Source organism: Pseudomonas sp. 05N432, from assembly GCF_056396945.1.
In genome coordinates this window covers 57,672-170,533 of record NZ_JBFTMM010000019.1, presented here as the reverse complement: position 1 = coordinate 170,533, position 112,862 = coordinate 57,672, and the positions used below count along the sequence as shown (strand labels likewise).

Genomic DNA, 112,862 nt, shown 5'->3' with positions numbered 1-112,862 from the left:
CGTTGAAGTCAGAGTACTGAATCGAGTTGGCCAGGAAGATCGAGTCGCCACCACGGTTGTTATCGCCTACACCGATGTAGTCGAATGGTGTATCACCGTGAACCTGCTGGAAGGCCAGAGTAACGGTGTGCGCCTTCAGGAAGGAGTAGGCCGCTGCCAGCGAGTAGGTGGTGTTGTCGATTTTGCCTGCTTTCGCTGCACCGGTATCGTTGGTCTGATACAGGTTGAAGTCGAAGTTCAGGGACTGGTCAGTCGCCAACGGAATGGTGTAGTTCGCGTTGCCGTAGTACTGGGTCCAGGTGTCCTGGAACTTGGCACCGTAGAGGGAAACGGTCAGGTTGTCGTTGATGCCGTATTTACCACCGAGGTAATCGGCAGCCTCGACCTTCGTGCCAGCATACTGGGTCCAAAGCTCGCCATTGTGACGGGTTTGGTCCTGGCTGCTACCGCCGGTGAAGTGACCAGCTTCGAGATCGAGGTTTTTAATCTCGCTGCTCTGCAGTTGGAAACCGCTAGCGGTTTGTTGGAACATGCGGGAGCCGCCAACAGCGAATACCGGAGCGGTGGAAGGTGTGAAGTCACCCACTTTCAGCTCGGTTTTGGAGATGCGGACCTTCAGTGCTGCGCCCGCTTTACCCATTTCGCTGTTGACGTCGTGGCCAATAACTTTGCCGTTTGCGTCGCGGAAGGTGGTGCGGCTCATGTTGCCCGTACCCGACTGCGCGTCAGTACCGTCCAGTTTAAAGGCGGCATCGCCGTAGGCTTCAACGCCCACACCAACCGTACCCTGGGTATAGCCAGAGTTGAACTTGCCCAGTACGCCCTGAGTCCAGTCTTTCTGGTCTTCAGCGCCATTTTTGTTGTTACGGTTGAAGTAGTAGTTCTTCAGTACCACGCCAGCCGAGGCGCCTTCAACGAAACCTTTTGCGTCAGCCTGGTCGGTTACAAACGGTTCGGCCATAGCGACTTGAGTGCCGGTAGCTGCAGTAACAGCCAGGGCGATCATGCTCCACTTCATCACGCGCATCGTGATTTGCTCCTTTGGTTTTTAGAAGAGTACTGCCGTCCCACCTGATTTATTATCTGGGCGGCTCTTTCTTTTTGTGTCGGCGCAAACTTATATCACGCCGACAATGTTGGCGATACTTGCGTATCTAACCTTTCGGCTTCTTTACGGCCCTGTCGCAAAATGCGCTGTAGAGGTCGTAATTTCACAAATTTTTTGCCTTCGGACTGACAACTTCAATGTTGTTTTCCAAGGCTTCAATATCAGAAAAAGAAATCCCTGTCTTGCACTTGAAGCTCCCTGGGCAGCCATGCCGCTATTGTTATGAGCCTTAAGGTTCCGACTTCCAGCGGATGCCTTACCGGCGATGTGTGTACGAATGCAACAAGCGTGCACAAATCGGTTTTTTGTTGCCGATTTTTTCAAAATCCCCTGCCTTAATGACTAAAACCTCATAAAACCGGGGCTTTCAAGGTCGATCTGTTTGAGCTTGACGCCGTGGTTCTTCTAGTGTTGCACCATCAAAGAGCATGGGTATTAGCACACAAATGTTACTGGTTCACCCTCGCGGGTGAGTAGACGGCGGATGCTCGACGTTTTCAGCGTAGACGTACTGTGCAAATTTGGTGCAAAAAATTTTCATAATTGTACGAAATTCGTACAGTGGAGACCTCGAATGCAGGTCCACATCCGCGGGTAGGTCGTTGATTTTTTGACGAAGTGCCGAGGTCTGGTGCTGGGTTGGTGCGTTGATAGTGAAAATGTTCAGTGCTGGGGCGCTCGTGCGTTCAGCGTTTATATCGGGTCATCCGGGTCGAGGGCTGTGCGCCCTGTTTTTCGCAGTGATCCGTGCGGCGTTCGCGGGTATGCTGCTGTTATATACGCGCGGTTAGCCTTCGGGCTGGGCGCTAAACTGAGTCTCATGCAAAGTGCGGGAGTGCGCGCGGTGTTCGCCTTAGATCCACGACTTGAACAAGACACCCTGCCGATTGGGGATTTCCCTCTAAGTCGGTTGTTGCTGTCCAATGATTCGAATTACCCCTGGTTCATCCTGGTGCCGCGTCGTGAGGATATCAGCGAGTTGTTTCAACTGGATGTCGCCGACCAGCAGCAGTTGTGGCGGGAGACAACCGAGTTGGCCGAGACGCTCAAGGATTCGTTCGATGCCGACAAGTTGAATGTCGCGACCCTGGGTAATGTTGTCAGTCAGCTACACATGCATGTCATTGTGCGCAAGCGCAATGATGCCGCCTGGCCAGCCCCGGTTTGGGGCAAACACCCGGCCAAGCCTTACAGTGCCGCCGAAGTGGCAGTGATCCGCGAACGGCTGCGTTTGGTTTTGACCGATGACTTCACGTTTCTGGAGGGCTGAACCATGAACCTGGAAGAGCGCATTACCGAACTGGAAAGTCGTCTGGCGTTTCAGGATGACACGATTGAAGCGATGAATGATGTGCTGGTGACACAGCAGCGAGTGGTCGAGCGCTTGCAGTTGCAAGTGGAAGCGTTGTTCAAGCGCCAGGAAGAAGCGGCCGGGCAGTTCGAGTCTTTCGAAGAAGAGGCTCCGCCACCGCATTACTGAGTGACAGCCGGGGCGACACATCGCCAGGCGATAAAAAAAACCGCGATGCAGCTTGGCTGCATCGCGGTTTTTTTGTGTGGGCGAAGCGGTACTTGAATCAGCGACGCGGCAACGCCGCGATCACGTCTTCAGCTTGCAGGCCCTTATCACGGTTCATGACAGAAAACTCCACACGCTGGCCTTCGACCAGGACGCGGTGACCTTCACCACGGATTGCACGGAAGTGCACAAAAATATCGTCTCCGGAATCGCGAGAAATGAAACCGAAGCCTTTGGAGGTGTTGAACCATTTGACGGTGCCGGTATCACGATTGGTCATGTCGTAATTTTGTGTAGCGGCAGCAGGAGAGGATTTATAAAAGCTGATGGCCAGGTGCAGAAGTACGGCGATCAGGGCGACGATGAGGCTAAGCAGGACTGCGGGCTGACCACCAATGACCGGCATCGGTGCGAGGAGGGTCAGGGTTTGCACGACAACGGCAAGCACCAGCAAGGCGCTGACCAGATTTTGCAGTTGGTGACGTGGACCTTTGTTCCAGTAAGGAATAACCGGCGCGAGGGTCAGGTTGAGCAAGCCGAAGAACGCCAGGTACAGCGCGTCAGGTTGTTGCAGGTAAGGTACGGCTTCGGTTCGCAAGCTAGGGATGAAGGACAGCAGCAGAGCCGCTGCGCCCGTTAGCAGGTGGACGATTTTCAACATTTTGATTAACTCACGTTAAGACGGATCACAAGGAAGAGCTGATTGAGCACGGTTCGCTTCTGAACAATGGGAGGCGCTGGACACGTACCCGGTATCAGCCTATGCGCTGCACCCAGGAAAATAGAGGCAGCGACACGCCTCTATTTAACAGCAAAGCCCAGGCCTTCTCAAATCAAGTGCAGAGGGCACGACGGCGGGGTAGGAAGCGGTTTGTGCGGTTCTGACCGAAGGTGTTGCCTGAAGGCCTGTTCTAGAGAGGTCGATCGATTTTTTGGCCAGATGTGGGCAAGCAAGGCACCTTGAATATCGCTCGATATCGGCATCAACGAAATAGTCCGCAAATACTAAGTCGCCGGGCTGTCGCGTCTGCTGATCGACACATAGGTGCATTATCTGAAGACCCATAACTTCCGCTGGGGCGTGATGGTGACTATGTTTCGTACTCTTCATTTTATGGGGGAGGAGCACGGTAGCGAGAGGGTCCTGGTTGTGGACTTAGTTGTCGGGCACAGTCGTGCCTCGGTTATCCAGCCTCCGGAGCGTACTTGGTTTATGTGTGTGGGTATTGTTCCATGCATCTGTCTGTTCTGGCGCTTGCAGGTTCGGCAGCCGCTGCGCAGGTCAGGGCGACAAGCAGCCCATCCTTGGGCTTGCAGGCATTCCTGGGTGGGCGATGTCCGAGTGTTCTGCGGCCTCTTTCGCACTGTGGTTTTGACTTTTCCTGCGCTGAAATTCTGCTTTATAGGCAGATGTAGGACCGTGTTAACGGTCTCCCTAACGTTGTTGGCTTGTCCTACGTTGATGGTCATAAAGTCATCTGGATATAACTATCCGCTTGCGTTTCTATGAGGGAACAGAGGGTTGCTCTTGTTGAAAGCAAGTATGACAAAGGAGTGTCAGCAGTATGAGTCGAGGAATAGGGCAAGGGACAATTGAAGTCACTCGTTTTCAAGATGTAAGACAAGTGGGGAAGAGAGATCCTTTTGTTCGGGAGTTTGATATGGGGTTGGCGCGTCCATTGTCCCGATCAGTGCGTTTGAATGGATTTGCCACCTGTTTGCGCCTTGAGCAGGTCTATTGGGATATTTTGGCCAGGATGGCGAAAATCAACTGTTGCTCGGTGAGCGCTTTGCTTTCCTACGTTGATAGAGAGGTGCACCTGCGTCATGGCGGGGTGAAAAATTTCAGCGGGCTGGTGCGGGTGGTGTGCGTTGTACACAGTTTGAATGAGGACGCCTGTAGCGTTGAATGACGTGCCGCTCGGTGATGGGGACGGCTCGTGTGGTCAGGCGTCACCCGAATGAGCATGTGCCTGTGCAGCGTTACGGCTGCACAGGCTCGATTTAATGGATATAATCCCGCCCTTTGCCGCGAAACCCGACGTTTGCGCGGTGATAATCTGATTGCCGAGACAACCCCATGCCGATGTACGACTATCAATGTGCTTCCTGTGGTCATCAGTTGGAAGCCATTCAGAAGATCAGCGCAGCACCGTTGGTCGACTGCCCTGCCTGCCAGGCACCCGAATTGAAAAAAATGCTGTCCATGCCAGGTTTCCGCCTCAGCGGCACCGGCTGGTACGAGACCGATTTCAAAACCGGTTCGAAGAAGAATCTGGCCGGCGGCGACAAAGCTGACTAAGTTGAACGACACGCGTGAGCTCTTGCATCATCAGGCACCTTATTGAAGTGCGGTGGTGCGGCAAGGCCTCCAAACGAATTTCGAATTACGAGAAGTGAAACCACTACCATGATGCGCAGCCATTATTGCGGCCAACTGAACGAAAGCCTGGAAGGTCAGGAAGTTACCCTTTGCGGATGGGTCCACCGTCGTCGTGACCACGGCGGGGTGATCTTCCTCGATATCCGTGATCGTGAAGGTCTGGCCCAGGTGGTGTTCGATCCGGATCGCGCCGAAACCTTCGCCGCTGCCGACCGTGTGCGCAGCGAATACGTGGTCAAGATCACCGGTAAGGTGCGCCTGCGTCCGGCCGGTGCCGGCAACGCCAACATGGCTTCGGGCATGATCGAAGTGCTGGGCTACGAGCTGGAAGTATTGAACGAAGCGGAAACCCCGCCGTTCCCGCTCAACGAGTTCTCCGACGTTGGCGAAGAAACCCGCCTGCGTTATCGCTTCATCGACCTGCGTCGTCCGGAAATGCTCGAGAAGCTGCGCCTGCGTTCGCGCATGACCACCAGCATCCGTCGCTACCTGGACGAGAACGGCTTCCTCGACGTCGAGACGCCGATCCTGACTCGTGCGACCCCGGAAGGTGCGCGTGACTACCTGGTGCCGAGCCGTACTCACGCTGGCAGCTTCTTCGCCTTGCCGCAATCGCCGCAGCTGTTCAAGCAACTGCTGATGGTTGCCGGCTTCGATCGTTACTACCAGATCGCCAAGTGCTTCCGCGACGAAGACCTGCGTGCCGACCGTCAGCCGGAATTCACCCAGATCGACATCGAGACCAGCTTCCTCAACGAAGCCGAGATCATGGGGCTGACCGAAGGCATGATCCGCAACCTGTTCAAGGAAGTGCTGGGTCTGGAATTCGGTGAATTCCCGCACATGACCTGGGACGAGGCCATGCGTCGTTACGGTTCCGACAAGCCGGACCTGCGTAACCCGCTGGAACTGGTCGACGTTGCCGACCAGCTCAAGGAAGTCGACTTCAAGGTCTTCAGTGGCCCGGCCAACGACCCGAAAAGCCGTATCGCCGCTCTGCGCGTTCCAGGCGGGGCGAGCATGCCGCGCAGCAAGATCGACGACTACACCAAGTTCGTCGGCATCTACGGTGCCAAGGGCCTGGCGTACATCAAGGTCAACGAGCGCGCCAAAGGCGTTGAAGGCCTGCAGTCGCCGATCGTCAAGAACATCCCTGAAGCCAACCTCAATGTGATCCTCGATCGCGTTGGCGCGGTTGATGGCGACATCGTGTTCTTCGGTGCCGACAAGGCCAAGATTGTCAGCGAAGCGCTGGGCGCACTGCGGATCAAGGTCGGTCACGACCTGAACCTGCTGACCTGCGAGTGGGCACCGATGTGGGTTGTCGACTTCCCGATGTTCGAAGAGAACGACGACGGCAGCTTCACCGCCTTGCACCACCCGTTCACCGCACCGAAGTGCACGCCAGAAGAACTCGAAGCCAACCCGGCGACCGCTTTGTCCCGTGCCTACGACATGGTATTGAACGGCACCGAGCTGGGTGGCGGTTCGATCCGTATCCACCGCAAGGAAATGCAGCAATCGGTCTTCCGCCTGCTGGGTATCAGCGAAGCGGAACAGGAAGAGAAATTCGGCTTCCTGCTCGACGCCCTGAAATACGGCGCGCCGCCGCACGGTGGCCTGGCTTTCGGTCTYGACCGTCTGGTGATGCTGATGACCGGCGCCCAGTCGATCCGTGAAGTGATCGCCTTCCCGAAAACCCAGAGCGCTGCCTGCGTCATGACTCAGGCACCTGGCCTGGTCGATGCCAAGGCGCTGCGCGAGCTGCACATTCGTCTGCGCGAACAGCCTAAGGCTGAGTAAGACTGAGCACCCTGGCACATCGCTCGATGTGCCAGGGCGTCAGATCCAGATTGTGTTGCCCGCTCGCCTTCATGGGCGTGCGGGCATTGTTTTATAGAGAATTGTTTTAAAGAGAATTCGGAGCGAGTTATGGCGGGTCATTCCAAGTGGGCGAACATCAAGCACCGCAAAGAACGTCAGGATGCCAAGAAGGGCAAGATTTTCACCAAGTGGATTCGTGAACTGACTGTCGCGGCCCGTCAGGGTGGCGGTGATCCGGGCTCCAACCCGCGTTTGCGTCTGGCGCTGGACAAAGCCCTTGGCGCGAACATGAGCCGTGACATCATCGATCGCGCGGTGGCTCGTGGTGCTGGCGCTGCCGACACCGACGACATGGTCGAATTGAGCTATGAAGGTTATGGCCCGGGCGGCGTAGCAGTGATGGTCGAATGCATGACCGACAACCGCAACCGCACCGCAGCAGCTGTCCGTCACGCTTTCAGCAAATGCGGCGGCAACCTGGGGACCGACGGTTCGGTGGCCTACCTGTTCGAGCGCAAGGGGCAGATTTCCTTCGCCCCGGGTGTCGACGAAGACGCGCTGATGGAAGCGGCCATGGAAGCCGACGCCGATGACGTGGTCACCCACGAAGACGGCTCGATTGACGTGTTCACTTCGTTCGCCGGCTTCTACTCGGTTCGTAACGCCCTGGAAGCTGCCGGCTTCAAAGGGCATGACGCGGAAATCGTCATGCTGCCGACCACCAGTGCCGAACTGGACCTGGAAGGCGCCGAGAAGATCCTCAAGCTGATCGACATGCTCGAAGACCTGGATGACGTGCAGAACGTTTATTCCAATGCGGATATTCCAGAGTCGGTGGCGCAACAGCTCGGATAAGGGTGACTAAGATCCAATGTGGGAGCGAGCCTGCTCGCGAACGCGGATTTTCAGGCAGCATCGTTGCTGAATATGAAACCGCTTTCGCGAGCAGGCTCGCTCCCACATTTGTTATTCGCTGTTTTTACTACCGTGCTTTTACTTAACCCGCAGGCGTTATGACTTTAATTCTTGGTATCGACCCCGGTTCGCGCATTACCGGTTACGGCGTGGTACGCGATACCGGTCGTGGCTGCGTGTACGTGGCCTCGGGTTGCATTCGTACCGGCAGCGGCGAGTTGCATGAACGGTTGCAAATTGTTTACCGCGGTGTGCGTGAAGTCATCCAGACCTACGGCCCGGTCACCATGGGGATCGAAAAGGTCTTTATGGCCCGTAACGCCGACTCGGCCCTGAAATTGGGTCAGGCCCGCGGCGCGGCCATCGTTGCCGGCGCCGAGGAAAACCTCGAAATCGCCGAATACACCGCAACCCAGGTCAAGCAGGCGGTGACCGGGACGGGGGCGGCGAATAAAGAGCAGGTGCAGATGATGGTCATGCACATGCTGAAACTGACCAGCAAACCGCAAATCGATGCCTCGGACGCCCTGGCAATCGCCATTTGTCACGCTCACACCCGTTCCAGCCTGTTACCTCATGGTCTGGGGACGGCTCGCAGTCGTGGCGGTCGCCTTCGCCTCTGATCTGATAGCATCAGCCCACTCATTTTATCCGTTGAGTGTTTTGTGCCTGTTTTGTCGGCCGCCACGCTCACTTTGGTACTCGTCAGCCAGATCTGGCCAACGCTTAAGGATTTGAAACGTGATTGGACGTTTGCGCGGCACCTTGGCTGAGAAGCAGCCGCCGCACCTGATTCTGGATGTAAATGGTCTGGGCTATGAGCTGGAAGTGCCGATGACCACGCTTTATCGACTGCCGTCGGTCGGAGAGCCGATTACCTTGCACACCCATTTGGTCGTGCGTGAAGACGCGCAGTTGCTCTACGGTTTCATTGGCAAGCGCGAGCGCGATTTTTTCCGTGAGCTGATCCGCCTCAATGGCGTGGGCCCCAAGCTGGCGCTGGCCTTGATGTCGAGCCTTGAAGTCGATGAGCTGGTGCGTTGCGTGCAGGCGCAGGACACCTCGGCGCTGACCAAGGTGCCGGGTGTCGGCAAGAAGACGGCCGAGCGTTTGCTGGTGGAGCTCAAGGATCGTTTCAAGGCCTGGGAAACCGTGCCAAGCATGTTCGCCCTGGTGCCTAATCAGCCGGATGCGCCAATGCCGGTGGCCACCGCCGAAAATGATGCGGTGAGTGCGCTGATTTCCCTGGGCTACAAGCCGCAGGAGGCCAGCAAGGCGATTTCTGCCATCAAGGAGAAAGGCTTGAGCAGTGAAGACCTGATTCGTCGCGCCCTGAAGGGAATGATTTAAGTGATTGAAGCTGATCGTCTGATCGCCGCCACGGGTGGCCCCCGTGACCGCGAAGAAGTCCAGGACCGCGCGATTCGTCCCGTCAGCCTGGCCGAATACATCGGCCAGCCGACCGTTCGCGAGCAGATGGAATTGTTCATCCAGGCTGCCCGCGGGCGTAACGAATCCCTCGATCACACGCTGATCTTCGGACCGCCGGGGCTGGGTAAAACCACCTTGGCCAACATCATTGCCCAGGAAATGGGCGTGTCGATCAAAAGCACCTCGGGGCCGGTCCTCGAGCGTCCGGGTGATCTGGCGGCGCTGCTGACCAACCTCGAACCGCATGATGTGCTGTTCATCGACGAGATCCATCGGCTGTCGCCGATTGTCGAAGAAGTGCTGTACCCGGCCATGGAAGACTTCCAGCTCGACATCATGATCGGTGAAGGGCCGGCGGCGCGTTCGATCAAGCTCGACCTGCCACCGTTCACCCTGGTCGGCGCTACTACCCGCGCCGGGATGCTGACCAACCCGTTGCGTGACCGTTTCGGGATCGTTCAGCGCCTGGAGTTCTATAGCACCGCGGATCTGGCGACCATCGTCAGTCGTTCGGCGAACATCCTCGGCTTGCCGCTGGACCCGGAGGGCGCCTTTGAAATTGCGCGTCGGGCCCGTGGTACGCCGCGTATTGCCAACCGTCTGTTGCGCCGGGTGCGTGACTTTGCCGAAGTCCGGGCGAAGGGGCATATCACTAAACCGATTGCCGATCTGGCGCTGAACCTGCTGGACGTCGATGAGCGTGGCTTCGATCACCAGGACCGGCGTCTGCTGCTGACCATGATCGAGAAGTTCGACGGCGGCCCGGTCGGGGTGGACAGTCTCGCGGCGGCGATCAGCGAAGAGCGGCACACCATCGAGGACGTGCTGGAGCCCTATCTGATTCAGCAGGGCTATATCATGCGGACCCCGCGTGGTCGGGTCGTGACCCGGCATGCATACTTGCATTTCGGTTTGAATATCCCGTCTCGGTTGGGTGAAATGCCCGTGGTAGACGAGTTTCTTGATGCAGTAGACGAATGACGACCTCTGCGTGCCGATTTATTTCGGCTTTGTGCGGTCCTAGGGGACTGCGATTGCCGATCTTTCGCACGAAAGTCGTTCGAGAATGAAAAACAGTTGCCTGGCCGGATTGGCAACCTGAGGAGTAAGCACTAGAGTATGCGCGCGCAAAACGGGCTTGAGTCGTTCGCACATCGTTGTCGCGTTTATTACGAGGACACCGATGCCGGCGGCATCGTGTATTACGTTAATTACCTTAAGTTTATGGAGCGGGCTCGAACCGAGCGGCTACGGGAGCTGGGCTTTGCCCAATCGCAGCTTGCTGGTGAGGACCTGTTGTTCGTCGTGCACTCCAGCGAAGCGCGCTATCACGCGCCGGCGCGACTGGACGACGAGCTTCTGGTAAGTGCAGAAGTAATCGAATTGAACCGCGTCAGCCTGCGCTTTAAACAGCAGGTCAGGCGAGCCGCGGATAATGCACTGCTCTGCGAAGGGCAGTTTTTGGTGGCCTGTGTGCGCACCCATAGTTTGAAACCCCGGGCCATTCCCGAAGCTTTACGTGCGGCCTTTGCCGGCGTGAGCGGCGCGGGTACACACTCAGAGCAGGAGATAAAGCGTGGAAGCTAACGTCGTCGACCATTCCTCCATGTGGAGCCTGGTCAGCAATGCCAGCGTTGTGGTGCAGTTGGTAATGCTGATCCTGGTAGCCGCATCGGTGACCTCGTGGATCATGATCTTTCAGCGCAGCAACTTGCTGCGCGCCGGTCGACGTGCCCTGGAGAGCTTTGAAGAGCGCTTCTGGTCCGGCATCGACCTGTCCAAACTCTACCGTCAGGCCGGCAGCAACCCTGATCCGGACTCCGGCGTAGAGCAGATCTTCCGTGCAGGTTTCAAGGAATTCTCCCGTCTGCGTCAGCAGCCAGGCGTTGATCCGGAAGCGGTCATGGAAGGTGTGGCTCGTGCCATGCGCGTGGCCATTTCCCGCGAAGAAGAAAAGCTTGAGCAGAGCCTGCCGTTCCTTGCGACCGTCGGTTCCGTCAGCCCGTACATCGGTCTGTTCGGTACGGTCTGGGGCATCATGAACTCCTTCCGCGGCCTGGCCACTGCCCAGCAAGCGACCCTCGCCACCGTGGCTCCAGGTATTGCCGAGGCACTGGTTGCAACGGCCATCGGCCTGTTCGCAGCGATCCCGGCCGTTATCGCTTACAACCGTTTCTCTGCCCGCAGCGAAACCTTGCTTAGCCGTTACTACACCTTCGCCGACGAGTTCCAGGCGATCCTGCACCGCAAAGTGCACACCAGCGAAGAATAAGCAGGTATTTCCCAATGGCTTTAATCGCTCGAGCTCGCAAAAAGCGCAAGCCGGTTGCCGAGATGAACGTGGTGCCTTACATCGACGTGATGCTGGTACTGCTGGTCATCTTCATGGTGACCGCACCGATGCTCAATCAGGGCGTGAAAGTTGATCTGCCCAAGGTTTCCAGCGAAGCCTTGCCGCAAGACAACAACACCCAGGTCCTGACCATTTCGATCAAGGCTGACAAGACCTATTACTGGAACCTTGGCAGCGAAGTCGACACCGATAAGCAGCAGGACAGGGCCATGACCCTGCCGCAGATGACCAGCGCCGTGACCAAAATCATCAGCGCGGGTAATGAAAACGGCAAGCACACCCAGGTCTTCATTCGTGGCGACAAGAGCGTCGATTACGGCTCCGTCATGGGTGCCATGGGTGGGTTGCAGAAAGCCGGGGTCGGTAATGTTGGCTTGATTACCGAGGCGCCCTGATGCAGCAACAGCGAGAGCCGACAGCCTCGGAAAGCTACTTCTGGCCTAGTGTCTGGGCGATAGGCCTGCACGTGCTGGTGTTTGGCATGCTGTTCGTCAGTTTTGCCATGACCCCGGAGCTGCCGCCGGCCAAGCCGATCGTCCAGGCGACCCTGTACCAACTGAAATCGAAAAGTCGGGCGACTACCCAGACCAATCAGAAGATTGCGGGTGAAGCGCAGAAGTCCGCTGCGCGCCAGACCGAAGTCGAACAGATGGAACAGAAGAAGGTCGAGCAGGAAGCGGTGAAGGCTGCGGAACAAAAGAAAGAAGCGGCGGCTCAAAAAGCCGAGGAAGCCAAGAAGGCCGACGAGTCGAAGAAAGCGGAAGAGGCGAAAAAGGCTGATGAAGCCAAGAAAGCCGATGAAGCGAAGAAGACCGCCGAAGCCAAAAAGGCCGAACAGAAACAATTGGCTGATATAGCCAAGAAGAAAGCTGAAGAAGAAGCCAAGAAAGCCGCTGAAGAAGAGGCCAAGAAAGAGGCCGCTGAAGAAGCGAAGAAAAAGATAGTCGAAGACGCGAAGAAGAAAGCCGCGGAAGACGCCAAGAAGGTAGCTGAAGCAAACGAGGCGAAAAAGAAAGTCGCCGAGGAAGCGAAGAAGAAAGCTGCTGCCGATGCTGCGAAGAAAAAATCGCAGGAAGCGGCGCGTAAATCTGCCGAAGAGAAAAAGGCTCAGGCCCTGGCTGATTTGCTTTCCGATACGCCGCAGCGTCAGCAAGCCTTGGCCGATGAGCAGGGCGATGAAACCGCGGGCAGTTTCGATGATCTGATTCGTGCTCGGGCAGCGGAAGGTTGGGCTCGTCCTCCTTCGGCACGCAAAGGCATGACGGTCGTGCTGCAAATCGGCATGTTGCCCGATGGTACGGTGACTTCGGTCGGCGTGGCCAAGTCCAGTGGCGATGGTCCGTTTGACGCTTCGGCTGTAGCGGCGGTCAAGAATATTGGACGTTTGACAGAAATGCAGGGAATGAAGCCGAGCGATTTCGCTCCCTATCGTTCATTCAAGATGACATTCACACCTGAGGATCTAGCCTTGTGAGAAACCTTCTTCGAGGAATGCTTGTCGTTATTTGCTGCATGGCAGGGATAGCGGCGGCAGATGAAAAGAACATTCTGGTCACCAGCGGCAGTGACCGGGCAACACCGATTGCGGTCGTTCCATTTGGCTGGCAGGGCGGTAGCGTCCTGCCGGACGACATGGCGGAAATCATCGGTAACGACCTGCGCAACTCGGGTTACTACTCGCCGATTCCAAAGCAGAACATGATCAGCCAGCCGACTCAGGCCAGCGAAGTCATCTACCGTGACTGGAAGGCCCTGGGCGCCCAGTACATCATGGTCGGCAGCATCGTTCCGGCGGGCGGTCGCCTGCAGGTGCAATACGCACTGTTCAACGTCGCGACCGAGCAGCAAGTGCTGACCGGTAGCGTGTCGGGTGGCGTCGATCAACTGCGCGACATGGCGCACTACATCTCCGACCAGTCGTTCGAAAAACTGACCGGCATCAAGGGCGCGTTCTCCACACGCCTGCTGTATGTAACGGCTGAACGTTTTTCGGTGAACAACACGCGCTACACCCTGCAGCGTTCGGACTACGACGGTGCTCGTGCCGTGACCCTGCTGCAATCGCGTGAGCCGATCCTGTCGCCGCGTTTCGCTCCCGATGGCAAGCGCATTGCCTATGTGTCGTTCGAGCAGAAGCGTCCGCGCATTTTCATGCAGAACATCGACACCGGTCGCCGCGAGCAGATCACCAACTTCGAAGGCCTCAACGGCGCGCCAGCCTGGTCGCCGGATGGTTCGCGCCTGGCGTTTGTGCTGTCCAAGGACGGCAACCCGGACATCTACGTGATGAACCTGGCTTCGCGTCAGATCAATCGTGTGACGGCTGGTCCTGGCATCAACACCGAACCGTTCTGGGGCAAGGATGGTTCGACCATCTACTTCACCTCCGACCGTGGCGGCAAGCCGCAGATCTACAAGACCAACACCAATGGTGGTGGTGCGGAGCGTGTGACCTTTATCGGCAACTACAACGCCAACCCGAAACTGTCGGCTGACGAAAAGACGCTTGTCATGATTCACCGTCAGGATGGCTTCACCAATTTCCGGGTGGCGGCTCAGGATTTGCAGCGCGGTAGTGTAAAGATCCTGACAGACACCAACCTAGATGAGTCAGCCACTGTTGCGCCCAACGGCACCATGGTAATCTACGCCACCGCCCAGCAGGGCCGGGGAGTCTTGATGCTCGTGTCCATCAATGGACGCGTAAGGCTCCCGCTTCCTACCGCTCAAGGCGAAGTCAGAGAACCTTCCTGGTCCCCTTACCTGAACTGACGCGGCGCTACACGTTTTACTTAACACATTGGGGTTCATTAGGAGTTTCACGATGGAAATGCTGAAGTTTGGTAAGTTTGCTGCGCTGGCCCTGGCCATGGCTGTAGCTGTAGGTTGCTCGTCCAAAGGCGGCGACAACGCCGGTGCAGGCGCTGTAGATCCAAACGCTGGTTACGGCGCTAACACTGGTGCAGTTGACGGCTCCCTGAGCGAAGAAGCTGCTCTGCGCGCAATCACCACCTTCTACTTCGAATACGACAGCTCGGACCTGAAGCCAGAAGCCATGCGCGCTCTGGACGTTCATGCCAAAGACCTGAAAGCAAACGGCGCTCGCGTTGTTCTGGAAGGCAACACCGACGAACGTGGTACTCGTGAGTACAACATGGCACTGGGCGAGCGTCGTGCGAAAGCCGTTCAACGCTACCTGGTACTGCAAGGTGTTTCCCCAGCTCAGGCGGAACTGGTTTCCTACGGTAAAGAGCGTCCAGTTGCTACTGGCCACGACGAGCAGTCCTGGGCTCAAAACCGTCGCGTCGAACTGCGTAAGTAATTCGTCATGCGAACGTGCCGTCGTGCTGTAACTATTCTGGCTCTCAGTCTCGCACCGCTTGCGGTGTGGGCTGCGGTTCCTGTGGTCGATGACAACTCCGGTTATAACAATAGCGGGAGCAGTTATCCGCCTGCGGGTTACGGTACGAACGGCGCCTATGCCGGGGGAGGGGTTACGGCCCCTGCCTCGGCGCAGGGCGTGCTGTTCAACCAACTGCAACAAATGCAGGAACAAATCGCGCGGCAACAGGGTGCGATCGAAGTTCTGCAAAATGATGTAGCGCGCATGAAGCAGGAAAACCTGGAGCGATACCAGGATCTTGATCGGCGTATTGGAACCGGCGGTGCACCCGCTGCGGCTCCTCAAAATTCTCCAGCCGGTGGCGATATGAATAATGCCGCCGGTGCAGCAGCAGTTGCAGGTGCGAGTGCTGCTACTCAAGCCCCTGCGGCCAGCAGCGAACCGGGTGATCCGGCGAAGGAAAAGCTCTATTACGATGCGGCCTTCGACCTGATCAAAGCCAAGGATTTCGACAAGGCCAGTCAGGCGTTTGCGGCATTCCTGCGCAAATACCCGAACAGTCAGTACGCGGGCAATGCCCAATACTGGTTGGGCGAAGTGAACCTGGCCAAGGGCGACTTGCAAGGCGCGGGTCAGGCTTTTGCCAAGGTTTCGCAGCTGTACCCCAAGCACGCCAAAGTGCCTGACTCGCTGTACAAGCTCGCTGATGTAGAGCGCCGCCTGGGTCATACCGACAAGGTCAAAGGCATTCTGCAGCAGGTGGTTTCCCAGTATCCGGGGACTTCCGCCGCTCAGCTGGCCCAACGCGATCTGCAGCGCATGTAAGGCTGTTTGACCCGTTTACAAGAAACCCGCGCTTGCCGCGGGTTTTTTCGTTAGAATTCACCCCCTTTTTTATGAAACACCGCTTTTGGGGATCTGCGCGTTGGCGGGGTTCCCTTAAGTGCCTGACGGAGGCGGACAGCCTGTTTAGCTGTTACGCCCGTGGCGACTATGCAAGACACATTGAGAATTACCGAAGTTTTTTACTCGTTGCAGGGTGAAACGCGGACTGCCGGGCTGCCCACTGTATTTGTGCGCCTGACCGGTTGCCCATTGCGTTGCCAATACTGCGACAGCGCCTATGCCTTCACTGGCGGCACCATTCGCCCACTCGACGATATCCTCGAGCAAGTGGCCGGCTTTCGGCCGCGCTACGTCTGTGTCACCGGCGGTGAGCCATTGGCACAACCTAACGCCATCCCTTTGCTCAAGCAGCTGTGTGACGCCGGTTACCAGGTGTCGCTGGAAACCAGTGGCGCCCTGGATATCTCTGCAGTCGATCCACGGGTCAGCCGAGTGCTCGACCTGAAAACACCCGGGTCGAAAGAAGCGCACCGCAACCTCTATGAGAACATCGCACTGCTGACGGCCAATGATCAGGTCAAGTTCGTGATCTGCTCTCGCGAAGACTACGACTGGGCGGTGTCCAAGCTGATTCAGTACGGTCTCGACCAGCGTGCTGGCGAAGTCCTGTTCTCGCCGAGTCACCATGACTTGAGCGCGCGCGAGCTGGCTGACTGGATTGTTGCGGACAACCTGCCGGTGCGCCTGCAATTGCAGTTGCACAAATATCTTTGGAATGACGAGCCGGGGCGCTGAAATGACTGAACAACTGAACAAAGCAGAAAAACGCGCGGTCATCCTGCTGTCTGGCGGCCTGGACTCGGCAACGGTCGTGGCGATGGCTCGTGCTGAGGGCTACAGCTGCTACACCATGAGTTTCGACTACGGTCAGCGCCACCGCGCCGAGTTGCAGGCTGCCGAACGTGTAGCGCGCGATCTGGGTGTCGTCGAACATAAAGTGATTGGCCTGAACCTGAACGGCATTGGTGGCTCGGCATTGACCGACAACTCCATTGATGTGCCTGAAGCGCCGAGCGAAGGGATCCCGATCACTTACGTGCCGGCCCGCAATACCGTGTTCCTGTCTCTGGCATTGGGCTGGGCTGAAGTGCTCGGCGCGCGCGACATTTTTATCGGCGTGAATGCGGTGGACTATTCCGGTTACCCGGATTGCCGTCCCGAGTTCATCGAAGCCTTCGAGCGCATGGCTAATCTGGCGACCAAGGCCGGGGTAGAGGGGAACGGTTTCCGTATTCAGGCACCGCTGCAAAACCTCAGCAAGGCGAAAATTGTCCAGGCGGGCGTGAAGCTTGGCGTCGACTATGCGCTGACGGTTTCCTGCTATCAGGCGGACGATAATGGCCGTGCCTGCGGCAAATGCGACAGCTGCCGTCTGCGTGCAGAAGGCTTCCTGGCGGCCGGAATCAGCGACCCAACCGTTTATTTTTGATTTATTTCAAATTAGGTGTTGAATAGTCCTTAAAAATCAGTATTATACGCGCCACCACACAGCGGGTCGTTAGCTCAGTTGGTAGAGCAGTTGGCTTTTAACCAATTGGTCGTAGGTTCGAATCCCACACGACCCACCATTTTAAAAAATCTGGAAGGCCCACGTAAGTGAGGATTTCCGGGTTTTTTTTTGCCCGCGATTTGAGTCCGGCTCAATCCGGGCGCAGCACCGCGTGACACAGGTCAGAATGGTCTTTTGCATCTCGGGGATATTCTGTAGCCTTGCGCAGCTTCAACGCTGTCCATGCCTGATGAATACTCACTCTCCCGGCGGTACCTTCTGTGGTCCGGAGCCGGGTGTATACTCGACTTTCGCGCGAAAGCGCCCGTAGGTCTTGCGATCATGACGCAAATTTCAGAACGCCTTCTGGTACAAGCCCACCTCGACGCCAAACAGCCCAAACCGCTGAGCGCCGAAGAGCAAGCTCATTACCGCGCCGCCATCGCCGCCGAGCTCAAGGCTCAGGACGCGGTGCTGGTTGCCCACTTCTATTGTGATCCGATCATTCAGGCACTGGCCGAAGAAACCGGTGGCTGCGTTTCCGATTCCCTGGAAATGGCCCGCTTCGGCAACGCTCACCCGGCCAAGACCGTGGTGGTTGCCGGTGTGAAGTTCATGGGCGAGACCGCAAAAATCCTCAACCCTGAAAAACGCGTACTGATGCCGACCCTGGAGGCGACCTGCTCGCTGGACCTGGGTTGCCCGGTCGACGAGTTCTCGGCGTTTTGCGATCAGCACCCGGAGCGCACGGTGGTGGTGTATGCCAACACCTCGGCAGCGGTGAAGGCGCGGGCGGACTGGGTCGTGACCTCCAGCTGCGCGCTGGAGATTGTCGAGAGCCTGATGGATAACGGCGAGACGATCATCTGGGGCCCGGACAAACACCTGGGCACCTACATTCAGCGCAAGACCGGCGCCGACATGCTGCTCTGGGACGGTGCCTGCATCGTTCACGAAGAGTTCAAGGCCAAGCAGCTGGAAGACATGAAAGCCCTGTATCCGGACGCCGCCATTCTGGTGCACCCGGAGTCGCCGACAGCGGTGATCGAATTGGCCGACGCGGTAGGCTCCACCAGCCAGCTGATCGCCGCTGCGCAAAGCCTGCCGAACAAGACACTGATCGTTGCGACCGACCGCGGCATTTTCTACAAGATGCAGCAGCTGTGCCCGGACAAGGTCTTTATCGAGGCGCCTACTGCCGGTAACGGCGCGGCATGCCGCAGTTGCGCGCATTGCCCGTGGATGGCGATGAACACCCTTGAGCGCACGCTACAGTGCCTGCGTGAGGGCTCAGGCGAGATCTTCGTCGAGCCGTCGCTAATCCCTCAGGCAATTCGCCCGCTCAAGCGCATGCTCGACTTCACCGCGGCAGCGCGGATGAAGCTGGCGGGTAACGCCTGATCATTTGTGGCGAGGGAGCTTGCTCCCGCTCGGCGGCGCAGCCGTCGTAAAGTCCTGCATGTACTTTTAACTGGCAAACCGGGTTAGCAGTTTCAGGGGCGCTTCGCGCCCCAGCGGGAGCAAGCTCCCTCGCCACAGGGTTCGGCGTTTAGGCGGGTTATTTTTGCTTCTTCGGGATCCGCACCAACTGGCTGTTGGAGTACATGTCGTGCCAGCTGCGCTTCTGTTTGTCGAAGAGCATCCAGAAGAACCCCAGGCCTGCGCACAGCAAGGATGCGATCGACACCACAAAGCGCAACAGCGCCTGCCACAGGCTGATCGCCGAACCGTCGACGTTCTGCACGCGGATGCACCAGACCTGCATGCCGAGGGTCTGACCCGACCAGGTCCAGAATTTGGCGAAGAAACCAAACAGCACGAACAACAGGATGGTCGAAAACAGCGGATCGCCATCCAGCGCGCCGGCCTCGGTCAGGGCGCGCATCTTCTCTTCGCCGATGATTGCCATCTGCACCATCTTGTAGATCCCGCCTGTGACGATCAGCAGGGCGGTGCACAGCAGGAAGTCGTAGAACATCGCTGCCAGGCGACGGCCCAGGCCGGCGATGGGGAATTCACCCTGAGGGCTTAGCAGGTGTTTCGACATGGAGTGGCTCTCGGCTGAAAAAAGAAGCCATTTTACGGAATTACGCGCACAAAAAAGCCCCTGATGTCAGCATCAGGGGCTTTTTCGTTACAGAAGATCAGCCTTCTGCTTGTACTTCGTCAGCTTGCATGCCTTTCTGGCCCTGCACAGCGATGAAGGTAACTTTTTGGCCTTCTTTCAGGCTCTTGAAACCGCTGCCCTGAATGGCACGGAAATGCACGAACAGATCCGGACCGCTTTCTGGAGTGATAAAACCAAAACCTTTCTCGTCGTTAAACCACTTGACGGTGCCGCTCTGACGTTGGGACATTTCTTATTTCCTTTGACGCAAAAATTGATGACAGCCTCTTTCTCATGAAAGAGTACTGGAGCTGGTTGCAGGAGAGTAAGAGGCGTCGAACGGGATGTAGCTAACTTGTAGGCTACTGCCCAGGTCACGATTCCAAGCGACCCATGCAAACACAGTGAACAAACTCTACGCCAACTACGGGAGAAAAAACAAGCCCCGTGGAAGCCGCGTATTGCTTGGCTTGATGGCTGTTTCACAGGATGGATAGTGCTGCTTATTCGATAGTGTTGTTCAATTGTTTTCGATTGATATAAGTCAAGTTCACAATCGAAGTGCCTGATCCAGGTATGCACTGTTTTATGGCGGTTGCGTTACAGATTAGTGCACTGTTACGCAACCGCGTTACTTATAGGAACAGTCAATCAACCACGATAGTAGCGTTGTGGAACAAATGGCATTTTGCTTACAAGCAAAGGCACCTTTTTCCCACGTACAATCGCCCAAACCTGGGTATCGAGTGCGATGTAAGCACTGTCGAGGTAACCCATGGCCAAAGGACCACCCAAGGTCGGCCCGAAGCCGCCGCTGCAGACGCTGCCGATGATTTCGCCTGCTTCGTTGACGATTTCCGCACCTTCGCGCACCGGCGTGCGTTCCTGAGGCAGCAGGCCGACGCGTTTACGGCTGACACCGTTTTGTTGTTGGGCAAATACGGTCTCGGCGCCCGGGAAACCACCGGCACGCGCACCGTCGGCACGCCGTGGCTTGGAGATGGCCCACAGCAGGCTGGCTTCGATCGGTGTGGTTTCGGTGTTCATGTCGTGGCCATAGAGGCACAGGCCGGCTTCCAGGCGCAACGAGTCACGGGCGCCGAGGCCGATAGGCGCGACTTCCGGCTCGGCCAGCAAGGCCCGAGCGAGGGCTTCGGCATCGGCGGCCGGTACGGAGATTTCGAAACCGTCTTCACCGGTGTAGCCCGAACGGCTGACAAAGCAGTCGACGCCGAGCAAGGTCACGCGGGTGAACTGCATGAAGGTCATCTTCGCCACTTCAGGGGCCAGGCGCGCGAGCACGGTCACTGCGGCCGGACCTTGCAGGGCGAGCAGGGCGCGTTCTTCGAACAACGGCTCGATCTTGCATTGATCGCCGATGTGCTGGCGCAGGTGCGCCAGGTCCTGGTCCTTGCAGGCGGCGTTGACCACCAGGAACAACTCGTCGTTACCGAGGTTGGCGACCATCAGGTCGTCGAGGATGCCACCGTTCTGGTTGGTGAACATCGCATAGCGCTGCATGCCCACCGGCAGGTCGATGATGTCCACCGGCACCAGGGTTTCCAGGGCCTTGGCGGCATTGGCGCCGGTCAGGCGGATCTGGCCCATGTGCGAGACATCGAACAACCCGGCCTGATCACGGGTGTGCTGGTGTTCTTTCATCACGCCCAGTGGGTACTGGACCGGCATGTCGTAGCCGGCGAATGGCACCATGCGCGCACCGAGTTCGATGTGCAGCGCGTGCAGCGGGGTTTTCAACAGTTGTTCGGTGGACATATGCAGCTCCTGTAAATTGCACTGATGCAGATGCGTTCGCATCAGCACTCGATAATGTTGACCGCCAAACCGCCACGGGCGGTTTCCTTGTATTTGCTTTTCATGTCGGCACCGGTCTGGCGCATGGTGCGGATGACCTTGTCGAGGGAGACGAAGTGCTGACCGTCACCGCGCAAGGCCATGCGCACCGCATTGATGGCTTTGACCGAGCCCATGGCGTTGCGCTCGATGCACGGCACTTGCACCAGCCCGCCAATCGGGTCGCAGGTCAGGCCGAGGTTGTGTTCCATGCCGATTTCGGCGGCGTTTTCCACTTGCTGCACCGTGCCGCCAAGCACTTCGCAGAGCGCGCCGGCAGCCATTGAGCAGGCCACGCCGACTTCGCCCTGGCAGCCGACTTCAGCGCCGGAGATCGAAGCGTTTTCCTTGTACAGAATGCCGATGGCAGCGGCGGTGAGCAGGAATCGCACCACGCCGTCTTCGTTGGCACCGGGGATGAAGCGCATGTAGTAATGCAACACCGCGGGGATGATCCCGGCTGCACCATTGGTGGGCGCCGTGACCACACGCCCGCCGTTGGCGTTTTCTTCGTTGACCGCCAGCGCATACAGGTTGACCCAGTCGAGCACCGACAGCGGATCGCGCAACGACGATTCCGGGTTCTTGCACAGTTGTCGATGCAGCGCCGCGGCACGACGCTTGACCTTCAAGCCACCGGGCAGAATCCCTTCGTTACGGCAACCCGCGGCCACGCAGTCCTGCATCACTTGCCAGATTTTCAGCAGGCCGGCACGGGTTTCCGCTTCCGGGCGCCAGGCGCTTTCGTTGGTCAGCATCACCTGGCTGATGGACAACCCGTAAGTGGCGCAATGGCCGAGCAGGTCCTTGGCGCTTTTGAACGGGAAGGTCAGCGGCGTCGCGTCCTCGACGATACGGTCGGCGCCGGCAGCGTCTTCGTCGACCACAAAACCGCCACCGACCGAGTAATACTCGCGACTGCGGATCTGGATGCCGGCCGCATCGAAGGCGCGAAAGATCATGCCGTTGGGGTGATAGGCCAATGGCTTGCGAATCATCGCCAGGTGCAGTTTTTCATTGAATTCGATGACGTGCTCACCGAGCAGGTTCAAGCGACCGCTGCTGCGAATCTCGAGCAGGCGGGCGGCGATGTTCTCGGTGTTCACGGTGTCCGGGTGTTCGCCTTCCAGACCCAGCAACACGGCTTTGTCGCTGCCGTGGCCTTTGCCAGTGGCGCCGAGCGAGCCGTAGAGCTCGACTTTGACGCAGGTGGTGGCTGCCAGCAGGTTTTCACGACGCAGGCCTTCGACGAAGCGCGCAGCAGCGCGCATCGGACCGACGGTGTGGGAGCTGGAGGGGCCGATGCCAATCTTGAACAGGTCGAACACGCTTAACGACATGGTTGTGCGAGCCTGCTCGCGATAGCGGACTGACATTCAACAAAGATGTCGACTGATAGACCGCTATCGCGAGCAGGCTCGCTCCCACAGGGGGTGTGGTGTGCTTTGAGGGGAGTGGACGAATCCACTCCCACTCAGGTTTAAGCGTAGCTTTCGATCGACGGGCAGGCGCAGATCAGGTTGCGGTCGCCGAACACGTTGTCGACCCGACCGACCGGTGGCCAGTATTTGCCTTCGATCAACGAAGCCACTGGATACACCGCTTGCTCACGGCTGTACGGGTGGGTCCACTCGCCAACGATTTCCGCGGCCGTGTGCGGAGCGTTTTTCAGTGGGTTGTCGTCCTTGTCCAGAGTGCCGTTTTCCACTGCGCGGATTTCTTCGCGGATGCGGATCATCGCGTCGCAGAAGCGGTCCAGCTCTTCCTTGGATTCGCTTTCGGTCGGCTCGATCATCAACGTGCCGGCCACCGGGAACGACATGGTCGGTGCGTGGAAGCCGAAATCGATCAGGCGCTTGGCGACGTCATCGACGCTGATGCCGCTGCTGTCTTTCAGTGGGCGCAGGTCGAGGATGCACTCGTGGGCGACCAGACCGTTGCTGCCGGTGTAGAGCACTGGGTAGTGTTCTTCGAGGCGACGGGAAATGTAGTTGGCGTTGAGGATCGCCAATTGCGAAGCCCGCTTGAGGCCAGCGCCGCCCATCATGCGGATGTACATCCAGGTGATCGGCAGAATGCTCGCGCTACCAAACGGTGCCGCGCAGACCGCGCCTTCCTTGCGTTCCATGGCCGCGTGCCCCGGCAAGAACGGCGTCAGGTGCGATTTCACGCCAATCGGGCCAACACCCGGGCCGCCACCGCCGTGCGGGATGCAGAAGGTTTTGTGCAGATTCAGGTGCGAGACGTCGCCGCCGAACTTGCCCGGTGCGCAGAGACCGACCATGGCGTTCATGTTGGCGCCGTCGATGTACACCTGGCCGCCGTTGTCATGAATGATCCCGCAGATTTCGCGGATGCCTTCTTCGAACACGCCGTGGGTCGACGGGTAAGTGATCATCAGCGCGGCGAGGTGCTCGCGGTGCTCGATGGCTTTGGCGCGCAGGTCTTCGATGTCGACGTTGCCGCGAGCATCGCACGCGGTGACGACTACGCGCATGCCGGCCATGTTGGCGGTGGCCGGGTTGGTGCCGTGGGCCGACGACGGGATCAGGCAGATGTCGCGGCGCTCTTCGCCACGGCTCTGGTGGTAGGCGCGAATGGCCAGGAGACCGGCGTATTCACCTTGGGAACCGGCGTTCGGTTGCAGCGAAATCGCGTCGTAACCGGTGGCGGCGCAGAGCATCGCTTCCAGTTCATCGGTCAACTGCTGGTAGCCGGCGCTTTGCTCGGCCGGAGCGAACGGGTGCAGGGCGCCGAACTCGGCCCAGGTCACCGGGATCATTTCGCTGGCGGCGTTGAGTTTCATGGTGCACGAACCCAGCGGGATCATGGTGCGATCCAGCGCCAGGTCTTTGTCGGCGAGCTTGCGCAGGTAGCGCATCAGCTCGGTTTCCGAGTGATAACGGTTGAATACCGGGTGGCTGAGGATTGGCGATTGACGCACCAGTTCAGCCGGGATGCGGCTTTGCACCGAGGCGGCCAGCGCGGCGAATTCCGGCAGGGCTTTGCCGTCAGCCAGCACGCTCCACAGGGTTTCGATGTCGGCCTGGGTGGTGGTTTCGTCGAGGGACAGACCCAGACGCTCGCCATCGATGACACGCAGGTTGATGCGCTGGGCGCGGGCCTTGTCGTGCAGGGCAGCGGTGTTGGCGCCAGTGGCGAGGGTCAGGGTGTCGAAGAAGTTTGCTTGCTCGACGTTCAGACCCAGTGCACTCAAGCCTTTGGCGAGGATCGCGGTCAGGTGGTGAATGCGGTTGGCGATCTGCGTCAGGCCTTTCGGGCCGTGATACACGGCGTACATGCTGGCGATGTTGGCCAGCAGCACTTGGGCGGTGCAGATGTTGCTGGTGGCTTTCTCGCGACGGATATGTTGCTCGCGGGTCTGCATGGCCAGGCGCAGGGCCGGCTTGCCGAAACGGTCCACCGAGACACCGACCAGACGGCCCGGCATGTCGCGCTTGAACGCATCCTTGGTGGAGAAGTAGGCCGCATGTGGGCCACCGAAGCCCAGCGGCACACCGAAGCGTTGGGCGCTGCCGATGGCCACGTCGGCACCGAACTCGCCCGGCGGGGTCAGCACGGTCAGGGCCAGCAGGTCAGCGGCGACTGCGACCAGCGCATTGGCAGCGTGGAAGCGCTCGGCCAGTTCGCGGTAGTCGAACAGGTCGCCGTTGCTCGCCGGGTATTGCAGCAGAGCGCCGAAGAACGCGCTGACATCGGTCAATTCGCGTTCGTCGCCAACCACCACGTCAATGCCCAACGGCTCGGCACGGGTGCGCAGCACGTCGAGGGTTTGCGGGTGGCAATGGGCTGAGGCGAAGAAGGCGTGGCTGCCTTTGTTCTTGCTCAGGCGTTTGCAGAAGGTCATGGCTTCGGCAGCGGCGGTAGCTTCGTCGAGCAGGGACGCGTTGGCGATCGGCAGGCCGGTCAGGTCGCTGATCAGGGTCTGGAAGTTCAACAGCGCTTCCAGGCGGCCCTGGGAAATTTCTGGCTGGTAGGGGGTGTAGGCGGTGTACCAGGCCGGGTTTTCCAGCAGGTTGCGCAGGATCGGCGACGGTGTGTGGCAGTTGTAGTAGCCCTGGCCGATGTAGGTCTTGAACAGTTGGTTCTTGGCGGCGATGGCTTTGATTGAGGCCAGGGCCTCGGCTTCGCTCAAGCCGTCTTCCAGTCCGAGGACGCTGGTGCCTTTGATGCTGTCGGGGATGACGCTGGCGCTCAGGGCTTCCAGCGAGTCAAAGCCGAGGCTGTTGAGCATGGCTTGCTCATCGCCTGCGCGCGGGCCGATGTGGCGCGCGATGAATTCGTTGGCGGTGCTGAGATTTACTTGAGTCATGTTGGCGCTCCTCAGGCTTCGGCGTTGGCTTTGATCAGACGGTCGTAGGCGTCCTGATCCAGCAGTTTGGCGACAGCCGAGGCGTCGACAGGCTTGAAGCGGAAGAACCAGCCTTCGCCCAGCGGATCTTCGTTGACCAGTTCAGGGCTGCTGTCCAGCGCCGGGTTCACTTCCAGCACTTCACCGTCCAGTGGCATGTACACGCCGCTGGCGGCTTTTACCGACTCCACGGTGGCTGCTTCAGCGCCTTTGTCGTAGGACTGCAGCTCAGGCAGCTGTACGAAAACCACGTCGCCCAAGGCGTTCTGTGCGAAGGCGGTGATGCCGACCGTAACGCTGCCGTCAGCTTCGGTGCGCAGCCATTCGTGATCTTCAGTAAAACGCAACTCGCTCATGGAAACTCCTAGGGGCCAGATTCGTCTGGTGGACGCGATTGAATGCTCGTGCAGGGCAGAGCTGAATAGCCAGATACATAGCAAGAACGCGGCCAACGTTTTTTATTCGTTATAAATCAATAGGTTGATGATTATTGCGGGCGAGGTGAAAAACACGACTGTAGCGAAATCGCTACAGATTGAGGCCTGTAAAAAAGCCTATGGGGATCAAAGCCTTGCGTAGCGCAGTTTAAGCGAGTGTGTAGCGAAATCGTTCCGCTGTAGCGCATTCAGTACAGATGGAGGTCGTTTTTAGGCGAGTTTGATGGTGGGGCAACTGACCTCATCGCGAGCAGGCTCGCTCCCACAGTGATCTGTGTCGTACACAAAATCTGGGATCACAGGACATCTCCTGTGGGAGCGAGCCTGCTCGCGATGAGGTCTTCAAGGCTTGCCCGGAATCCCGTACTTGCGCAATCGATGGGCGATGGCGGTGTGGGAGGTTTGCAAACGGCTGGCCAGTTGGCGGGTCGAGGGGTAGTTGACGTAGAGTTTTTCCAGCAGGGTTTTCTCGAACGCTTCCACGGCCTGCTCAAGGCTGTCGACATCCACGTCGCTTTCGCGTGCTACCGAGGTGCCGGCGATGTCCAGGTCGCCGATGTCCACCAGGCTGCTTTCGCAAATGGCCGCGGCGCGGAAGATCACGTTCTGCAATTGCCGCACATTGCCCGGCCAGCGGTTGCCGAGCAGGGCCGGGTAAGTGCCGGGCGCCAGGCGACAGACCGGGCGCTGGATCTGTGCGCAGGCCTGCTGCATGAAGTAGCGCGCCAGCAACAGGATGTCCTGACCGCGTTCACGCAGCGGCGGGACTTCGACGTTGAGCACGTTGAGGCGGTAGAACAGGTCTTCACGGAACGTGCCTTCGCTGACCATTTGTTCCAGGTTGCGGTGGGTAGCGCTGAGGATTCGCACGTTGACCTTGACCTCGCGATCGCCGCCGACCCGACGGAAGCTGCCATCGTTGAGGAAGCGCAACAATTTGGCCTGCAAGTACGGCGACATTTCGCCAATCTCGTCGAGGAACACTGTGCCCTGGTTGGCCAGTTCCATCAGGCCCGGCTTGCCGCCACGCTGGGCGCCGGTGAAGGCGCCGGGGGCGTAGCCGAACAGCTCGCTTTCGGCGAGGTTCTCCGGCAATGCCGCGCAGTTCAACGCCAGGAACGGCGCGCTGTGTCGGGCGCTGATCGCATGGCAGGCGCGGGCCACCAGCTCTTTGCCGGTGCCGGTTTCACCCTGGATCAGCAACGGAGCATCGAGCGCCGCCACCCGTTGCGCGCGGGCCTTGAGGGTGCGGATCGCCGGCGACTCACCGAGCAATGCATCGAAACCTTCGGCGTGATCATGGTGCAACGCCGAGAGTTGTTCACCGATGCGGTTGGGTTGATACAAGGTCAGCAAGGCGCCGGCATCGGTGATGGGTGTAGCGTCCAGCAGCAAGGTCTGGCCGTTGACGGTGATCTCGCGCAAAGGCAGGCGAAAGCCGTTTTCCAGCAACGTATCCAGCAACGCCGGATCGCTGAACAGCTCGGCGACGCTTTCCCCGGCGGGTTCGCGACCATACAAGGCGATCAGCGCCGGGTTGGCCAGCAACACGTTACCGGCGCTATCGAGGGCCAGCACCGGGTCGGTCATCGCCGCCAGCAGAGCATCGAGTTGCAGGTGCCGACGCTGTCCGGGAAGAATGTCGACCACCGTCACCGATTGCACACCRCGCACGCTGAACAGCGCATCGCTCAGCTCTTCGAGCACTTGCGGGCTAAGGGTCGGCGCGTCGATGTAAACGTTCGGCGGCACCATTTCCACTGCATCCAGGTTGAGATTACGCCCACCGAGCAAGGCCAGGACTTCCTGGGTAATACCAACGCGGTCGATGAAGCTGACGTGGATACGCATGGGACGGTTCAGTGTTCTGGAGTGCGGAGGATGGCAAGTATGCCTTGGAGGAGGGGGTTAGGTGAAATCAACGGAGGGCCTTCAGAGTAATACTGCCCTCTGTGGGAGCGAGCCGGCTCCGGGCGGCGTTCCGACGATGACGGACTGACATGCGCTATGGATGTCGACTGAAAGACCGCTATCGTCGGAACGCCGCCCGGAGCCGGCTCGCTCCCACAGTGGACTGGTGGGCTCATTGATCTTCTGTGTTGGGGTTATTACAGGTGTTCGGGCTTCACCGGATCCCCGGATTTGATATCAAGCTGCTTGCGTACGTCTTCGAACATTTCGTCGTAGTACTTGTGCAGCGGGCTGATGTTGGCATTCTTGGGCATGCCGTACTTCTGTGCGATGCGCGTGGCGTGTCGGGCAAAGTCGAAGGCCTGGTCTTTGGCCAGGAAGAAGTCTTCCTTCAGGTCCTTGCCCTCGACCGAACCATGCACTGTGAAAAGCATTCCTATGCCTTCCTTGGGGTCGGTAGCGATCTCATAGTCGATGCACAGGTTGTAGCTGAAATCATCCTTGTTCAGCGCATGGCGTTCGATATGCAAGTGACCGGGCTCAAATATGGCCATGGACATCTCCTTCAAAGGCATTGAAACGGGGCAGGCTCAAGTCCTGCCCGGCTGTTTTCATAGGTAGGTGATACCAGGTCTGGCCGTGCTGATACGGGTGCCGGCGTTGCCCTGGACGATCGCTTCGATGTCCGAGAGTGAACCGATCACCGCGACTTTGCCAGTGTGGCGGGCGAACTCGCAGGCAGCCTGGACTTTCGGCCCCATGGAGCCGGCCGCGAAGCCGATTTTTTCGATGTCGTCCGGGTGGGCCTGGGCGATGGCTTTCTGAGTCGGCTTGCCGAAGTCGATGAACGCGGCGTTGACGTCGGTGGCGATCACCAGCAAGTCACTGTCGAGCTGCTCGGCCAGCAGCGCCGAACACAGGTCTTTGTCGATCACCGCTTCCACGCCCTTGAGCTTGCGGTGCTCGTCGTACATCGTCGGGATGCCGCCACCGCCTGCGCAGATCACGATGCTGCCTTTTTCCAGCAGCCATTTGACCGGGCGGATTTCGAAGATGCGCTTGGGTTTCGGGCTGGCCACCACGCGGCGGAATTTGTCGCCGTCCGGGGCGATGGCCCAGCCTTTTTCGGCGGCGAGTTTTTCTGCTTCGGCCTTGGAATAGATCGGGCCGATGGGCTTGCTTGGGTGTTGGAACGCCGGGTCATTGGGGTCGACTTCGACTTGGGTCAGGAGGGTCGCGAAGGGCACTTCGAAGTCCAGCAGATTGCCCAGTTCCTGTTCGATGATGTAGCCGATCATCCCATCGGTTTCAGCACCCAGCACGTCCAGCGGATAAGGGCTGACAGAGGTGTAGGCGGCCGCTTGCAACGACAGCAGGCCGATTTGCGGGCCATTGCCGTGAGCGATCACCAGTTCGTTACCGGGATGGATCTTGGCGATCTGTTCCGTGGCGACGCGGATATTGCCGCGCTGGTTGTCCGCGGTCAGGGGTTCACCACGGCGGAGCAGGGCGTTACCGCCCAGTGCAATGACGATACGCATAATGCAGTCCTTTCAAAAAGAGAGCGAGCAACTCGTTCTCCTGTGGGAGCGAGCCTGCTCGCGATAGCAGTGTATCGGCCAACATCCATGCTGAGTTCCAGTCCGCCATCGTCGGAACGCCGCCCGGAGCAGGCTCGCTCCCACAAAGAGCAAACCGTGTTGATCGTTAAATATCCGCCAGCGCCGAGACCAGGATCGCCTTGATGGTGTGCATGCGGTTTTCCGCTTGCTCGAAGGCGATGTTGGCGGGCGATTCGAATACTTCTTCAGTCACCTCAACGCCGTTGGCCAGGTGCGGGTAGCGCGCCGCGATATCCTTGCCGACCTTGGTTTCGCTGTTGTGGAACGCCGGCAGGCAATGCATGAATTTCACCCGGGGATTGCCCGAGGCTTTCATCATTTTAGCGTTGACCTGGTACGGCAGCAGTTGTTCGATACGCTCGTCCCATGCTTCGACCGGTTCACCCATCGACACCCAGATGTCGGTGTGAATGAAGTCCACGCCCTTGACCGCCTCGACAGGGTCTTCGGTGATGGTAATGCGTGCACCGCTTTCCTCGGCGAAGGCTTTGCACTGATCGATGAAGTCCTGATGTGGCCATAGCGCTTTCGGTGCACCGATGCGCACGTCCATGCCGAGTTTGGCACCGATCATCAGCAGCGAATTACCCATGTTGTAGCGGGCGTCACCGAGGTAGGCGTAGCTGATGTCATGCAGCGGCTTGTCGCTGTGCTCGCGCATGGTCAGGGTGTCGGCGATCATTTGCGTCGGGTGGAATTCAGCGGTCAGGCCATTGAACACCGGCACGCCTGCGAACGTGGCCAGTTCTTCGACGATTTCCTGTTCGAAGCCGCGGTACTCGATGGCATCGAACATCCGCCCGAGAACGCGGGCGGTGTCTTTCATGCTTTCCTTGTGGCCGATCTGCGACGACACCGGGTCGATGTAGGTGACGTGAGCCCCCTGGTCATGGGCCGCGACTTCGAAGGCGCAGCGGGTGCGGGTCGAAGTTTTTTCGAAGATCAGCGCGATGTTCTTGCCTTTGAGGTGCGGCTGTTCGGTGCCGGTGTACTTGGCGCGTTTCAGGTCGCGGGACAGGTCCAGCAGGTAGTGCAACTCGCGATTGGTATGGTGCATCAGCGAGAGCAGGCTGCGATTACGCATGTTGAAAGCCATGATATGGATCTCCTTGGGTTTCGGTTATCCCCAAGGCCGGTGCTCTGTAAGCCCCGGCCAAGGTTTGAAAGTTAGTAGTCGATCGGGTCGCGGATGATCGGGCAGGTCATGCAGTGGCCGCCGCCACGGCCACGGCCGAGTTCACTGGCGCTGATGGTGATGACCTCGACCCCGGCCTTGCGCAGCAAGGTGTTGGTGTAGGTATTGCGGTCGTAGCCGATTACCACGCCAGGTTCCAAGGCCACCACGTTGTTGCCGTCGTCCCACTGTTCGCGTTCGGCGGCGAAGCTGTTGCCGCCGGTTTCGACGACGCGCAGGGCCTTGAGGTTGAGCGCGGCGGCCACGGTGTCGAGGAAGCTGGTTTCTTCGCGGCGGATATCGATGCCGCCCGGTTTGCTTTCGTCAGGGCGCAGGGTGAAGGCGACGATCTGGTGCACCACTTCCGGGAAGATCGTCACCAGGTCGCGGTCGCAGAAGCTGAACACGGTGTCCAGGTGCATCGCCGCGCGGGATTTCGGCAGGCCGGCGACGATCACGCGCTCGACCGCTTTGTGCTTGAACAGGTTCAGTGCCAGTTGCCCGATGGCCTGACGGGACGAGCGTTCGCCCATGCCGATCAACACCACGCCGTTGCCGATGGGCATCACGTCGCCGCCTTCCAGTGTGGCGTTGCCGTGCTCCTGATCCGGGTCGCCGTACCAGACCTGGAAGTCGGCGTTGGTGAACTCCGGATGGAATTTGTAGATGGCGCTGGCCAGCAGGGTTTCCTGACGGCGCGCCGGCCAGTGCATCGGGTTCAGCGTGACGCCGCCATAGATCCAGCAGGTGGTGTCGCGGGTGAATTGGGTGTTCGGCAGCGGCGGCAGAATGAAGCTGGAGTGGCCGAGGAAGTCGCGGAACATTTCGATGGTCTTGCCACCGAAGCTGGTGGGCAGGTCATCGGCCGACACGCCGCCAATCAGGAATTCGGCGATCTTGCGCGGCTCGAGGCTGCGCAACCAGGCGTCGACTTCGTGGACCAGGCCGACACCCACGGAGTTGGCGGTGATCTTGCGTTGCAGAATCCAGTCCAGCGCTTCGCGGTTGGATACGATGTCGGTCAGCAGGTTGTGCATTTCCAGCACGTCGATATCGCGCTCGCGCATCTTGGTGACGAAGTCGAAATGGTCGCGCTTGGCCTGGGCCACCCACAGCACATCATCGAAAAGCAGTTCGTCGCAGTTGTTCGGGGTCAGCCGCTGGTGGGCCAGGCCGGGGGAGCACACCATGACTTTGCGCAGTTTGCCGGCTTCGGAATGTACGCCGTACTTCACTTTTTCCGTGGTCATTTCAGATCCTCCAGATAACAAAACAGTCGAGTGGTACAGGTGCTACAGGGTCAGGAAGCCGTCGTAGAGCCCATAGGCCGCCACCAGCGCGCCAATGACTACCGCGGTGAAAATCAGCTTCTCGACGTTGGTGAAAACCGCTTTGCCCAACTCGTGCTTGGCCTTGGCGAACAGGATCGCGCCGGGGGCGTAGAGCAGGGCGGACAGCAGCAGGTATTTGGTGCCGCCTGCGTACAGCAGCCAGATCGCATAGATCAGCGCAATGGCACCGATGACCAGGTCTTTCTGGCGTTCGGCCAGGGCGTTTTCGTAGCTCTCGCCGCGTACCGCCAGCAGCAGTGCATAGGCCGCCGACCACAGGTAGGGCACCAGAATCATCGAGGTGGCGAGGTAGATCAGCGACAGGTAGGTACTGGCCGAGAACAGGGTGATGACCAGGAAAATCTGCACCATCGCGTTGGTCAGCCATAAGGCATTGACCGGTACCTGTTTGGCGTTTTCCTTACGCAGGAACGCCGGCATGGTGTGGTCTTTGGCGGCGGCGAACATGATCTCCGCACACAGCAGTACCCACGACAGCAAGGCACCCAACAACGAGATGGCCAGGCCGACACTGATCAGCACCGCGCCCCAGTGACCGACGACGTGCTCGAGTACGGCAGCCATCGACGGGTTTTGCAGTTTGGCCAGCGCTGGCTGAGTCATGATGCCCAGCGACAGCACGTTCACCAGCACCAGGAACAACAGCACGGTGATAAAGCCGATGACGGTGGCCTTACCGACGTCCGAACGTTTCTCCGCCCGGGCCGAGAAGATGCTCGCGCCTTCGATGCCGATGAACACCCAGACGGTGACCAGCATCATATTGCGCACCTGGTTCATGACGCTGCCCAGGTCAGGGTTTTTCAGGCCCCAGATGTCGGCGGTAAAGATGTCGAGTTTGAAGGCGAAGATCGCGATCAAGACGAACAGCACCAGTGGCACGACTTTGGCGACGGTGGTCACCAGGTTGATGAACGCCGCTTCCTTGATCCCGCGCAGCACCAGAAAGTGCACGGCCCACAGCAGCAGCGAAGCGCCAATCACCGCCGCAGGCGTATTTCCCTCCCCAAATAGCGGGAAGAAGTAGCCGAGGGTACTGAACAGGAGTACGAAGTACCCCACGTTGCCCAGCCAGGCGCTGATCCAGTAACCCCAGGCGGACGAGAAACCCATGTAGTCGCCGAAACCGGCCTTGGCGTAGGCGTAGACACCGCCATCAAGGTCAGGCTTGCGGTTGGCGAGGGTCTGGAAGACGAACGCCAGGGTCAACATGCCCACGGCCGTAATGGCCCAACCAATCAGCACTGCGCCGACATCGGCACTGGCGGCCATATTTTGCGGCAAAGAGAATATCCCGCCCCCAATCATGGAACCTACTACCAGGGCGACTAAGGCGCCGAGTCGTAGTTTTCCAGAAGATTCAGACATGCATGACTCCATTGCCGGAGAAAAGAGACCACAGCCTAAATCCACTTGCTGATAGAACAGCTGATCTGGATCAGTTGATGGTCACATTCCGTTGTTAATGACGGATGTGTGAATACTTCCTGAATAGAGCGTATGTGCCACAAGAGGCCTGTTCCAGAGGGCTTTTTATAAAATAACCGGGGATGGTTACTAATCGCTGCGAGCCTTGAAGCTAGTTGTTTTTTCAGAATGCGCAAATTTTGCGCATCTGTTTTCAGTACAGAATTTATGTATCTGGAATGCCCCACAAAACCGGCAAAGTGCCTTCATGGCATAGATGAGAGCGTTCTGAATAAGTATTGTTTTTTGCCGTTATTTTATTAACGTCATGCCACGTCGCCTATTTAATGAAATGAACACTTGTTATGGTTTCAAAACATGACAAACAGTCGATTCGAGATAAGAGGTAAGGATGTCGCAACCGGCGCAAACGCTTCGACTCGGCGGGCTGTTGTGGTGAAGCTGTTGCTTGACTATCAGCCGCCTTATGACTGGCCGGCGATGCTCGGCTTTTTGTCGGCGCGGGCGATTGCCGGGATGGAGTCGGTGGTCGATGGTGTGTACTCGCGCAGCATCAGCCTGAACGGTGTGCACGGCACGTTTTCGATTACGCCAGCGGCTGATAATGCGCTGGAGGTGAGGCTGTGCTTCCCTGAGGCGTCAGCCGTGCCCGAGATCGTTACGCGGTTGCGGCGGATGTTCGATCTGGACGCAGACTTGCCACGTATTCATCAGCAACTGACGGTTGATCCGTTGATGGCAAGGTTGATTGCCGAGCGTCCTGGTTTACGGGTGCCAGGGGCGTGGGACGGGCTGGAACTGGCAATTCGCGCGGTGCTGGGGCAGCAGATCACGGTCGGTGCCGCGATCAAGCTGGCGGGGAAGCTGGTGGCGCAGTATGGCGAACCGTTGTCTGCGCCACTGTCAGGATTGACTCATGTGTTTCCTCAAGCAACGGTGTTGGCGGCAGCGGATCTGGCGACGTTGGGAATGCCGAAAAGCCGTGGGCGGACGCTGTCTGGCGTGGCGCAAGCGTTGCTTGACGATCCCTTGTTGTTTGAACCGGGTCGGAACGACGGTGTTGCGCGATTGCTGGCATTGTGGGGGATTGGCGACTGGACGGCGCAGTACATCGCGTTGCGACAGATGCGCGAGTTGGATGCGTTTCCGTCAGGCGATGTGGGGTTGATCAACGCACTGGCGGCGCTGGAAGGTGGGCCGGTGACGCCGCGTGATTTGTTGGCCCGTGCCGAGGTGTGGCGACCGTGTCGGGCGTATGCGGCGCAGGTGTTGTGGACGTCGTTGGTTCGGGTTGACTGAAATTGTCTCGACAGTTGCGTTGACTGTTCGATCGTCATCGCGAGCAGGCTCGCTCCCACACTGGATTTGTTTCAGGCATACGTTCGCGCGTACACCGGTGATTACCTGTGGGAGCGAGCCTGCTCGCGATGGCGGTCGAACAGTCACCACCACTGCGCCCGATGGGAACCCAATTCCCCGGCCGGAATGGCCCACTGCAACGGTGTACCGGTGATTTTCAGCGGTACATGCAACCGATGCGCCGGGCCCCAAGGAGTCTGTTCAATCACCATTCCCTGATCGTTGTCATCTTCGGCTCGCAAGGCCTCATCCGTCCCCGGACCCTGTTCAACCAGCAACTTTGCCGTGCGCGCCAGAGACAATCGTGCCGAGCCACTGCGTCCGCTACTCAACCGCTCAGCCAACAACTTGATCGCACTGGCCGCCATCAGGTAACCGGTGGCGTGGTCCAGCGCCTGAACCGGCAAGGGTGTCGGTTTGTCCGCGTGCTTCCAGAGCATCCCGGCCTCGGCGATGCCGCTGCTCATTTGCACCAGGCTGTCGAAACCACGACGGTTTTGCCAGGGGCCGCTCCAGCCGTATGCATTGAGGCAAACGTCGATCAGGCCGGGGGCGAGTTCCTGCCGTTCGGCGGTGCCGTAGCCGAGGTGTTCCAAGGCATCGGCGCGGTAACCGTGGAGCAGGATGTCGGCATCCTTGAGCAGGCTTTCGAATACCCCGCGATCGACGCTGTTGTGCAGGTCGAGGCGGGCGCAGCGTTTACCCAGGGTGACTTCCGGAATCACACCCGGTTCGTTCCACTGCGGTGGATCAATGCGCAACACATCGGCACCCAGCCCTGCGAGGAAGCGGCTGGCAACGGGGCCGGCGAGGACGCGGGTCAGGTCCAGCACCTTGATGCCCGCCAGCGGTTGCGCGACCGAACCGGGCCAGGCTTTCGAGTGCTCACTATTGTCTGCGGAAAAATGAATCAGCGGTTCGGCGTTCACCGCCACCCCTTGAGGGTGGGACTGCCATTGTTGCCATGAGCGCATTTCGGCAGCGCAACCGCCGGCCTCGACTATTGCGTGTTCCAGCTCTCTTTTGCCCCATCGGGCGACCTTGGCGGCCATCGCACTGCGATCAAAGCAGTGTCCCAGCACCTGTTCGGCCGCGCTGCGGTGATGAGGGGCGTTGGTGTGCAGACGAATCCAGCCGTCATGGGTCGCGTAGTCCCCTGCGATGGGGTCCCACAGCGGTGGCACGCTCCAGCCGATCGGGCGGATCGACGTGGCGAACCAGAAGGAGGCGAGGCGACGGTCGACTTCCAGGTCCGGTAAACGACCGGTCTGTTGTTGCAGGAGTTCAGTGATGGCCTGGCCGGCAGCCGCGATGCTGGCGCTGGCGAGGTCCGTTACGGCAAACGCCGAGGGCAGGGCGCCGCTCGAGGTAACGGTGATCGCAGTAGCGGGCAAGCCGAGCGCGGCTTGAATGGACGTCAGGAAATCAGTCATCGAAGGCCCTCCGGAAGAGAGCACGATCATAGTTCAAAAAACTGTCAGCCCGGATGAAATCCCCCTTGTGGGAGCGAGCCTGCTCGCGATAGCGGAGTTTCAGTCAACATCCATGTTGTATGTCAGTCCGTCATCGCGAGCAGGCTCGCTCCCACAAGGGATTGCGTTCCGTCAGGCGAGTTCTGGGGTTGTGGCGTAAGCCTGTTCCAGCAGGACGGTGAAGCGGTTGAAGGCGTCGATGGCGCCTTTTTCGATCTCGGCTTCTTCCTGTGCGGAGAAGGCCAGGCCGTCGAGGGTTTTGACGAAGCGTTTCCAGCCTTCGGCGCGGCCACCGGCTGGCTCTGCCAGGTGACGGGCACCGAATGTTTCGCTCAAGCCCAGGCCCACGGCACGCTTGATCAGGAACGCGGCACCGAGTTTCGACCCTTCGGAGACGAAGATCCAGCCCAGGGCCTCGGCCTTGCCCGGGCTGTTCACGGCGCCTGCCACCGGGGCCGGGACGTCGGTTTCCAGGTCGGCCAGGTCAGCCCTGGCGGCGTCGGCGCGGCAACGCTGCGGCAGGTCCGGGACGATGGCGATCAGTTCGGCATTGTTGTACAGCGACACCAGTTCCGACTGGAACAGGTACTGGGCAACCACGAAGCAGGCGAAGTTGGCTTGGGTTTCGAACGGTGCGTGAGCTTTCACCAGCGCGTCGAGCTTGCTGTGTGGCTCATTAGTGATCTGGTTCAGGCGTTGCGAGCGCAGGCTCGGGCGTTCGGAGGTTTGGGCGGCGGTCATGAAGAAGTCCTTGAGAATGAAAGGCGCGTTGTAACTGGACGAACCAGACGACGCGGCAGCGTAAAAAATCCTCACTGCGCTTTCGTCCAAAAGCGCAGCAAGGCTCCATCAATCAGATGTCCCAGATCAGGTTGATCGCGAAGTTGCGGCCCGGCTCGGTCAGGCGATCGAGGTTGGCCGGGCTGAGCACGGCGGCTTCACCGACGCTGTCGTAACCGCGCACGTTGTCCCACTGCCAGTATTTCTTGTCGGCCAGGTTGTACACGCCAGCGCTGACGGTGACGTCGTCGGTCACTTTGTAGAAACCGCTCAGGTCGACCACGCCATAGCCCGGCGTCTTGAACTGGCTGCTGACGCCATCCGGCGACTTGAAGCTGCTGCTGTCGACGAGGTTCTTCTTCTGCACCAGGGTCCAGCTGAGCAAGGCACCGTAGTTGTCCTGGTCGTAACCCAGGCCGAACACGCCGGTCAGCGGGTTGACCGCATTGAGCGGCTCGCCAGTGTCGTTGTTGCGACCGTGGGCATAGGCCACCGAACCCTGGGTGTAGAGGCCTTGCGGCGCGCCGAAGGTGTCGAGGTTCAGGCGGCCTTTGAGCTCGACGCCCTTGATGGTCGCGTGCTTGATGTTGTTGCTCTGGAACGTCAGCTCGTTGTAGCCCGGGGTGACGGCGTCTTCGTTGATGAAGTCGCGGTACTTGTTATAGAACACCGCCACATCGAAGTGACCGGACTCGAAGTTACCGCGCAGGCCGGTCTCGTAGCTCTGGCTTTTTTCCGGCCCCAGATTCGGGTTCGGCTCCACGCGGTAGCCGGTGGTGGTGTTTTCGAAACGGCCATACAGCGCCTTGGCGGTCGGGGTGCGGAAACCTTCGGCGTACTGGCCGTACCAGGTGTAGTGGTCGGTCAGGGCGTAGGTCAGGCCGAACTTGGGCGATACGCGATGCCAGGTCTTGTTCTCGTCGCTGACCGTGCCTTTGCCGTCGGCGGCCACGGTGTTGAGGAATTCCTGGGTGATGTGCGGCTTGAGCTGGGTGTAGTCATAGCGCAGGCCCGGCAGGAAGGTCCATTGGTTCCAGCTGATCTGATCCTGGGCGAACAGGCTGTAAGTGTTGATGGTCGGGTCAGGGAAGTCGCTGGACTTCTTCAGCACATCGCTAGGGCTGATCGCGCCGATCGCTGTGCAACGACGGCCAACGGCAAGGCAGGTTCCGCTACCGCTGCGCGAACCGCTGACTTTCTCTTGCTTGATGGTGGTGCCGTAGGTCAGCAGGTGGTCGGTTTCACCGATGTTGAAGGCCTTATCGAGCTGTGCGTCGAATACCCACTGCTTTTCTTCGTAGAGGGTTTTGCGACTGCGCATCACATTGCGGCTGAACGGGAAGTAGTTTTCCAACGTGCTCTGATCGGTCTTGGCGATCTGGTAGTTCAGGCTCCACTTGAGATGATCGACCAGCAAGGCATCGAGGGCGAAGCTGTTTTCCAGGCCGAAGCGTTCGCGGGTGATGGTGTCGTTGCCGGTGCGCGAGCGGTACATGCCCATTGGCTGGCCATTGTTGAACGGGCCACCGACGGCGCTTCGCTGGTCGGTGTCGCGATCGTCCTTGTACTTCTCGTAGGTCAGGCCCAGGCGTGCGTCATCGGCGTAATTCCAGCCGGCTTTGGCCAGCAGGTTGGTGGTGCGCACGTCTTCCGGGTTGGCGGCGGTGCGATTGAGCCCCGTGCCGTTGTTGCTGCCGAAGGATTCGGTTTCGTGACCATCACGCTGACTGAAGTGCAGCAGGCCGTCGAACTGCTCGGCGCGCCCGGCGACGCTGGCGGATTTGAGCCAGCTGTCGTCGGCGGAGTTGTAGCCGGTTTTCAGGCGGGCGCCGACGTCTTTGCCGGGCTTGATGATGTCATCCGGGTCGAGGGTGAAGTAGCTCACCGCACCACCGATGGCGTTGCTGCCGTAGAGCACCGACGCCGGACCGCGGAGGATTTCCACGCGTTTGACGATTTCCGGGTCGACGTAGTTGCGCTGGGTCTTGGCGTACGGACCGTTGAAGAAACCGTTGGGCACTTCGACGCCATCGACCTGGGTCAGGATCCGGTCACCGTCGATACCGCGAATGTTGTAGCCGCTGATGCCGCCACGGGTGCCGGTGCCGCCGACCGAAACACCCGGTTCGTAGCGCACCAGTTCCTTGATGGTGTTGACGTTGTCGTGGTCCAGCTCTTCGCGAGTGTGCACGGTGACGGTACTCGGTACGCTGTCGACGCTCTGCTCCTGACGGGTGGCGCTGATGGTCATTTGTTGCAGGGCGAGGGGGCCGTCGACACTGCGTTTTTCCAGCACGATGTTGTGATTGCCCAGCTTGCGATAGCTCAGGTTGGTCCCCACCAACAGGCGATCGAGGGCTTTTTCCGGGGGCAGCGAGCCGTGTACGCCCGGCGAGGCGACGCCTTCAGCCAGTTCGGCCGGCAAGCCGACCTGCCAACCGGTTACGGTGGTAAAAGCATTGAGTGCCGACACCAGTGGCTGCTGGGGAATGGAGAACGAGTAGTCGCCCATGTTACGGCTCGGTTGTTCGACGGTGGCAGCCGAGACCTGTGCCGTGCCGGCCAACAGAATGGCGGCAGTCAGCAGGGACAGCATGCAGGAAGGTGAAGAGGACCGGCGGGTAAGGCGAGAGGACATCAATAGCGCTCCGTGTCGCACGAATCTTATAGGTGCAGATTTGCATCAGAGATGCGAATCAATTGCATTGGCTATAACGAGACGAACGATGAAGCGCTATCGAGTAAAAATAATTCTCATTTAGTTCAGGATCACCAGCGCCGGAAATTCCTCGAGCCTGGCCGAGGTGATGTGGGCCAGCGAGCGAACCACGTCCAGCGGTTGGTCGAGACGGTAATTGCCGGTCACTGCGACGTTGGCCAACTGTTCGTTGGTGTTGATGATCCAGCCCGGGTAGTAGCGACGCAGTTCCGCCAGCACCTGGCTCAACGGGCAGTTTTCGAACACCAGTCGGCCCTGGACCCAGGCCAGATCGGTCGCCGGGTCGAGTCTGGCCGGTTGATCGAAACCATTGGGGCCGATACGAATGCTTTCGCCAGCGCTCAAGCGCACGCGGGCGTTGCTGTGGGTGGTGCGCAAGTCGACGTCGCCGCGTTGCACGCGAACCTGCGCAATGCCGTCCAGGTAGCGCACGGCGAACGTGGTGTCGCGCACACTGGCCGTGACCGGGCCGGCGTCGATTTCCAGTGGCAGGCCGCGATTGGCCGCCACCTCGAAATAGGCCTCGCCCTGATACAGGCGGGCGATGCGCTGCTGGTCGTTGATGGTGCTGGAAAACGCCGAATTGGTATTGAGCAGGACTTTTGAACCGTCCTCCAGTTGCAGGCGCTGGCGCTCGCCGACCACGGTCAGATGATCCGCCTGAATCCGCATTGGCAGGTTGCTGAAGCTGAATAGCCCGAGGATCAACACCGCCGCCATGGCCAGCGGTTTCCAGTGCGGGCGCAGGCGGCCAGGTTTTGAGACCTTGCGTTGGGTCGTGCTCAAACCCAGCGCGGCTTGCGCGACCTGTGGCCCGTCCCAGATCGCCTGGGCCTTGGCGAATGCTTCGGCGTTGCGCGGGTCGGCGGCAAGCCAGTCGTGGAATTCGCGGCTTTGTTGCTCGCTCGGACTGTCCAGCACGATCAGCCAGTCCAGCGCCTGGTCCATGGCGCGGGTGCTGGCTGATGAGTCCCGCGCCGGGAGTGGCGGGTGGGAAGGGGGGCTGTCCGTCACGGGTGTTCCTCGGCTGAGTCTGCAGACCAGCAGTTTCAAGCTTCAAGCCTCAAGCGGCAAGTATCGCGGTTCGGGATTTTCTTGCAGCTTGAAGCTCACAACTTGCAGCTGCTCTTATTCGTTGAGGCGATCAGCGACACCGACGCAGATCGCCATGATCAGCTTCAGGTCTTTTTGCACGGTGCTCAAGGACACGCTGAGCTGCTCGGCGATCTCCAGATAGCTGTGCCCATGCAGGCGGCTGAGGATGAAAATTTGTTGTTGGCGCGGGGTGAGTTGGCTGAGGCTGATGTTCAAGCGTTCGAGCAACTGTTCGGCATGGGCGGCGTCCTCGGCACTGCTGAGCGGCGCCGCGATGTTTTGCACGACGTCCAGCGGAACGTCTTCGAGCATCGTTCGGGACTGAATGCGCCGTGCGCGCAAATGGTCCAGCGCCAGGTTGCGGGCAGTTTGAAACACGAAAGGTTCGAGGTGATCGATGGCCCGTTCACTCAACGCACGGGCCACTCGCAGGTAGGTTTCCTGCAAGAGGTCCTCGGCAGTGCTGTGGTTGTTGACCATCCGCTCCAGGGTCCGCAGCAGCGAGACTCGCTGCGCGAGGAAGACATGGTTGAAGCGCGATTGACTCACAGTAGGACCTGATCCATTTCAAGCGAATGATAATGCTTATCATCTGCTTGAAAGGTCAAGCGCTACCGATGAGAATTATTTGCGGCCTTGCAGGTACGCCGGGTAATCGGGGATCCGGTACGCGTGCGACTGATCCATCAACGGGCTGCTGAGCAGGTAATCGGCGCTGCATTCATTGCAGGCCACTGGAATGTTCCAGACCGCCGCGACCCGCAGTAATGCCTTGATGTCCGGGTCGTGAGGTTGCGGCTCGAACGGGTCCCAGAAGAACACCAGCATGTCGACCCGCTGCTCGGCGATTCGCGCACCCAGTTGTTGGTCGCCACCCAGCGGGCCGCTGATCATGCTTTCAACGGGCAGGTCCAGGCGCTTGCTCAACAGCATCCCGGTGGTGCCGGTGGCCACAAGCTCGTGTTGGGCGAGCTTGTCCTTCTGCCGCTCGGCCCAGTCCAGCAAGAACACTTTGCAGTGGTCATGGGCAACCAGGGCGATGCGTTTGCGCGCCGCCATGGTTTTTTGGGTAAAGCTGATACCGATCATCGGCGACTCCACGGGCAATCGGCCTTATTCGGCGTTGCACAGGGCGAGGCAGTTATCGAGCATACGGTTGGAGAAGCCCCATTCGTTGTCATACCAGGCCAGCACCTTGAGCAGCTTGCCGCTGGACTTGGTGTGGTTGGCATCGAAAATCGACGACAACGGGTTGTGGTTGAAGTCACTGGAAACCAGCGGCAGGGTGTTGTAGCCGAGGATCTTCGAGTGCTGGCTGGCTTCTTTGAGCAGTGCGTTGACCTCGTCAGCGCTGGCTTCGCGCTTGAGTTGCACGGTCAGGTCCACCAGCGACACATTGATCACCGGCACGCGCACCGACATACCGGTCAGTTTGCCGGCCAGTTCCGGCAGCACCAGGCCCACCGCTTCGGCGGCGCCGGTCTTGCTCGGGATCATGTTCTGGGTGGCCGAACGGGCACGGTACGGATCGACGTGGTAGACATCGGTCAGGTGCTGGTCGTTGGTGTAGGCATGGATGGTGGTCATCAGACCGCTCTCGATGCCCAGCTCGCGGTGCAACACCTGAGCCACCGGGGCCAGGCAGTTAGTGGTGCACGACGCGTTGGAAATGATCTGGTGCGATTGGCGCAGGATGTCGTGGTTGACCCCATACACCACGGTGGCGTCGGCGCCTTTGGCCGGAGCCGAGATAATCACTTTGCGCGCGCCGGCGCTAATATGGGCAGCGGCTTTGGCACGGTCGGTGAACAGACCGGTGCATTCGAACACGACGTCGACCTTCTCGGCAGCCCACGGCAACTCGGCCGGGTTGCGAATCGCGCTGACCGAAATCCGGTCGCCGTTGACGGTCAGGCTTTCCTGATCGTGCTGCACATCGGCATCGAAGGTGCCATGCACGGTGTCGTACTTGAGCAGGTGAGCGTTCATCGCGCTATCGCCCAAATCGTTGATGGCGACGATCTGCAAATCCTGACGGTAGCCTTGGGTATACAGTGCGCGAAGGACATTGCGGCCAATGCGGCCAAAACCATTGATTGCAATTCGTAGAGTCATATGAAAAGCGCCTTCGTCATATTTGTTGTTGGAATTACAAGATTATTCGCAAAAAAATAGAAAACAAGCCTTTTTAGTGGCAATATTTTGTTTTATCTACAACGAGTGACCTGAATCAACTGGTCCGAGTGGTCAAGAAAACCGTCAGCGCGTCACGCGTCGATGCCTCTTGACCAGCATAGACACGAACAGGTCGCCACATCCGTTAGCCTGGAGTTCTACACATGCATCCCCGCGTACTTGAGGTCACTGAACGGCTTGTCACCCGTAGCCGCGCTACCCGTGAGGCCTACCTTGCACTGATTCGCGGCGCCGCCAGCGATGGCCCGATGCGCGGCAAGCTGCAATGCGCCAACTTCGCCCACGGCGTGGCCGGATGTGGCACCGAAGACAAGCAAAGCCTTCGGATGATGAACGCCGCCAACGTGGCGATTGTTTCGTCATATAACGACATGCTCTCGGCGCACCAGCCGTACGAGCACTACCCGGAACAAATCAAACACGCATTGCGCGAGATCGGTTCGGTCGGCCAGTTCGCCGGCGGCGTGCCGGCCATGTGCGACGGCGTAACCCAGGGCGAGCCGGGCATGGAGCTGGGTATTGCCAGCCGCGAAGTGATCGCGATGTCGACCGCTGTTGCGCTGTCGCACAACATGTTCGACGCGGCGATGATGCTCGGCATCTGCGACAAGATCGTGCCGGGCCTGATGATGGGCGCGCTGCGCTTCGGTCACCTGCCGACGATTTTCGTTCCGGGCGGGCCGATGGTGTCGGGCATTTCCAACAAGGAAAAAGCCGACGTGCGTCAGCGCTACGCCGAAGGCAAGGCCAGCCGCGAAGAGCTGCTGGAATCGGAAATGAAGTCCTACCACAGCCCTGGCACCTGCACCTTCTACGGCACCGCCAACACCAACCAGTTGCTGATGGAAGTCATGGGCCTGCACTTGCCAGGCGCATCCTTCGTCAACCCGAACACCCCGTTGCGTGACGCCCTGACTCGCGAAGCCGCGCATCAGATCACCCGACTGACCAAGCAAAGCGGCAACTTCATGCCGATCGGCGAAATCGTCGACGAGCGTTCACTGGTCAACTCGATTGTTGCGCTGCACGCCACGGGGGGCTCGACCAACCACACCCTGCACATGCCGGCCATCGCCATGGCGGCCGGTATTCAGCTGACCTGGCAGGACATGGCCGACCTCTCCGAGGTGGTGCCGACCCTGAGCCACGTCTACCCGAACGGCAAGGCCGACATCAACCACTTCCAGGCCGCGGGCGGCATGTCGTTCCTGATCCGCGAACTGCTGGAAGCCGGCCTGCTTCACGAAGACGTCAATACCGTGGCGGGGCATGGCCTGAGCCGTTACACCCAGGAACCGTTCCTGGAAAACGGTGAGCTGGTATGGCGCGAAGGTCCGATCGAAAGCCTCGATGAAAACATCCTGCGCCCCGTTGCCCGTGCGTTCTCGCCAGAGGGCGGCCTGCGGGTGATGGAAGGCAACCTCGGTCGCGGGGTGATGAAAGTCTCGGCCGTGGCGCCGGAACATCAAGTGGTCGAAGCACCGGCAATGGTCTTCCAGGACCAGCAGGATCTGGCCGATGCGTTCAAGGCCGGCCTGCTGGAGAAGGACTTTGTCGCGGTGATGCGCTTCCAGGGCCCGCGCTCCAACGGCATGCCGGAATTGCACAAAATGACGCCGTTCCTCGGTGTACTGCAGGACCGTGGTTTCAAAGTTGCGCTGGTGACTGACGGGCGGATGTCCGGCGCGTCGGGGAAAATCCCTGCGGCGATTCACGTCAGCCCGGAAGCCTTTGTCGGTGGTGCTTTGGCTCGCGTGCAAGAGGGCGATATCATCCGCGTCGATGGCGTCAAAGGCACCTTGCAGCTTATGGTGGACGCCGATGAATTTGCCGCTCGCACACCGGCCAAAGGCCTGCTGGACAACGGCATTGGTTGTGGTCGCGAGTTGTTTGGCTTCATGCGCATGGCCTTCAGCTCGGCAGAGCAGGGCGCCAGCGCCTTTACCTCTGCCCTGGAGACCCTTAAGTGAAACTAGCGCTGGTCGGTGACATTGGTGGAACCAATGCGCGTTTTGCGTTGTGGAAAGACCAGCAACTGGAGTCGGTCCAGGTGCTGGCGACGGCCGACTATGCCTGCCCGGAAGACGCCATCGGCGTCTACCTGAGCGGCCTCGGCCTGGCGCCCGGTTCGATTGGCGCGGTGTGCCTGTCGGTGGCTGGCCCGGTCAGCGGCGATGAGTTTCGTTTTACCAACAACCACTGGCGGCTGAGCCGCAAGGCCTTTTGTCAGACCTTGCAGGTCGATCGGTTGTTGCTGGTCAACGACTTCTCGGCCATGGCGCTGGGCATGACGCGCCTGCAACCGGGCGAGTTCCGGGTGGTCTGCGAAGGCACGCCGGAGCCGTTGCGCCCGGCCGTGGTGATCGGTCCCGGTACCGGCCTTGGGGTCGGTACCTTGCTGGATCTTGGCGAAGGCCGTTGGGCCGCATTGCCGGGGGAGGGCGGGCATGTCGACCTGCCGCTGAGCAGTCCGCGAGAAACCCAGCTCTGGCAGCACATCTACAACGAGATCGGTCACGTCAGTGCCGAAACAGCGCTGAGCGGCGGCGGTTTGCCGCGCGTCTACCGGGCGATCTGCGCAGTCGACGGGCATGAACCTGTGCTCGACACCCCGGAAGCCATCACTGCCGCCGGCCTTGCGGGCGACCCGATTGCTGTGGAAGTGCTCGAGCAGTTCTGCTGCTGGCTCGGTCGGGTGGCCGGCAACAACGTGTTGACCGTCGGTGGGCGCGGCGGTGTCTACATCGTCGGTGGGGTGATTCCGCGGTTTGCCGATTTCTTTCTCAAGAGCGGTTTTGCCCGCTGCTTCGCCGACAAGGGCTGCATGAGCGAGTACTTCAAGGGCATTCCGGTCTGGCTGGTGACTGCACCGTATTCCGGTTTGACTGGTGCGGGTGTGGCACTGGAGCAGGCTTGAGACCGCATTGACTTCATCGCGAGCAGGCTCGCTCCCACAGGGTTGCGTGCATTCAAATCCTTGTGGGAGCGAGCCTGCTCGCGATAGGGCCCTGACAGGCACCATAGATCCATGAACGATCAGGCATAATCCGCCCCAACACTAACAACAAGGATGCCTTCGAAGTGAGCTCAGTCAACAAGTCGATTTTGTTGGTCGATGACGATCAAGAGATACGCGAGTTGCTGGACACCTACCTCAGCCGCGCAGGGTTTCAGGTGCGGACCACGCCCGACGGTGCCGGTTTTCGCCAGGCGCTGAACGAGGCGCCGAGTGATCTGGTGATCCTTGATGTGATGTTGCCGGACGAAGACGGCTTCAGCCTGTGTCGCTGGATTCGCCAGCACCCGCGCCAGGCCCAGGTGCCGATCATCATGCTCACCGCCAGTTCCGACGAGGCCGACCGGGTCATTGGCCTGGAGCTCGGCGCCGACGATTACCTTGGCAAACCCTTCAGCCCTCGTGAGTTGCAGGCGCGAATCAAAGCTTTGCTGCGACGTGCCCAGTTCGGTCAGGAGCGCTCTGGCGGTGAGGTGTTGGCCTTCGATGAATGGCGGCTGGACATGGTCAGCCACCGGCTGTTTCACACCGATGGCGAAGAGGTGATTCTCTCCGGTGCCGATTTCGCGCTGCTGAAACTCTTCCTCGATCACCCGCAGGAAATCCTCGACCGCGACACCATCGGCAATGCCACTCGTGGCCGCGACCTGATGCCGCTCGATCGCATCGTCGACATGGCCGTTAGCCGTTTGCGTCAGCGTCTGCGCGATACCGACAAACCTCCTCGCCTGATCCGCACCGTGCGCGGCAGCGGTTATCAACTGGCCGCCAATGTAGTCGCCAGCAATGGCCACTGAGTTCTTCACTCGCCTGATACGGCGGGTGCCGGTACCGCGTTCGCTGCTTGGGCGGATGTTGCTGCTGACTCTGTTGGCGGTGCTGTTTGCACAGACGCTGTCGAGCGTGATCTGGGTTTCGCAATTGCGCGCCACGCAGTTGGAAGGGCTGGTCACCGCAGCCCGCAGCCTGGCCCATTCGATGACCGCCAGCGTCAGTTACTTTCGCTCCCTTCCGGTGGCGTACCGGCCGCTGGTTCTCGACCAGTTGCGCAGCATGGGCGGCACCCGTTTTGTGGTGACGCTCAACGACAAACCGCTGGAAATGCAGCTGTTGCCGCCGACCCCGCGTAAACAAGCAGTGTTGGTGGCGGTGGATGATGTGTTGCGCGAATCGCTGGGCGCGGACACCAATATCTCGGTGCAATTCGTCAGCCCGGATGATCTGCGGATTTTCAATGGCGGTTTGAAGCTCGACGAATTGCCGAGGTCCTGGGCGCATTACGCGTTGACCCTGGAACCAGTCAATCCGCCGGTGCTGGTTACCCAGATCAAACTGGCCGAGGGCGAATGGCTGTACATCGCTTCGCTGTTGCCCGAGCCCTATACCAGCCTGGAAGAGCAGGGCCTGCCGTCGCAGCAGGTCTGGTTCATCGTGCTCACCAGCGGTTTTCTGTTGTTGTTTATTGGCCTGTTGGTGCACTGGCAGAGCCGGCCGCTCAAGCGTCTGGCACGGGCGGCGCGGGACATGTCGCTGGGCGCCGAAGTGGAACCGGTGGCCGAGGGCGGTGGCAGTGAAGTGGTTGAAGTCGGCCGCGCCTTCAACGCCATGCGCGAGCGCATCAGCCGCTACCTGACGGAGCGTAGCCAGTTGTTCAGTGCCATTTCCCATGACTTGCGCACCCCCATCACGCGTCTGCGCCTGCGGGTCGAGTTGCTGGAGGATGAGCGGCTGCAAGCCAAGTTCGGGCGTGATCTGGATGAGTTGGAGCTGCTGGTCAAAGGCGCACTGCAATGCGTCAAGGACACCGACATTCACGAAAACATCGAGCCGGTGGACCTCAATCATGTACTCGATTGCCTGGTCGAGCCTTACCTGGCGCCCAACGGCAATGGTCGCGTAACCCAGCAAGGCCGGGCGCTGGCGCCGTATCCCGGCAAGCCGCTGGCGCTCAAGCGCTGCATCGGCAACCTGATCGACAACGCCCTCAAGTACGGGCAGAACGCCCATCTGCACATCGACGACGATGACAGCGCGTTCATTCTGCACGTCGACGACGAAGGCCCGGGAGTGCCTGAACAGCGACTGGAGCAGGTGTTCGAACCGCACTTCCGGTTGGCCGGACAGCAGCAGGGTTATGGGCTGGGGTTGGGCATTGCGCGCAATATCGCCCATAGCCATGGTGGGGAAGTGAGTTTGCAGAATTTGCGCGAGGGCGGACTGCGGGTGACGTTGCAGTTGCCTCGCAGTGCTGATTAGAGACACCGCGTTATCGTTCTTCGCGAGCAAGCCCGCTCCCACATTGGACTTGTGTACGACGCAAAACTACTGTGGGAGCGAGCCTGCTCGCGATGGCGTCAGTCCCTACAACACATGCCTCACGGCCAATGTCACAAGTCAGTGACATACCCGACCCCCTTCGTTACCCGCCCGCCACCGCCCGTTGTTTAGACTCTTCCCAGTCATAACAACAAAAACAGGCACCCTATGAACACCACCCCACCTGCCTTCAGCAGTTGGCTGACCGCACCTGCCCATCAGCAATGGCTGGCTGACGAAGGCTTGCGCCTGCTGGCTTTCGCCAAGGCATCGAAGCTGCCTGAAGGCTTTGGCAATCTGGACGAACACGGCCAATTACCGGCCGACGCCCAGGCCCGCACCATGAACACCGCCCGCATGACCCACAGCTTCGCCATGGCGCATATTCAGGGCTTGCCAGGGTTTGCCGAGCTGGTGGATCACGGCATCAACGCCCTCAATGGCCCGCTGCATGACGCCGAATTCGGTGGCTGGTTTGCAGCGCCTGATCACCGTGATGGCGATACCGGCAAGGCCGCTTACCTGCATGCTTTCGTGGCACTCGCGGCGAGTTCTGCGGTGGTTGCCCAAAGGCCTGGAGCAGATGCCTTGCTCAGCGATGCCATTGCCATCATCGAGCAGCATTTCTGGAGCGAAGAGGAGGGCGCAATGCGCGAATCCTTCAACCGCGACTGGAGCGAAGAGGAATCCTATCGCGGTGCCAACAGCAACATGCACGCCACCGAAGCCTTTCTCGCGCTGGCCGATGTCACGCAGGACAGCCGCTGGCTGAATCGCGCCTTGCGAATTGTCGAGCGGGTGATTCACCGGCACGCAGCGGCCAACGACCATTTGGTGGTCGAGCATTTTGATCGCGATTGGCAACCGTTGCGCGACTACAACCAGGCCAATCCGGCTGACCACTTCCGACCGTACGGCACCACGCCGGGCCATGGTTTCGAATGGTCACGGCTACTGTTACACCTCGAAGCGGCACGCGGGCAGGCGGGCATGTTGACTCCAGGTTGGCTGGTGAGCGATGCGCAAAAACTCTTCGCCAATAACTGCCTTCACGGATGGGACGTCGATGGCGCGCCAGGCATTGTCTACACCCTCGACTGGGACAATCGACCGGTCGTGCGCCAGCGTTTGCATTGGGTTCACTGCGAAGCCAGTGCCGCCGCCAGTGCCTTGCTCAAACGCACCGGTGAGGCGCAGTACGAAACCTGGTACCGGCGTTTCTGGGCGTTCAGCGACCGCTGTCTGATCGACCGGATTCACGGCAGCTGGCACCACGAACTAGACCCGCAAAACCGTCCGAGCGCCGAGATCTGGGGCGGCAAACCAGACCTCTATCACGCCTGGCAAGCGGTGTTGATTCCACGCTTGCCGCTGGCACCGAGCATGGCCAGTGCGTTGGCTCAAGGCTCTGACTCGGCACTTATGTAACCATGCAGTGACATTTTGCCGTCGCTTCGTTACCTGCCAAGCGATCTACGCTGTTTAAACTCGTTTGCAGCGCAAGCACCAGACTTGCATGCATAACAACAAGAAAGGTACCGCTAGATGAATGCGATTTCTCGCCTCGCCACTGTCGTTTCTCTTGCCACGCTGTTTCCCCTGACTGCATTTCCTCTCAGCGCACTTGCCGCCGATTCCAAAGGTTCCGTGGAAGTCGTGCACTGGTGGACTTCGGGTGGTGAAAAAGCAGCGGTCGATGTCCTCAAGGCTCAAGTCGAAAAAGACGGCTTCACCTGGAAGGACGGTGCGGTCGCCGGCGGCGGTGGCGCTACGGCCATGACCGTACTCAAAAGCCGCGCCGTAGCGGGTAACCCGCCAGGTGTCGCGCAAATCAAAGGTCCGGATATCCAGGAGTGGGGCAGCACTGGCCTGCTCAGCACCGACGCGCTGAAAGGCGTTTCCAAAGCTGAAAACTGGGACGGCCTGCTCTCGAAGAAAGTCTCCGACACCGTCAAATACGAAGGTGATTACGTCGCCGTGCCGGTGAACATTCACCGCGTCAACTGGCTGTGGATCAACCCGGCGGTCTTCAAGAAAGCCGGTATCGAAAAAGCCCCGACGACCCTCGAAGAGTTCTATGCCGCTGGCGACAAACTGAAAGCTGCGGGCTTCATTGCCCTGGCCCACGGTGGTCAGCCTTGGCAGGACAGCACCGTGTTTGAAGACGTGGTGCTCTCGGTCATGGGCCCTCAGGGCTACAAGAAAGCCCTGGTCGACCTGGACCAGAAAACCCTGTCCGGCCCGGAAATGGTCAAGTCCTTCACCGAGCTGAAAAAACTCACCGGCTACATGGACCCCAACCGCGCAGGTCGTGACTGGAACATCGCTGCTGCCGACGTGATCAACGGCAAGGCCGGCATGCAGATGATGGGTGACTGGGCCAAGAGTGAATGGACCGCCGCCCACAAGGTAGCGGGCAAGGACTATGAGTGTGTGCCATTCCCGGGCACTGACAAATCCTTCACCTACAACATCGACTCCCTCGCGGTGTTCAAGCTCAAGGCCGATCGCACCGGCGATATCGCCGCTCAGCAGGACCTGGCCAAGGTCGCGCTGGGTAAAGACTTCCAGAAGGTCTTCAGCATCAACAAAGGTTCGATTCCGGTGCGCACCGACATGCTCAATGACATGAGCGCGTCGGGCTTCGACTCCTGCGCCCAGGCGTCGGCCAAGGACTTCCTGGCAGACGAGAAGAGCGGCGGCCTGCAACCGAGCATGGCGCACAACATGGCCACCTCCCTGGCTGTGCAAGGCGCGATCTTCGATGTGGTGACCAACTTCATGAACGACAAGAGCGCTGACCCGGCCAAGGCCAGCGCCCAACTGGCATCGGCCATCAAAGCCGCCCAGTAATTCCTGACGCCGCACGACCCTGTGGGAGCGAGCCTGCTCGCGATAGCTGACTGACATTCAATAGAGATGTCGACTGTTGCACCGCTATCGCAAGCAAGCTCACTCCCACAAGGGGCCACTGTGCGCATTTACTTCTCTTCACCTGGATTATCCCGATGAGCTCTGTGGCGGTTTTCAGCAAAGCCTCACCGTTCGACGCACTGCAGCGCTGGCTCCCCAAACTGGTTTTGGCGCCGAGCATGCTGATCGTCCTGGTTGGCTTTTACGGTTACATCATCTGGACATTCGTTTTGTCCTTCACCAACTCCAGCTTCATGCCGAGCTACAAGTGGGTCGGCCTGCAGCAATACGTCCGGTTGATGGAGAACGACCGCTGGTGGGTCGCGAGCAAGAACCTCGCGGTCTTCGGTGGCATGTTCATCGGTATCAGCCTGGTGCTCGGGGTGTTTCTGGCGGTGCTGCTCGATCAGCGCATTCGCAAGGAAGGCTTCATCCGCACCATCTACCTGTACCCGATGGCGCTGTCGATGATCGTCACCGGTACTGCCTGGAAATGGCTGCTCAACCCAGGCCTGGGCCTGGACAAGATGCTGCGTGACTGGGGCTGGGAAGGCTTTCGGCTGGACTGGCTGGTGGATCAGGATCGCGTGGTTTACTGCCTGGTAATCGCTGCTGTGTGGCAAGCCTCCGGGTTTGTGATGGCGATGTTCCTGGCTGGCCTGCGCGGTGTCGATCAGTCGATCATCCGTGCCGCTCAGGTCGACGGTGCGAGCCTGCCGACCATCTATTTGAAGATCGTCCTGCCAAGCCTGCGTCCGGTGTTTTTCAGCGCCTTCATGATCCTTGCGCACATCGCGATCAAGAGCTTCGACCTGGTGGCGGCGATGACTGCGGGCGGTCCGGGTTACTCCTCCGACCTGCCGGCGATGTTCATGTATTCCTTCACCTTCAGCCGTGGCCAGATGGGCATCGGTTCGGCGAGCGCGATGATGATGCTCGGCGCGATCCTGGCGATTCTGGTGCCTTACCTGTACTCCGAATTGCGAGGCAAACGCCATGAGTAATCAGCTTGGCAAACCAGCCATCAGCTTCAGCCGCATTGCGATTTACGCGACCTTGTTGCTGGCCGCTGCGGTGTACCTGATTCCGCTGGTGGTGATGCTGCTGACCAGCTTCAAATCCCCGGAAGACATCCGCACCGGCAACCTCTTGAGCTGGCCGCAAGTGATTGATGGCATTGGCTGGATCAAGGCTTGGGACGTGGTAGGCGGCTACTTCTGGAACTCGGTGAAAATTACCGTGCCGGCGGTGCTGATCTCGACCTTCATCGGTGCAATGAACGGCTACGTGCTGTCGATGTGGCGCTTCCGTGGTTCGCAGTTGTTCTTCGGCCTGCTGTTGTTCGGCTGCTTCCTGCCGTTCCAGACCGTGCTGCTGCCAGCCTCATTCACCGTCGGCAAACTCGGCCTGGCCAACACCACCACAGGGCTGGTGCTGGTGCACATCGTCTACGGGCTGGCGTTCACCACGCTGTTCTTCCGTAACTACTACGTGAGCATTCCGGATGCGCTGGTCAAGGCGGCGCGGCTGGATGGTGCGGGCTTCTTCACGATCTTCGGGAAGATCCTGCTGCCGATGTCGATTCCGATCGTGATGGTCTGCCTGATCTGGCAGTTCACCCAGATCTGGAATGACTTCCTGTTCGGTGTGGTCTTCGCCAGTGGCGATGCCCAGCCAATCACCGTGGCCCTGAACAACCTGGTCAACACCAGCACCGGGGTCAAGGAATACAACGTTGATATGGCGGCGGCGATGATCGCCGGGCTGCCGACACTGCTGGTCTACATATTCGCTGGCAAGTATTTCCTGCGTGGGCTGACGTCCGGCGCGGTCAAGGGGTAGAACATGGCAACTCTCGAATTACGCAACGTCAACAAAACCTACGGCAGCGGCTTGCCGGACACCCTGAAAAACATCGAACTGAAGATCGATGACGGTGAGTTCCTGATCCTCGTCGGCCCGTCCGGTTGCGGCAAGTCGACCTTGATGAACTGCATCGCGGGTCTTGAAAACATCAGTGGCGGGGCGATTCTGGTGGACGACGCTGACATCAGCGGCATGAGCCCCAAGGATCGTGACATCGCCATGGTGTTCCAGTCCTACGCGCTGTACCCGACCATGAGCGTGCGCGACAACATCGCCTTCGGCCTGAAGATCCGCAAAATGCCGGCGGCTGAAATCGACGAGGAAGTGGCGCGGGTCGCCAAGCTGCTGCAAATCGAACACCTGCTCAGCCGCAAGCCCGGCCAGCTCTCTGGTGGTCAGCAACAGCGTGTGGCCATGGGCCGTGCGCTGGCGCGGCGGCCGAAGATTTATCTGTTCGACGAACCGCTGTCCAACCTCGACGCCAAGCTGCGGGTCGAGATGCGCACCGAAATGAAACTGATGCACCAGCGCCTGAAAACCACCACGGTCTACGTGACTCACGACCAGATCGAAGCCATGACCCTGGGTGACAAAGTGGCGGTGATGAAGGACGGGATCATCCAGCAGTTCGGCACGCCGAAGCAGATCTACAACGACCCGGCCAACCTGTTCGTTGCCAGCTTCATCGGCTCGCCACCGATGAACTTCATCCCGCTGCGTTTGCAGCGCAAGGACGGCCGTCTGCTGGCATTGCTCGACAGCGGCCAGGCGCGTTGCGAGCTGCCGCTGGGCATGCAGGACGCCGGTCTTGAGGACCGCGAAGTGATCCTCGGCATGCGCCCGGAGCAAATTGTCCTGGCGAACGGCGAGGCCAATGGTTTGCCGACCATTCGTGCCGAAGTCCAGGTCACCGAGCCGACCGGTCCGGATACGTTGGTGTTCGTCAATTTGAACGAAACCAAAGTCTGCTGCCGTCTGGCGCCGGACGTTGCGCCGGCCGTTGGCGAGACCCTGACCCTGCAATTCGATCCATCGAAAGTGCTGCTGTTCGATGCCAAGACGGGCGAGCGTCTGGGGACGGCCGGTCAAGCGAAAACCGGGACTCACAGCGACAACGTTGCTCAATTCAAAGGGCGCTGAAGATCAAATGTGGGAGCGAGCTTGCTCGCGATAGCTATCTGACATTCAACATTGATGTCGACTGATACACCGCTATCGCGAGCAGGCTCGCTCCCACAGGGGGGATATGCGGCGGATGGTCTGTCATCCGCCGCAATCGCTGTAAACCGCGTTAGATAAAAACAGTTAATAACAATAAAGACGAGGATGTAGGGATGAAAAAGAAGAACAACGCTCAGCTTATCTGCCAATTGTCAGCTGTTGCGGTACTGATCATGGCCGGTAACGCACACGCAGCTGATGCATTCAGCGCCGACTCCAAGTGGATGACGGGGGACTGGGGTGGCGAGCGGACCAAGCTGATCGACCAAGGTATCGACATCAAGGCGGATTACGTCGGTGAAGTGGGCGCCAACCTCCACGGCGGCTACAACCACGACAAGACCGCACGTTACGCCGACCAGTTTGGTCTGGGCGTGGCGCTGGACCTGCAAAAACTGTGGGGCTGGGATAACACCCAGGCCAAGATCCAGCTCACCAACCGTAACGGTCAGAACATCTCCAATGACCGTGTCGGCGATCCGCGTGCCGGCACCTTGAGTTCCTCTCAGGAAGTCTACGGTCGTGGCCATATGGTCCGTCTGACCCAATTGTGGGTTCAGCACCAGTTCCTCGACGGTAAACTGGACGTCAAAGCCGGTTACTTCGGCGAGGGCGAAGACTTCAACACCTTCCCTTGCGAGTTCCAGAACCTGGCGTTCTGCGGCTCCCAGGCGGGTAACTGGGCGACCGGTATCTGGTTCAACTGGCCAGTCATGCAGGCGGCGGTTCGCGTGAAGTACAACATCACGCCTGAGTTCTATGCGCAGATCGGCGCGTACAACCAGAACCCATCGCAACTGGAGCACGGTAACGGCTTCAAGCTCAGCGGCAGTGGTACCAAGGGTACCGTCTTGCCGGTCGAACTGGTCTGGTCGCCGAAGGTCAACAACCTGCCGGGCGAATACCGTGTCGGTTACTACAAGAGCACTGCCGACGCCAATGACGTCCGTAAAGACGACAATGGCGATGATGCAGCGACCACAGGCAAGGCCTTCCGCAGCCACGACAGCAAGCACGGCTACTGGTTTGTGGCGCAGCAACAACTCACCACCCACAACGGTGATGCTTCTCGCGGTCTGAACGTCGCGGCCAACGCTACTTTCCACGACAAGGACACCAACCTCGTCGACAACTACCAGTCGCTGATGTTTGTGTACAAGGGCCCATTCGACGCACGTCCAAAAGATGACGTCGGCATCGGTTTTGCCCGTATCCATGTCAACGATGACGTGAAGAAAAACGCCGAGTTGCTCAACGTCGCCAATGGTGTCAGCGACTACGACAATCCGCTGTTCTCGCCACTGCGTTCCACCGAGTACAACTACGAGATCAACTACGGTTTCCACGTTACCAACTGGCTGACTGTGCGTCCTAACCTGCAATACATCACTCACCCGGGCGGTGTTGATGAAGTCGACAACGCGCTGGTGGCCGGTTTGAAAATTCAGTCGGTGTTCTAACGCTGTTGCGATAAGCTCCTCTCCATGTGCGCATTTTTGCGGACAGCCAAGGCTGTCCGCTTTTTTTTGGGGCGGCGCAGCCCTGTAGCTCCTATTGGTATGGCAATGATTTTCAGGACCGCGGCACATGCTTGAGCATCCGCTACAACGCTTCTTCAAATCCCTGCGCGAGCGCCCGGTGTTTGCCTGGGAGCGCTATCAGCAGCGTGAGGTGCTGGTGATCGACCATCCGCTGTGTCAGGCGGTGTTCAGTCGTCAGGGTGCGCAGTTGCTGCATTTTCAGCCTACGGGTCAAAAGCCCTGGCTCTGGTGCGCGGCGAAGTGGCCGCAGGTCGGGGCGATTCGCGGTGGCGTGCCGGTGTGCTGGCCGTGGTATGGCCGTCATCCAAGCGAAAATGCCTGGCCGTCCCATGGTTGGGCGCGGTTGATCGACTGGAAGCTGATCGATAGCAGCACCGCTGACGACGGCGTGCGCCTGCATTGGCAATTGCAGCTGTGTGATTGGCAGGTGGACCTGCATGCGCACTTGGGTGAGCGCATGGATTTGCGCTTGAGCACCGAGCATCAGGACAGCCTGCCATGCCAGCTGAGTCATGCGTTGCACGCCTATTGGCGTATTGGCGACGTTGCCGAGATAGCGCTGTCTGGACTCGATGGTGCGCAAGGTTATGACCAGCTCAAGCGCCAGTTCTGCGAGCAAAAAGGCGAGTTGCGGGTGGAGGGTGGCTGTCAGCGGGTGTTCCAGCACGAGGGCGAATTACAGCTCAAGGACCACGCCTGGCAGCGCCAGTTGTGCATCGACACCGGCGACAGCGCGGATACCGTGGTCTGGCATCCGGGGTCACGGCCGCTGCTGGGAGTGAGCTGGAATGAGGTCTCGGAGTTTGTCTGTGTAGAGGCAGCCTGCGGAGGCACCGATAGCCTGAGCCTGGCACCGGGGGAGCGGGCACATTTGAGTTTGCAGGCGCGGATGGGAGCTTAGTTCAAGATGGCGCTGTTACGGCTGGCGCCATCGCGAGCAGGCTCGCTCCCACATTTGATCCGCGTGAACATAAATCCTGTGTACACCGAGATCCAATGTGGGAGCGAGCCTGCTCGCGATGAGGCCATAACAGCCAATAGAGCTTCTGGCCTAACTGAACTCATCCCCGATCGGATACCGGCTGGCGTTGAGGCTTTCCTTGATCTTGCGCAGGTGCGGCTGGAAGTCGACGCCGCGGCGCAGGGTCATGCCGGTGGCGAGCACGTCGAGCACGGTCAGCTGGATGATCCGCGACGTCATCGGCATGTAGATGTCGGTGTCTTCCGGCAGCGGGATGTTCAGGCTCAAGGTGCTGGCCTTGGCCAGTGGCGAACCTTCGGCCGTCAGACCCAGCACCGAGGCGCCGTTCTCACGGGCAATGCGCGCCACCTCGACCAGTTCGCGGGTGCGCCCGGTGTAGGAGATGATCACGAACAGTTCGCCCGTGTGGGCCACCGAGGCAATCATCCGCTGCATCAGCACGTCGGCGTGGGCGGTGACCGCCAGGTTGAAGCGGAAGAACTTGTGCTGCGCATCCAGCGCCACCGGGGCTGACGCGCCGAGGCCGAAGAAGTGGATCTGCCGGGCCTGGATCAGCAAATCCACGGCGCGGCTGATCAGGTTCGGGTCCAGAGCCTGACAGGCGCTGTCCAGCGATGCGATGGCGCTGCCAAAGATTTTCTGGGTGTAAGCTTCAGGATTGTCGTCGGCTTCCACTGCGCGACTGACATACGCCGCGCCGCTGGCCAGGCTTTGGGCCAGTTGCAGTTTGAGTTCCGGGTAGCCGCTGACACCGAACGAACGGCAGAAACGGTTGACCGTCGGCTCGCTGACCGAGGCGGCCTGGGCGAGGGCGGCAATACTGAAGCGAGTGGCCTGCTGCGGGTTGAGCAGGATCACTTCGGCGACCTTGCGTTCGGCCTTGTTCAGGTCTGCAAGGCGATTCTGGATTTGTTCCAGTAAATTTCGCACGCGGTCCATTTATGTTCCTTAGGTCGGCTATGCAGATTGGGCCTGTGAAGCGGCCCATAATGGTGGCCTATCCTACTGATGGCCCCGACCGACCACCACTCGGAATCTGTATTTTGGAAAAATGTTGTGTTTATTACTACATTTTTCCTTGAGCGATGCCTTAAAAAAAGGTATTTGTAGCTTAACTTGATAAAAGAACAAACATCATGCCTTCGATTACGGTTGAACCGTGCACCTTTGCCTTGTTCGGCGCCTTGGGCGATCTGGCCCTTCGCAAGCTGTTTCCTGCCTTGTACCAACTCGATGGCGCTGGCCTGCTACACGAGGACACGCGCATTATCGCACTGGCCCGTGAACCAGGCAGCGAGCAAGAGCACCTGGCCTTTATTGCCCGTGAACTGCGCCATTACGTTGATGCCAAGGAACTCGACGAAGCCGTGGTCGAGCGCTTCCTGGCACGCCTGACGTACCTGCATGTCGACTTCCTCAAGTCTGACGACTACGTCGCCCTGGCCGAGCTGGCCGGTTCGGCGCAGCGGATGATTGCCTACTTCGCGACGCCCGCTGCGGTGTACGGCGCGATTTGCGAGAACCTGGCGAAGGTCGGCCTGAGCGAAAACACCCGTGTGGTGCTGGAAAAGCCGATCGGTTCGGACCTCGAGTCGTCGCGCAAGGTCAACGACGCCGTGGCGCGGTACTTCCCGGAAAACCGCACGTACCGTATCGACCACTACCTGGGCAAAGAGACGGTCCAGAACCTGATCGCCCTGCGTTTCGCCAACAGCCTGTTCGAAACCCAGTGGAACCAGAACTACATTTCCCACGTGGAAATCACCGTCGCCGAGAAAGTCGGGATCGAGGGCCGTTGGGGCTACTTCGACAAGGCCGGCCAACTGCGCGACATGATTCAGAACCACTTGCTGCAGTTGCTGTGCCTGATCGCCATGGACCCGCCAGCGGATCTTTCGGCTGACAGCATCCGTGACGAGAAAGTCAAAGTGCTCAAGGCGCTGGCGCCGATCAGTCCGGAAGGCCTGACCACCCAGGTGGTGCGCGGCCAGTACATAGCCGGTCACAGCGAAGGCAAGTCGGTGCCGGGTTACCTGGAGGAGGAGAACTCCAACACCCAGAGCGATACCGAAACCTTCGTCGCCCTGCGTGCCGACATCCGCAACTGGCGTTGGGCGGGCGTGCCGTTTTACCTGCGTACCGGTAAACGCATGCCGCAGAAACTGTCGCAGATCGTCATCCACTTCAAGGAACCGTCGCACTACATCTTCGCTCCCGAGCAGCGCTTGCAGATCAGCAACAAGCTGATCATCCGCCTGCAACCGGACGAAGGTATTTCCTTGCGCGTGATGACCAAGGAACAAGGCCTGGACAAGGGCATGCAGCTGCGTAGCGGTCCGTTGCAGCTGAATTTTTCCGATACTTATCGCAGCGCGCGGATCCCCGATGCCTACGAGCGGTTGTTGCTGGAAGTGATGCGTGGCAATCAGAACCTGTTTGTCCGTAAAGATGAAATCGAAGCCGCGTGGAAGTGGTGTGACCAGTTGATCGCCGGGTGGAAGAAATCCGGTGATGCGCCCAAGCCGTATGCGGCGGGCTCCTGGGGACCGATGAGTTCCATTGCACTGATCACGCGGGACGGGAGGTCGTGGTATGGCGATATCTGAATTCAAACTGCCTCAGGGCGTCAGCGCTCATGAGTTTCGCAGCCCGGTGTTGCTGGCCGAAGGCTTGGCACTGAAGGTGGCCAAGCAACTCAGCGACGCTATCGATGCCCGAGGCGCCGCGACGCTGGTAGTCTCCGGCGGACGCAGCCCGGTGGCGTTTTTCCAGCACCTGGCCAAGCAGGCGCTGGACTGGTCCAAGGTCGTGGTGACCCTGGCGGACGAGCGCTGGGTACCGGTGGAACATGCCGACAGCAATGCCGGTCTGCTCAAGCGCTACCTGTTGCAAGGCCCGGCAGCCAAGGCGAAGTTCCTCAGCCTCTACAGCGCCACTGCCAACCTTGAACAGGCTGCCGAGCAGGCCGATCGCTTGCTCGCCGAGTTGCCGGCAATCGACGCGCTGGTGCTGGGGATGGGCGACGACGGTCACACCGCCTCGCTGTTCCCCAACAGCCCGAACCTCGCCGAAGCCTTGCGGCCCGACGGCACTCGCCGTTGCTGGCCGATGCTGGCGCCGACGGTGCCACATCAGCGCCTGACCATGAGTCGTGCGCTGCTGGCGTCGGCAAAGTTCACCGTGCTATCGATTTCCGGTCAGTCCAAGTTGACTACCCTGAGTGCCGCACTGGCCGGTGACGATGTCGCCGCAATGCCGATTCGTGCGTTTCTGAAACCCACGTTAGAGATTTACTGGTGCCCATGAACCAAGGATCAGCCGCTATGACAAACACTCAACCGACCGTTTCCATGGCGGACAAAGTTGCCCTGATCGACAGCCTCTGCGTCAAGGCGCGGATTCTGCCGGTGATCACCATTGCCCGCGAGCAAGACATTCTGCCACTGGCTGATGCCCTTGCCGCAGGTGGGTTGACGGCCCTGGAAGTGACCCTGCGTTCGCAGTTCGGCCTCAAGGCCATCCAGGTTCTGCGTGAGCAGCGTCCAGAGCTGGTCACCGGTGCTGGCACCGTGCTCGATCGCAACATGCTGGCCGCCGCTGAAGCTGCCGGTTCGCAGTTCATCGTGACCCCGGGCATAACCCGCGATCTGCTGGAAGCCAGCGTCGCCAGCCCGATTCCGCTGTTGCCGGGCATCAGCAACGCCTCCGGAATCATGGAGGGCTACGCCCTGGGCTATCGCCGCTTCAAGTTGTTCCCGGCGGAAGTCAGCGGTGGCGTGGCAGCGATCAAGGCCCTTGGCGGCCCGTTCGGCGAAGTGCGCTTCTGCCCGACTGGCGGTGTTGGCCCTGCCAACATCAAGAGTTACATGGCACTGAAAAACGTGATGTGCGTTGGCGGTAGCTGGATGCTTGATCCGGAGTGGATCAAGAACGGCGACTGGGCACGTATTCAGGAGTGCACCGCCGAGGCGCTGGCCCTGCTGGACTGATTGGTTTTACCGGCTTTTTTCTACGCAGAATCGTTGTAGTTGTGTTCTACGGCTTTACGGCGCACTTGGTCAGTGCGCCGTTTTTTTTTGCCTGCGGAAAAGCGGCGGCCCTGTAGCAGCTGTCGAGCCTGCGAGGCTGCGCAGCAGTCGTAAAATCAGGCGGCGGATTCTTCCAGGCAAACCGCATTCGCAGGATTTGCGAGGACTTCGCCCGAACGCGGTCCGCCTCTAACGCAGCCTCGCGGGCTCGACAGCTGCTACGGGGAGTTGGAACGCCTATAGCGGCATACATAGTTACCGCAACCCATCCCGGAGATCTGTTTATCCTTCGAGCAACTTATGGAGGAAAGCGACTCATGGAAGAACACGCAACAACCAAGGCAACCGGGCCAATCTGTTTATTGGCTCCCGAACAGATTGCCGGCCCGTACTTCAGAAACCCCAGGTTGATCCGAAGGAACATCAGTGAAGGTGCCAATGGCATTCCCTTGCTGCTCAAACTGAGCATTGTCGACGCCAGCACCTGCGAACCGGTGACGGATGCCCTGGTGGATATCTGGCAATGCAATGCACGAGGGGCCTATTCGGGCTGGAGCAAGATCAATCCGGACAAAGAGGTCGATGTCGGCGATATCGGCTCGGTTCCGCGTACCGATGACGACACTTATTTGCGCGGTGGGCAATTCACCGATCGCAAAGGCGTCGTCAGGTTTACCACGATTTATCCGGGGTTTTATGCGGGGCGCAGCGTGCACATCCATGTTGCCGTTCGAATCGTTACCGGCAGCAATCATCTGGAGGCGCGGCATGTTGCCTGGGTCGGCCAGCTGTACCTTCCCGAGGTGACGTCACGTTCGGTGCTGAATGCTAAAGATTACAGTGGGCGGAGCATTTCGCCGCTGCGCAACGATCAGGATGAGCTTTTTACCCAAATGCATGGGGAAGACTCGATACTGAAAATCCACACCATTGCCCGTGATTCCTGGGAAGACGGCTATTTCGGGCAGTTGACCATCGGGATCGACAAGCGCGCGATGTCTGCGCAGATCAAGCCCGAAGACTTCGACATCTATACCGTGTGAACACCAGCCTCGGTGTTCATCACCTCAACTCAGCTCGATCAGGGCCTGAGCCAGCAGCTGCATTTCCTGTGAGGTGTTGGTCAGGCCCGGTGTGATGCGAATACAGCTGCCGCACGCCGAACCGTTGCGGGTCACGGTGAACAGGTTGTAGTCATTGAGCAGGCGCTCGACCATCGCTTGCTGGTCGGCATGTCGGGTGAAGCGCATCGAGGTGATGCCGCAATACAGGCGCGGATCATCCGGGGTCATGACTTCAATGCCCTGCACATCGCGAACAGCCTTGACCCACAGATTGCGCAGGTAGTTAAGCCGTGCACCCTTGGCGGCTGCGCCACCGATGGAGCGATGTTCTTCGAACACCAGCGGCAAGGTCAGTAACGCCGGAATGTTTGGCGTACTGTAAGGCGTGCGCGAGCGGATGTCGGTGAGCGGAAAGTGAAACTCGTCCATGTCCGGATCGATATCGGGCAGACGCTGTGGTGCGATGTAGATGAACCCCAGGGTCAACGGTGCACCGATCCATTTGTGCAGGTTGTAGCCGGCAAAAGAGATGCCCAGGTCATCGAGGTTGAATTCGATCTGGCCGAGGGCGTGGGCGCCGTCGAGGATCACGTCGATCCCGTGCTCTTTGGCTGCGGCGGCGATCGCCTTGACCGGCATCACCAGGCCGGTGCGATGGGTGACGTGGGTCAGTGCCATCAGCTTGAGCCGTGGATAACGCACGAACGCCTCGCGGTAGGTCGCCACCAACGTCTCGAAGCTGGCGGGATGAGCATGCTCGATCTCGATCACTTCGACACCGCGATAGCGAGCCAGCCAGCGCATCGCACTTTTGACCGTGTCGTATTCCAGATCGCACAGCAGTACCTGATCGCCCGGTTGCAAGCCGTTGTAGTTGCGAATCAGCGATTGCAGTGCGTCCGAGGCGTTGCGTGTCAGGGCTACCGCTTCGGCGGGTACCTGCAAGAGCTCGGCCAGTTGCCCGCGTATTTTCACGCTTTCGAGTTTTTCGAAACGCTGGCGCACATGCACCGAGTTGCTGCGGTTGATGAGCTCGATGTTGCGTTGGTACTCCTCGACCACGGTACGCGACATGCGGCCGAAGTAACCATTCTCCAGATTGATCGGACCTGGCTGGACTTCGTAGCGGTCGGCGAACGTTTGCCAAAAAGCTTCATCAAGGGCGCGGCGCGTGTTTTCGGGCATGGGGGCGACTCGTTCTGTGGTTCAGTGGCGTGGCTTGGGTTTGCCATGTTTGGTGCGCAGCGGGTCGAGCAAGTCGGACAGGCCGTTGTGATCGATTTCCTGCATCAGGGCCAGCAAGCCACCCAGTTCGCCGTGGGGGAAACCCTCGCGGGCGAACCAGTTCAGGTATTGGCCGGGCAGGTCGGCAATGATGCGACCCTTGTATTTGCCGAAGGGCATTTCGCGGGTGACCAGCAGTTCAAGCTTTTCGGGATTCATCGATCGGTCGTCTTGATTCAAACAGTCTGGAAAATACAGGCATTCTGCATGCAGGCCAATTGACAGATCATGCAAATAACTCGGATGCAGATGTTTGGCTAAAAGTTAACATATTGAAATTTATCGTAAAAACTTCAATTCAAGGGCTGGCACACGTGATGCAACACCTTATGCGGCTCTCTCAACCCACGAGGAATTGAAAAATGACCGACATTAATAAAGAAGCGATTTCAGTCCTGAACGACCTGATCGAGACCAGCAAGGACGGTCAGGAAGGTTTCAAGACCTGCGCCCAGGACATCAAACAGCCTGAACTCAAGGCACTGTTTGTCAAACGCGCTGCCGACTGCGCCGCTGCCGTTGCCGAACTTCAAGGCACCGTGCGTTCGATGGGCGGCGATCCCGAGACCAAAACCAGCGTCAGCGGTGATTTGCATCGTCGTTGGGTTGACCTCAAATCATTGGTCACCGGCAAGGACGAAGAAGCGGTGCTCAACGAAGCCGAGCGTGGCGAGGACCATGCCCTGAAGGCTTACAAGGCAGCGATGGAGAAGATCAACAAACACAATCTGGTGGGGATTCGTGATCTGGTCGAACGTCAGTATCACGGTGCGCAACGCAATCACGATCAGGTCAAAGCCTTGCGTAACCAGGCTCGCGCCCGCTCGTAAGGTTGTCAAAAACGCCTGAGATCAAAAGATCGTCCGAACGCGGACGATCTTTTGGGGCCTTGCGATCAGCCGATGCTGATAGCGGGCAATGTCGGCAAGGTCACGGTCTGTTGCTTGCGTGGTGCGAGGATCTCGGCCTCGCCGTCCACGACCAGCTCATCGCGCTGGTTGAATACCCGAGTGGCGATGCGCACGCGGAATTTCGGCAGTTTTTCGAGGATTTCCAGGCGTACGGTCAGGGTGTCGCCGATTTTTACCGGCTTCTGAAAGCTCATTTGCTGACCGATATAAATAGTCCCCGGTCCAGGCAGCTCGCAGGCGACAGCGGCGCTGATCAGCGCACCGCTGAACATGCCGTGGGCGATGCGTTCCTTGAACATGCTCGCTGCCGCAAACTCGGGGTCCAGGTGCACCGGGTTGTGGTCTCCGGACATCGCCGCGAACAGCTGAATATCGCGTTCCTCGACGGTCTTGCTGTAGCTGGCGGTCTGGCCGACTTCGAGGGCTTCGTACGGGGTATTGGTAACCTGGGTCATATGTCTTGAATCCTGTGACGAGTTAAGTGAAATAGGCTCTGTACGAAAACTGCCTGCGCGTCGACCAGGCTGCGTTAAAAACAGGCTCGGAATGCTCATTTAGAGGCCTAAACTCCGCTTCCTCGCCTGTTTTTGCCTTGCCTGATCGCCGCTCGGCTAGTTTTCGTACAGACCCTAACCAAACATTATTCGGTTCGGGGTGGCCGGCGATGGCTCAGTGCCTCAGCCAGCCATTTGAGCAGGTCCGCGGTCACTTCATCGCGGTTGCTCTCGTTGAACAGTTCGTGCCGGGCTTGCGGGTAGATATTCAGTTGCATGCACTGGTTGCCGGCGCCGCGCAGTGCGTCGGCCAGAGCCTTGAGACGTTTGCCTTCGCTCACCGGATCACATTCACCACCGATCACCAGCAACGGCAGGCCCGGATCGATCTCCGCGAGATTGGACGCTTTGCTGATTTGCTGCAAGCCGCCGAGCAGGTCGATCCACAGCTGATTGGTACAACGGTAGCCGCAGAGCGGGTCGTGGACGTACTTGTCGACTTCGTCCGGGTCGCGGCTGAGCCAGTCAAACCGGGTGCGATGAGGCTTGAAGGGCTTGTTGAATGAACCGAACGACAACCACTCGATCAATGCACTGCGACCGGTAGGCCCCTGGCGCCAGCGTTCGAAACGCGCAATCAGGCGCGCTATTCGGTAGAGCGCGACGGGCTGGAAGTTCGAGCCACTGAGCACGGCAGCGTGCAGGCTGGCGCTGTGATGCAGCAGGTACGCCTGAGCGATGTAACTGCCCATGCTGTGGCCCAGCAGCACGATCGGCACGCCCGGATGGTGTTGGCCGATGTGTTGGTTAAGGCTGGCCAGGTCTCCGACCACTTTGAGCCAACCGTCCTTGTCCGCAAAATGCCCGAGCACACCGTGTTCGGCGGTTTTGCCATGGCCGCGCTGGTCCAGCGCATAGACGCCATAACCCTCGGCACATAAAGCCTGCGCCAGCCGGGCGTAACGACCGCTGTGTTCGGCCATACCGTGGGACAGCAGAATCACCGCCTTCAGCGAGCCTTCAGGCAGCCACTGGTTGACGAAAAGTCGACTGTGATCGCTCGCGGTCAACCAGAATGTGTCGTGGATCATGGCGATTCCTTTGCACGGTTTTGTTTAGGCGCGGCGTCGTTGCATTGTATAGCTCATCAACCGCAGGGCGTGCGATGTGGGTATCCCTCAGCAGCAAGATTCACGCTGTCAATGAGGCCGGTGCGTATATTTGCCTGAATCACCATAGCTGCTAGTGTCCCAGAAGCCCCGCTTTTCAGCGTCACGGAGAGGCGGCCCGGATTCGCTCAGGTAAAGAGGACAAGTACAATGCAACCTGATTTCTGGAATGACAAACGCCCGGCCGGCGTACCCAATGATATCGAACCGGGTGCCTACAAGTCGGTGATCGAGGTGTTCGAGCGTTCCTGCAAGAAATTCGCTGACCGTCCGGCGTTCAGCAATATGGGTGTGACGCTCACCTATGCCGAACTTGAGCGCTACAGCGCGGCGTTCGCTGGCTACCTGCAAACACAGACCKACCTGCTGCCCGGTGATCGCATCGCGGTGCAGATGCCCAATGTCCTGCATTACCCGATTGCCGTGTTCGGCGCGTTGCGAGCCGGGCTGATTGTGGTCAACACCAACCCGCTGTACACCGCGCGTGAGATGCGTCACCAGTTCAAGGACTCCGGTGCCCGGGCGCTGGTGTACCTGAACATGTTCGGGCAGAAGGTCCAGGAAGTACTGCCCGACACCGAGATTCAGTACCTGATCGAAGCGAAGATGGGCGACCTGATGCCGACCGCCAAGGGCTGGTTGATCAATACCGTGGTCGACAAGGTCAAGAAGATGGTCCCGACTTATGACCTGCCGCAGGCGATTTCCTTCAAGAGCGCGTTGCACCTGGGTCGCGGTCAAGGCATCAAGCCATTGAAGGTCAGCCTCGACGATGTCGCCGTGCTGCAATACACCGGCGGCACTACCGGGCTGGCCAAGGGCGCGATGCTGACCCACGGCAATCTGGTCGCCAACATGCAGCAGGCCCGGGCTTGCCTCGGCCAGTTCGGCAGCGATGGCAAACCGCTGTTGCGCGAAGGCCAGGAAGTGATGATCGCGCCGCTGCCGCTGTACCATATCTATGCCTTCACGGCGAACTGCATGTGCATGATGGTGACCGGCAACCACAATGTGTTGATCACCAATCCACGGGATATCGCCGGCTTCATCAAAGAGCTGAAAAACTGGCGGTTCTCGGCGCTGCTGGGGCTCAACACGCTGTTCGTCGCGCTGATGGATCATCCGGACTTCAAGACCCTGGACTTCTCCAGCCTCAAACTCACCAACTCCGGCGGCACCGCACTGGTCAAGGCCACCGCCGAACGCTGGGAGCAGATAACCGGTTGCCGGATCACCGAAGGCTACGGCTTGACCGAAACCTCGCCAGTGGCCTGCACCAATCCGTATGGCGACAAGTCACGCATTGGCACGGTCGGCCTGCCGGTGCCGGGCACCACGTTGAAAGTCATCAATGATGACGGTGTCGAACAGCCCTTGGGCGAGCGCGGCGAGTTGTGCATCAAGGGCCCGCAAATCATGAAAGGCTACTGGCAGAAGCCCGAAGCCACTGCCGAGGTGCTGGATGCCGAGGGCTGGTTCAAGTCTGGCGACATTGCGGTGATCGACCCGGACGGGTTCGTACGGATTGTCGATCGCAAGAAAGACATGATCATCGTCTCGGGTTTCAACGTGTACCCGAACGAAATCGAGGACGTGGTCATGGCGCACCCGAAAGTCGCCAACTGCGCGGTGATCGGCGTGCCGGACGAACGCTCCGGGGAAGCGGTGAAGCTCTTCGTGGTGGCGCGTGAAGCGGGGGTCAGCCTTGAAGAGCTGAAGGCCTACTGCAAGGAAAACTTCACCGCCTACAAGGTGCCCAAGCACATTGTGCTGCGTGAGTCGCTGCCGATGACGCCGGTGGGCAAGATCCTGCGACGGGAGCTGCGCGATATCGCTTGATACCTGAAGGCTGCGCTTCGCGCATTCGCGGGCAAGCCCGCTCCCACAGGGGTCAATGCTGACCTTGTGGGAGCGGGCTTGCCCGCGATGCTTTTAGGGGGGAGACGCCTGTTCCAGAGGGGTTTAAGGCGTTATAGAATTTTTGCTCTAAAATTGACCATTTGATAGTCTTGAGTCATTAAGGTGACTGTATGGGCTTCTTTTGGCTCTAGTAGGGCCTTGGCAAAGCTGCTACTCTCGGCGCGCTTTGTGACTTCCCGGCCAGGGTAGAACGCCGGATTCACCAAAAACACACACCAATAATAATCGCATCAAATGCGGTGAAGAATTCGCGTTGCTGAGGAGTGGGCTTCCATGATCGAAGACTTTTGGAAGGATAAGTACCCAGCTGGAATTGCTGCCGAAATCAATCCAGACGAGTATCCGAATATTCAGGCAGTGTTAAAGCAATCCTGCCAACGCTTCGCTAACAAACCGGCCTTTAGTAACCTCGGCAAGACACTCACCTACGGTGAGCTGTACGAATTGTCCGGTGCTTTTGCCGCTTACCTGCAACAGCATACCGATTTGCAGCCGGGCGATCGAATTGCCGTACAACTGCCAAACCTGCTGCAATACCCGATCGCCGTATTTGGTGCCATCCGTGCCGGCTTGATCGTGGTCAACACCAACCCGCTGTACACCGCGCGGGAAATGGAACACCAATTCAACGATTCCGGCGCCAAGGCGCTGGTGTGCCTGGCGAACATGGCGCACCTGGCCGAGGCCGTGGTGCCCAAGACGGGCGTCAAGCACGTCATCGTCACCGAAGTGGCCGACCTGCTGCCACCGCTCAAGCGCCTGCTGATCAACAGCGTCATCAAGTACGTGAAGAAGATGGTCCCGGCTTATCACCTGCCCAAGGCCGTCAAGTTCAATGAGGTGTTGAGCAAAGGCCACGGCCAGCCGGTGACCGAAGCCAACCCGGCCAGCAGCGACGTTGCCGTGCTGCAATACACCGGCGGCACCACCGGCGTGGCCAAGGGTGCAATGCTGACCCACCGCAACCTGGTGGCGAACATGATGCAGTGCCGGGCGCTGATGGGGTCCAACCTGAATGAAGGGTGCGAAATCCTCATCACGCCGTTGCCGCTGTACCACATCTATGCCTTCACCTTTCATTGCATGGCGATGATGCTGATCGGCAACCACAACATCCTGATCAGCAACCCGCGCGACCTGTCGGCGATGGTCAAGGAGCTGTCGAAGTGGAAGTTCAGTGGTTTCGTCGGCCTGAACACCTTGTTCGTGGCGCTGTGCAACAACGAAGCGTTCCGCAAACTGGACTTCTCAGGCCTGAAAATCACCCTGTCCGGTGGCATGGCCCTGCAACTGGCCGCTGCCGAACGCTGGAAAGCCGTCACCGGATGCGCCATCTGTGAAGGTTACGGCATGACCGAAACCAGCCCGGTAGCCACCGTCAATCCAAACCAGAACATTCAGTTGGGGACGATCGGTATTCCGGTTCCGTCGACCCTGTGCAAAGTCATCGACGATGCCGGCGTTGAACAGCCTGTGGGAGAAATCGGTGAGCTGTGCGTGAAAGGTCCGCAAGTGATGAAAGGCTACTGGCAGCGCCAGGAAGCCACCGACGAAATCCTGGACAGCGAAGGCTGGTTGAAGACCGGTGACATCGCGCTGATCCAGCCAGACGGCTACATGCGCATTGTCGATCGCAAGAAAGACATGATTCTGGTCTCCGGTTTCAACGTCTATCCGAACGAGCTCGAAGACGTACTGGCGACCTTGCCGGGCGTACTGCAATGCGCAGCCATTGGTATACCGGACGAGAAGTCGGGCGAGGCGATCAAGATTTTCATCGTCGCCAAACCGGGGGTAACCCTGACCAAAGAGCAGGTGATGACACACATGCGTGCCAATGTCACCGGTTACAAAGTGCCGAAAGCCATCGAGTTCCGCGATGCGCTACCGACCACCAACGTCGGCAAGATCCTGCGCCGCGAACTGCGTGACGAAGAGCTGAAGAAACTTGGCTTGAAGAAGGTCAGCGCATAAAACAAAAGCCCCGCAGATGCGGGGCTTTTTGTTTCTTCAGATCTTTTGCTGTCAGAGGCGGAACTGCGCGAAATTGACGTTGGTGCCAGCCGGGCGCATGTCCTGAAGGTACGAGTCCTTGTCGGCACTCAGTTCCAGGCTCAGGGCCGCCTTGCGCTTGCCTTCATTGCGCACCACCAGGCCTTCGAGTTTCTCGCGCAGGAACACCGTCGGCACTTTCAGGTGCAGCAGTTCGTCGGTGGCGGGTGTATGCATCAGCAGGTGAACCCACTCGTACTGACCAATGGCCAGGCGCGCAACCGGGATATCAAACCACCAGATATTGCGGTTGCGGTTCAATTCGGTGAAATGGCAGTTGTTGACGCCAAGCACTGCACCGCCGAGTTCCTGGTTTCTGCGGGCAATGGCCTGCTTTTTATCGAGTTTCATAACGTTCCTACGGGATTGGATCTTCAGCGCCACGGCCTGAATACGTTGCGCATTCTCGGGGCAAAGCCCGCAAACATAAAGCCCAACCTGCATGTGCTGATGAAATGACCGGGCGAAAATAAATGAAACTCTGTGCAACGTCCTCAGGTCAACCTCTACGTAGTCACTGACCTTTGAGTGTTCACAGGAGAAATACCATGAGCAGCACTGGCGATAAAGTTAAAGGCCTGGCCAACGAAGCGGTCGGCAACGTCAAGCAAGGTGTGGGTAAAGCCACCGACAATCCCAAGTTGCGAGCCGAAGGCAAGCTTCAGGAGAAGAAAGGCGAAGCCCAGCAAGCGCTCGGCAAGGCCAAAGATGCGATCAAGAAAACCATCGATAAAGCCTGATCCGATAGCCCGCGTTAATACACCGCGACGGCCATCCACGGATGGCCGTTTTTATGTCGACTTTTATTGTTCATTTTCCCCGAAATTGTTCCAAGGTCGCCAAGTAGGTTACTTTGATGTAGAAAACGGCCCCTGAGTCGCTCCCGACTTCAACCCTTTTGCGGCGAAAGGAGACGCTATGATGTTCCCGGAGTTGAAAGGCTTGCCCTTGCACCGCGTGATGATGCGCACCGTCACCGAGTTTATTAATGACGAGATGTCGACGTATGCCTCGGCGCTGGCCTATCAGATGCTGTTCTCGCTGTTTCCCTTCATTCTGTTCCTGATTGCCCTGATCGGTTTCCTGCACCTGCCGGATTTCTTTTCCTGGCTGCGCCTTCAGTCAGAGCTGGTATTGCCGCCGCAAGCGCTGGAGCAAGTGAACCCGGTGATCGACCAGCTCCAGCAATCGAAGGGTGGATTGCTTTCGGTGGGTATCGTCATCGCCCTGTGGACCGCCTCGGCGGGTGTGCGGCTGATGATGAGCGCGATGAACGCGGCCTACGATGTGGTCGAAGGCCGGCCGATCTGGAAGCGTTTCCCGCTGTCGATTTTCTATACCGTTGGCGTTGCCGGCATGCTGCTGGTCGCTGCGGCCTTGATGGTGCTCGGCCCGCAGGTGATGGAATGGATTGCGTCGCAGATCGGCATGGAAGAATTCATCGTCACGTTGTGGACGATACTGCGCTGGCCGGTGATCGTCATTTTGCTGATGGTTGCGGTTGCGTTGATTTATTACGTGATGCCTGATGTGAAACAGCGGTTTCGCTTCATCACGCCGGGCTCGGTGCTGGCGGTGGTGGTGTGGATCGTCGCTTCGCTGGGTTTTGGTTACTACGTCAAGACCTTCGCCAACTACAATGCCATGTATGGCAGTATCGGCGCGATTATCGTGTTGTTGCTGTACTTCTATATTTCCGCTGCAGTGCTGTTGCTCGGCGCGGAAATGAATGCGGTGATCGATCACATGTCGAGCGAAGGCAAGCATCCTGGTGCCAAGGACTTCGGCGAACACGACGAAAAACACCATGTTTCGGGACTGGGCCGGGACCACTCGCTCAACCCGACCACTGACGAAGCCTGACGATGATCCGTGAAATTCTGAAAATGGGCGATGAGCGCTTGCTGCGTATCGCTCCGCCGGTACCGGCCGAAATGTTCGACAGCCCTGAACTGTGGCAGTTGATCGATGACATGTTCCAGACCATGGAAAGTGTCGGCGGCGTTGGCCTGGCAGCCCCGCAGATCGGTGTCGACCTGCAGTTGGTGATCTTCGGCTTCGAGCACAGCGAACGTTACCCGGACGCTGACGCCGTACCGCAGACGATTTTGATCAACCCGTTGATTACGCCGCTTGATCCGACGCTGGAAGAGGGCTTCGAAGGTTGCCTGTCCGTGCCGGGGCTGCGGGGGGCGGTCGAGCGTTATCAGCACATTCGTTATGAAGGCTTCGATCCCAAGGGCGAGCCGGTTGTGCGAATCGCCTCGGGGTTTCACGCCCGAGTGGTACAGCACGAATGCGATCACCTGATCGGCCGGTTGTACCCGTCGCGGATCACCGACTTTCGCAAGTTCGGGTTTACCGAGGTGATGTTCCCGGATCTCGACCCGACGGCTGATGATTGATCCGAAACCTCAACGCGCTCCCACAGTTTGAAAACCCATGGCGATCATCGGCTTGTTGCGTTTATAGCGAGCCAGGCGCTCGGCCAGTGCATAGGGCAACAACGGGTCCGCAGTGAAGCCATTGCACTCATAAAAACTGCGCAAGTCCGGGTGGCAGAACAGCCATACCGGCGCCTTGATCTGCACCAGTGCCTGGGCCATCAACGCCCCCGCAATACCTTGTCCCCGAAGGGCCGGGTCGACAAATAACCCCGTCAGCCAAAACCCCTCCGTCATCGGCCGCAAACAGAGCCCGGCGATGATCTCGTCGCGCTTGCCTACCCACAGTTGAGCATCGCGAACCGCTTTCATCGATGACTGGTGACTGCGGTAAAACTTGTTCAGCAACGGCCACAGTGGCTCGGCAAGCTGGGTGTATTGGGTGTTGGGCATGTGCGAGGGGGTCACTGCGAAAAATGCGCCTATTATAAAAGAACCAACGCTGCGAGATAGGTGTATACCTGATCTCATATTCCCAGTTGGTGGAGCGTGCATCATGAGCAAAGGCATGGATTCGAAGAAAGCGGCGAAAAAGAAACCGACCAAGACAGCCGTTGAAAAACGCGCTGACAAGAAGGCCAAGAAGGTCGGTGTGTTCGGGCACTGAGCCCGCTTTGACGGAGCCCGGCAATCGGGCTCCGCGTTCATTCTCAAGTATTCACTTCCAGGTAAACCAGTCATCGATCTGCAAGATTTCCCTGCTTCGTTGCACAGAAGGGGATAAGGCCGACATTTGTCTGTTGGCTTGTCCTGTTCTGAGCCGAGCCATGTCCTATTACCTTGATCAAAACCTGCGTGAAGAAATTGAAACCCTGCGCCGAACGTTTGCCGGTCGCAGTGAATGGCCTACCTGGCTGCTGTTGATCGGCGTGTACGCGGCCTGGTTTGGCGTACTGCTGGCCAGTGCCTGGCTCGGGCTTTGGTTGAGTACGCTGCTGCTGATACCGATCGTGGTGCTGTGGATGTCGGTCCAGCATGAGCTGTTGCATGGGCATCCGACGCGCTTTACCTCGTTGAACAAACTCCTCGGCTACGCACCTTTTGCCGTCTGGTACCCGTACACCCTGTACCGCGACAGCCACCTTCTGCATCACCGCGACGAAGACCTGACGTTACCCGGTCGCGACCCGGAAAGTCGTTACGTGAGCACACGACAGTGGCAGGGCAGTTCAGTGTTCGAGCGCAGCCTGCACTGGCTGAACAAAACCCTGCTGGGGCGCTTCGCCGTCGGTGCGCCGCTGGCCTTGCTGGCGCTGGCCAGGGAAGAACTCCAGCGCTTGCGCCAAGGCAATCGCCAGGCCTGGTTGATGTGGCTGACCCATGGCACGGTGACTGTGCTGATGCTGACCTTCATCGCGGGTTACAGTGTTGTTCCCGTCTGGCATTACCTGTTCTTGATCAGCGTGCCGGCGTTGTCGGTAGGGGCGATCCGTTCCTACTATGAACATCGTCCGCACCGCGAATCGCAAAAGCGCACGGTGCTCAACGAGGCTGCCTGGCCTTGGCGCTGGTTGTTCCTGAACCTGAACCTGCACCTGGTGCATCACGATCTGCCGGGGTTGCCGTGGTTCTATTTGCCGCAGGTTTATCGCGCGCGACGTGATCAATGGCAGGCACGCAGTGGCGGGTTTCTGGTGCGCGGTTATGGTGAGCTGTTGCGTCGGCACGGGCTCAGTCCCGTGGACAGTCCGCAGCATCCTTTCAGTTGAGAAGCGGCATGATTTCAGGTTTTGCAGAGTTACTGATGTACGTCGCCCCCGAGCCGATACGTCAGGCCAATGAACAGTGGCTGGCGCGCATCGTCGAGCGGCTCGGCGCGACCCGCTTGAGCGCTGAAGGCTTGTCGTTGATGGAGCTTTGGCTGGCCCCGCAATTGCTGCTCACCCAGACCTGCGGCTATCCACTGATGACAGCGTTGCGCGGACAGGTGCGGGTGATCGGTCGACCGCGTTATGAACTGCCGGACAGCAGCGCTGGTAATCATTGCAGCCTGCTGCTGACCCGGGCCGACGACCCGCGCCGAACTTTGCCGGCGCTGCAGGGTAGCCGAGCGGTGATCAATGGCGAGGACTCCAACAGCGGGATGAATCTGTTGCGTCACCGCATCGCTGCGTTGCAACGCAATGGTCAGTTTTTCTCCAGCGTTGCGGTCAGCGGTAGTCACCGTGAAAGCCTGCGCTGGCTGCGTGACGGGCGCGCGGACCTGGCGGCCATCGACAGCGTGACGTTCGCCTATCTGGCGCGGCATGCACCGCAGGAAGGCGAAGGATTGCGGGTGGTGGCGCGCAGTGCGTTCAGCCCGACCTTGCCGTATATCGGTGTCGCCAGCCTGACGGACGGGCAAATCGAGCACCTCCGCGAGGTGATGAACCAGGCGTTGAATGAACTGCCTGATGTGGTTGAAATCCTGGGGCTCCACGAGGTGTTGCCGGCCACTGAAAGTGACTATCAGATCCTTCTTGATTACCGGCAAGAGGCCGAAGAGCTAGGATTCGGGCGCTTGCGTTGAGAGTTGAAACGAGCGCTGGGCAAACTGAAAATTTATATTTCTAAGAGATATATAAAAATAGTTTTTAAGTATTATTAAAGAATAAGGCTCCTTGCTAGGATCGCTGTACCGGACCACCGGACATTCAGCGCCACCCTATTTTTGGAGCCTCCATGTCCGGCACCGACCTTTCTCACAGCGAATACGTGGGCGGATTGTTCCGCTGTCATTATGTTTGGTTGTGCAATCGCTTGCGCGGCTACCTCGATGCTGGCATCAGCGCCGAAGATGTCGCCGCCGAGGCCTTTGCGCAGCTCCTCGACTCGCCAAACCTGACGTCGATCCAACAGCCCCGCGCCTTGCTGACCACCGTTGCTCAGCGGGTAATTTATCGTCTCTGGCGCCGACGGGACCGCGAGCGTGATCACCTCGATCAGTTGCAGCACATTCAGCCCTGCCAAGGGCCGTCGCCGGAAGACCTGACGCAGCAGTTGCAGACCTTGAGTGTTCTCGACCAGGCGCTTGACCGCTTGCCGGGCAAGGTCAGGGCGACGTTCCTGCTGTCACGGCTTGAAGGCCTGACTTACCCGCAAATCGCCGCCGAACTGGGCATCTCCCAGCGTTCGGTCAGCGTCTACATGACCCGCTGTCATACGCTTTGCCAGCGCAGCGCCAATCAACCATTGCTCACACCCCCCACCCTGAGGTCCGCATGAGATCAATCAAAACCTGGCTCGGCAGTTMGCTATTGCTCTTCAGTCTTGTGGCGACACAGGCCTCCGCGACGGAAAAAGTCGCGCCGATCCACTTCGGCGACATCACCTGGGAAAGCGGCAGCCTGATCACCGAGATCCTGCGCTTGATCGTCGAGAAAGGTTACGGCTACCCGACCGACACGCTGCCGGGCAGCACCGTCAGTCTTGAAGCCGCGTTGGCCAAGGATGATATTCAGGTCATCGGCGAGGAGTGGGCGGGGCGTAGTCCGGCCTGGGTCAAGGCACAGGCCGAGGGTAAAGTGTTCGGTCTGGGCGATACCGTCAAAGGCGCCACCGAAGGCTGGTGGGTGCCGGAATACGTGATCAAGGGCGACCCCGAGCGCGGGATCAAACCGCTGGCGCCGGAGCTGAAATCGGTCGCCGATCTGGCGCGCTACAAGGACGTGTTCCGGGATCCGGAAGACCCGACTCGTGGCCGCTTCCTCAACAGCCCGACCGGCTGGACCTCGGAGATCGTCAACAGCCAGAAGCTCAAGGCCTATGCGTTGACCGAGAGCTTCGTCAACTTCCGTACCGGCTCGGGGGCGGCGCTGGATGCCGAGGTCAGTTCGTCGATTCGGCGTGGCAAACCAGTACTTTTCTACTACTGGTCGCCGACCCCGCTGTTGGGGCGTTTCAAATTGGTGAAGCTCGACGAGCCGGCCTTCAACGCCGAGGCCTGGAAAACCCTGGCCGACGCCAACAACCCGCATCCACAAGGTACGCGCTCGATGCCGGCCAACCTGGCCATTGGTGTCTCGGCACCGTTCAAGGCCCAATACCCGGACCTGGTGGCGTTCTTCGAGAAAGTCGATTTACCGATCGATCTGCTGAACCAGACCCTCGGCCAGATGAGCGAAAAACGCCAAAAACCGCGTGAAGTCGCACAAGCCTTCCTGCGCGAGCAACCGCAGGTGTGGCAAGGCTGGGTACCAACGCAGGTCGCGACGAAAGTCAGCAGCAGTTTGTAGGCGCGTCATTCACCGGTGATGGCGCCCATGAAGTCGCCATCGCCGGCTTGTCAGCAATCAATCTTCAGGCGTGCGCCACTTCCGCCGCCAGCGCCTCGCTTATCGCAGGCCGTGAGCCAATCCGCGCCTGAAAACGCTCCAGCGACGGCCATTGCTTCAGGTCGATATCAAACAAGGAAGTCCACCGCAGTACGCTGAACAGATAGGCATCAGCGATGCTGAAGCGTTCGCCCAGCAGATAATCCTGTTGTTCCAGTGTCTGGGTCAGCACGGCAAACCGCTTGAACAGTTTCTCCTTGAAGAGCGCTTTCACCTGATCAGGAAACTGCACGTTGAACAGCAGTCCCAGGCCGCCGTGAATCTCACTCGAAATGAAGTTCAGGACCTCCTGCAAACGCACTCTTTCCCAGGAACCGCATGCCGGTGCAAGACCGGCATGCGGGCGAAGATCGGCAAGGTATTGCAGGATTGCCGGTCCCTCGGTCAGCACATCGCCGTTATCCAGTTGCAGCGCCGCGACATAACCTTTCGGATTGATCGCAAGAAAGTCGGCACCGTCGGCGGTCTTCTTCGTTCGGTTGTCGACGCGGACCAGCTCGAATGGCAGTTGCAGTTCACGCAGAACAATGTGCGGAGCAAGGGAACAGGCTTGAGGCGAAAAATACAACTTCATGATCAGGGTTCCAGGTGAGGGTTTTGATCAGTGTCATAGTCGCTCGCGCACTTCGTAAAATTAATCTTTCAGACAGCAACCATAAGGACAGCTACTGCGATGATGAACCTGATGCATTGGCGGATGTTGGTGGCTATCGCGGACACGGGCAACATCACACGCGCTGCCGAGCATGTCGGCATGACTCAGTCGGGGGCTAGCCAAGCGCTGGCTTTGCTTGAGGATATGCTCGGTATTCAACTGTTTGTCCGGGAAAACCGTCAGACCTTGCCGACCGCGGTCGGCGTGCACGTGATCGAACAGGCGCGGGTGATGCTTCAGGCCCTTGAGACCATCCGGACTACCGCCGACGCGGCGCGAGACATTCAGCGTGGCACTATTCGCCTGGCCAGTTTTCCGATGGTGCTTGCAACGTTTCTGCCGCCGCTGTTGCGCCAGTTCAAGCAACTTTATCCCGGTATTCAGGTGGTGGCGCTGGAGGTCAGCGACAACGAAGTTGAAGCGTTGCTTGGCGCTGGCCTGGTTGATCTGGGCGTGGTGCTCAATCCTCCACCTGAACGCAACGCTGGAATGTTGGGGCGAGATACCTGGGTTGCGGTGCTGCCGATGGCGCACCCATTGGCTCGAGGAAACCACGAGCACGGATTGAGGTTGGAGACGTTGGTCGGGCAGCCGTTCGTGCTGGCCACTGGCGGATGCAGCGTCAATGCCCGCAGCCTGGCAGCGGATGCAGGTCTTGCGCTGCTGGATGTCCGGGTTGAAGTTAGGGAGTGGGGCAGTGCGTTCACACTGGTTCGGGAAAACGTCGGGGTGACGCTGGTTCCGGAAATGACCTTGCCAGCCAATCGCAAGGGGTTGCGCGTATTGCCGTTGGCAGTGCCTGTTGATCGAGAATTTGCGCTGGTCGCCACACCGCTCAGGGAACCCTCTGCGGCGGTGCAGGCGCTGCTGGCGATGCTCCATCCCGCAGCGTTCTGACCGTCGATAAAAAGATGGCATATTGATGGCCTTGCATCCGTGGCGTTGCTGTCTATGCTCACTCGTAGCGACTGATGCCGGTTAGTTTATAAAGCGTGAACGTCTCGATGCCTCAGCCTGATTGTGCTTGAGTCAGTGTGTTGCGCCCGGTTGTAAATTGAATGATCGATAAGAGTGTGCAACTCAAGGCACTGCGGTGAAAAGGAGTGTTTCTTAGAGGGAGTTACTTGTGAATGTTGGGTTGGCTCCTGCACGGGGCATCAAGAAAAGGATGGCTTGATAAGAGCGTTGCGTTATGGACACTCCGATTAATCATCATTGATCACCTGACTCTTATCCTTCGTGTGAGGATGCGTTTGCCTGTTCTGTGGAAAGTTGTCGTAAGTCCAGTGAAAGACTGGGAACTTCCGTTCGTTAAAAGACAGTGCTGAAGGTGATACCACCATGTTCAATCGACACCACAAGTCCGACCTGCTTGAGATAGAGCGATTTAGCTGCGCGTTGACCGAGGCCAATGCCAAGTTGGCGGCAATCAGCCGCTCCATGGCCATGATCGAGTTTGACCCTACCGGTGTGATCCTCGAGGCCAACGAAAACTTTTGTAGGGCCGTCGGCTATTCCATCGAGGAACTGCGCGGCAAGCATCACCGGATTTTCTGTGAAGAGGAGTACGCCAAGAGCGAAGATTACCAGCGCTTCTGGCGTGAGCTGGGTCGTGGCGAATCAAACAGTGGCACTTTCTTGCGCTTGAACAAGAGCGGTAAGGAAGTCTGGCTTGAGGCCAGTTATATGCCGGTGATCGGAACTGACCGGCAAGTACGAAGCGTGATCAAAGTGACCTCGGACATCACGGCCCGAATCAATAAAGAGCATGAAAGCCAGAGCGTAGTGAATGCCCTGGGCCGCGCCATGGCGGTGATCGAATTCTCCCCCGACGGCAGGGTGATGACTGCCAACGATAACTTCTTGCAGACCATGCACTATTCGCTTAACGAAGTAGTAGGTCAGCACCACAGCCTGTTCTGTCATCGCTCGGAGAGCGAGTCGGCGGCCTATAAGGCGTTCTGGGCATCGCTCAACCGCGGCGAGTTCCATTCGCGTCGGTTTGAACGGGTCGACAAACACGGTCGCATGGTCTTTCTCGAAGCTTCGTACAACCCGATCTTCGACACCAAGGGGCGCTTGTACAAAGTGGTCAAATTCGCCAGCGACATCACCCGGCAAATGACCACGTTGCAGACCGCTGCCGAGTCGGCCCATTCAACCTCGGTGCAAAACGATGCGTGTGCCCAGAAAGGTTCGCAGGTGGTGCAGCAAACCGTGCAGATCATCGAAGAGATCTCCAGGGATCTCAACGAAGCGGCCCTCAGCATCGATGCGGTGAGCAAGCAGTCCGACATCATCGGCACCATTGTTCAGACCATTCGCGGTATCGCCGATCAGACCAATCTGCTGGCACTCAACGCCGCTATCGAGGCTGCGCGGGCCGGTGAACATGGGCGAGGATTTGCGGTGGTTGCCGACGAGGTGCGTAGCCTGGCGGCACGAACCAGCCACGCAACCGTGGAAATTGTGGAAGTGGTGCGCAAGAACCACGACTTGTCCTTGAGTGCAGTGTCGAGCATGCAATCAAGTTTGAGTCGTACTGGACTTGGCGTGGAACTGGCCAATGAAGCGGGCGAGGTGATCCTGGAAATTCAACAGGGTTCACGGCATGTGGTGGACGCCATCAGCCAGTTCAACTCGACATTGCAACTTGGTTAAAACGTCGTGCAACTAAAGCGGGTTTTCGATCAAGTGCTGTTACTTGATCGAAAACCTTTTTGGTCGCTCTTGCGAGTATTTTACGAGTGCACGCGAAGTGGGTTGCTCAGGCGACCGACGATATCGAGCGCACTGTCGAGCAAGCGCATACGCATGAACGATTTGGCCGGCCAGTCCTGTTTCAGCAAGGCCAGACGCTCGATTGCCCAGCGCTGTGGCTCGACCCGTTCGCGCAGGTGGTCAAAGCAGTCGCTGACCTGAATGGCCAGCTCATTCCAGAGTGCATCGTCCGGCATCTTCCAATGCCGGGCACAGAGCAGAACCAGCTCCCCGAGATGGCACATGAAGGTGGTGTGCAAGAGTTTGTCGCGCACGAAGTCCGCATCGTCATACAGCGTCATCTGCGGGTCATGCAACTGAAGGTCGAGGCCTTGCCGGTGCAAGGTCTGGCGGTGTATCCGGATGTCGCCGAAGTCACGCACCATCAACCGGCTCAACTGTCCTTCGGCACTCATGACCATGAAGCTGTTCTGCTGGTGCGCCTCGAAGGCGACGCCGTAGATCAGGTACAGACCGAGCAGTCCGGGAACGGCGATCGATAGATAGTCACGGAAAAAACGCAGCAGTTCCGGTCTGCCGTCGCCTCCCTGGGCCAACCTGATCCACTGGCGCAGTAACGGTTGTCCGTGTTCATCCAGGGCGAACAGGCTGCCAACGGGAACGGCCATTTCGCCCGGCTGCAGCACGCTCGACGGGTTGTCCCGGTAAAGCACCGCCAGGTGCCGGGAGCGTTGGTCATCCGCTGGTTGCGGCGCGTAATGCACGCCAATACGTTCCGGCACGATGTTCAACACGGCTCGAATCTGCGGCTCCTGCTTGAGTATTCGCAGCAACAATCCGCTGACCCTTGGCCCCATGCGTGCCGAGCGTGGTGAAAGGGTGCGTTGCACGCTGGTCAGTCGCAGCGCTACCGGAAGCTTGACCATCGGTGAGCAGCGGTTTGCAGTGGGCACCAGGGTGCGAAACGACATGGTCGGCTGACCGTTGAACGCAATGATGCTGGTCATGACCAGCACGCGGTCGGCAATCTCGCGAGCGAACGAGCGCGGTAGTTCCTCTGCGGCTTGCCATGGATGGACGGGGAGGGGCAGGTAGTCATCCGGGTCGAGGCCTTGGGTTAGAAGGTGCCGGGTCAATTGTTCGGTCGCGAGCGGGAAATGCCCTTGCCACCAGTCGCGGTAATGCTCGGGTTCGTTCAATGATTCGACGTGAGCCCATTGCCGATGCAAGGCGCACAGGACGACGGGCACGCAGGCTTCGAATTCCGGTGATAAAGCAATGACCTCAGGGGTGCCCAAGCCAAGCTTGGTCTTGTAGTTCGGGTGCCAGGGATGACCCAGCGTGCCCCACTGTTCAAGCAACGATGTCGGGTTCGGGTGGGCGGGGTTGCTCTTGAGCCAGGTCAGCAGATTATCGTCATCGGCGAGCTTGAACTGTTCACGCAGTTGCCGGCTCCAGCCGTGGTGAAAGGCCTGGCACAAGGTGGCGTTGCAGAAGCTGTCATCAAGTTCTTCGGCCAGGCGAACGAGCACTTCGGGCGACGGTAAAGGCTCAAGTTGCGTGCAGAGCAGGTTTAGCAACTGTGAAGGAAACAGCAGTTTTTGTGCTGGGGATTCAGGGCGATGCAGCGTGATGTCGCCCTGTATGTCCCAGCTGTTCATCCGCGTGGGGATGAGTCCTTCGAAGCACAACCGGGCACCATCGAGCAGCGTGAGCCAATGCATCGAGCCCTTGGCTTGCAGGACTTCGGGATTCAGCAGGCCTTCGCGCAGCAGCGCCTGCAACAAGCGCTGAAAGCTTGCGCGGGCGCTGAGCTCGAGCGTATCGGCCAGATGGCCGAGGCTTATCCGGCGAGACGTGAACGCCTCGGTCGCCAGCGCTTCGCTCCAGCGTGAGAGTAACCATTGCTGATTTTGCGGGTCCGTGTGCATGACATAAGACTCCTGGGGGCGGTTAAAAGCAGCTCCAGAGAGGCTACGGCACGCGCAAAAAAATCGATGGCAAGCGTTTCCGACAAATCTGTGGGACGGATCCCAGGGTGTTGGCGGGAATGTCCGAGAGCGGGTTTCCTAGGTACTCTCGCGAACCTTCAACTCAAAGCCCATGTCGACCACCGGTTTGGCGATCGAATTGCCGGCCATCAAGGTCAGCATGTGCTCAGCAGCGCGGCGGCCGATGGCTTCACGCGGGGTGCTGATGCTGCTCAGGCGCGGCACCATGTGCGCCGAGGCTGGCAGGTCGTTGAAGCCGAGGACGGCGACTTGTTCGGGGATCTTGATCCCGTGGCGCATGGCTTCGAGCAGGGCGCCGTGGGCCAGGTCGTCGTTACCGAAGAAGATTGCGTCGACCTGCGGATGGCTCGCCATCATCTGCAGGAATAATTCGCCGCCAAGGCCCACCGAAGAGGGACGCGGTGTCAGCAACTCAAGGTCCGGGTCGTACAGGCCCGCTTGCTGCAAGGCACGCCGGAAACCTTCGCCGCGCAGCAAGGTGCGTTGGTCGAGTTGTGCGCCGATGTAGGCCAGGTGCCGCCGACCGCGGGAGATCAAGTGTTGTGCGGCGGTTTCGCCGGCACTCAATTGCGAGAAGCCGACGCAGTTCAGGCCGGCGCCCGGGTCCAGATCCATCATGTAGACGCAGGGGATATTGCTGGTTTCGATCATCCGGCGGGCACTTTCGGTACGATCGAAGCCGGTCAGCAGCAACCCTCTTGGCTGATAGGCCATGTAGTTGCGCAGCAGGTTCTCTTCTTCATCACGGGAATAGTGATAGTTGCCGATCAGCACTTCGAAGCCTTTGGGACGCAGCACCTGATGGATGGCTTCAAGGGTTTCGATGAACAGCAGGTTCGACAGCGATGGCACCAGGACCACCACCGAATGGCTCTGGGCCGAAGCCAGGGCGCGGGCGGCGGGGTTGACCACGTAGTTCAGTTCGAGCGCGGCCTGCTGGACCTTTTCCACCAACTCGGTGGCGACGGTGCTGATGCCGCGCAAGGCCCTGGACGCGGTGATTGGACTCACGCCTGCCAGACGGGCGACTTCGTTGAGGGTAGGGCGGCCGGTGGTGCGAGTATTTTTATCGTTTTTAGTGGAGGTCATCGGGCTGCTTGCCAAACAAAATTCAAGGCACTAAGGTAGCGCTGTCTCGATGCGGCTGCAAATGCTTGAGCAGGGTTTGCCTGATCCCTGCTTTTTGGCGTTGGGAAAGAACGTGCTGCAACCCATAAAAATGACAAGAAGGCGTCGGCAATGCCTGCTTTTGCACTAGAGTTTCACGTAGCAAAGGTAGCGCTGTCTGCGCGCTGAGGTGTTACATGAGTCAACCTATCACCGCCCTGGTCATCATGGGCGTGGCCGGCTGCGGCAAGTCCAGCGTCAGCGAAGCCCTGTGCCAGCTGAGCGGTGCAACCGGCATTGAAGGCGATACCTTTCACCCTGCTGCCAATATCGAAAAGATGAGCGCAGGCATTCCTCTCAACGACGACGACCGGGCTGGCTGGCTCGACAGCCTGTGCGATGAGCTGCGTCGCGTCGATGCCTCGGGCGCACGCCCGGTGCTGACCTGCTCGGCGCTCAAGCACAGTTACCGTGAACGCTTGCGCAGCGCCTTGCCGGGCCTGGGTTTTGTGTTCCTCGAGTTGACCCCTGAAGTCGCCGCCGATCGCGTGGCTCATCGTCCGGGGCATTTCATGCCGTCGACCTTGATCGCCAGCCAGTTCGCGACTCTTGAATCCCCCGTTGGCGAGCCACTGACCCTGGCGCTCGATGCCTCGAAGCACAACGTCGATGAACTCGCCCGGCAGGCTCACGCCTGGTGGCTCAGCCATGGTTTGAAACTCGCCGGCTGAGTGTTGCTGCAAGAGATAGCGCTGTCCTGACGGCTTCTGAATAACCCGCTTCAATAACAACAACAAACAGGAGATACCCCCCATGTTTGGCATGTCCCACGAGTCGTTTTTGCTGCTTGATGCAGTGATCACCGTGATCGGATTAATCGTCCTGATCACCAAGTTCAAGTTTCACCCCTTCATTGCATTAATCATCGCAGCGGCTTTTCTCGGGCTGACCTCGGGCATGCCGATTGGCACCATCATCAAGGCGTTCCAGGACGGTTTCGGTGGGGTGCTCGGGTTTGTCGGGATCATCCTGGCGCTGGGTACCATGCTTGGCAAAATGATGGCCGAGTCGGGCGGGGCGGATCAGATCGCCCAGACCCTGATTCGCGCGTTCGGCAAAGAGCGCGTGCAATGGGCCATGATGTTTGCGGCCTTCCTGGTCGGTATCCCGTTGTTCTTCGAAATCGGTTTTGTGCTGCTGATTCCGCTGGTGTTCATCGTGGCCCGGCGCACCGGCGTTTCAATCATCAAGATCGGTATCCCGTTGCTGGCCGGTCTGTCCGCCGTGCACGGACTGGTTCCGCCGCACCCGGGTCCATTGCTGGCCATCGGGGTGTTTGGTGCGGACATCGGTAAAACCATTCTCTACGGTCTGATCGTTGCGTTGCCGACCGCGATCATTGCCGGCCCGATCTACGGCACGTTCATCGCCAAGTACATCCCCGGTCATCCTAACCAGGAACTGGTGGATCAACTGGCTCGCGAACCTCACTCCAGCACCTTGCCGAGCTTCAGCATCACGCTGATCACCGTGCTGTTGCCGGTGTTCCTGATGCTGCTGAAAACCTTTGCCGACATCGCACTGCCGGACGGGCATTTCTTCCGCACCTGGATGGACATGATCGGTCACCCGATCTCGGCGTTGCTGCTGGCGTTGCTGCTGTCGCTGTACACCTTCGGGCATCGTCAGGGCATCGGCTCCAAACAGATCCTCAAACTGCTCGACGCCAGCCTGGCGCCAACTGCGGCGATCATTCTGATCATCGGTGCCGGTGGTGGCTTCAAGCAGATGCTGGTGACCAGTGGTGTGGGCGATGTGATCGGCCACATGGCGGTGAGCGCGCAGATTTCGCCGATCCTGCTGGCCTGGCTGGTCGCGGCGGTGATCCGCGTGGCCACTGGTTCTGCGACTGTGGCGACCATTACCGGTGCAGGTATCGTGGTGCCGGTGGTGGGGATGATTCCGGGCGTGAACCGCGAGTTGCTGGTGCTGGCCACCGGCGCGGGTTCGTTGATCCTGTCACACGTTAACGACGCCGGCTTCTGGCTGGTCAAGCAGTACTTCAACATGACCGTGGCCGAAACCTTCAAGACCTGGACCGCGATGGAAACMATCCTGTCCGTTGTTGCGCTGGGCTTTATTTTGTTGCTGTCGCTGGTGGTTTGATCCACTGCGGTGCCAGCACCGCATTTATAGAATCATCTGAGCCGCGAGAGGATATTCAATCCTTGTCGCGGCTTTCTTCTTTGCGATCCTCAATCCCTGAATACCACTCGTCGGCACTGTCAACTTTGACAGGTAGGCGTTGTGTTGTGCTCCGCGTAAAACTTGCTCATGAACTCGTGACTCATCTACGCGTGCAGGGAGAAAACATCATGACCGCCAAAGCAACTGGATTAACACAGCAAGGCCGGGCGGGGAGAGTGAGTGATCTTGTCCATCCGTCGGACCCCGGCACTAAAGTGGGTACGGGCGCAATTAACTGGGGTATTGGTGCGGCTGAAAAAACCTATGTGGTTAATGGGTTTTCCCCCAGTACGCGAGATGATCAGTTGTCCTGGACCCCAGGCCGGGTTACAAAAAATGTGTTCAATCAGTATGAGCCAAACGAGTTCATGACTTTCGGTTATCTCAGCGATTGGGGGATCGGTGATCCACGTTACGGCGACGGTCCCGGTCAGCCCGACCCGAGTTATGTCATCGGAGGACGCGGTACCGACATCATGAGGCTTGAGGGCAAGACAGGGACTTTTGACAAGATTGTGCTGGGTTTTGCAGCGATTGTTGGAGACCTTGGAGTCAATAGAAACGTTATCGCCAGAGCAGCACACTACTGGGACCACGAGCCGGTGCCGAACGTCCCCCCGACTCAGGCAGAGCTGAACGCAGCAGAGAAACTCTGGATGTCCAAGGCGGCACTTACTGATCCCTGGGGGTGTGTCGCAGCCTATATCAATTGTGGGTTCGGGAGTTATGTAGGCGAAAAATACAATGAGCTTTTTGACCCCGCCAAAGCACAGGGGGTCTTGGGTGCATTGGGTAAGCTCAAAGCGGCCAACCCGAGCATGAAAGTTTCGCTCAGCCTGGGCGGCTGGTCGATGAGTGAAGCCTTTTTCGATCTCGTCCGTGATCCAGTCAGGCTTCCCATTCTTGTCGACTCCATTGTCGCCATCTTTCAAAAATTCCCCATGTTTGAAGGCATTGATATTGATTGGGAGTACCCAGGAGCTCCCGGCAATGCACCAGGAAACGGGGAAAACTGGAAGCCGAACAAATACGATGACAATGACGCTGCTTACTTTGCGGTGCTGATACAAGCGGTAAAGGCCAAGTTGCCGAGTGTGGAAATCAGCATTGCTTCCATTGCCGACCCGGTGAAGTTGGCCAAGTCCAATATTCCGTTGTTGATCCAGGCTGGCGTCGATTTTGTCAACTTGATGTGTTACGACTTCTTTGGCACGCCATGGGCAACAAGGCTCCAGCACCATTGCAACCTGTATCGCAGCGACCCGACTGATATCACCGAGAACTCAGTGCATTCCGCGGTGCAGTACTTGCTGGGGCTGGGTGTTGATTCGAGAAAAATCTGTTTGGGATACGCGGGCTACAGTCGAAATGCGCAACAGGCAATGCTGACAAGTGTTACCCCTTTGATTGGGACATACGCCCCACATGTCGGTACTGACACGCAAGGTTCTTTTGAAAGTGGCGTAATCGAACTCCCAGATATGATTTACAACTATCTGGACTTGGAGAATAAGACCCAGCTCAATGGCTTCATCTTGTACACCGACGACAAGGCCGATGCCGACTTTCTCTACAATCCGACTACTAAATTGTTCATTTCCGCCGATACGCCTCGCACGGTCAAGGCCAAAGGCGAGTATGTGAAAAAATGGAATCTCGCGGGGCTATTCAGTTGGATGGTCGATTATGACAACGGCCTACTGAACAACGCCGCCTGTGAAGGGTGTGGGCGTCCTCTTAAAGGTACGGCAATTATCGACATGACACCTTTCTACTACAAAGGCGCGACTGCTTTACTGCCATAACGCTAGCGATCAACTCCCCGATACGAAAATGCCCCTGTGAGCACAACACTCTCACAGGGGCATTTCCTATTCCGTTTAGAAAGCCGCGAAATCAACCCGCCGCCGCATCCGCCCGGAACATCCCGCGAATCCCGCGTACCGCCTGACGAATCCGGTCCTGGTTTTCGATCAGTGCGAAACGCACATGGTCATCGCCGTATTCACCAAACCCAACCCCCGGCGACACACAGACCTTGGCCTCGGCCAGCAGTTTCTTGGCGAACTCCAGCGAGCCCATATGCGCGTAGGCCTCAGGGATCTTGGCCCAGACGTACATCGAGGCTTTCGGGTTTTCGACCATCCAGCCCAGTTCATGCAGGCCTTTGACCAGCACGTTGCGCCGTTGCCGATACTGCTCGGCGATGTCTTTGACGCACTGTTGATCACCTTCCAGCGCGGCGATGGCCGCCACTTGCAGCGGGGTGAAAGTGCCGTAGTCGTGGTAGCTCTTGATCCGTGCCAGGGCGTTGACCAGTTCCGGGTTGCCGACCATGAAACCGATCCGCCAGCCGGCCATGTTGTAGCTCTTGGACAGGGTGAAAAACTCCACCGCAATGTCCTTGGCGCCCGGCACCTGCATGATCGACGGGGCTTTCCAGCCGTCGTAGACGATGTCGGCGTAGGCCAGGTCATGCACCACCAGCACGTCATATTGTTTGGCGAGGGCGATCACCCGCTCGAAAAAGTCCAGTTCGACGCACTGTGCAGTCGGGTTGGACGGGAAACCGAGAATCATCATCTTCGGCTTCGGAATCGAGCCGCGAATGGCCCGTTCCAGCTCGGCGAAAAAGTCCACGCCGGGGATCAGCGGCACCGAGCGCACTTGTGCGCCGGCAATCACCGCGCCGTAGATGTGGATCGGGTAGCTCGGGTTCGGCACCAACACCGTGTCGCCCTGATCGAGGGTGGCGAGCATCAAGTGCGCCAGGCCTTCCTTGGAGCCGATGGTGACAATGGCTTCGCTTTCCGGGTCGATGTCGACCTGGTAGCGATCCTTGTACCAATTGGAAATCGCCCGGCGCAGACGCGGAATACCCTTGGAGGTGGAGTAGCCGTGGGTGTCTTCGCGCTGGGCGACGGTCACCAGTTTCTCCACGATGTGTGGCGGAGTGGCGCCGTCGGGATTACCCATGCTCAAGTCGATGATGTCTTCGCCACGACGACGCGCAGCCATCTTCAGCTCGGCAGTGATATTGAATACGTAAGGGGGGAGTCGATCTATGCGCGCAAAGCGGCGCGGCGAACCTTGTTCGGCCATTGTTGCCTCGATAACGTAAGCGCCCGGAACCGTCCGAGCGACGCTGGCCACTGCGGTGGCCTGTGGCGGAAGATAAGGGCGCTTATGGCCGATTGTCTAGTGGCGAGGTTCAACTATTTTTCACTACGCGGTTGATCGCATGCGCAAGTTTTCGCTCTCAATCAGTGCGCGCATGCTTCTTGCAAAAGTTGGCATTTACTCAACAACTACTTTTAAACGGGATGAAAAATGGAGTTTTCCAGCGGCTTTTTGCTGAGTCTTTCACTGTGCCTGGACATCGGCGTGGCCAACATTGCGATGATCACACTGGCCATGCAACGTGGGTATTTCCAAGGGTTTGCGTTGGGGCTCGGCACCTGTGTCGGCGACCTGGTATACGCGGTGCTGGCGCTGGCCGGCATGACGGTGCTGTTGCAGTATTCGGCGGTGCGCTGGGTGTTGTGGGTCGGTGGTTCGGCGCTGCTGCTGTACTTCGCGGCGAAGATGATTTATTCGGCGATTTATCACAGCGCCGTGTTGGCGGAGGCCGGTGAGGTCAGTGCCGGCTCCCATCGACGGGAGTTTTTCCGTGGGATTTTTCTGGCAATGTCGTCGCCCAGTGCGATTCTCTGGTTCGCCGCGGTCGGCGGTACGCTGATTGCCCGTTCCGGGGGCGGTAGCCTGAGCAATGCCGCACTGTTTCTGGCAGGGTTCTTTTGCGCCGGGCTGTTGTGGTGCGTTGCCCTGTGCCTGGCGGCGACCCAGGGCGGCAAACTCTTGGGTGACAAGCTGCTGCGCTACTCTTACCTCGCATCTGCAGCGATCTTCTGTTATTTCGCAGTCTACGTGATCGTTTCTGGCTATCAGGAATTTATCCTTCCGGCGGCGGTAGCAGAACTTCCGGGCCTTTGACTGGGGGAATCCGGTTTGGCTTCTATACTTGCAGCCGAACCCACCTTCAGTTGCAGGAGTTGATTCATGGATGATCCAAAAAAGGGCGAACTCGCTGAGCCGCGCTTCGAAGCGGGGCACTTTCTGCTGATCGCCGGACTTGGCGGGCGGTTTAGTGCGGACACCACTGAAGGTATTCCCAAACTCTGGGAGAAATTCGTACCGCACATCGGTAACGTTCCAGGGCAGGTTGGGGAGGTCACCTACGGCGTCTGCTGCAACCCGGATGGTAAAGGTGGGTTTGAGTACATCGCGGGTGTCGAAATCAGCAAGCTCGATGACCTGCCCGAACTCTACCGCTGGATCGAAATACAGCCTCAGCACTATGCGGTGTTCAAGCACGAAGGTGCGCTGGACACCCTACCGCAAACCTTTCAGTACATCTGGAAAACCTGGCTGCCAGCGTCGGGTTACGAGGCTGCCGATGCTCCGGAGTTCGAGCGCTACAGCGACGACTTCAACCCAAAGCTCAATACCGGTGTGCTGGAAATCTGGGTACCGCTCAAAACGGCCTGAACGGGTTGAGAGGCGGCGCATTCAAGCGCCGCCGCCACTCGGCATTTGCACTATTTGTCTTTACTGATTCGCCGCGCTCGCAGCACGTCGATCGTCAGCGTGATAAAGCCAAAAGCACTGATGGTGAACAGCATAAGAAGACCGACCTGAACGCTAGTCATGGTGAGTTTCCCTCTTCATGGCGAAAGACAGGGACAAGCAATAGCCCGAACCTTGTGCGAAAGAAAGCCGCTATACGAAGGCTTTACGGGCGTGCCGATGATCGATATGCCGTGCTTATTAATTTATGATTCGCTCCCTCTTTTTCGCTGACCGGGCCACGCCATGAACTCCCCCACGACTGTTATTCGCCAGGTCACGCCGGCTGATCTGGATCGCTGTTTCGCCATCGAAATCGAAGCGTATGAAGGTGATGAAGCGGCCACACGCGAGAAAATCGCCACGCGCATCGCCACCTGGCCGCAAGGTTTTATCGTGGCCGAGGTCGACGGTGTCGTTGCCGGGTTTATCAATTCGGGGGCGGCGTATCAGGTGGAAATGGCGGATGAGGCTTTCAAGGAGATGATCGGCCATGACCCGGATGGCCCGCAGGTGGTGATCATGTCGGTGGTGGTGCACCCGGATTTCCAAGGGCTGGGGCTGGCGAAGCGTTTGATGAGCGAGTTCATTGTCCGCATGCGGGATTTGGGCAAAGTCCGTATCAACCTGATGTGCAAGGAACGGCACATACCGCTGTATGCCGGGTTTGGCTTTGTCTACCTCAACGTGTCCGCGTCCGATCACGGCGGCATGGCCTGGCATGAAATGGCGCTGGATCTGTAACCCACAACGTTCTGTCAGGACAGTGGAGATCCAATGTGGGAGCGAGCCTGCTCGCGATAGGGGACTGACAGTCGGCATCTACATTGAATGTGAGGGACTCATCGCGAGCAGGCTCGCTCCCACATGAGGGTGTCGTCGTATCAGGACGGTCAGTAGAGACTGTCGAGTACCCGAGCAGGCGCTTCCCGATCGTACGCCTCGGCATTGAACTGGCCGTCATTCAGGCGCTTGTGAAAGGCGCCTGCGGTGGGCAGGGCCGAGCGGTCCAGGTACTTTTCCGGGTTCCACAAATCCGAACGCGTCAATCGCTTCAAGTTGTTCGATAGTCGTCAGCATTGTTTAGCTCACCATGACAGGTCGCCGGCTGTTCAGAACGCCAGGGCCATGCGCCGCTCATAACCGATCCGGCCTTTGTAGGCGTTGCCGCTGTCGACCCAGCCGTGCTTGAGGTAGAGCCCGAGCGCTGATTCGTTGTGTGCATCCACCGACAGCTCCAGCCCCTTGATCTCTGGCCAGGCCTGGCGCGCCGCGAGTGGCAGGGCCTGCAGGAGTGCGCTGCCATAACCCTTGCCCTGGTGGCGGTGATCGACCTGTAGCGCGTGCAGGGTCGCGGTGTCTTCATGGGCCCAGTGCGGCAGGAACGGCGGACGCTTGAGCAGCAGGAACGCTACCGGAATCTCATCGACGAGCAGGGCAAAGCCCTTGATACCGTCGCGCGGTGCTGACAACAAGGTGTGCAGGGCCATGTCGATATCGCCGGAGAATTGCTTCTGCCGGTCAGGGATCTCAATGGCTTCCAGTTGCTGGCATTGAACGGGTGTCAGCTGTTCGTAGGGAACGAGTTGGGTCGTCACTGGCGGTGTCCGTGGTCCGACAAAGGTGAACTGCGGATTTTAGCCAGTTTGTCTCTTCGACATTTATTTTATTTGAGCGGTCGATTTGGTGTGTTGCCAGACGACTAGGGGTGTCCTCACACAAAAGTTCACGATGTTCAGACGCTGATCGAGTGGCAGCCCTGATCGTCGGGATTTTCGCCAGATGCTCAATCTGCAGCCATAGTTGATCAGCCTGATGACGGAGAGTCTTATGAAATACCTATGCTTGGTCTACAGCGACGAACGGCTCCTGCATACCTCGCCCGACAGCCCTCATGATGCCGAGTGCATGGCCTACGCCGAGTCGGTTCAGGGCAGCGGCCGGATGCTCGCCGCCGAGGCGCTGGAATCCGTTCAGACCGCCACCACGGTGCGTATGCGCGGTGGCAAGTTGTCGATCACCGATGGCCCGTTTGCCGAAACCAAGGAGCAACTGGCCGGTTTCTACCTGATCGATGCGAAGGACCTGAACGAGGCCATTCAGGTCGCCGGTAATATCCCTGCCGCCCGGGTCGGCAGCGTTGAAGTACGGCCCGTCCGTGAGTTGAACCTAGGGTGATCACAGGCATGGCAAACTGATGTCGGGCGAGTCGGTCAAGGCGCTGGTCGAGGCGGTTTATCGCAACGAGTCGCGGCGCATCCTCGCCACGCTGATTCGCTTGCTGGGGGATTTCGACCTTGCCGAAGAGGCTTTGCATGAAGCCTTCTTTGTCGCGGTCGAACGCTGGCAGCGCGATGGCGTGCCCGATAATCCGCGTGCCTGGCTGGTGTCGACCGGGCGTTTCAAGGCCATTGACGGTTTGCGTCGTCGGGTGCGATTTGCCGCCTCCCAAGCGGCGTTGGTGGCACAGCTGGAAGCACTCGAAGAGACCGAGTGGAGTACTGAAGATGTGGAAGACGATCGCTTGCGACTGATCTTCACCTGCTGCCACCCGGCCCTGGCGGCGGATGCGCAGGTGCCGTTGACGCTGCGCGAAGTCTGCGACCTGACCACTGAGGAAATCGCCCGGGCCTTTCTCGTTGCACCGTCCACCATTGCCCAGCGCATCGTGCGCGCCAAGAGCAAAATCCGCGACGCGAAAATCCCCTATCAAGTACCTTCCATGACCGAGTTACCCGAGCGCCTCGATAGCGTGTTGCGGGTGATTTACCTGGTGTTCAACGAAGGCTATTCGGCGTCGGTCGGTAGCGAGCTGACTCGCGAAGACCTGACCCGCGAAGCGATCCGGCTTGGCCGCTTGCTGATGGAGCTGTTGCCGGAGGCCGAAGTGATGGGGCTGTTGGCGCTGATGCTGCTCAATGAGTCGCGACGCCCGGCCAGAACCTCGGCGTCGGGTGAGTTGGTCGTGCTCGATGAGCAGGATCGTTCACTGTGGAATACCCGGATGATTGCCGAAGGCTGTGCCTTGATCGAACGCGCGTTGAGCACGCGTGGTTTCGGACCTTATTGCCTGCAAGCCGCGATCTCGGCGGTGCATGCCGAAGCCGCGACGGCCGAGCTAACGGACTGGCCGCAGATTGTCGGGCTGTATGACGTGTTGCTGCGGGTGCAACCTTCGCCGGTGATTGAACTCAATCGCGCGGCGGCGCTGTCCCGGCGCGATGGGCCGCTGGCGGGGTTGACGCTGGTCGATGGGATTCTGCAGCGAGGCGAGCTGCTTGACTATCACCTGGCCCATTCGGCGCGCGCCGAGTTCTGTCGGCAGTTGGGACGGGTTGAAGAGGCGAGGGCGGCTTATTTGCGCGCCCTTGAACTGACCCGGCAAGAGCCGGAGCGACGGTTTATCGAGCGGCGGTTGAGTGAACTCAATTGATGGTCGCACCGCATACCTCATCCGTATCTGTATCCGACCCCCGCATTCCGCATTCCGCATCCCGCATCCACATCTCGCATCCATATCCCGTATCCGTAGCAGCTGCCGAGCCTGCGAGGCTGCGTTCGGCCGCGAAGCGGTCGTGAAATCAGGCAACGCGCTTTTCCAGGCAAACCGCGTGCACAGGATTTGCGAGGACTTCGTCCTCGAACGCAGCCTCGCAGGCTCGGCAGCTGCTACGGATGCGGGATATGGATGCGAGATGTGGATGCGAGATGCGAGATGCGAGATGCACCATGTATCACTCCAGCATCTTCGCCAGCAACCAGCTCCCCGCCGGCCCAGGCGGATGCAGCCGTGACCAGAGCGCATCGACCGCCACCGGTTTCGGCCAGCCGCGAACCTTTAGCTCCTGCAACGAGCCCGCACCAAAACGCTCGACCAGCCAGCGCGGCAAAGGCGCCCAACCAAAACCGCCTTGGGCCATTTCCAGCAGCATCAGGTAACTGGGCGCCGACCAGACCCGGCCTTGGGCGCGGGTTTCGTAGGGGTTGATGATGGTCGCCAGGCGCAATTCACGGTGTTGCTGCAACGTTTCCTTATCGACCTTTTGCAGCGCCGCCAGCGGATGTTCGGTCGACACGAACAAGGCAATTTCCGTGCGCTCGTCGACCGTCGCGCTGTTCAGGTCGGCCGGGTAGTCGGACTGCATTTCGGCGAAGGCAATATGTGCGCGCCCGCGTTGCACCAGGGCGATCAAATCGTCGCACTCGGCAATCAGGCATTCGAGTTCCAGGTCCGGGTAGCGCTGTTCGAATTCACTCAATGCCGCTTCAAAACGATCGGACTGGTAGGTGTCGGAAATCGCCACCGTCAGCTTAGCCTCAACGCCTTGGGACAGTTGCGCGGCGGTCATTTCCAGGCGGCTGGTGGCGGTCAGAATGTCTTCGGCGCGTTGCAGCATGACATGCCCGGCGGAGGTCAGGCTGGGCTTGCGGCTGCTGCGATCGAAGAGTGTCACGTTCAGGTCGATTTCCAGGCTGGCGACGGCCGCGCTGATGGTCGACTGGCTCTTGCCGAGTTTGCGCGCCGCTGCAGAAAACGAGCCTTGGGTCGCTGCCTGGACGAACGCCAGCAGCACTTCATGTGAGGCCATGAACTATCGCCTTGATCGATGGTTACTGGTTATGAAGTATCGGTGTGGTGATGGATGATGGCAACCACATTCACCCAGGGAGCTTGATGATGAGCACCAACAAATCCTTTACCGAACGTGTTTTTCAGGCCATTGGTTTCGAGCTGCTGGCGGTCATGTTGTGTACACCGTTGCTGGCGTGGCTGATGGACAAGCCGATGGTCGAGATGGGGGCGGTGACCATTGCCATCGGTCTGATCGCCTTGGCCTGGAACGTGTTGTTCAACGGCCTGTTCGACCGTCTGCTCAAGCACCTGGCGCTTGTCCCCTGTGCCGCAACCCGAGTCGTGCACGCCTTGCTGTTCGAAGGGGGGCTGGTGGCGGTCAGTGTGCCGCTGATTGCCTGGTGGCTGAACGTCAGCCTGTTGCAGGCGTTGATTCTGGACATCGGGGTGTTGCTGTTTTTCCTGCCGTACACCTACGTCTACCACTGGGTTTATGACGTGGTGCGTGAGCGGGTGCTGATGCGCCAGTCTTGTGAGGGATAAAAGCCGTATCGTCCGAACGCGAGCCAAGCCTTCGGACGATCTTTTAATCCCGATTACAAAAACATCCCACCCGAAGCTTCGACCCGCTGCCCATTGATCCACTGACTGCCCGGCGTCAGCAGCAGGGCAATGGCCGCACCAATATCATCGGGTTGGCCGGCGCGACCCAGTGCCGTATTGCTGGCCACCAGTTGATTGATGTCCGCGTTATCGCGCACCGAACCGCCGCCGAAGTCGGTTTCGATGGCGCCCGGTGCCAGGATATTCACCGTAATGTTGCGCGCGCCAAGTTCCTTGGCCTGGTAGCGCGTCAGCACTTCCATCGCCCCTTTCATCGCTGCATAGGCGCCGTAACCCGGCAGGCTGAATCGGGTCAGACCGCTGGAAATATTGATGATCCGGCCACCGTCATTCAGCAGCGGCAGCAGGTTCTGTGTAAGGAAAAACGGTCCCTTCAGGTGAATGTTCATGAGCAGATCGAACTGCTCGACGGTAGTGTCGGCGAAGTTCGCGTGCACGCCGACCCCGGCGTTGTTGATCAGAAAGTCGAAGTGCTGGCGATCGAAGTGATTTTTCAGGACCTTCCCGACCTCTGTGGTGAAGGCACCGAAACCTTCACTCCGGCCGACGTCGAGTTGCAGCATCGCAGCGCGACCGCCAAGGCTTTCGATCTGCGCGACCAGCGCCTGGGCTTCATCGGCGCGGCTGTTGTAGGTGCCGATAATGTCGATGCCCTGAGTCACCAGATGCAGGGCGGTGCTTTTGCCGAGGCCACGGCTGGCGCCGGTGATCAATGCGATTTTGCGGTTCATGGGAGGTTCTCCAGAGCAGTGAGTGACGATGGGAGAAAGTTTATTTATCCGCCTTGTGGTGATAAACAGGCTGTAATCGGAATCACTGGTCGGAATTGCCGAACAATAGAGAGTTGGCCCCATGAATAAACTGGAACTGTTGCGCACCTTCGTCCGGGTCAGCGAAATGTCGAGTTTCACCCTCGCGGGCGAAAGCCTCGGCTTGCCCCGTTCCACCGTTTCCGAACACGTCCAGGCCCTGGAAACCCTGCTTGGTACACGCCTGCTGCAACGCACCACGCGCAAGGTTCAGGCGACTCAGGACGGGCTGGTGTTGTACGAGCGCAGCAAGGACTTGCTGTCGCACATGGATGAAATCGAAGGGCTGTTTCGCCAGGACGAAGCCTCGCTGACCGGGCGGATTCGCATCGACATGCCGAACATTCTGGCCCGTCGGGTGGTGATGCCGCGCCTGCCCGAATTCATGGCCCGGCACCCTCATCTGGAACTGGAAATCAGCAGCACCGACCGCCGGGTCGATTTGCTCAGCGAAGGGTTTGATTGCGTGCTGCGGGTCGGTGCGCAACCGGATCAATCGGTGGTCGCTCGTCACCTGTGCGACTTTGCCATGGTCAACTGCGCCAGTCCTGCCTATCTGCAGCGCTATGGCGTGCCGCAGCGGCTCGAAGACCTGGCGCAGCATCGGCTGGTCCATTACGTCGGCGTACTGGGCGCGCGCTCGGAAGGTTTTGTGTACGAGGAGGAGGGCAAGCTGCATCGAATGCCGATGGCCGGCAGTGTGACGGTCAATAATACCGACGCTTACGAGTCTGCGTGTCTGGGTGGTTTCGGGTTGATCCAGGCGCCGCTGATGGGGATGCAGGCGTACCTGCTCAGCGGTGAACTGGTGGCGGTCTTGCCGCAGTTCAACGCACCGTCGATGGAGGTTTCGCTGCTCTATGCCCGGCAACGGCATTTGCCATTGCGCGTGCGGGCATTCATGGACTGGCTGGGGCAGGTGATCCAGCCCTTGGCCTGAAGAACGACAAATCCATTGTGGGAGCGAGCCTGCTCGCGAGGGCGGCAGAACAGTCGACATAGATGTCGGATGTTATGGCCTCATCGCGAGCAGGCTCGCTCCCACAAGGGAGGATGCGTCAGATGTGGAAGTAACCCACGCAGGAGTCGAACGGCAGGCGCTTGAGCTCGATCTTGTTCAGGTCGAACACTTCGCGCAGGGCTTTGGTTTCGCCCGGGAAATTGCGGTAGGCAACTTCGTCCAATACCACGATGGCGCCTTTTGGCATGTACGGCAGGAAGGTTTCCAGCGCGACTTTGGTCGACTCATACAGGTCGGTGTCGAGGATCAGCATTGCCACGACCAGGTCGGGACGGGTCTTGACCCACTCCGGCGCGGTCTTGCAGATATCGCCCTTGACCAGCTCGCAACGCGGGATGCGGTTGACCGGACGCAGCAGGTCGTTGGCGTCGATCATGTCCTGGATCAGCGACTGGTCGGTGTCGGAGAACATGCTCTCGTTGACGTCGGCCGGGTCTTCGTCCTTGTTGATGCTCTGGAAGCCTTCGAAGGTGTCGAAGCCAACGATCGAACGGTTGATCGCGTAGGGTTCCAGGATCATCGACAGGTGCATGTAAAGCATCAGCGAGTTGCCCTTGTACACGCCGCACTCGATGATCGCGCCAGGGATTTCGGCGACCTTCTTGAACAGCTCCATGCGCGACAGCGCAGCGGTCACGCCGATGCGGTTGGCGAACACGTAAGGGGCATCGGCCACGTACTCGGCGTCGACCCGCTTGAGGACGCCAGCGCGGGTTTCGTTGTATTGGGCCTCGGCAGGCGTAATGCGACGCTTGGTCATGATTGGATTCCTTGGAAATTCGAGAAGTCGTGGGCGTGGAAATAGTCTTTGAAGCCGGCGCCGACATCCGGGCATGCGCTGTCGACGTTAATCGCGCCGCGCTTGTGCTTCAGGTCGTCGAGGTGCATCAGGCGGAAATCCACACTGAAGCGGGTTTGTTCGGTGTAATTGGGAACCGTGCCGTGCAGGTGTGAACCCGAGAAAATCAGCATGTCGGCGGTGTTGCCGGCAATGCGGATCTCGGACGCTGCGTCGATGTCCTCGGTCGGCACCGGGTGCTGACGGGCTTCTTCCTTGACGTTGTCCTTGGCGCGCTGGCGTTGCACGCCGATCCAGTCGGAGAGGCTCCACTGCGCCGAGGTGTTTTTCACCGGCTTATCGAAGTACGCCGGGTTGATCATCATGGTCTGGTCCGGCTGGATCGTATAGACCGGCATCCAGGTGTTGATCTGGCAGTCGACGCCGCCGTACCAGGTGTCGCGATGGGGTTTGTAGGCGTAGCTGACGCCGGCGTGCAGGTAATCGTAGTTGGGCACAACGCGAATCCGCGGCACGTCGAAGATGAACTCTTCGGGGGCCGCACCGATTTCTTCGGTGAAACCACGGATCAACTCTTTGGCCCGCAGGCTATTGGTGAACTGGCCTTTGAGCCGGGTCACCAGCACCACGAACTCTTCCACCGGCATCAGGCGGTGCAGGGCCTGGTGGTCAGTCTCGCCGTCAAATGCGGCGGTGATGCTTTCCTGGGCAAAGGCACAGAGTTCCTTTGCTGCAGTGAGCTGGGTGTTCAGGAAGATATCGCCAGCGTAGATGGCGCTTTTGAAGTCAGCTTTCTTCTGAAGCTGATTGATGTACAGATTCACGGTTCCCCCTCCTGAATGCATCGGGTCTCTTAAGAGTCGGCACCAAGGTAACAAACTGAAGCCCGATCCTGCGGGTGCTGAACCAATTAGTGCTTAATCCACTGATTTTGCGACGAAATGCCTGTCGAGTGAGCGCGCCGCTGATGGCTCTTATAAAAAAACTCCCGAACCGATTGCCCGGTTCGGGAGTTTTTTTTAGTGTTGTCGGGTTCAGAACAGTTGGGTGAACAACCAGTACAGACTCCCCGACAACATAATCGCCGCCGGCAAGGTCAGTACCCAGGCCATCAACAGGTTGCGGATGGTCTTCATCTGCAAGCCGCCGCCGTTGGCCACCATGGTTCCGGCCACGCCGCTGGACAGCACGTGAGTGGTCGATACCGGCAGGCCGAACATGTCCGCCGCGCCAATCGTCAGCATCGCCACGGTTTCTGCCGAGGCGCCCTGGGCGTAGGTCATGTGGGTCTTGCCGATTTTTTCACCGACCGTGACCACAATGCGTTTCCAGCCGACCATGGTGCCCAGGCCCAGCGCAATCGCCACGGCGATTTTCACCCACAGCGGAATAAAGCGCGTGGCGTTGTCGATCTGCTGTTTGAACAATTGCAGTTTGCCCGTGGTGTCGGCATCGAAGTCGCCGACCTTGTTCTTGTCCATCAGGCGAATGGTTTCGCTGGTCAGGTACATGTCGTTACGCACGTTGCCCATGGCCTCGGCCGGGACTTTGGAGAGCGAGCCATAACCTTTCACTTCGTTACCGATATTGCCCGCCAGGGCGGCGAGGGCGGGGATCAGTTGCGGTGTCACTTCCTTGCTGCGTACGTATTCGGACAGCACGGGGCGCGGGTCGGCCGGGGCCGGTAGCGGAGCACTTCTGACTAACGCTTGTTGGGTGACTTCAGCCACGGCGGCGAATTGCAACGCCTGGTCGGCCGGCATGGTGCGGTTCAGCGCATAGGCCATCGGCAGGGTGCCGACCAGAATCAGCATGATCAGGCCCATGCCTTTTTGGCCGTCGTTGGAGCCGTGGGCGAAGGACACGCCGGTGCAGGTCAGGATCAACATCCCGCGAATCCACCACGGTGGCGGTGTATTGCCTTTCGGGGCTTTGTACAGCGCCCGATGTTTGACGAAGATGCGCAACGCCAGCAGCAACAGCGCGGCAAATGCGAAGCCGATCAGCGGCGACAGCAGCAACGCGTAACCGACCTTGGTGGCTTGCGCCCAGTCGATGCCGCTGGTGCCGTCGCGTCCGTGCATCAACGCATTGGCGACGCCGACGCCGATGATCGAGCCGATCAAGGTATGGGATGACGAAGCCGGCAGGCCCAGCCACCAGGTGCCGAGGTTCCACAGGATCGCCGCGATCAGCAGGGCGAAGATCATTGAGAAACCGGCAGATGAACCGACTTGCAGAATCAGCTCCACCGGTAGCAAGGCGATGATGCCGAACGCGACTGCACCGCTGGACAGCAGCACCCCGAGGAAGTTGAAGACCCCTGACCAGACCACCGCGAAATGCGGCGGTAGCGAATGGGTGTAGATCACCGTTGCCACCGCGTTGGCGGTGTCGTGGAAACCGTTGACGAACTCGAAGCCCAAGGCAATCAACAGCGCCACACCGAGCAGCAGAAACGGCGTCCAGGTAGTCACCGTGGTGCCGAGGTCGTGCATGTCGTGTATCAGGCTGTAGGCGGTGAACAGCAGCCCCATGGCCAGCACCGCGAAAAACACCACGGCGGTCAATACACCGGGTTTTTTATCAAGCTGCGGGCTGGCGTTGCTGGCGGAGGCGTTGGAGGCGGCGGTCAAGGAAGGCGTAGCCATTGCCGGACAATCCTGTGTCAGGGAGGAGTGCCGGTCATGATCGTTGCCGAATGTTACAGCGAGACTGCTTTGGGTCAGTGTTTGGTTTTTTGTCGTTCCACTGATCTGGATCGCACAGTGATCGGTCAGCCCCCTCGTAGCAGCAGGCTTCGCCAGCTGCTACGAGGGCAGGATTGATGTGGGACGGATCAATAATCCGCCCGCTTGCGAAACGCCCAGCGTCCAGCAAGCACGGTGAACGTCGCGACCAGTGCCACCAGAATCCAGAACCCTTCCGGGTCGCCGGCAAGGGGAATCCCGCCGACGTTCATGCCGAAGAAACCGGCAATGATGTTGATCGGCAGCGCCAGCACCGTGACCACGGTCAGGGTGAACAGCGTGCGGTTGCTTTGCTCGTTGAGGTTGGCGGCGATCTCTTCCTGCAACAGCTTGATCCGCTCGCCCAGCGCCGTGAGGTCGTTGATGATCAGCGCGAACTCCTCGGTGGATTTGCGCAGCTCCTTGACGTCGTCCTTTTGCAACCATTGCGGCGGACGGTTGAGCAGACGCAGCAGCGAGCCCGGCTCCAGTGCCAGCAGCCGTTGCAAGCGCACCAGCACCCGACGGTTGGCACCCAGTTCGGCACGGTTGGTGGACAGTCGCGATGACAGCAACTCGTCTTCGATCTGGTCGACACTCTGGCTGGTCTTGCGCACGATCTGCGTCAGCACTTCGCCCTGGTCGCGCAGCAAATGCACGAGCAGTTCCAGTGGCGAACGAAAGCATTCGCCGGCCTTGACCGAGGAGCGCAGCTTGTCCACCGAGTGCAGGGGTTGCAGGCGTGCGCTGATGATCAACCGACTGCGGGCGCAGACCCAAAGGGTCGAGACGTCTGACGAGACCATGCTGCTGAGGTTGAACACCACGTCGTTGACCACTGCCAGCAGCGCCGAATCGACGTGCTCGATGCGCGTCGACCGCGAGCCTTCATGCAAGGCTTCGAAAAATTCTTCCGGCAACTCCAGGTGCGCTTTCATCCAGCGCTCGCACGCGGCGTGGGCGAGGTTCAGGTGTAGCCAGAGGAACTCGTCCTCGGCGCCCGGTTGTTGCAGCAGATGCAGCGCCTTGGCCGAATCGATCTCGCGGCCGCGTTCGCCGGGACGAAAGCTGAAACCGTAGAGCAGGCCGAACAGGTCAGAATCGCGGTGGCGTTGATCGATGCTGTGGTTCATGGAGTCTCGCTGAAGGGCGGCGCCTGTCGTACGTTTCACAGGCTCACATGAGCGGCATCATGGCAACGCTGCTTGACGGTTTTGTGACAGTTTGGTGGCGCGTTTAATAGAACGTCTACCGGTGGTCGGATCAGTGTCAAGAAACCGTGGTGCATGCCGATGACGCCTACATTGGCTCAGGCACTTTGGTGTCCGGCCGTATGTTGTCGACAGGGAGGTCCGGACATCTCGCATGCCGTACTGGTGCGAGCCTTATCCCTGTCATGAGTATCACTCGATGTTTTTGCAAAAATCCCTGAGAGCGCAAATCCTCGCACTGCTGGGCGGCAGTCTGATCGCGATGTTGCTGATTGCCCTGGCCTGTTTTCACTTACTCTCCAGCGGAGTGCAGAACTACCGCAACCTCATCGAAGGCCCGTTACGTACCTCGCAACTGATTGACGAAGCCAACCTGCAATTCAAGGCTCAGGTTCAGGAATGGAAAAACGTCCTGTTGCGCGGCAAGCAACCGGCTGAGCTGGACAAGTACTGGAAGCAGTTCGAGGACCGTCAGGGCGACGTACAGAACATTCTTGGTGAATTGACCCGCCAACCGGGCATCGATGCCTCACTTAAAACCCGCCTTGAAAGCCTGCGTGATGCGCACCGGGTGCTTGGCGGCGCGTATCAAAAAGGTCGAGAGGCTTATCTGACAGCCGGTGGTGATCCTTCGGCAGGTGATAACGCGGTCAAAGGTGTGGACCGCGCCACGAGCGAGCAGATGAGCGAACTGGTCGACGAGTTGCGTAAACAGGGCAGGGAGCAATCGATGCTGATCAGCGCCAGCGCCGATCGTACAGTGTTGCTGGGTATCCTGGTGATGCTGGCTTCGGGCCTGTTGATTGGCTTGCTCAGCCTGTGGCTGGTCAACCGCAATCTGGTGGAACCGATCCGCAAGTTGATCGAATACGTCGCGCACTTGAGCCAGGGCCGGTTTGCCGAGCGGGTGGCGAGTGATCGTCAGGATGAGTTGGGCAAGCTGGCGGTGGCGGCGAACACGTTGCGCGATTTCCTTGCCGAGACTTTCAGTCGCTTGCAGCGCAGTGCCTCGGATCTGGACAGCGCCAGCGGTGAGCTGAACTCGATTGCAACCTTGATGGCCCATGGCACCAGCTAACAGTTCAACCGCACGGATCAAGTCGCCACGGCGATGAACGAAATGTCCGCCACCGCCCAGGAAGTCGCCCGTCATGCAGCCGACGCGGCACGGGCCGCCGATGATGCCGACCAGTCGGCGCAGCAGGGCGAGAAGGTCATGCAGGGCACGATTCACACCATCACCCAAATGCGCGGCGAAATCGCCAACACCGCGACGGTCATCCGCCAACTGGAAACCGATAGCGGGCGTATCGGCAAGGTGCTGGAAGTGATTCGCGGCATCGCCGAGCAAACCAACTTGCTGGCATTGAACGCGGCTATCGAAGCCGCTCGAGCCGGTGAAGCCGGACGCGGGTTCGCTGTGGTGGCCGATGAAGTCCGCAGCCTGGCCCAGCGCACGGCGGCGTCGATCATCGAAATCAACCAGATCATCCAGAGTGTGCAGACCGGCGCGGTAGACGCGGCCCAGGCCATCGAAAGCGGTCAGTCGCGCAGCGAAGAAAGCGTCGAGCAGGTCACTCAAGCCGGGGCCATGCTCGAGCGCATTACCGCGTCGGTGGAGGCGATCCGCGACATGAACCGTCAGATCGCCACCGCCGCTGAAGAACAGACCTCGGTGGCCGAAGACATTTCGCGCAACCTGACCGAGATCACCAGTATTGCCAGTACCAATCTGGACAACGTGCAGCGCACTGAAGCGGCGAGCAACAATCTGCACGGGTTGTCGGGGCAATTGAGCGCAGTGACGGCACGCCTCGGCGCTTAGCCAACTGAAATGTGTATCGGCACGCTAACCGTGTCGGTACACGATTGATCTCAAGTGAGGGGGTTGCACGTCGATGATTCGGTTATCCCTAACCTCATCGAAGGAAACGCCCATGGTCAGCCTCACATCGGTCTCGATCAATCAGACTCTGTCCACGACCACCAGCAAGACGACCATCAGTGACAGCGCCACTACCGACACCACGCAAAGCAGCACCGCGACGGGAAGTTCGACGACCGACAGCGGCAAAGTTGCAGCCGGTGGTGGCGCGTCTGCGTCGGGTAGCAGCAGTTCGAGCAGCAGTAGCAGTGAGTCGGATACGGTAAAAGAGCTGCGCAAGCAGATCGCCCAATTGCAAAAGCAATTGCAGGAGCAACAGCAACAACTGCAAGCTGCTCAGGCCAGTCAGGAAAGTGCGGATGCCAAAGCGGCGAAAATCGCCGCCGCCCAGTCACAGATCGCAACCACCTCGGGTTCGTTGGAGACCGCTACGGCGGCATTGACGCAAGCGCTGCAAGAGTCAGGCAGCAGCACGTCGGGGGCGTTGGTCAGTACGACGGCGTAACGGCGCGGCGGTGTTGCCCGTCATGCCCATCAGACGCAAAAAAGCCGCAGACCCTCAGGGGGGTGCGGCTTCTTTTTTTTTCGATTTACTTGTCTTGTGTGTTGCTCAGCACTTTGCCGGTTTTGGCGTCCAGCTTCACGTCCCACTCGACGTTCTTCGCGTCGCGGATTTCGACCTTGTACTCATAAGCACTGGTTTTGGCATTGTGCTCCAGCTCGGTGTCGGTGATGTTCGCGGCCGTGCTGCCAGGGTGCTCGGCCAGCGCGGCCTGATTGAGTTTCTACATGTCCATCACGGTGCCGTCCTTGAGCAGACCCGGGATCAGGTCCGGACGCACATCGGCCATGGCGAAACCGGCCGTCAGGGTCAGGGCAGCGGCGGTGAACAGGGCAGTCAACGTCTTCATGGGGTCATTCCTTGGGTGAGCTGTTTAAGTGGCGTCAGGTTAACCAGCGCAACTTAATTCATCCTTAACATCGCCTGAGCCTGGTCGTTCCCGCGCAAATCATCACGAGACTGCGTGCTGCCGAACCTGTAGCAGCTGGCGCAGCCTGCGTTCGGCTGCGCAGCGGTCGTGAAACCTGCGCCTGCGGTGAACCTGAAACTCCGCGTTGCCTGATTCTACGACTGCTGCGCCCGAACGCGGACCGAGCCGAACGCAGGCTGCGCCAGCTGCTACGGGAATTGCGTGGCCCCTCTGGTTTTGCCGTACCACCCGTGACGCTCCCTCTCGGGAGCGATCAATAGCGGACGGCCACTCAGAAGCCGTTGTTCTCAAGCAACTGCGCAACGCTGCCCGCTGCCGGGCGCTTGTAATACTTGAGCAGTTCGCTGGCGCGGTTGGTGAAGATGCCATCGACACCGGCGTCCATGACCTTCTTGTAATCCACCGCATCGTCGATGGTGTAGACGTGCACCAACATGCCTTTGTCGTGGGTGTACTGGTTCATCCACGGTTGCACCAGGTCCGAATAGCTTTGATCGCCGCCGTTGGTCAACGCTGCCGAAGGGCCCGTRCCGACGGCACCCTGAGACTTGGCGTAGTCGACCCATTGCTCGAATTCGGCTTTGTCCTTGGGTTCCTGTTTGGCGTAGTAGGTGGCTTTATCCTTGTCGCCGGATTCGGCGAAGGTCACCTTCGACTTGGGCTCGATGCTGCCTTCGCCCACCCACAGCAGAAGAATCTTCGGCACTTGCGGCATTTCTTTTTGCAGCAGTTCAAGGCTGCTCTTCTCGAAGGTTTGCAGGATCACTTTGCCTTTACCCTGACCGACGCTCAGCTCGCTTTTGGCCAGTTTGGAACCTGCCGGGCTCAGCCAGCCACGGTCCTGAAGCTTGTCCTTGAGGTCGCGCTCGATGCCGGGAAATTGCTTTGGCTCTTTGGTTTCGATGTAAAGCCCTGGCTTGTGCAGCGGGTTGCCTTCGGCGATATCGATGATTTCGTCGAGGGTCAGGATTCTCAGGCCGGCGTAACTGGCGCGTGCGCGATCCGGGTGTGCGGTGTTGAACCAGCTGCCAGCATCCAGGGTTTTAAGTTCGGCGATGGTGAACGCGTTGGCCGGGCTGTCCTTGCGTTCAGGAAACCTGGTCGCAACGTCGGTGGTGCGTTGCAGGTTGTTGTCATGCAAGGCGAACAGCACGCCGTCCTTGCTGCGTTGCAGGTCCATTTCCAGGTAATCGGCGCCCAGGTCGCGCGCCAGTTTGTAGGAGGCGGCAGTGGATTCCGGTGCATCGAACGAGGCGCCACGGTGGGCGATCACTGCCGGGTGCGGGATCCCGGTGGCGGTGGCCAGAGCGGTCGGGCTCTGCTGGCTGGTAGCCTGTGCCTGGCCAAGGCCGAGCATCAGACTCAGCAACAGGGCGCTTTTGGTGTAGGTAACAGGCATTGTCGAGGTCCTTTCGTAAGAAGCGATTTCAAAGACCTATCTTTTAACAATTGAGCGCCGGATGCGCTATCGCCAAACTGACATTAACGTGTGCGAGGGGCGTTTTTTCCGCGCTTTTGTGCAGTCCTTTGCAGTACGATCCACCTCGGCAATTTCCCCATCAGAGGGAAATCCCGACGCATCCGTTATCCCGCCCCTGCGTGTAAACCATCGTTCAGCCGTCCTGCGGGACGCATCCGTGAGGTTTACCATGCGCATCACGTCCGAACTTATCTGCCAGGCCGCCGACCAACTCATCGGCTTCGTCGGTTTCAATCGCAAGACCGCCCGATACATCGTCCGTTTCAGCGAAGATGCCTTTGGCATGGACGTCGCAGACGACGCAATCATCCCCGCCAGCGAGTTCGTCTGGACGCCTGAGGACGGTCAAGCCATGACCCTCAAGCGCGAGCTGATCCGCTTGTTGCTGGAGCAGAATATCGACGACCGGATCAATATCACTGAACCACTGCGGGTCTATATGCGGCGTGAGGATTTACCGGAGATCAGCGCGCTGCGCCGTCTGGTTCAGGCCGGCTGACGCTCGAAGGCATAAGCGCGTTCTACCTTGCAGACCCGCGTGTGAAACGCTTCATACCAGGTCGAGCGTCCGCGTTCGCGGGTTGCACTGTGCTCGGCGTGTTGTTTCCAGGCGAGAATCGCTTCTTCGCTGGACCAGTAGGAAACGGTGATGCCGAGCCCGTCCTCACCCCGGGCCGACTCCACTCCGAGAAACCCTGGTTGGTCGCGGGCAAGTTCGACCATGTGCTGTGCTGCTTGCTCGTAACCCTGGTCGGCGGCGGTGCGCAGTGAAGTGAAAATCACCGCGTAGTAAGGCGGCGAAGGCGTGTTGGCGATCATCTGTGGTTCCTCGCGCAGGCCCGGATAAAGGCGTTGACCAAGGGGGGAAGGGTGCCGGCTAGCGCCGCGCGTTCGGGTTGAAACAAGGTTGCGACGAAGAATGGATGATTGCTGAGCTCCACGGCCCGTAAATCACCCACCGAATCGTGGCCGGTGGCTCTCAGGTTGTGTGTCAGCAATTGCTCTTCGAACGCCGGATTGACGCCGTAGCGGCAGTGATAGCCTTCATGAATCTCTGTGGCCCCGTAGGCGTTGGCAATCAGCGAGCCTTCAACCAACCGGATACTGTCGACGACCTCGACCAGTGAGCAGGTCAGCGGCGTGAGCACGGCGCGAATGGCGTCGGGCGAAGTTTCGCCATGCTCGGCATCGGTCCATCCCAGAACGTTGCGTGCGTATTCAAGCACCGCGTGTTGAAAACCACCGCAGGTGCCGAGGAACGGCCGCTGCTGTTCACGGGCAAAGCGGATCGCCAACAGCGCACCGTCCATGTTGCGGTAAGGGCTGGCAGGCACGCACCAGAAGCCGTCGAAGTCAGCCAGCGGGGTGTTTGCGTCAATGTGGTCAGTGGCCAGCCACTCAAACTGCACATCGACGTCAGTGTGTTGTGCGGCCAGGTTCAGCGCCAGGGGAATTGCCTGATGGGCAGTGACCTGCGGGTCGTAGTCACCGATCAGTGCAATACGCAGTTGAGGGCTCGCTTCCATGGTGTCTCCCAAGACTTGTTGATTGCTGGAGCCGACTATAGAGTGGCGTTCACGCAATCAACAGTGGCGTTTACCCAAGTGTTCAATGCAGCAACGCACTATCAGTTGGATTACCCGGACCTCGCCTTGATTCTTGCGTTGGTGCGCGGCGGCTCTCTGGCACGGGCGGCGGCGCTATTGAAGGTCGACGTTTCGACGGTGTTTCGTGCGGTCAGGCGCCTGGAAGCGGCATTGGGCCAAGCGCTGTTCGAGAAAAGTCGTGCAGGTTATTTGCCGACCGCCCTGGCCCGAACACTGTCCGAGCAGGCCGAACGCGCCGAGCAGGCGCTGGAAGCGGCGCGTATTGGCGTGGAGCAGGGCGGTGACGTGATCAGCGGCACCGTGCGCCTGACCTGCACCGATTCGGTGTTGCACGCGTTACTGTTGCCGGCACTGGCGCAGTTCATGCCGGCGTACCCGGCGCTGACCCTGGAACTGAGCACCTCCAACGATTTCGCCAACCTCAGCCGCCGCGATGCCGATATCGCCTTGCGCCTGACCCCGCTCACCTCCGGAGCATCTGGTTGGGCGGCGATTGGGCGCTGTGTCGTATCGGGTGTGCGCGAGTGCGGCGTATCTGAAATCGGTCGAGCCGAGTGATCTGACACGGTTGAGCTGGATCGCCCCGGATGACTTTCTGCCCGACCATCCAACCGTGATCTGGCGTCGTCAGCAATTTCCCGGTGTGCTGCCGAGCTATCGCTGTAACAGCATGCACTCGGTCACCGAGTTGGTACGCGCCGGGCTTGGGGTCGCCGCGTTGCCGGACTTTCTGATCGACCCCGCGCAGGGGCTGCGCCCTTTGAGCGAACCCCTGCTCGGTTACGACACCAGTCTGTGGTTGCTGACTCGCCCGGACTGTCGAGCATTGCGCTCGGTGGTGACGCTGTTCGACGAGTTATCACGCTGGGTGCAATTGCCCGATCAGGAGCGTTGCTGATCTTTCAAAATGTGTTGATGCATCTCTGATGTCAGGTTCTCGATGCGTTCGGTCAGCTCTTTGGTCATCTCGGTCAGTCGGGTGTTTTGCTCAAGCAACGTCAGTAACTGTGCGGAGGTCTTCGCGGCTTGCGCTTGCCGTTCGCTGTTGGCAATCGCCAACGTCTCGCGGTGTAGCGCGTCGGCTTCGGACTGGGCTTTGTCGCGAGCGGCCTGACGGGTTTGCGCCAGCAGAATCAACGGCGCGGCATAGGCCGCTTGCAGACTGAACGCGAGGTTGAGGAGGATGAACGGGTAGACGTCGAAGGTCGTTAACCCCGTGACGTTCAGGGCAATCCAGACCACGACGATGAGGGTTTGCGCGCCGAGGAAGGTCGGGGTGCCGAAGAAGCGTGCAAAGGCTTCGGCCTTCAATGCGAAAGTGTCATTGCCGAACGTCGATGCCAGATGAGCGTGCGGCCGGTGGAAGCGCAAGTGATCGATGGGGGCGGCGGGATCTTTTTCTTCGGGCTTGGCTGAATTCATGATGCTCTCTGCAATGCCATGGGACTGAGGCTCACTATAACCCCCACAGCTTCCAGCGCCCGAGTCGCCTTGAAACACTTTGTAGTGTTTTATTCAGGGCTTCGGTCCAGCGGATAAACACGTGAATAGTGTCATTTGTTCCATGTGTCCTTTTGCGTGCCCTTCATGCCTGCCGTTGATAGCAGGCCAGAAACATGTCCAGCGTCGACTCTACGACTGTCGTCTGCATTTCGGGTGACAGTGGTGGACAGTTCAGGGAGATCTGCGGCCAGAAGGCAAATGCCTTGAGCATTCCCTGCACCTGCTGGGCAGCAAAGGCCGGGTCTACAGGCTTGAGCCGACCGTCAGCCTGAGCCGCGCGAATCCAGGTGGTCAACCCTTCTTCACGTTCGCCAATGCGCTCGACCATGTCCTGGACCCGTTCCGGCGAATGGATGGTGGCGGCGATGGCAACCCGTGCCAGATCAAGGAAATTGGTGTCCCCCAGCAGCTGCAACTTGCAGTGCAGCAGTTGGCCCAACTGCTCGCGCAACGGCAGGTCTGTGCGATAGCAATTGTCCTGTTGAGCGGTGACGTTGGCCCACAATCGTTGCAGGATTTCAGTCCACAGCTCTTCTTTGCTGGGGAAGTGGTTGTACACCGTGCGCTTCGACACACCCGCAGTGGCGGCAATCTTGTCCATGCTGGTGATGTCGAAGCCGTTGGCACGGAATTCGGCAATCGCCGCCTGAACAATGGCTTCGCGTTTACGGTCGGTGAGGCGTTGTGGAGCTGTCATAAATACGCTTCGGCAGAGAAAAGGAAGAATTACACTCGGCAGTTTACTTGCTCACGGCTTTGTTGCAATCTTGAAACTACACTGTGCAGTGTAGTTGAACGGTTGAAAAGTAGGGTTTGCGGCTGACGCGTGCGTGCATTGGCCATTTATCGTCCGAAAAAGAAATGCCGCACCTCGTCGGTTTTCTGGAGTCACTCAAACATGGCCACTTTCTCTTACCAGGCGGATAGCGCCTCTGAACTGAAAACGTCCCGGCAAGAGCAGGGGCAATACCAAAATCATGCAACCGTACCGGGGCAAGGCTTTCGCAAGACCCTGCGAATTTTCTGGAACATGATTTTCCACAAGCCGAATAACACGCGACCGACTGGTGTTATTCCGGTTCAAGCGCTGACTCTCGAACAGCTTCTCGACGCACCGAACCACAGCGTATTCCGCCTGGGGCATTCCACTGTGCTGCTGAAACTGCGCGACAAATTCTGGCTGACCGATCCGGTCTTCGCCGAGCGCGCATCACCGGTGCAATGGGCCGGCCCCAAGCGCTTCCATCAACCACCGATCAGCCTCGAGGCGTTGCCACCGATCGAAGCGGTGATTCTGTCCCATGACCATTACGACCACCTCGATCGTCAGTCGATTCTCAAGCTGGCGGACAAAACCAGGCACTTTCTTGCGCCGCTGGGCGTGGGTGAGACGCTGATCAAATGGGGCGTCGATGCGAGCAAAGTGCGTCAACTGGATTGGTGGGAAGGCACTCAGATCGAGGGCATTCATTTCATTGCCACGCCTTCGCAGCACTTTTCCGGTCGCGGGCTGTTCGATGGCAACAGCACGCTCTGGGCCTCGTGGGTGATGATCGATGGCGGCAAACGGATTTTCTTCAGTGGTGATACCGGTTACTTCGACGGTTTCAAAGCCATCGGCGAACAGTTCGGCCCCTTTGATCTGACCCTGATGGAAACCGGCGCGTACAACGTCGACTGGCCGCACATTCACATGCAACCAGAAGAAACCCTGCAAGCCCACATCGACCTCAAGGGCCGTTGGCTGCTACCGATTCACAACGGCACCTTCGATTTGTCGATGCACGCCTGGCATGAACCCTTCGACCGCATCTTGGCCTTGGCCTGGGAGCGCAGTGTTTCTATCACCACGCCACAAATGGGCGAAGCGTTCAGCCTTGGCCAACCGCAGCGTGGGGAGGCCTGGTGGCTGGAAGTTGAAGAGACAACCGTTCAGTTGATCGTTAACAGCTAGGGACGTACGCCTATTCCACGGATTGTTCTGCGCAGATGCTGGTACAGCAGACTCTGCCAATGATGGGGGAACGGAACCCCATCGAATGATTGGATATCACTCAATCATCGCGTAATCCGCCCGTCCCACCGGGTCTGGCGTAGAGCCTCTGACGCTCATGCCTCGGCCCGGTGCAAAGCCTGGGAAGAACACCAGGCCTTCGGCTTCAAACCGGTAGGCGAGGGCCAGACGGGTGACGTCGAGCACTTCACCGCCCGCTTCAAACCGGCGGATAGCTTCAACGGTAACCCCGGATTCCCTGGAAAACTCCTCCAGCGACCAGCCCAGCATCGCACGGGCTTGTACGCTGTGTGCGGGGGTGAATTGGAAAAGGGCGATACGTTCCAGGGTGATTTTCATCGCAAGAGAGGCCATGGTTTTCTCCGGGTTCGAAATGGGTTATTCAATGGGTACTGTGTTTTTGTACAGTTGTTTTCGACCCGGATCAAACTCAATTTTTTGATTGGTTCTACGTCGCCTCCAACCCCGGAACCTCCCTAATAATAAAGTGATCCAGATTCTCGATATCACCACTGAACACCCCGAACGTCTGCTCGGGGTTTTTCTTGCTCGGCACCTGCTTCAACTCCGGGGTCACGCCATAGAAGAAGCAATAAAGCTCCCGCTCACTACCGATGGCGCCTTTGATTTCCTCGAGGAAGGCTTTGCGCTTGCGGTAGTTCTCGATCAGTTTTTTGCTCAGGTAGACGTTCACCGAGTAGGGCTTCTTGTCGAGCCAGACCTTCTTCTCGAAATCGATGCGGAAACTGGTGTTGTAGTCCTTGATGGCCTTGATCTTGCCCCAGTAAATCAGCCCTTTGTTGTCCTGCAGGTATTCGATTTTTTTGAAGAACGCGCTGTAAGAAGCCGTGTGCTCGCCAATCTTCAGCGGCATACGTTTGAGCAGGTCCTTGTTATCGAAATTCGATACGAAGCACTCCACCGGATGAGCGAAGACGTAGGTTGTGTCCGGTGCCGACTCGCGCGTCGGGTGCTCGGTAGCGCTGGTCGTGGCAGAAGGTTTCGGCTGTTCCCGAGGCGCATCGACATCCGGCATTGGGGTGGACGGCTTGCGCACATACTGACGCCGGGTCAGCAGAAGCTCTGACGGAAAGTGCTCCTCCGGTCCGTCGTCCGTTTCTGCACCTTCTGATGCCGGCGCTCTGAGGCTGACATAAGGGCAGCCTTCGATATGCCGGGTGCCGGGCAGGTTCTTGAAGTGCGGCGTGCGGATGTAATTGACGTTTTTCGCGTTGAACGTCCCCAGCCCATTCGCCTCGTCGAACGCCGTGCGACAGTCGTCGTTGGGGCACTGAAAGCGCTCCTTGGCCGAGTCGAAGTCCATGGTCTCGTCGAAGTTCAGATCGCGCACGTCATAGATCGACAGCTTGTCGTCGAGGCTGATGCAGTAGGCGGTGTCGAATTTCATGCGCGCTCGGGTCCTTGAGGGGTAGGTGGCGTATTAATAGCGGGTGGCGCGTGATGGCGCACCTGTTGATTCACGTTTGTCGCATCAACGCCCTCTGCAATTGGACAAGACCCCATAGCCTGACTAGCGTTGTGAGGTGGGTTGCATTGCTCCTTT

General features: G+C 59.0%; 108 protein-coding genes, 1 tRNA gene and 4 pseudogenes (1 of these 113 only partly in view). 65 read left to right on the top strand and 48 right to left on the bottom strand.

Annotated features, from left to right (window positions below):
• A protein-coding gene (locus AC1DHT_RS21960) for an OprD family porin (protein ID WP_427536121.1) crosses the window boundary here: on the bottom strand, window positions 1–1,027 show its 5' portion. It extends 332 nt beyond the left edge of the window; only the first 1,027 of its 1,359 coding nucleotides appear in the window; it begins with the start codon at window positions 1,025–1,027; the stop codon falls past the left edge of the window.
• 925 nt (window positions 1,028–1,952) lie between these two features.
• Between AC1DHT_RS21960 and AC1DHT_RS21955 the strand changes: the two genes are divergently transcribed.
• Both AC1DHT_RS21955 and AC1DHT_RS21950 read left to right on the top strand, forming a co-directional pair.
• Entirely contained in the window at window positions 1,953–2,378 is a 426-nt protein-coding gene (locus AC1DHT_RS21955; protein ID WP_427536119.1) for an HIT family protein, read from the top strand.
• A gap of 3 nt (window positions 2,379–2,381) precedes the next feature.
• Window positions 2,382–2,588, top strand: a complete 207-nt coding sequence (locus tag AC1DHT_RS21950) for a SlyX family protein (RefSeq protein WP_427531689.1) — start codon at window positions 2,382–2,384, stop codon at window positions 2,586–2,588.
• 97 nt (window positions 2,589–2,685) lie between these two features.
• Here the strand turns inward: AC1DHT_RS21950 and AC1DHT_RS21945 are convergent, their stop codons facing one another.
• A complete protein-coding gene (locus AC1DHT_RS21945) occupies window positions 2,686–3,288 on the bottom strand; it encodes a cold shock domain-containing protein membrane protein (protein WP_427536117.1) in 603 nt (200 codons plus the stop codon).
• 904 nt (window positions 3,289–4,192) lie between these two features.
• Between AC1DHT_RS21945 and AC1DHT_RS21940 the strand changes: the two genes are divergently transcribed.
• The 18 genes from AC1DHT_RS21940 to nadA all read left to right on the top strand — a co-directional run bounded on the left by AC1DHT_RS21940 (window position 4,193) and on the right by nadA (window position 18,672).
• Complete coding sequence (locus tag AC1DHT_RS21940) at window positions 4,193–4,540, top strand: ribbon-helix-helix domain-containing protein (RefSeq protein ID WP_427536115.1); 348 nt, start codon at window positions 4,193–4,195, stop codon at window positions 4,538–4,540.
• 167 nt (window positions 4,541–4,707) lie between these two features.
• Window positions 4,708–4,929, top strand: a complete 222-nt coding sequence (locus AC1DHT_RS21935) for an FmdB family zinc ribbon protein (RefSeq protein ID WP_010457489.1) — start codon at window positions 4,708–4,710, stop codon at window positions 4,927–4,929.
• Between the two features lie 108 nt (window positions 4,930–5,037).
• A complete protein-coding gene (aspS, locus tag AC1DHT_RS21930) occupies window positions 5,038–6,813 on the top strand; it encodes an aspartate--tRNA ligase (RefSeq protein ID WP_054593716.1) in 1,776 nt (591 codons plus the stop codon).
• Window positions 6,814–6,942: 129 nt separating this feature from the next.
• A complete protein-coding gene (locus AC1DHT_RS21925; protein ID WP_019693261.1) occupies window positions 6,943–7,689 on the top strand; it encodes a YebC/PmpR family DNA-binding transcriptional regulator in 747 nt (248 codons plus the stop codon).
• A gap of 158 nt (window positions 7,690–7,847) precedes the next feature.
• The gene (gene ruvC / locus AC1DHT_RS21920; protein WP_019693260.1) at window positions 7,848–8,372 is read left to right on the top strand and encodes a crossover junction endodeoxyribonuclease RuvC; all 525 of its coding nucleotides are present in this window, start codon (window positions 7,848–7,850) and stop codon (window positions 8,370–8,372) included.
• A gap of 118 nt (window positions 8,373–8,490) precedes the next feature.
• Window positions 8,491–9,099, top strand: coding sequence for a Holliday junction branch migration protein RuvA (gene ruvA / locus AC1DHT_RS21915; RefSeq protein ID WP_427531680.1), 609 nt, complete (start codon window positions 8,491–8,493; stop codon window positions 9,097–9,099).
• Entirely contained in the window at window positions 9,100–10,161 is a 1,062-nt protein-coding gene (ruvB, locus tag AC1DHT_RS21910) for a Holliday junction branch migration DNA helicase RuvB (RefSeq protein ID WP_103315014.1), read from the top strand. It begins immediately after the preceding gene.
• A 138-nt stretch (window positions 10,162–10,299) separates the two neighbouring features.
• Window positions 10,300–10,767 (top strand): tol-pal system-associated acyl-CoA thioesterase, encoded by a 468-nt coding sequence (ybgC, locus tag AC1DHT_RS21905; protein ID WP_427536112.1) that lies wholly within the window; start codon window positions 10,300–10,302, stop codon window positions 10,765–10,767.
• Window positions 10,757–11,452 carry a protein TolQ gene (gene tolQ / locus AC1DHT_RS21900; protein ID WP_019693256.1) on the top strand — a complete coding sequence of 232 codons (696 nt, stop codon included), beginning with the start codon at window positions 10,757–10,759 and terminating at the stop codon, window positions 11,450–11,452. Before ybgC ends, tolQ begins: the two co-directional genes overlap by 11 nt.
• A gap of 23 nt (window positions 11,453–11,475) precedes the next feature.
• A complete protein-coding gene (gene tolR, locus AC1DHT_RS21895; RefSeq protein WP_162174768.1) occupies window positions 11,476–11,928 on the top strand; it encodes a protein TolR in 453 nt (150 codons plus the stop codon).
• The gene (gene tolA / locus AC1DHT_RS21890; RefSeq protein ID WP_427531675.1) at window positions 11,928–13,007 is read left to right on the top strand and encodes a cell envelope integrity protein TolA; all 1,080 of its coding nucleotides are present in this window, start codon (window positions 11,928–11,930) and stop codon (window positions 13,005–13,007) included. Before tolR ends, tolA begins: the two co-directional genes overlap by 1 nt.
• Before the next feature lie 17 nt (window positions 13,008–13,024).
• The gene (gene tolB / locus AC1DHT_RS21885; protein WP_427531758.1) at window positions 13,025–14,305 is read left to right on the top strand and encodes a Tol-Pal system beta propeller repeat protein TolB; all 1,281 of its coding nucleotides are present in this window, start codon (window positions 13,025–13,027) and stop codon (window positions 14,303–14,305) included.
• 52 nt (window positions 14,306–14,357) lie between these two features.
• Window positions 14,358–14,855, top strand: coding sequence for a peptidoglycan-associated lipoprotein Pal (gene pal, locus AC1DHT_RS21880; RefSeq protein WP_019693252.1), 498 nt, complete (start codon window positions 14,358–14,360; stop codon window positions 14,853–14,855).
• Window positions 14,856–14,861: 6 nt separating this feature from the next.
• Complete coding sequence (gene ybgF, locus AC1DHT_RS21875; RefSeq protein WP_442114428.1) at window positions 14,862–15,701, top strand: tol-pal system protein YbgF; 840 nt, start codon at window positions 14,862–14,864, stop codon at window positions 15,699–15,701.
• Window positions 15,702–15,869: 168 nt separating this feature from the next.
• On the top strand, window positions 15,870–16,517 hold the full coding sequence (queE, locus tag AC1DHT_RS21870; RefSeq protein ID WP_427532152.1) for a 7-carboxy-7-deazaguanine synthase QueE: 648 nt from the start codon (window positions 15,870–15,872) through the stop codon (window positions 16,515–16,517).
• Between the two features lies 1 nt (window position 16,518).
• The gene (queC, locus tag AC1DHT_RS21865; RefSeq protein ID WP_427536106.1) at window positions 16,519–17,211 is read left to right on the top strand and encodes a 7-cyano-7-deazaguanine synthase QueC; all 693 of its coding nucleotides are present in this window, start codon (window positions 16,519–16,521) and stop codon (window positions 17,209–17,211) included.
• 63 nt (window positions 17,212–17,274) lie between these two features.
• A tRNA-Lys gene (locus tag AC1DHT_RS21860) sits at window positions 17,275–17,350 on the top strand.
• A gap of 263 nt (window positions 17,351–17,613) precedes the next feature.
• Window positions 17,614–18,672, top strand: coding sequence for a quinolinate synthase NadA (gene nadA / locus AC1DHT_RS21855; protein WP_427536104.1), 1,059 nt, complete (start codon window positions 17,614–17,616; stop codon window positions 18,670–18,672).
• A 157-nt stretch (window positions 18,673–18,829) separates the two neighbouring features.
• On the opposite strand, the gene AC1DHT_RS21850 is transcribed toward nadA, so the two are convergent.
• The 12 genes from AC1DHT_RS21850 to arcD all read right to left on the bottom strand — a co-directional run bounded on the left by AC1DHT_RS21850 (window position 18,830) and on the right by arcD (window position 33,468).
• On the bottom strand, window positions 18,830–19,318 hold the full coding sequence (locus AC1DHT_RS21850) for an RDD family protein (protein WP_427536102.1): 489 nt from the start codon (window positions 19,316–19,318) through the stop codon (window positions 18,830–18,832).
• A 97-nt stretch (window positions 19,319–19,415) separates the two neighbouring features.
• The gene (locus tag AC1DHT_RS21845; protein WP_019693243.1) at window positions 19,416–19,628 is read right to left on the bottom strand and encodes a cold-shock protein; all 213 of its coding nucleotides are present in this window, start codon (window positions 19,626–19,628) and stop codon (window positions 19,416–19,418) included.
• A gap of 401 nt (window positions 19,629–20,029) precedes the next feature.
• Entirely contained in the window at window positions 20,030–21,154 is a 1,125-nt protein-coding gene (gene gcvT / locus AC1DHT_RS21840) for a glycine cleavage system aminomethyltransferase GcvT (RefSeq protein ID WP_427536100.1), read from the bottom strand.
• A 41-nt stretch (window positions 21,155–21,195) separates the two neighbouring features.
• Window positions 21,196–22,572, bottom strand: a complete 1,377-nt coding sequence (locus AC1DHT_RS21835; protein ID WP_019693241.1) for an L-serine ammonia-lyase — start codon at window positions 22,570–22,572, stop codon at window positions 21,196–21,198.
• A gap of 140 nt (window positions 22,573–22,712) precedes the next feature.
• Window positions 22,713–25,565 carry an aminomethyl-transferring glycine dehydrogenase gene (gene gcvP, locus AC1DHT_RS21830; RefSeq protein WP_427536098.1) on the bottom strand — a complete coding sequence of 951 codons (2,853 nt, stop codon included), beginning with the start codon at window positions 25,563–25,565 and terminating at the stop codon, window positions 22,713–22,715.
• A gap of 11 nt (window positions 25,566–25,576) precedes the next feature.
• Window positions 25,577–25,960, bottom strand: a complete 384-nt coding sequence (gene gcvH / locus AC1DHT_RS21825) for a glycine cleavage system protein GcvH (protein ID WP_427536096.1) — start codon at window positions 25,958–25,960, stop codon at window positions 25,577–25,579.
• 423 nt (window positions 25,961–26,383) lie between these two features.
• Window positions 26,384–27,892, bottom strand: a complete 1,509-nt coding sequence (locus AC1DHT_RS21820) for a sigma-54-dependent transcriptional regulator (RefSeq protein ID WP_427536094.1) — start codon at window positions 27,890–27,892, stop codon at window positions 26,384–26,386.
• Window positions 27,893–28,149: 257 nt separating this feature from the next.
• Complete coding sequence (locus tag AC1DHT_RS21815) at window positions 28,150–28,506, bottom strand: DUF5064 family protein (protein ID WP_427536092.1); 357 nt, start codon at window positions 28,504–28,506, stop codon at window positions 28,150–28,152.
• 57 nt (window positions 28,507–28,563) lie between these two features.
• Window positions 28,564–29,493: a carbamate kinase gene (gene arcC / locus AC1DHT_RS21810; protein ID WP_427536090.1), complete on the bottom strand. Its 930-nt coding sequence runs from the start codon at window positions 29,491–29,493 to the stop codon at window positions 28,564–28,566.
• A gap of 166 nt (window positions 29,494–29,659) precedes the next feature.
• A complete protein-coding gene (locus AC1DHT_RS21805; protein ID WP_427536089.1) occupies window positions 29,660–30,670 on the bottom strand; it encodes an ornithine carbamoyltransferase in 1,011 nt (336 codons plus the stop codon).
• Between the two features lie 71 nt (window positions 30,671–30,741).
• Entirely contained in the window at window positions 30,742–31,998 is a 1,257-nt protein-coding gene (gene arcA / locus AC1DHT_RS21800; RefSeq protein WP_427536087.1) for an arginine deiminase, read from the bottom strand.
• A gap of 42 nt (window positions 31,999–32,040) precedes the next feature.
• Window positions 32,041–33,468 carry an arginine-ornithine antiporter gene (gene arcD, locus AC1DHT_RS21795; protein WP_427536085.1) on the bottom strand — a complete coding sequence of 476 codons (1,428 nt, stop codon included), beginning with the start codon at window positions 33,466–33,468 and terminating at the stop codon, window positions 32,041–32,043.
• A 495-nt stretch (window positions 33,469–33,963) separates the two neighbouring features.
• On the opposite strand from arcD, the gene AC1DHT_RS21790 reads away from it, so the two are divergent.
• Window positions 33,964–34,827 carry a DNA-3-methyladenine glycosylase family protein gene (locus AC1DHT_RS21790; RefSeq protein ID WP_427536083.1) on the top strand — a complete coding sequence of 288 codons (864 nt, stop codon included), beginning with the start codon at window positions 33,964–33,966 and terminating at the stop codon, window positions 34,825–34,827.
• 143 nt (window positions 34,828–34,970) lie between these two features.
• On the opposite strand, the gene AC1DHT_RS21785 is transcribed toward AC1DHT_RS21790, so the two are convergent.
• The 7 genes from AC1DHT_RS21785 to gap all read right to left on the bottom strand — a co-directional run bounded on the left by AC1DHT_RS21785 (window position 34,971) and on the right by gap (window position 43,068).
• On the bottom strand, window positions 34,971–36,320 hold the full coding sequence (locus AC1DHT_RS21785; protein WP_427536081.1) for a CoA transferase: 1,350 nt from the start codon (window positions 36,318–36,320) through the stop codon (window positions 34,971–34,973).
• Between the two features lie 171 nt (window positions 36,321–36,491).
• Window positions 36,492–37,100 (bottom strand): biliverdin-producing heme oxygenase, encoded by a 609-nt coding sequence (locus AC1DHT_RS21780; protein ID WP_427536079.1) that lies wholly within the window; start codon window positions 37,098–37,100, stop codon window positions 36,492–36,494.
• 112 nt (window positions 37,101–37,212) lie between these two features.
• A complete protein-coding gene (locus AC1DHT_RS21775) occupies window positions 37,213–39,777 on the bottom strand; it encodes a TonB-dependent receptor (RefSeq protein ID WP_427536077.1) in 2,565 nt (854 codons plus the stop codon).
• 120 nt (window positions 39,778–39,897) lie between these two features.
• On the bottom strand, window positions 39,898–40,872 hold the full coding sequence (locus AC1DHT_RS21770) for a FecR family protein (protein WP_427536075.1): 975 nt from the start codon (window positions 40,870–40,872) through the stop codon (window positions 39,898–39,900).
• A gap of 114 nt (window positions 40,873–40,986) precedes the next feature.
• On the bottom strand, window positions 40,987–41,502 hold the full coding sequence (locus AC1DHT_RS21765) for an RNA polymerase sigma factor (protein WP_427536073.1): 516 nt from the start codon (window positions 41,500–41,502) through the stop codon (window positions 40,987–40,989).
• A gap of 75 nt (window positions 41,503–41,577) precedes the next feature.
• Entirely contained in the window at window positions 41,578–42,042 is a 465-nt protein-coding gene (locus tag AC1DHT_RS21760) for a methylglyoxal synthase (protein WP_427536071.1), read from the bottom strand.
• A 24-nt stretch (window positions 42,043–42,066) separates the two neighbouring features.
• Window positions 42,067–43,068, bottom strand: coding sequence for a type I glyceraldehyde-3-phosphate dehydrogenase (gene gap / locus AC1DHT_RS21755; protein WP_427536069.1), 1,002 nt, complete (start codon window positions 43,066–43,068; stop codon window positions 42,067–42,069).
• 224 nt (window positions 43,069–43,292) lie between these two features.
• On the opposite strand from gap, the gene edd reads away from it, so the two are divergent.
• The 11 genes from edd (at window position 43,293) to AC1DHT_RS21700 (ending at window position 56,923) form a co-directional block, all read left to right on the top strand.
• The gene (gene edd, locus AC1DHT_RS21750) at window positions 43,293–45,119 is read left to right on the top strand and encodes a phosphogluconate dehydratase (protein WP_427536068.1); all 1,827 of its coding nucleotides are present in this window, start codon (window positions 43,293–43,295) and stop codon (window positions 45,117–45,119) included.
• Complete coding sequence (locus AC1DHT_RS21745; protein WP_427536067.1) at window positions 45,116–46,066, top strand: glucokinase; 951 nt, start codon at window positions 45,116–45,118, stop codon at window positions 46,064–46,066. Before edd ends, AC1DHT_RS21745 begins: the two co-directional genes overlap by 4 nt.
• 164 nt (window positions 46,067–46,230) lie before the next feature.
• On the top strand, window positions 46,231–46,962 hold the full coding sequence (locus AC1DHT_RS21740) for a response regulator (RefSeq protein ID WP_103314995.1): 732 nt from the start codon (window positions 46,231–46,233) through the stop codon (window positions 46,960–46,962).
• The gene (locus tag AC1DHT_RS21735) at window positions 46,952–48,421 is read left to right on the top strand and encodes an ATP-binding protein (RefSeq protein ID WP_427536065.1); all 1,470 of its coding nucleotides are present in this window, start codon (window positions 46,952–46,954) and stop codon (window positions 48,419–48,421) included. Before AC1DHT_RS21740 ends, AC1DHT_RS21735 begins: the two co-directional genes overlap by 11 nt.
• 228 nt (window positions 48,422–48,649) lie before the next feature.
• The gene (locus AC1DHT_RS21730) at window positions 48,650–49,909 is read left to right on the top strand and encodes a D-mannose isomerase (protein WP_427536063.1); all 1,260 of its coding nucleotides are present in this window, start codon (window positions 48,650–48,652) and stop codon (window positions 49,907–49,909) included.
• Between the two features lie 117 nt (window positions 49,910–50,026).
• On the top strand, window positions 50,027–51,334 hold the full coding sequence (locus AC1DHT_RS21725) for an ABC transporter substrate-binding protein (protein ID WP_427536061.1): 1,308 nt from the start codon (window positions 50,027–50,029) through the stop codon (window positions 51,332–51,334).
• Between the two features lie 155 nt (window positions 51,335–51,489).
• Window positions 51,490–52,398: a carbohydrate ABC transporter permease gene (locus tag AC1DHT_RS21720; RefSeq protein WP_019693218.1), complete on the top strand. Its 909-nt coding sequence runs from the start codon at window positions 51,490–51,492 to the stop codon at window positions 52,396–52,398.
• A complete protein-coding gene (locus AC1DHT_RS21715) occupies window positions 52,391–53,236 on the top strand; it encodes a carbohydrate ABC transporter permease (RefSeq protein WP_019693217.1) in 846 nt (281 codons plus the stop codon). The genes AC1DHT_RS21720 and AC1DHT_RS21715 overlap by 8 nt, the downstream gene beginning before the upstream one ends.
• 3 nt (window positions 53,237–53,239) lie before the next feature.
• A complete protein-coding gene (locus AC1DHT_RS21710; protein ID WP_019693216.1) occupies window positions 53,240–54,400 on the top strand; it encodes an ABC transporter ATP-binding protein in 1,161 nt (386 codons plus the stop codon).
• 194 nt (window positions 54,401–54,594) lie between these two features.
• Window positions 54,595–55,941: a carbohydrate porin gene (locus AC1DHT_RS21705; protein ID WP_427532100.1), complete on the top strand. Its 1,347-nt coding sequence runs from the start codon at window positions 54,595–54,597 to the stop codon at window positions 55,939–55,941.
• Between the two features lie 127 nt (window positions 55,942–56,068).
• Window positions 56,069–56,923 (top strand): D-hexose-6-phosphate mutarotase, encoded by an 855-nt coding sequence (locus tag AC1DHT_RS21700; protein ID WP_427536059.1) that lies wholly within the window; start codon window positions 56,069–56,071, stop codon window positions 56,921–56,923.
• Between the two features lie 150 nt (window positions 56,924–57,073).
• On the opposite strand, the gene AC1DHT_RS21695 is transcribed toward AC1DHT_RS21700, so the two are convergent.
• The gene (locus AC1DHT_RS21695) at window positions 57,074–57,934 is read right to left on the bottom strand and encodes a MurR/RpiR family transcriptional regulator (RefSeq protein ID WP_173859948.1); all 861 of its coding nucleotides are present in this window, start codon (window positions 57,932–57,934) and stop codon (window positions 57,074–57,076) included.
• A 206-nt stretch (window positions 57,935–58,140) separates the two neighbouring features.
• Here AC1DHT_RS21695 and zwf point away from each other — a divergent pair, with 206 nt between their 5' ends.
• The 4 genes from zwf to AC1DHT_RS21675 all read left to right on the top strand — a co-directional run bounded on the left by zwf (window position 58,141) and on the right by AC1DHT_RS21675 (window position 62,075).
• Complete coding sequence (zwf, locus tag AC1DHT_RS21690; RefSeq protein WP_427536057.1) at window positions 58,141–59,610, top strand: glucose-6-phosphate dehydrogenase; 1,470 nt, start codon at window positions 58,141–58,143, stop codon at window positions 59,608–59,610.
• Window positions 59,597–60,310 (top strand): 6-phosphogluconolactonase, encoded by a 714-nt coding sequence (pgl, locus tag AC1DHT_RS21685; protein ID WP_427532094.1) that lies wholly within the window; start codon window positions 59,597–59,599, stop codon window positions 60,308–60,310. The genes zwf and pgl overlap by 14 nt, the downstream gene beginning before the upstream one ends.
• A 17-nt stretch (window positions 60,311–60,327) precedes the next feature.
• A complete protein-coding gene (locus AC1DHT_RS21680; RefSeq protein ID WP_024264889.1) occupies window positions 60,328–60,993 on the top strand; it encodes a bifunctional 4-hydroxy-2-oxoglutarate aldolase/2-dehydro-3-deoxy-phosphogluconate aldolase in 666 nt (221 codons plus the stop codon).
• A gap of 356 nt (window positions 60,994–61,349) precedes the next feature.
• Window positions 61,350–62,075, top strand: a complete 726-nt coding sequence (locus tag AC1DHT_RS21675; protein ID WP_427536055.1) for an intradiol ring-cleavage dioxygenase — start codon at window positions 61,350–61,352, stop codon at window positions 62,073–62,075.
• Window positions 62,076–62,099: 24 nt separating this feature from the next.
• On the opposite strand, the gene AC1DHT_RS21670 is transcribed toward AC1DHT_RS21675, so the two are convergent.
• Together AC1DHT_RS21670 and AC1DHT_RS21665 are read right to left on the bottom strand one after the other, a co-directional pair.
• The gene (locus tag AC1DHT_RS21670) at window positions 62,100–63,281 is read right to left on the bottom strand and encodes an aminotransferase class V-fold PLP-dependent enzyme (protein WP_427536053.1); all 1,182 of its coding nucleotides are present in this window, start codon (window positions 63,279–63,281) and stop codon (window positions 62,100–62,102) included.
• A gap of 21 nt (window positions 63,282–63,302) precedes the next feature.
• Complete coding sequence (locus tag AC1DHT_RS21665) at window positions 63,303–63,539, bottom strand: DUF3820 family protein (RefSeq protein WP_427536051.1); 237 nt, start codon at window positions 63,537–63,539, stop codon at window positions 63,303–63,305.
• Window positions 63,540–63,742: 203 nt separating this feature from the next.
• Here AC1DHT_RS21665 and AC1DHT_RS21660 point away from each other — a divergent pair, with 203 nt between their 5' ends.
• The gene (locus AC1DHT_RS21660; RefSeq protein ID WP_427536049.1) at window positions 63,743–64,210 is read left to right on the top strand and encodes a ferritin-like domain-containing protein; all 468 of its coding nucleotides are present in this window, start codon (window positions 63,743–63,745) and stop codon (window positions 64,208–64,210) included.
• Window positions 64,211–64,275: 65 nt separating this feature from the next.
• Here the strand turns inward: AC1DHT_RS21660 and AC1DHT_RS21655 are convergent, their stop codons facing one another.
• The gene (locus AC1DHT_RS21655) at window positions 64,276–64,746 is read right to left on the bottom strand and encodes a MaoC family dehydratase (RefSeq protein ID WP_054593675.1); all 471 of its coding nucleotides are present in this window, start codon (window positions 64,744–64,746) and stop codon (window positions 64,276–64,278) included.
• 185 nt (window positions 64,747–64,931) lie between these two features.
• Window positions 64,932–65,876, bottom strand: coding sequence for an alpha/beta hydrolase (locus AC1DHT_RS21650; protein WP_427536047.1), 945 nt, complete (start codon window positions 65,874–65,876; stop codon window positions 64,932–64,934).
• 228 nt (window positions 65,877–66,104) lie between these two features.
• Here AC1DHT_RS21650 and fadD2 point away from each other — a divergent pair, with 228 nt between their 5' ends.
• Together fadD2 and fadD1 are read left to right on the top strand one after the other, a co-directional pair.
• Entirely contained in the window at window positions 66,105–67,793 is a 1,689-nt protein-coding gene (gene fadD2 / locus AC1DHT_RS21645; protein ID WP_477761466.1) for a long-chain-fatty-acid--CoA ligase FadD2, read from the top strand.
• 354 nt (window positions 67,794–68,147) lie between these two features.
• Entirely contained in the window at window positions 68,148–69,848 is a 1,701-nt protein-coding gene (fadD1, locus tag AC1DHT_RS21640) for a long-chain-fatty-acid--CoA ligase FadD1 (RefSeq protein ID WP_427536043.1), read from the top strand.
• Between the two features lie 51 nt (window positions 69,849–69,899).
• On the opposite strand, the gene AC1DHT_RS21635 is transcribed toward fadD1, so the two are convergent.
• Window positions 69,900–70,277, bottom strand: coding sequence for a hypothetical protein (locus AC1DHT_RS21635; protein WP_071553721.1), 378 nt, complete (start codon window positions 70,275–70,277; stop codon window positions 69,900–69,902).
• A 197-nt stretch (window positions 70,278–70,474) separates the two neighbouring features.
• On the opposite strand from AC1DHT_RS21635, the gene AC1DHT_RS21630 reads away from it, so the two are divergent.
• From AC1DHT_RS21630 to def, 3 genes are all read left to right on the top strand, one after another.
• The gene (locus AC1DHT_RS21630; protein WP_427532081.1) at window positions 70,475–70,666 is read left to right on the top strand and encodes a CsbD family protein; all 192 of its coding nucleotides are present in this window, start codon (window positions 70,475–70,477) and stop codon (window positions 70,664–70,666) included.
• 178 nt (window positions 70,667–70,844) lie between these two features.
• Window positions 70,845–71,789 carry a YihY/virulence factor BrkB family protein gene (locus tag AC1DHT_RS21625; protein WP_427536041.1) on the top strand — a complete coding sequence of 315 codons (945 nt, stop codon included), beginning with the start codon at window positions 70,845–70,847 and terminating at the stop codon, window positions 71,787–71,789.
• 2 nt (window positions 71,790–71,791) lie between these two features.
• Entirely contained in the window at window positions 71,792–72,331 is a 540-nt protein-coding gene (gene def / locus AC1DHT_RS21620) for a peptide deformylase (protein ID WP_054593668.1), read from the top strand.
• A 9-nt stretch (window positions 72,332–72,340) separates the two neighbouring features.
• Here the strand turns inward: def and AC1DHT_RS21615 are convergent, their stop codons facing one another.
• Window positions 72,341–72,763, bottom strand: coding sequence for a GNAT family N-acetyltransferase (locus AC1DHT_RS21615; protein ID WP_427536038.1), 423 nt, complete (start codon window positions 72,761–72,763; stop codon window positions 72,341–72,343).
• A gap of 374 nt (window positions 72,764–73,137) precedes the next feature.
• Here AC1DHT_RS21615 and AC1DHT_RS21610 point away from each other — a divergent pair, with 374 nt between their 5' ends.
• The 4 genes from AC1DHT_RS21610 to AC1DHT_RS21595 all read left to right on the top strand — a co-directional run bounded on the left by AC1DHT_RS21610 (window position 73,138) and on the right by AC1DHT_RS21595 (window position 76,584).
• Window positions 73,138–74,079: a fatty acid desaturase gene (locus AC1DHT_RS21610; RefSeq protein WP_427536036.1), complete on the top strand. Its 942-nt coding sequence runs from the start codon at window positions 73,138–73,140 to the stop codon at window positions 74,077–74,079.
• Window positions 74,080–74,087: 8 nt separating this feature from the next.
• Window positions 74,088–74,879 (top strand): phosphate/phosphite/phosphonate ABC transporter substrate-binding protein, encoded by a 792-nt coding sequence (locus AC1DHT_RS21605; protein WP_427536034.1) that lies wholly within the window; start codon window positions 74,088–74,090, stop codon window positions 74,877–74,879.
• 152 nt (window positions 74,880–75,031) lie between these two features.
• Window positions 75,032–75,574 carry a sigma-70 family RNA polymerase sigma factor gene (locus tag AC1DHT_RS21600; RefSeq protein ID WP_427536032.1) on the top strand — a complete coding sequence of 181 codons (543 nt, stop codon included), beginning with the start codon at window positions 75,032–75,034 and terminating at the stop codon, window positions 75,572–75,574.
• Window positions 75,571–76,584 (top strand): ABC transporter substrate-binding protein, encoded by a 1,014-nt coding sequence (locus AC1DHT_RS21595; protein ID WP_477761465.1) that lies wholly within the window; start codon window positions 75,571–75,573, stop codon window positions 76,582–76,584. The genes AC1DHT_RS21600 and AC1DHT_RS21595 overlap by 4 nt, the downstream gene beginning before the upstream one ends.
• 64 nt (window positions 76,585–76,648) lie before the next feature.
• On the opposite strand, the gene gstA is transcribed toward AC1DHT_RS21595, so the two are convergent.
• A complete protein-coding gene (gstA, locus tag AC1DHT_RS21590; protein ID WP_427536028.1) occupies window positions 76,649–77,257 on the bottom strand; it encodes a glutathione transferase GstA in 609 nt (202 codons plus the stop codon).
• Between the two features lie 99 nt (window positions 77,258–77,356).
• On the opposite strand from gstA, the gene AC1DHT_RS21585 reads away from it, so the two are divergent.
• The 3 genes and pseudogenes from AC1DHT_RS21585 to AC1DHT_RS21575 all read left to right on the top strand — a co-directional run bounded on the left by AC1DHT_RS21585 (window position 77,357) and on the right by AC1DHT_RS21575 (window position 79,999).
• On the top strand, window positions 77,357–78,235 hold the full coding sequence (locus AC1DHT_RS21585) for a LysR family transcriptional regulator (RefSeq protein WP_427536026.1): 879 nt from the start codon (window positions 77,357–77,359) through the stop codon (window positions 78,233–78,235).
• Between the two features lie 444 nt (window positions 78,236–78,679).
• A pseudogene (locus tag AC1DHT_RS21580) lies at window positions 78,680–79,450 on the top strand (PAS domain-containing protein); the annotation flags it as partial.
• A gap of 9 nt (window positions 79,451–79,459) precedes the next feature.
• Window positions 79,460–79,999 (top strand): methyl-accepting chemotaxis protein, encoded by a 540-nt coding sequence (locus AC1DHT_RS21575; RefSeq protein ID WP_371917621.1) that lies wholly within the window; start codon window positions 79,460–79,462, stop codon window positions 79,997–79,999.
• Window positions 80,000–80,079: 80 nt separating this feature from the next.
• Here the strand turns inward: AC1DHT_RS21575 and AC1DHT_RS21570 are convergent, their stop codons facing one another.
• Window positions 80,080–81,990 (bottom strand): IucA/IucC family protein, encoded by a 1,911-nt coding sequence (locus AC1DHT_RS21570; RefSeq protein WP_427536024.1) that lies wholly within the window; start codon window positions 81,988–81,990, stop codon window positions 80,080–80,082.
• Between the two features lie 138 nt (window positions 81,991–82,128).
• Window positions 82,129–83,160 (bottom strand): HTH-type transcriptional regulator GntR, encoded by a 1,032-nt coding sequence (gene gntR, locus AC1DHT_RS21565; protein WP_427536022.1) that lies wholly within the window; start codon window positions 83,158–83,160, stop codon window positions 82,129–82,131.
• Between the two features lie 215 nt (window positions 83,161–83,375).
• Between gntR and AC1DHT_RS21560 the strand changes: the two genes are divergently transcribed.
• The 3 genes from AC1DHT_RS21560 to AC1DHT_RS21550 all read left to right on the top strand — a co-directional run bounded on the left by AC1DHT_RS21560 (window position 83,376) and on the right by AC1DHT_RS21550 (window position 87,230).
• On the top strand, window positions 83,376–83,909 hold the full coding sequence (locus tag AC1DHT_RS21560; protein ID WP_427532072.1) for a gluconokinase: 534 nt from the start codon (window positions 83,376–83,378) through the stop codon (window positions 83,907–83,909).
• A gap of 82 nt (window positions 83,910–83,991) precedes the next feature.
• Window positions 83,992–85,344 (top strand): GntP family permease, encoded by a 1,353-nt coding sequence (locus tag AC1DHT_RS21555; protein WP_427532071.1) that lies wholly within the window; start codon window positions 83,992–83,994, stop codon window positions 85,342–85,344.
• A gap of 209 nt (window positions 85,345–85,553) precedes the next feature.
• Entirely contained in the window at window positions 85,554–87,230 is a 1,677-nt protein-coding gene (locus tag AC1DHT_RS21550) for a glycosyl hydrolase family 18 protein (RefSeq protein ID WP_427536020.1), read from the top strand.
• Window positions 87,231–87,321: 91 nt separating this feature from the next.
• Here AC1DHT_RS21550 and alaC read toward each other — a convergent pair whose 3' ends face one another.
• Window positions 87,322–88,527 (bottom strand): alanine transaminase, encoded by a 1,206-nt coding sequence (gene alaC, locus AC1DHT_RS21545; RefSeq protein WP_427536018.1) that lies wholly within the window; start codon window positions 88,525–88,527, stop codon window positions 87,322–87,324.
• Window positions 88,528–88,755: 228 nt separating this feature from the next.
• Between alaC and AC1DHT_RS21540 the strand changes: the two genes are divergently transcribed.
• The 3 genes from AC1DHT_RS21540 to AC1DHT_RS21530 all read left to right on the top strand — a co-directional run bounded on the left by AC1DHT_RS21540 (window position 88,756) and on the right by AC1DHT_RS21530 (window position 90,795).
• On the top strand, window positions 88,756–89,418 hold the full coding sequence (locus tag AC1DHT_RS21540; protein ID WP_427536016.1) for a LysE family translocator: 663 nt from the start codon (window positions 88,756–88,758) through the stop codon (window positions 89,416–89,418).
• 66 nt (window positions 89,419–89,484) lie between these two features.
• Complete coding sequence (locus tag AC1DHT_RS21535) at window positions 89,485–89,973, top strand: GyrI-like domain-containing protein (protein WP_427536014.1); 489 nt, start codon at window positions 89,485–89,487, stop codon at window positions 89,971–89,973.
• A gap of 324 nt (window positions 89,974–90,297) precedes the next feature.
• Window positions 90,298–90,795: a GNAT family N-acetyltransferase gene (locus tag AC1DHT_RS21530; RefSeq protein ID WP_427536012.1), complete on the top strand. Its 498-nt coding sequence runs from the start codon at window positions 90,298–90,300 to the stop codon at window positions 90,793–90,795.
• A 149-nt stretch (window positions 90,796–90,944) separates the two neighbouring features.
• On the opposite strand, the pseudogene AC1DHT_RS21525 reads toward AC1DHT_RS21530, so the two are convergent.
• A pseudogene (locus AC1DHT_RS21525) lies at window positions 90,945–91,106 on the bottom strand (pyridoxamine 5'-phosphate oxidase family protein); the annotation flags it as partial.
• Window positions 91,107–91,163: 57 nt separating this feature from the next.
• Complete coding sequence (locus AC1DHT_RS21520; protein WP_427536010.1) at window positions 91,164–91,649, bottom strand: GNAT family N-acetyltransferase; 486 nt, start codon at window positions 91,647–91,649, stop codon at window positions 91,164–91,166.
• A 232-nt stretch (window positions 91,650–91,881) separates the two neighbouring features.
• Between AC1DHT_RS21520 and AC1DHT_RS21515 the strand changes: the two genes are divergently transcribed.
• Entirely contained in the window at window positions 91,882–92,229 is a 348-nt protein-coding gene (locus AC1DHT_RS21515; RefSeq protein WP_427536008.1) for a YciI family protein, read from the top strand.
• Between the two features lie 19 nt (window positions 92,230–92,248).
• Window positions 92,249–93,484 (top strand): RNA polymerase sigma factor, encoded by a 1,236-nt coding sequence (locus tag AC1DHT_RS21510; RefSeq protein ID WP_427536006.1) that lies wholly within the window; start codon window positions 92,249–92,251, stop codon window positions 93,482–93,484.
• 301 nt (window positions 93,485–93,785) lie between these two features.
• On the opposite strand, the gene AC1DHT_RS21505 is transcribed toward AC1DHT_RS21510, so the two are convergent.
• A complete protein-coding gene (locus AC1DHT_RS21505; protein ID WP_427536004.1) occupies window positions 93,786–94,640 on the bottom strand; it encodes a LysR family transcriptional regulator in 855 nt (284 codons plus the stop codon).
• Window positions 94,641–94,729: 89 nt separating this feature from the next.
• On the opposite strand from AC1DHT_RS21505, the gene AC1DHT_RS21500 reads away from it, so the two are divergent.
• Entirely contained in the window at window positions 94,730–95,167 is a 438-nt protein-coding gene (locus AC1DHT_RS21500; protein WP_427536002.1) for a multidrug/biocide efflux PACE transporter, read from the top strand.
• A 53-nt stretch (window positions 95,168–95,220) separates the two neighbouring features.
• Here the strand turns inward: AC1DHT_RS21500 and AC1DHT_RS21495 are convergent, their stop codons facing one another.
• Entirely contained in the window at window positions 95,221–95,979 is a 759-nt protein-coding gene (locus AC1DHT_RS21495; RefSeq protein WP_427536000.1) for an SDR family NAD(P)-dependent oxidoreductase, read from the bottom strand.
• 121 nt (window positions 95,980–96,100) lie between these two features.
• Here AC1DHT_RS21495 and AC1DHT_RS21490 point away from each other — a divergent pair, with 121 nt between their 5' ends.
• On the top strand, window positions 96,101–96,997 hold the full coding sequence (locus AC1DHT_RS21490) for a LysR family transcriptional regulator (protein ID WP_427535998.1): 897 nt from the start codon (window positions 96,101–96,103) through the stop codon (window positions 96,995–96,997).
• Window positions 96,998–97,115: 118 nt separating this feature from the next.
• Here the strand turns inward: AC1DHT_RS21490 and AC1DHT_RS21485 are convergent, their stop codons facing one another.
• From AC1DHT_RS21485 to AC1DHT_RS21470, 4 genes are all read right to left on the bottom strand, one after another.
• Window positions 97,116–97,838 carry a TylF/MycF/NovP-related O-methyltransferase gene (locus AC1DHT_RS21485; protein WP_347927793.1) on the bottom strand — a complete coding sequence of 241 codons (723 nt, stop codon included), beginning with the start codon at window positions 97,836–97,838 and terminating at the stop codon, window positions 97,116–97,118.
• Window positions 97,835–98,701: a phytanoyl-CoA dioxygenase family protein gene (locus AC1DHT_RS21480; protein ID WP_427535996.1), complete on the bottom strand. Its 867-nt coding sequence runs from the start codon at window positions 98,699–98,701 to the stop codon at window positions 97,835–97,837. Before AC1DHT_RS21480 ends, AC1DHT_RS21485 begins: the two co-directional genes overlap by 4 nt.
• Before the next feature lie 210 nt (window positions 98,702–98,911).
• The gene (locus AC1DHT_RS21475; RefSeq protein WP_427535994.1) at window positions 98,912–100,528 is read right to left on the bottom strand and encodes an inorganic phosphate transporter; all 1,617 of its coding nucleotides are present in this window, start codon (window positions 100,526–100,528) and stop codon (window positions 98,912–98,914) included.
• Between the two features lie 188 nt (window positions 100,529–100,716).
• A complete protein-coding gene (locus tag AC1DHT_RS21470; protein ID WP_427535992.1) occupies window positions 100,717–101,739 on the bottom strand; it encodes a transporter in 1,023 nt (340 codons plus the stop codon).
• A 277-nt stretch (window positions 101,740–102,016) separates the two neighbouring features.
• Between AC1DHT_RS21470 and AC1DHT_RS21465 the strand changes: the two genes are divergently transcribed.
• The 3 genes from AC1DHT_RS21465 (at window position 102,017) to AC1DHT_RS21455 (ending at window position 104,207) form a co-directional block, all read left to right on the top strand.
• Window positions 102,017–102,895, top strand: coding sequence for a HAMP domain-containing protein (locus AC1DHT_RS21465; protein ID WP_442114430.1), 879 nt, complete (start codon window positions 102,017–102,019; stop codon window positions 102,893–102,895).
• Between the two features lie 33 nt (window positions 102,896–102,928).
• Entirely contained in the window at window positions 102,929–103,642 is a 714-nt protein-coding gene (locus AC1DHT_RS21460; protein ID WP_477761464.1) for a methyl-accepting chemotaxis protein, read from the top strand.
• A 112-nt stretch (window positions 103,643–103,754) separates the two neighbouring features.
• Entirely contained in the window at window positions 103,755–104,207 is a 453-nt protein-coding gene (locus AC1DHT_RS21455; RefSeq protein ID WP_427535988.1) for a hypothetical protein, read from the top strand.
• An 85-nt stretch (window positions 104,208–104,292) separates the two neighbouring features.
• Here the strand turns inward: AC1DHT_RS21455 and AC1DHT_RS21450 are convergent.
• Both AC1DHT_RS21450 and AC1DHT_RS21445 read right to left on the bottom strand, forming a co-directional pair.
• A pseudogene (locus tag AC1DHT_RS21450) lies at window positions 104,293–104,613 on the bottom strand (PepSY domain-containing protein).
• Between the two features lie 352 nt (window positions 104,614–104,965).
• Entirely contained in the window at window positions 104,966–106,093 is a 1,128-nt protein-coding gene (locus tag AC1DHT_RS21445; RefSeq protein WP_427535984.1) for a glycerophosphodiester phosphodiesterase, read from the bottom strand.
• A 250-nt stretch (window positions 106,094–106,343) separates the two neighbouring features.
• Between AC1DHT_RS21445 and AC1DHT_RS21440 the strand changes: the two genes are divergently transcribed.
• Window positions 106,344–106,673 carry a DUF2025 family protein gene (locus AC1DHT_RS21440; RefSeq protein ID WP_427535982.1) on the top strand — a complete coding sequence of 110 codons (330 nt, stop codon included), beginning with the start codon at window positions 106,344–106,346 and terminating at the stop codon, window positions 106,671–106,673.
• On the opposite strand, the gene AC1DHT_RS21435 is transcribed toward AC1DHT_RS21440, so the two are convergent.
• Together AC1DHT_RS21435 and AC1DHT_RS21430 are read right to left on the bottom strand one after the other, a co-directional pair.
• Window positions 106,661–106,993 (bottom strand): antibiotic biosynthesis monooxygenase family protein, encoded by a 333-nt coding sequence (locus AC1DHT_RS21435; RefSeq protein WP_427535980.1) that lies wholly within the window; start codon window positions 106,991–106,993, stop codon window positions 106,661–106,663. The two genes, AC1DHT_RS21440 and AC1DHT_RS21435, sit on opposite strands and share 13 nt — an antisense overlap.
• Window positions 106,990–107,700: a CTP synthase C-terminal region-related (seleno)protein gene (locus tag AC1DHT_RS21430; RefSeq protein ID WP_427535978.1), complete on the bottom strand. Its 711-nt coding sequence runs from the start codon at window positions 107,698–107,700 to the stop codon at window positions 106,990–106,992. Before AC1DHT_RS21430 ends, AC1DHT_RS21435 begins: the two co-directional genes overlap by 4 nt.
• 63 nt (window positions 107,701–107,763) lie before the next feature.
• Here AC1DHT_RS21430 and AC1DHT_RS21425 point away from each other — a divergent pair.
• Window positions 107,764–108,679, top strand: a pseudogene (locus AC1DHT_RS21425) (LysR family transcriptional regulator).
• On the opposite strand, the gene AC1DHT_RS21420 reads toward AC1DHT_RS21425, so the two are convergent.
• Both AC1DHT_RS21420 and AC1DHT_RS21415 read right to left on the bottom strand, forming a co-directional pair.
• The gene (locus AC1DHT_RS21420) at window positions 108,664–109,203 is read right to left on the bottom strand and encodes a DUF1003 domain-containing protein (RefSeq protein ID WP_347927783.1); all 540 of its coding nucleotides are present in this window, start codon (window positions 109,201–109,203) and stop codon (window positions 108,664–108,666) included. The pseudogene AC1DHT_RS21425 and the gene AC1DHT_RS21420 sit on opposite strands and share 16 nt — an antisense overlap.
• A gap of 163 nt (window positions 109,204–109,366) precedes the next feature.
• The gene (locus tag AC1DHT_RS21415; protein ID WP_427535976.1) at window positions 109,367–109,981 is read right to left on the bottom strand and encodes a TetR/AcrR family transcriptional regulator; all 615 of its coding nucleotides are present in this window, start codon (window positions 109,979–109,981) and stop codon (window positions 109,367–109,369) included.
• Window positions 109,982–110,182: 201 nt separating this feature from the next.
• On the opposite strand from AC1DHT_RS21415, the gene AC1DHT_RS21410 reads away from it, so the two are divergent.
• Window positions 110,183–111,238 (top strand): MBL fold metallo-hydrolase, encoded by a 1,056-nt coding sequence (locus tag AC1DHT_RS21410; RefSeq protein WP_427535974.1) that lies wholly within the window; start codon window positions 110,183–110,185, stop codon window positions 111,236–111,238.
• A 96-nt stretch (window positions 111,239–111,334) separates the two neighbouring features.
• On the opposite strand, the gene AC1DHT_RS21405 is transcribed toward AC1DHT_RS21410, so the two are convergent.
• Window positions 111,335–111,652: a helix-turn-helix domain-containing protein gene (locus tag AC1DHT_RS21405; RefSeq protein ID WP_427535972.1), complete on the bottom strand. Its 318-nt coding sequence runs from the start codon at window positions 111,650–111,652 to the stop codon at window positions 111,335–111,337.
• A 94-nt stretch (window positions 111,653–111,746) separates the two neighbouring features.
• Complete coding sequence (locus AC1DHT_RS21400; protein ID WP_427535970.1) at window positions 111,747–112,706, bottom strand: hypothetical protein; 960 nt, start codon at window positions 112,704–112,706, stop codon at window positions 111,747–111,749.
• Between the last annotated feature and the right edge of the window lie 156 nt (window positions 112,707–112,862).

Coding starts and splice junctions, on each gene's coding strand:
- AC1DHT_RS21950 (WP_427531689.1), top strand. CDS start 2,382: ATGAACCTGGAAGAGCGCATTACCGAACTGGAAAGTCGTCTGGCGTTT.
- AC1DHT_RS21945 (WP_427536117.1), bottom strand. CDS start 3,288: ATGTTGAAAATCGTCCACCTGCTAACGGGCGCAGCGGCTCTGCTGCTG.
- AC1DHT_RS21940 (WP_427536115.1), top strand. CDS start 4,193: ATGAGTCGAGGAATAGGGCAAGGGACAATTGAAGTCACTCGTTTTCAA.
- AC1DHT_RS21935 (WP_010457489.1), top strand. CDS start 4,708: ATGCCGATGTACGACTATCAATGTGCTTCCTGTGGTCATCAGTTGGAA.
- AC1DHT_RS21925 (WP_019693261.1), top strand. CDS start 6,943: ATGGCGGGTCATTCCAAGTGGGCGAACATCAAGCACCGCAAAGAACGT.
- ruvC (WP_019693260.1), top strand. CDS start 7,848: ATGACTTTAATTCTTGGTATCGACCCCGGTTCGCGCATTACCGGTTAC.
- ybgC (WP_427536112.1), top strand. CDS start 10,300: ATGCGCGCGCAAAACGGGCTTGAGTCGTTCGCACATCGTTGTCGCGTT.
- tolA (WP_427531675.1), top strand. CDS start 11,928: ATGCAGCAACAGCGAGAGCCGACAGCCTCGGAAAGCTACTTCTGGCCT.
- tolB (WP_427531758.1), top strand. CDS start 13,025: ATGCTTGTCGTTATTTGCTGCATGGCAGGGATAGCGGCGGCAGATGAA.
- pal (WP_019693252.1), top strand. CDS start 14,358: ATGGAAATGCTGAAGTTTGGTAAGTTTGCTGCGCTGGCCCTGGCCATG.
- ybgF (WP_442114428.1), top strand. CDS start 14,862: ATGCGAACGTGCCGTCGTGCTGTAACTATTCTGGCTCTCAGTCTCGCA.
- queE (WP_427532152.1), top strand. CDS start 15,870: ATGCAAGACACATTGAGAATTACCGAAGTTTTTTACTCGTTGCAGGGT.
- queC (WP_427536106.1), top strand. CDS start 16,519: ATGACTGAACAACTGAACAAAGCAGAAAAACGCGCGGTCATCCTGCTG.
- nadA (WP_427536104.1), top strand. CDS start 17,614: ATGACGCAAATTTCAGAACGCCTTCTGGTACAAGCCCACCTCGACGCC.
- AC1DHT_RS21850 (WP_427536102.1), bottom strand. CDS start 19,318: ATGTCGAAACACCTGCTAAGCCCTCAGGGTGAATTCCCCATCGCCGGC.
- AC1DHT_RS21845 (WP_019693243.1), bottom strand. CDS start 19,628: ATGTCCCAACGTCAGAGCGGCACCGTCAAGTGGTTTAACGACGAGAAA.
- gcvT (WP_427536100.1), bottom strand. CDS start 21,154: ATGTCCACCGAACAACTGTTGAAAACCCCGCTGCACGCGCTGCACATC.
- AC1DHT_RS21835 (WP_019693241.1), bottom strand. CDS start 22,572: ATGTCGTTAAGCGTGTTCGACCTGTTCAAGATTGGCATCGGCCCCTCC.
- gcvP (WP_427536098.1), bottom strand. CDS start 25,565: ATGACTCAAGTAAATCTCAGCACCGCCAACGAATTCATCGCGCGCCAC.
- gcvH (WP_427536096.1), bottom strand. CDS start 25,960: ATGAGCGAGTTGCGTTTTACTGAAGATCACGAATGGCTGCGCACCGAA.
- AC1DHT_RS21815 (WP_427536092.1), bottom strand. CDS start 28,506: ATGGCCATATTTGAGCCCGGTCACTTGCATATCGAACGCCATGCGCTG.
- arcC (WP_427536090.1), bottom strand. CDS start 29,493: ATGCGTATCGTCATTGCACTGGGCGGTAACGCCCTGCTCCGCCGTGGT.
- AC1DHT_RS21805 (WP_427536089.1), bottom strand. CDS start 30,670: ATGGCTTTCAACATGCGTAATCGCAGCCTGCTCTCGCTGATGCACCAT.
- arcA (WP_427536087.1), bottom strand. CDS start 31,998: ATGACCACGGAAAAAGTGAAGTACGGCGTACATTCCGAAGCCGGCAAA.
- arcD (WP_427536085.1), bottom strand. CDS start 33,468: ATGTCTGAATCTTCTGGAAAACTACGACTCGGCGCCTTAGTCGCCCTG.
- AC1DHT_RS21785 (WP_427536081.1), bottom strand. CDS start 36,320: ATGACTGATTTCCTGACGTCCATTCAAGCCGCGCTCGGCTTGCCCGCT.
- AC1DHT_RS21780 (WP_427536079.1), bottom strand. CDS start 37,100: ATGACCGCCGCCCAAACCTCCGAACGCCCGAGCCTGCGCTCGCAACGC.
- AC1DHT_RS21775 (WP_427536077.1), bottom strand. CDS start 39,777: ATGTCCTCTCGCCTTACCCGCCGGTCCTCTTCACCTTCCTGCATGCTG.
- AC1DHT_RS21760 (WP_427536071.1), bottom strand. CDS start 42,042: ATGATCGGTATCAGCTTTACCCAAAAAACCATGGCGGCGCGCAAACGC.
- gap (WP_427536069.1), bottom strand. CDS start 43,068: ATGACTCTACGAATTGCAATCAATGGTTTTGGCCGCATTGGCCGCAAT.
- edd (WP_427536068.1), top strand. CDS start 43,293: ATGCATCCCCGCGTACTTGAGGTCACTGAACGGCTTGTCACCCGTAGC.
- AC1DHT_RS21735 (WP_427536065.1), top strand. CDS start 46,952: ATGGCCACTGAGTTCTTCACTCGCCTGATACGGCGGGTGCCGGTACCG.
- AC1DHT_RS21730 (WP_427536063.1), top strand. CDS start 48,650: ATGAACACCACCCCACCTGCCTTCAGCAGTTGGCTGACCGCACCTGCC.
- AC1DHT_RS21725 (WP_427536061.1), top strand. CDS start 50,027: ATGAATGCGATTTCTCGCCTCGCCACTGTCGTTTCTCTTGCCACGCTG.
- AC1DHT_RS21720 (WP_019693218.1), top strand. CDS start 51,490: ATGAGCTCTGTGGCGGTTTTCAGCAAAGCCTCACCGTTCGACGCACTG.
- AC1DHT_RS21715 (WP_019693217.1), top strand. CDS start 52,391: ATGAGTAATCAGCTTGGCAAACCAGCCATCAGCTTCAGCCGCATTGCG.
- AC1DHT_RS21710 (WP_019693216.1), top strand. CDS start 53,240: ATGGCAACTCTCGAATTACGCAACGTCAACAAAACCTACGGCAGCGGC.
- AC1DHT_RS21705 (WP_427532100.1), top strand. CDS start 54,595: ATGAAAAAGAAGAACAACGCTCAGCTTATCTGCCAATTGTCAGCTGTT.
- AC1DHT_RS21700 (WP_427536059.1), top strand. CDS start 56,069: ATGCTTGAGCATCCGCTACAACGCTTCTTCAAATCCCTGCGCGAGCGC.
- zwf (WP_427536057.1), top strand. CDS start 58,141: ATGCCTTCGATTACGGTTGAACCGTGCACCTTTGCCTTGTTCGGCGCC.
- pgl (WP_427532094.1), top strand. CDS start 59,597: ATGGCGATATCTGAATTCAAACTGCCTCAGGGCGTCAGCGCTCATGAG.
- AC1DHT_RS21680 (WP_024264889.1), top strand. CDS start 60,328: ATGACAAACACTCAACCGACCGTTTCCATGGCGGACAAAGTTGCCCTG.
- AC1DHT_RS21675 (WP_427536055.1), top strand. CDS start 61,350: ATGGAAGAACACGCAACAACCAAGGCAACCGGGCCAATCTGTTTATTG.
- AC1DHT_RS21670 (WP_427536053.1), bottom strand. CDS start 63,281: ATGCCCGAAAACACGCGCCGCGCCCTTGATGAAGCTTTTTGGCAAACG.
- AC1DHT_RS21665 (WP_427536051.1), bottom strand. CDS start 63,539: ATGAATCCCGAAAAGCTTGAACTGCTGGTCACCCGCGAAATGCCCTTC.
- AC1DHT_RS21660 (WP_427536049.1), top strand. CDS start 63,743: ATGACCGACATTAATAAAGAAGCGATTTCAGTCCTGAACGACCTGATC.
- AC1DHT_RS21655 (WP_054593675.1), bottom strand. CDS start 64,746: ATGACCCAGGTTACCAATACCCCGTACGAAGCCCTCGAAGTCGGCCAG.
- AC1DHT_RS21650 (WP_427536047.1), bottom strand. CDS start 65,876: ATGATCCACGACACATTCTGGTTGACCGCGAGCGATCACAGTCGACTT.
- fadD1 (WP_427536043.1), top strand. CDS start 68,148: ATGATCGAAGACTTTTGGAAGGATAAGTACCCAGCTGGAATTGCTGCC.
- AC1DHT_RS21635 (WP_071553721.1), bottom strand. CDS start 70,277: ATGAAACTCGATAAAAAGCAGGCCATTGCCCGCAGAAACCAGGAACTC.
- AC1DHT_RS21630 (WP_427532081.1), top strand. CDS start 70,475: ATGAGCAGCACTGGCGATAAAGTTAAAGGCCTGGCCAACGAAGCGGTC.
- AC1DHT_RS21625 (WP_427536041.1), top strand. CDS start 70,845: ATGATGTTCCCGGAGTTGAAAGGCTTGCCCTTGCACCGCGTGATGATG.
- def (WP_054593668.1), top strand. CDS start 71,792: ATGATCCGTGAAATTCTGAAAATGGGCGATGAGCGCTTGCTGCGTATC.
- AC1DHT_RS21615 (WP_427536038.1), bottom strand. CDS start 72,763: ATGCCCAACACCCAATACACCCAGCTTGCCGAGCCACTGTGGCCGTTG.
- AC1DHT_RS21610 (WP_427536036.1), top strand. CDS start 73,138: ATGTCCTATTACCTTGATCAAAACCTGCGTGAAGAAATTGAAACCCTG.
- AC1DHT_RS21605 (WP_427536034.1), top strand. CDS start 74,088: ATGATTTCAGGTTTTGCAGAGTTACTGATGTACGTCGCCCCCGAGCCG.
- AC1DHT_RS21600 (WP_427536032.1), top strand. CDS start 75,032: ATGTCCGGCACCGACCTTTCTCACAGCGAATACGTGGGCGGATTGTTC.
- gstA (WP_427536028.1), bottom strand. CDS start 77,257: ATGAAGTTGTATTTTTCGCCTCAAGCCTGTTCCCTTGCTCCGCACATT.
- AC1DHT_RS21585 (WP_427536026.1), top strand. CDS start 77,357: ATGATGAACCTGATGCATTGGCGGATGTTGGTGGCTATCGCGGACACG.
- AC1DHT_RS21575 (WP_371917621.1), top strand. CDS start 79,460: ATGACCACGTTGCAGACCGCTGCCGAGTCGGCCCATTCAACCTCGGTG.
- AC1DHT_RS21570 (WP_427536024.1), bottom strand. CDS start 81,990: ATGCACACGGACCCGCAAAATCAGCAATGGTTACTCTCACGCTGGAGC.
- gntR (WP_427536022.1), bottom strand. CDS start 83,160: ATGACCTCCACTAAAAACGATAAAAATACTCGCACCACCGGCCGCCCT.
- AC1DHT_RS21560 (WP_427532072.1), top strand. CDS start 83,376: ATGAGTCAACCTATCACCGCCCTGGTCATCATGGGCGTGGCCGGCTGC.
- AC1DHT_RS21550 (WP_427536020.1), top strand. CDS start 85,554: ATGACCGCCAAAGCAACTGGATTAACACAGCAAGGCCGGGCGGGGAGA.
- alaC (WP_427536018.1), bottom strand. CDS start 88,527: ATGGCCGAACAAGGTTCGCCGCGCCGCTTTGCGCGCATAGATCGACTC.
- AC1DHT_RS21540 (WP_427536016.1), top strand. CDS start 88,756: ATGGAGTTTTCCAGCGGCTTTTTGCTGAGTCTTTCACTGTGCCTGGAC.
- AC1DHT_RS21535 (WP_427536014.1), top strand. CDS start 89,485: ATGGATGATCCAAAAAAGGGCGAACTCGCTGAGCCGCGCTTCGAAGCG.
- AC1DHT_RS21530 (WP_427536012.1), top strand. CDS start 90,298: ATGAACTCCCCCACGACTGTTATTCGCCAGGTCACGCCGGCTGATCTG.
- AC1DHT_RS21515 (WP_427536008.1), top strand. CDS start 91,882: ATGAAATACCTATGCTTGGTCTACAGCGACGAACGGCTCCTGCATACC.
- AC1DHT_RS21510 (WP_427536006.1), top strand. CDS start 92,249: ATGTCGGGCGAGTCGGTCAAGGCGCTGGTCGAGGCGGTTTATCGCAAC.
- AC1DHT_RS21505 (WP_427536004.1), bottom strand. CDS start 94,640: ATGGCCTCACATGAAGTGCTGCTGGCGTTCGTCCAGGCAGCGACCCAA.
- AC1DHT_RS21500 (WP_427536002.1), top strand. CDS start 94,730: ATGAGCACCAACAAATCCTTTACCGAACGTGTTTTTCAGGCCATTGGT.
- AC1DHT_RS21495 (WP_427536000.1), bottom strand. CDS start 95,979: ATGAACCGCAAAATCGCATTGATCACCGGCGCCAGCCGTGGCCTCGGC.
- AC1DHT_RS21490 (WP_427535998.1), top strand. CDS start 96,101: ATGAATAAACTGGAACTGTTGCGCACCTTCGTCCGGGTCAGCGAAATG.
- AC1DHT_RS21485 (WP_347927793.1), bottom strand. CDS start 97,838: ATGACCAAGCGTCGCATTACGCCTGCCGAGGCCCAATACAACGAAACC.
- AC1DHT_RS21475 (WP_427535994.1), bottom strand. CDS start 100,528: ATGGCTACGCCTTCCTTGACCGCCGCCTCCAACGCCTCCGCCAGCAAC.
- AC1DHT_RS21470 (WP_427535992.1), bottom strand. CDS start 101,739: ATGAACCACAGCATCGATCAACGCCACCGCGATTCTGACCTGTTCGGC.
- AC1DHT_RS21465 (WP_442114430.1), top strand. CDS start 102,017: ATGTTTTTGCAAAAATCCCTGAGAGCGCAAATCCTCGCACTGCTGGGC.
- AC1DHT_RS21460 (WP_477761464.1), top strand. CDS start 102,929: ATGAACGAAATGTCCGCCACCGCCCAGGAAGTCGCCCGTCATGCAGCC.
- AC1DHT_RS21455 (WP_427535988.1), top strand. CDS start 103,755: ATGGTCAGCCTCACATCGGTCTCGATCAATCAGACTCTGTCCACGACC.
- AC1DHT_RS21440 (WP_427535982.1), top strand. CDS start 106,344: ATGCGCATCACGTCCGAACTTATCTGCCAGGCCGCCGACCAACTCATC.
- AC1DHT_RS21435 (WP_427535980.1), bottom strand. CDS start 106,993: ATGATCGCCAACACGCCTTCGCCGCCTTACTACGCGGTGATTTTCACT.
- AC1DHT_RS21430 (WP_427535978.1), bottom strand. CDS start 107,700: ATGGAAGCGAGCCCTCAACTGCGTATTGCACTGATCGGTGACTACGAC.
- AC1DHT_RS21420 (WP_347927783.1), bottom strand. CDS start 109,203: ATGAATTCAGCCAAGCCCGAAGAAAAAGATCCCGCCGCCCCCATCGAT.
- AC1DHT_RS21415 (WP_427535976.1), bottom strand. CDS start 109,981: ATGACAGCTCCACAACGCCTCACCGACCGTAAACGCGAAGCCATTGTT.
- AC1DHT_RS21410 (WP_427535974.1), top strand. CDS start 110,183: ATGGCCACTTTCTCTTACCAGGCGGATAGCGCCTCTGAACTGAAAACG.
- AC1DHT_RS21405 (WP_427535972.1), bottom strand. CDS start 111,652: ATGGCCTCTCTTGCGATGAAAATCACCCTGGAACGTATCGCCCTTTTC.
- AC1DHT_RS21400 (WP_427535970.1), bottom strand. CDS start 112,706: ATGAAATTCGACACCGCCTACTGCATCAGCCTCGACGACAAGCTGTCG.